This window comes from Wolbachia endosymbiont (group B) of Ischnura elegans (assembly GCF_947251585.1).
Lineage (GTDB): Bacteria > Pseudomonadota > Alphaproteobacteria > Rickettsiales > Anaplasmataceae > Wolbachia.
In genome coordinates this window covers 286,941-402,283 of sequence record NZ_OX366371.1, presented here as the reverse complement: position 1 = coordinate 402,283, position 115,343 = coordinate 286,941, and the positions used below count along the sequence as shown (strand labels likewise).

Genomic DNA, 115,343 nt, shown 5'->3' with positions numbered 1-115,343 from the left:
ACACTGCTGCAAATAATCCACTTGCTGTACCTACTACAAGGGCCTTATCTCCTTGCTTCATCTTGGAGAATTCTGTATCTCCTTTTAACAGATCCATAATTCTGTCTTTTAGCTTCTTGGGATCGTGAATGATATCTGAATTTAATGAAGAATCTTGAATCATTTTAAGATCATCTTGCTTAGTTTCAACAAAATTTGAAGAGTTTTTTTCACTAGGTGACATTTTAAACCTCACTATTAATTAAACATACTAATATTGTATATATCTGATTCTTAAGTTAGGGTTAATTCATCTAACAATGTCCACTTACTCTCAAATGATTTTGCTTGATGTGTTTTTTTGAAAGCACAGAAAATTAGTGATTGTTGCGGTATGATGTTTCGTTTGGATTAGCTATAGTTGAAGTAAAAACTCATCCTTTTGAAGGAGTAGATTTTTCTGAAGCCTGAGCAGAGACTGCGCTTGGATCTGATAGTTCTGTTCTGACATATTTGCCTTCTTTATTGTATAAATCAATCACTTGCTCTTCAGTTTGAACTGCCACTGTATTAGTCTCTTTTTGACCTGTTAAAGATGATGCATTAACACCTGCATTTGTACCTTGGTCTTGTGTTTTAGGAACTGTAGTTTCGTGATTACTTGCCTGGATTCGTCTACTTTCATATTCAGCTTCAGTTGAAGTAGCTACTTTCGCATTTACTTCACTGAACTCATCCGCAAGTGATTTCCCAGATTGAAGTTGTCGAATTTTCCTCTCTAAATCTTCATTTTTTCTTTGTAGTTCATTGAATTCTTGAGACAATTGTTTCATCTTTTTAGCCAATGTATTGTTTTTCCCTTTTTCTTCCGTCAATTCTTCTACCAACTGCTTTTCGTTATTATCCTTTAAACCTTCTGCCAATGTTTTCTTGAGATCATTTTCAAAATTTGTATTCTTTTTTTCTAGTGTACTTAACTTAGCTTCACTTTGCTCTAATTTTTCCTGCTGCTCTTCATTTATTCTATTTGTTGACTGAATCTCACTTTCTTTATCTTTCAATTGATTAATTAAATCTGTTATTCTAGCATTTTTATCTTTTTGACTTTGTTCTAGTACGGTTACTTTTTGTGCTAATCGCTCTATGTCTTTATCCTTTTCAGCTAACTCTTTTTCCTTTCTTTTCAATTCATCTTTAAGTCTTGTGACTTCTTTTTCCAGATCTTGCTTTCCCTCGATTAATTGACTTGCTTCTGCTTCACCTTCTTCTGTTATCTTCGTATTACGGCTTTTTAACTCCGCGTTTTCCTTCTTGAGATATGTGTTTTCTTCCTCTAACTCATTTCCTTCTTGTTTGTTCTCTTCTTCATCACTAAACGTATCACTCTCAAATATTTCATCTTCACCATTAAATTCACTACTAATAGACAAAGAACTTCTGCGTGAAGAAGGTGTATTAAGAGAAGAATATCCACTGCTACTTGGTGTAGCTGACTGTGGTGAATCTTTTGTAAATGTTTCCTCTGCTGGTGTTTGCTGCTCGTTCACACTTTTGCCCATGTCAGTAAAAGCTTGATGCAGAGTTTTTCCGTTGATAAAAACTTCTTTATTCTGCTCAACTAATTTTAATACCTCTTCTGGGTCAATTATTTCTCCAAATTTTGGTTCATCAATCACTCTTTTTATGCCCTTAGAACTTACTTCTACAGTCATGCTACAATCTATGCTATTGCCTTTAGAATCCTTAGATTGCCAGTTAATGGTCATCTCACATGAGCTTGAATCAGTAAAATCATAGTGCCTTTCGCTGCCTTTTTTGGTTGCAGTTATTTGACTATCTTTCCCTAAAGATAGGTTATAAACCTTGCCTTCGTCACTGGCTCTTAAAAGGGTGCTAATCTCTATTGGTTTTTCTTTATTTTCAAATCTAATTTTAAATTCATTATCTTGTGTTGTATATACTAAGAAATTTTCACTTGGTAGAGATTCTGCGAATTTTTTATGTGTTGCATTTATTGATTGCTCAAACTTTTGAAACTCCTCTTTCCACTTTGAACTTACCTGTTCTTTAATGTTCTCATCTTTGTGTAAAGGACCAATAAAGTACCAGATTAAATTTTCTTCTTCTAGTTTTCTGATAAAATCCTGAAAATTTTTGCAAGATTTAATGAAACTTAAAATATCATTTTTCTTTTGCTCATCTACATCTAAACCTTGATTTTCAGCTATAAATAAGTTTTCTTTTAGCATAATTTCTATTTTTAGAGAACTATATTATAATATTAGCATATTTTCTTAAAAAATCAACTAATCTTATAGTTAAATAAACTTGAGTATTTGGCGGGAATGTTATATATTAACCACTCCAAGAAGTGCAGTATGGACAATACTATTATAAGAAAATACGATATTAGAGGTGTGGTAGGCAGAGAACTGCAGATCAGCGATGGGTATGAAATAGGCAGAAAATTTGGTCAAACTGCAGCTAACGTTTGTGTAGGCTATGACAGCAGGATAGATTCACCAAGCATAGAAAAAGAATTAATCAGAGGCTTGATTTTATCCGGTGCGAATGTTATACGCGTTGGGCTCTGTTCTTCACCTATGCTCTACGCTGCAACAATGCATGCAGATCTTGGGATTATGATCACTGCTTCTCATAATCCCAGAGAATATAACGGCTTTAAATTTTTCAGTAGTAAAAAAGTTTACTCAGATCAAGAAATGAAGGAAATTATAGGCAATACAATTAAAAACAGCACGAAAATTGGAAGCTTAATTAACACGAATATATATAGTGAGTACGTTAACATATTAAAAAATGCGCTCAAGAATAACGCTACACAAAAACTAAAAATAGCTTGGGATTTTGGCAATAGCCCAACAATTGTAAGGTATATTGAAAAGATTTTACCAGATCATATACACATCGTAACCAATAGCTTTATAGATGGAACGTTTCCACTGCATGACCCAGATCCCATAGAAGAGAAAAATCTTGCTCAGTTAATAGATATTGTCAAGAAAGATAAATGTGATCTTGGTATTGCACTTGATGGTGATGGTGATAGGGTACGCTTGATTGATAATAAAGGTAATGTTGTTTCCAATGATCACTTGTTTATGATTTTTTCACGTGAAGTATTGGCGGAACACCCAAAAAGCAAGGTTATTGCCAACGTAAAAATGAGTATGAAAGTGCATGATTTCGTTAGCAAATTAGGAGGGCAAATAATTACCTGTGCCACTGGACACTCACTAGTTAAGAAAAAGATGGTAGAAGAAGGAGCAAAGTTTGCCGGTGAACTGAGTGGACATTTTTTCTTTTCTGAGCTAGGTTTTGATGATGGACTATATTCTGCTATTAAAGCCATTGACATTTTACTTAAGAAAAACCAAAGCCTATCTGAGATGATTAAAGATTTACCAAAGTTATATATCACTCATGAAGTGAAAATTGTAGTGAAGGATGAGAAAAAATTTCAAATAATTGAATCAATAAAGGAGACACTAAAGCAGCAAAACATTGTATTTTCAGAGCTTGATGGAATTAAGGTAACTGATGATAAAGGTTGGTGGCTTCTTAGAGTATCAAATACGCAAAACTGCATAACAGCAAGATGTGAAGGAAATACCTTAGAAGATTTTGAATTCACTAAAAAAGTTTTGTTGTATTACATTGATGAACTAAAATTATACATTTAAATTTTTTTGATGATTTACTTATTCGTCAATGTTTGCAGTTTTGTTTGATTAGTAATAGGAATTGGTAACCTATAGCGAATTGCTGTGGATAATAGCTGTCTAGGATAGTTTGTAACCGTTCACGGAGATAAGGTGGTTTACAAAGTAAGTATAAAAGTGTAAAGAGATAGGAATCTAAATATGGAATGGGTAAATGACAACAGTGCTGCAAGAAAAGGTTGTAGCAGAAAACGCTAATCTCAAGGAAGAAATAAAAGCACTGATCAGAGAAAATGATAGCTTGAAAGCAAAAATAGTTGAATTAGAAGACAAATTGGGCTTAAATTCGCAAAATTCATCGCTGCCACCATCACGAGATATATATCGTAAGAAAGCAAAAAAGAAAAGTGATAAAAAACCAGGAGGTCAGCCAGGACATAAGGTGCATAAGCGTGAATTAATGGCTGCAGACGAGGTAGTGAGATGCACAATTGATACAATTTGTATGTGTGGAGGTAAGATTACTTTAGAAGATGAAATTATTCATCAGAAGGCAGAGTTGCCAGAAATTAAGCCAATTGTAACTGAGTACAGGTTGCAAAGAGGACATTGTAGAGTATGTAATAAAAGAATTACAGCAAATTTACCCGAAGGTGTTGCAAGAGATTTTCTAGGACCCAATGCTAAAACAGTTATAAGCAGCCTTAGCGGCTTTTTTATTAACTCAAAAAGAGAGGTACAGCAAATTTTGGGCAGTATTTTTAATCTAAATATAAGCCTTGGTTTAGTCTCAAATACTGAACGCAGGGTATCGAAGAAGTGTGCATCTGAATATGAGAAAATGAAGGAAGAGTTGCAAGGAAGCGAGTATTTGCATATAGACGAAACAGGGCACAGAAATCAAGGAAAGAGAGGCTGGAGTTGGGTAATAACAAACAAAGCGTTGACACTTCTGAAGGTAAGCGAGTCTCGTGGTAAGAAGGTGTTGAAGAGTTTACTGCCAGAATATGATGGTATAGTTGTGAGCGATAGATACGCTGTATACAATTACTTCAATCGTGAAAATAGACAGATATGTTGGGCACATCTGGCAAGAGATTTTGAGAGATTTGCCCATAGTAAAAATGTTGAAGTGAGCAAAATTGGCCAAGCACTAAAATCGCTCAGCAATAAGGTGTTTGTAGTAGATAAGGCAAAAAAACAAAATTTGATAGATAATTTGAGATTTTATCGACTGGTGCGAAAAATTCGGAAAAGGGTAAAACATTTTTTACGTAAAATGACGAGGGTTGCAAATAGCACTCAAGCTTCAAGAATGGCCGCTAAGATGTTACGATCTGAGGATATGATGTGGAAGTTTTTAAGAAAACCTGAAGTGATAGAAACAACTAATAACCTTGCAGAACGGCAAATTAGACGGTACGTAATTTATCGTAAAAACAGCTTTTTCACCTGGTCAGAACGTGGAGAAAGATTCGTGGAAAGAATGTTGTCGATATTTTTGTAACCGTTCACGGATTGTGAGAATGAATTAAAGAACTAAGCAGTGACAGCTACTAGATTCTGTAGCTTTTGAAAGGGTAACCGTTCACGGAATATTCCCAATTAGGCAGGAATAGCGACTAAATTCTGTAGTTTCTGGACAGGATTCTGATCATTCAAACGTGCAGTCAAAAATATCGAAAGCATTCTTTCAATGAACTTTTCTCCACGTTCTGACCAAGTGAAAAAACTATTTTTACGATAAATGACGTACCGTCTAGCCTGACGTTCTGCAAGGTTATTGGTTGTCTCGATCAGATCAGGATTGCGCACGAATCTCCACATCATATCTTCAGAACGTAGTATATTGGCAGCCATTCTCGAGGCCTGAGTTCCTTTTGCAACCCTTGTTATCTCTCGCAAAAAATGTTTCACCCTTTTTCGAATCTTCCTCATTAACCGGAAAAATCTTAAATTGTCTATCAGGTTTTGTTTACGTGCTCTATCTACCACAAATACCCTGTTGCTCAGCGATTTTAATGCTGCGCCAATTCTGCTCACTTCAACATTTTTACTGTAAAAAAACCTTTCAAAGTCCCTTGCTAAATGGGCCCAGCATATCTGTCTGTTTTCACGATTAAAGTAATTATACGCAGCATACCTATCGCTTATAACTATTCCATCATACTCTGGCAATAGCCCTTTTAATATCTTCTTTCCGCGAGATCCAACTAACTTCATAAGTGTTGCTGTTTTATTCGTTACTACCCAACTCCAACCTTTCTTTCCCTGGTTCCTATGGCTTGTTTCATCTATATGTAAATACTTGCTTTTCCGTAGCTCTTCTCTTATTTTTTCGTATTCAGATATACATTTTTCTGATACTCTACCCTCGGTCTTTGATACCAAACCTAGGCTTATATTCAGATTAAATATGCTGCTCAAAATTTGCTGTACTTCCCTTTTTGAATTGATAAAAAATCCACTAAAACTGCTAATTACTGCTTTTGCATTAGCTCCTAAAAGATCCCTTGTCACACCTTCAGGCAGACTAGCTGAGATCCTTTTCTTACACGCCTTACAGTAGCCTTTTTGTAGCCTATATTCAGTCACTATCGGTTTAATTTTTGGCAATTCAACCTTTTGATGCACAGTTTCTTCTTCTAAAATAACTTGGCTTCCACACATGCAAATTGTATCAATTGAACATTTTACCACCTCATCTGCTACCATCAATTCCCGCTTGTGCGCTTCATGTCCTGGCTGCCCGCCTGGTTTTTTATCGCTCTTCTTTTTTGTCTTTTTGCGATATACATCTTGCGATGGTGGCAGCGATGAATTTTTTGAATTTAAACCCAGCTTATCCTCTAGCTCAATTATTTTTGTCCTTAACTTATCATTCTCTGCTTTCAGAGTACCAACTTCTGACTCCAATACCACAATCTTTTCTTGTAGCACCTCTATCATCAACCCCTCATCTATCTAGTTTATTGTTTTTTATACTAATTATGCAATTTTTGTAAACTACTTTCTTATACCGTGAATGGACAAAGTTGATAAGCCTAAACGCCATCATGTCTTTAGGAGAGTCTGCTAATGAAGGCTCTTAAGTTGACGCCATTGCGTGAACGGTTACGGTCAGAACGTGGAGAAAGATTCGTGGAAAGAATGTTGTCGATATTTTTGACATCACGTCTAAATGGCCAGAACCCCTTTCAAAAGCTACAGAATCTAGTAGCTGTCACTGCTTAGTTCTTTAATTCATTCTCACAATCCGTGAACGGTTACGGATAGTTTAGCTATAGAAAATCAACACTCACTTTTCTTTATTGTTTTGAGGTTTTTCTTGATCAATCATTTCCTCACCGATCTCTTTTATTTTTAGTATCAATGACTCTGGTACATACATGTTAATTACTTCTTCTGTTGTCACAAATAAAGCCTGATAAGAGTGTGAATTTATTATCCAATTGGGCAATATGTCTTCTGCGTCTATTTTAGACTCTCCCTCTTTTTTATCATATACTGTGTGGCAATATAAGTGCACAGCAAAAAATAGTACATAAGAAAGCAATATTCCTCTGAGTGCTCCGACAAAGATTCCAGTAACTCTATCCATTAATCCCAACCTTATAGGTGATAATATGTACATTAGCCAGTTATTCATTGTCATGAATGTAAGATTAAGTATGATAAATACAGAGATTGTAGAAAGTATGTTTTGTTTAACTTTAGAGTCAAAATACTTACTATAATTTATAATAAAAAAATCATAGTAACTAGCTGTCAAAAAGACTGATAAGAGTAAGAACATTAATGCACATAGCTCTTTTATAAAACCTCTAGTTATCGATATTATTACACACAAGACAATAATAAAGATAATTAGGCTATCGAAAAACATATTTTGTATCTATATGATTTTCAAGATATAATAGTTGTAAATAACAAAGTTGTAAAATTAATTGTGTTGATATTTTATCAGCTGGTCTAAGTACCGAGCAATCATATCAACTTCTAAATTTAGGTAATTACCTATTTTATTATGCTGAAAAGTTGTGTTTTTCCATGTATAGGGAATGATATTCACAGTGAATTCTTGATCGACAACTGAATTTACTGTAAGGGAAACTCCATCTAGCGTTACAGAACCTTTTTTTGCAACAAATTTAATTAATTCTTGTGGGCATGATAGTCTGATTTCATGAGATTCTAAATTTTGATTGATTGTTAAAATTTCTGTTGTGTCATCCACATGACCCTGAACCAAGTGGCCGTCAATTCTGTCACTCAGTTTCATTGCTTGTTCTAGGTTTATTTTTTTCCCTGTTTTCCACGTATTTAAGTTAGAAACCTTCATGGTTTCTTGAGATACTTGAACTGTGAATACATTGCTCATTATGTTGACAACAGTTAAACACACTCCGGAGCAGGATATTGAATCTCCTTTGTTTATAGAGGATAAATTTTGTGTCTCAATATGGAAGATTTGATCAGAGTTAGGGTGGATAGTGATATCAGTTATAGTGCCAATATCTTTGATAATTCCTTTAAACATGCAATAAAATAAATAATTATATCACAAAAGATCTTATTTGTTAGGTGCGCAAAGGAAGATCTTTTTTACTTATCTGCTCAATAGACTCTACAGAATATTCAGAATACATAAAGTAAGCTAGGTTCAAAACACACAGTGTAATTAATATTGGTAACCCTATATTCAATGTTAGCCCAATGCTTTCCCTTTTTTCTGCTGGCACCAATTCCTTTAAAATTGATACTTTTCCCAGCGGCAAATGCAATAGGCAGAGTGCTGATATAGAAGCTGCTACTAAAAATAGACAAAAATAAGTCTCTTTTGAAGAAAATACAGTTTTTAATGGTGATTTGAGCCTAATATTAGTAGGCAATGGAGTTTTAGCTTCATTTGTTTTTGGTAAATGGTCTACAGCTTTGCTTGGCAAAATTTCATGAGAAATATTTCGAGGCTGTGGAGAAGGTTGTATAGGAATGCCCGAAACTAATTTGAGCAATTGCACTTTTTTTCTATATACTTGCTTTTGTAAGTATTCTTTACCTAGAAGTGAGTTATTAGGAGGTTGTGGCCTTTTGAGTACCTCTAGCACTTCTGATATCTCATCTGGTTCTAACACTTCATGTAATTGTTTATCTTGAAAGTAAACAATATTAAATATTGAGTTGAAAATATTGTGAAATGTCTCTGGGTCTTGATTTTTATATCCATTCATCACTTCAATAAATATTTCATCGAGTTTTTTTCTCTACGCTCAATCTGGTTATCTATTATAGCAACTCTAGTATCAATTTGAGCTTGTTTTATGATTGACTGTTTTTCCTCTTCCGATAGTTCTGTGACCTGCTTTTTTGACTTCTTTTTTCTGTTAGTTTTAAAATAATCTGTGTGCGACCTAGCTTGACCTATATCCCGCTCTGTTTCTTGACTTACTATTACCCATAAATATAGGATTCATGAGCAAGTCTCCATCCTTCTGCTAAATCAAAGAGACGTTTCCATCCCTTCCACAAAGCTATAGGACCTGGTTCTAAGTCATTTTTGCGAGCTAAAAACCCTCCCAATTGAGCTACCCACCTCACGATTTTTCTTATGGGTGGTGGGGCTTCAGGATAGTTTTTTGTTTTTAGCATTTTTGTATACAAAACCTTCCACTCCTCATCAGTCAGTATGATAGTACAAGGAAGATTGGGATTTGTTCTAGCTACTAATGTAATAAAAAATATTCTCCATGCAATTATACTCATTATTGTAAGAAAGCGGATCAATCTATCTGCTGTTTGGAGTCTACATTCTTCAACTTTAAGACCGGATTTCAAAATTTTATGAAAGACCTCTATTCTCCACCTTAAGCAATACCATTGTATTTTTTCTACTGCTTCTTCAAAATTATTAACACTTATATTTGTCAATAAGATCCAGTTCATAGGTTCTTCGCCAAATGGGGAATACTTTTCTATAACATAGACAGCATTCAAATTTAAATTAGGAAGTTTTTGAGTCTTACGTCTAGCGTTGTTTTTTGATGCATTCATCACAAAGTTACTAAACTTTACTTCTAACACTGCTGTTCTTTTAGGCCTATTATCACGGGTAGGAATACTTATTTGAATTTCTCCTTGGCAAGGCATACGATTCATCAAATCCCACAACTTTTCACCACCTTTTTCAGAATAAGTTGATCTCTTGTTTACTGTTCTGTTTTGATTTCCTCTTACTACAAAAAGAGATTGATTAGTGGAAGCAACTTCAAATAAATCATAAATATCTCCTTCTCTATCGCAAACGGTAACTACCTTAACATCCTTTAATCCAGGGTGATTAGTAGAGTCTTTTAGTGATGCTATCCACCGTATGCTTTCTTTCTCTTCTATAGGAACAGCAGTGTTATGGCTTCTCCTTTTCAACTCTCTTAGGTCTTCAGCTAAGGGAGGTCTAGTACTAATTTTTTGATCTAATAATCCTATAGGTAGTCCTTCTGTTGTAACTGCAAATGTTGTATGCATCACTAATCCATGGGTTTTAAAATTGGTTGTTTCAGATCTTAATCTTGCTGCTATAATCCCTAATCCTTTGGCCTTTTTATGATTTTTATATGAAATATAACTCGTGTCTTGGATAGCTAAAATAGTTGAATATTCTTTAGCTCTTTCAACAGTTTTAACTATATGACTGTCTAATATCTTTCTTTCAGAAATGGCATCATTTTGAAAAAATCTATAAGCTGCTTTACTTTGATACCAATCTTTACAAGCTTGATTTATTGAACATTCAGGCGATTCAGCAAAACTATTAACTACTTTTAAAAGCCTTTTACTTAATCTTATATCGCCAAAATTAACAATCCCAAATTCACTTTCTGCCCATTCACTAGTTGAGGTATTTATACTTCCTTTCATCATATATTTCATTTTTAGACCATAGGTCTATTTATAGTACTAAATTGAATTAGTAAAATAGCAGCTTTTTACCATTTATATACTTATGGGTAATAGTAAGGTTTCTTGAGGTACTAGATTTCCTATACTACCACCCTCTGTTATCCGAGTGGCTGACACTGGTTCTTTCTCTTCTTGGTCAAGCGCTGGAATGACACCAAGTGGCATATTGTTACTCTGTATAGAAAATTTAGGCAGTTGTGGAGAAAAGAATTGTGCCGTATTAAAAAAATTGAATGGCTGAAAAAGAGACCTAAGCCAGGAAATATTTTCATGCATTGCAGCAACAATTACTGGTGCGCGTGTAATTTGCTTTCTGTTACTTACTATATTGTAGCCAAACGAACCTTGCACAATTTGTTTATCTTGCTTGTTCCTTTTTTCAACCACATTTTCGTTTTTATTTTCAGTTTCTTCTGCTTGTAACGTATCTTGACTTTGCTCCTCATTTTTAGTTTTTTCCACACGTTTTAGCTTCTCATTCAAGAATATCTCGATTTGTTGCAAGCTATTGAGGTTGATGTTTTTAACGTTTGTTTGTAGCGTTATCGTTATGCCCTGCATGAGGATTTGAATTGGAGCATTATTTATGAATTCTTCTACAGTTTTATTAGCTTTATGGTAGTTATTATATAATTCTTCACTTTCTTTTGGTACTTTTATATTGGCTGTAAAATTTTTTTCTTGAAGGAGATAGATTTTGAAAAAGCCAATCAAGTATTGCATTTGAGGTAGGGTTATATTAGAGACGTCTTCATCTGCTGCTGTTAGCAATCTTAGCTTAAATGAAAACTCTTGTGTATCACTTACAACACTTCTTGAGCGAATAGTGCTGATTTCTATTACTTCATTGGAAAATACTTTGCCTATCTCTTTAGATTTATCTTTGAAAAATTTAGGTAAATCTTCTACCTCATATTTTTTCTCAGCTCCAACTTTGGTGAGATTTTTTTCTGTGTATTGAGCTTTATTTTTAAATAAATTCTTTGCTTGTTTCTGTAGTGTGGTATTAAGGTTAGTAACATCTTCCTTTATGTTTTCAGAATCTTTTTTAAAGGACTTAGAGAAATATTCTATCTCATGTGTTACCTTATTTTGAATTTCGGAAGCTGCTGTATGTATGGTTTTTTTAGACTTATCTATAAAAGACTTAAATGAATTTTTTGTTTGCTCCCACGGAGTTGTGGTATTATTACTGTGCATATTTCTAACTTTTTAATTTATTAATATAATATTAACAAAAAAACATAATTAGTCAATAAATTAATAATTATAGCACCCTTGCATAACAGCGGCGCGTTGGATTCAATAAGAGCAGAAAAAGTTACTTTACAAACCTCATCAGTCTTCTTATCATGACAATGAGAGTATTTATCCTTGTTTTTAATCTCTGCAGATTTAACAACAAAATTAGTAACCGTTCACGGAGATAAGGTGGTTTACAAAGTAAGTATAAAAGTGTAAAGAGATAGGAAGCTAAATATGGAATGGGTAAATGACAACAGTGCTGCAAGAAAAGGTTGTAGCAGAAAAGGCTAATCTCAAGGAAGAAATAAAAGCACTGATCAGAGAAAATGATAGCTTGAAAGCAAAAATAGTTGAATTAGAAGACAAATTGGGCTTAAATTCGCAAAATTCTCATCGCTGCCACCATCACGAGATATATATCGTAAGAAAGCAAAAAAGAAAAGTGATAAAAAACCAGGAGGTCAGCCAGGACATAAGGTGCATAAGCGTGAATTAATGGCTGCAGACGAGGTAGTGAGATGCACAATTGATACAATTTGTATGTGTGGAGGTAAGATTACTTTAGAAGATGAAATTATTCATCAGAAGGCAGAGTTGCCAGAAATTAAGCCAATTGTAACTGAGTACAGGTTGCAAAGAGGACATTGTAGCAGTTGTGTTAAAAGTCAATAGAAAAATTGATGGTAACCGTTCACGCAATGGCGTCAACTTAAGAGCCTTCATTAGCAGACTCTCCTAAAGACATGATGGCGTTTAGGCTTATCAACTTTGTCCATTCACGGTATAAGAAAGTAGTTTACAAAAATTGCATAATTAGTATAAAAAACAATAAACTAGATAGATGAGGGGTTGATGATAGAGGTGCTACAAGAAAAGATTGTGGTATTGGAGTCAGAAGTTGGTACTCTGAAAGCAGAGAATGATAAGTTAAGGACAAAAATAATTGAGCTAGAGGATAAGCTGGGTTTAAATTCAAAAAATTCATCGCTGCCACCATCGCAAGATGTATATCGCAAAAAGACAAAAAAGAAGAGCGATAAAAAACCAGGCGGGCAGCCAGGACATGAAGCGCACAAGCGGGAATTGATGGTAGCAGATGAGGTGGTAAAATGTTCAATTGATACAATTTGCATGTGTGGAAGCCAAGTTATTTTAGAAGAAGAAACTGTGCATCAAAAGGTTGAATTGCCAAAAATTAAACCGATAGTGACTGAATATAGGCTACAAAAAGGCTACTGTAAGGCGTGTAAGAAAAGGATCTCAGCTAGTCTGCCTGAAGGTGTGACAAGGGATCTTTTAGGAGCTAATGCAAAAGCAGTAATTAGCAGTTTTAGTGGATTTTTTATCAATTCAAAAAGGGAAGTACAGCAAATTTTGAGCAGCATATTTAATCTGAATATAAGCCTAGGTTTGGTATCAAAGACCGAGGGTAGAGTATCAGAAAAATGTATATCTGAATACGAAAAAATAAGAGAAGAGCTACGGAAAAGCAAGTATTTACATATAGATGAAACAAGCCATAGGAACCAGGGAAAGAAAGGTTGGAGTTGGGTAGTAACGAATAAAACAGCAACACTTATGAAGTTAGTTGGATCTCGCGGAAAGAAGATATTAAAAGGGCTATTGCCAGAGTATGATGGAATAGTTATAAGCGATAGGTATGCTGCGTATAATTACTTTAATCGTGAAAACAGACAGATATGCTGGGCCCATTTAGCAAGGGACTTTGAAAGGTTTTTTTACAGTAAAAATGTTGAAGTGAGCAGAATTGGCGCAGCATTAAAATCGCTGAGCAACAGGGTATTTGTGGTAGATAGAGCACGTAAACAAAACCTGATAGACAATTTAAGATTTTTCCGGTTAATGAGGAAGATTCGAAAAAGGGTGAAACATTTTTTGCGAGAGATAACAAGGGTTGCAAAAGGAACTCAGGCCTCGAGAATGGCTGCCAATATACTACGTTCTGAAGATATGATGTGGAGATTCGTGCGCAATCCTGATCTGATCGAGACAACCAATAACCTTGCAGAACGTCAGGCTAGACGGTACGTCATTTATCGTAAAAATAGTTTTTTCACTTGGTCAGAACGTGGAGAAAAGTTCATTGAAAGAATGCTTTCGATATTTTTGACTGCACGTTTGAATGATCAGAATCCTGTCCAGAAACTACAGAATTTAGTCGCTATTCCTGCCTAATTGGGAATATTCCGTGAACGGTTACAGGAGAACCTTGCTGCAAAACGGTCCTTATGACCAAGAGTATGTACGGTTCCTCCTCTCTGCGTGTCTTTATACCGCCATTTCGTGACATTTATAAAGACTTGTTTTTAACATATAAGAGTATGTAATAAAAGAATTACAGCAAATTTACCCGAAGGTGTTGCAAGAGATTTTCTAGGACCCAATGCTAAAACAGTTATAAGCAGCCTTAGCGGCTTTTTTATTAACTCAAAAAGAGAGGTACAGCAAATTTTGGGCAGTATTTTTAATCTAAATATAAGCCTTGGTTTAGTCTCAAATACTGAACGCAGGGTATCGAAGAAGTGTGCATCTGAATATGAGAAAATGAAGGAAGAGTTGCAAGGAAGCGAGTATTTGCATATAGACGAAACAGGGCACAGAAATCAAGGAAAGAGAGGCTGGAGTTGGGTAATAACAAACAAAGCGTTGACACTTCTGAAGGTAAGCGAGTCTCGTGGTAAGAAGGTGTTGAAGAGTTTACTGCCAGAATATGATGGTATAGTTGTGAGCGATAGATACGCTGTATACAATTACTTCAATCGTGAAAATAGACAGATATGTTGGGCACATCTGGCAAGAGATTTTGAGAGATTTGCCCATAGTAAAAATGTTGAAGTGAGCAAAATTGGCCAAGCACTAAAATCGCTCAGCAATAAGGTGTTTGTAGTAGATAAGGCAAAAAAACAAAATTTGATAGATAATTTGAGATTTTATCGACTGGTGCGAAAAATTCGGAAAAGGGTAAAACATTTTTTACGTAAAATGACGAGGGTTGCAAATAGCACTCAAGCTTCAAGAATGGCCGCTAAGATGTTACGATCTGAGGATATGATGTGGAAGTTTTTAAGAAAACCTGAAGTGATAGAAACAACTAATAACCTTGCAGAACGGCAAATTAGACGGTACGTAATTTATCGTAAAAACAGCTTTTTCACCTGGTCAGAACGTGGAGAAAGATTCGTGGAAAGAATGTTGTCGATATTTTTGACATCACGTCTAAATGGCCAGAACCCCTTTCAAAAGCTACAGAATCTAGTAGCTGTCACTGCTTAGTTCTTTAATTCATTCTCACAATCCGTGAACGGTTACAAAGCAAGGAGTGTACTGAGATGCCTACGATTTCTATCAATCAATCCAATTGACAGTATCACTCCTTGCTCATTATAGCCTTGCGGCTTTGATTTAATATACAATCCAGTTAAATTTGCTAGTATAAAAGTAATCAACGTTTCTTATGATGGAAAAATGGATTCCAGTGTCAAGCACTGGAATAACACCAAAGGGGCTACTAGGATGACATCGTCTGCTACATACTTAGATCACAAGAGAAGAATTCTGAAGCGAAAAGCTTCAAGGAAATCTTATGCAAAATCTAGTATTTACGGAATTTATATTATTTTCATGCACTCTATGGTTTTTATAATTAACGGAGAGTTATATAGTGGCTAATTTAAGTTTTAAAAAAGTAGATAGACAAACTGATGCAACAGATTTAGCTGGTGTTAAAACTATAATTTATGAAGATAATACAGGTAATAAGTATACCTTTGGTGTAGATAATACTAGTGTTTTCAACACTTTTAGGTATGAACCTAATGGTGCTGCTGAAATAGATTACAGTGCTACAGCAACAAACTTCATTACTGGAGGTGCAATTGCTACATTATTAGGTATTGGAACTAACGTAGGTGCAATAAAAACTAAGACTGATTCTATTCCAGCTGACTTAAGCGCTGACTTAGTTACCATAAAAACTCAAGTCGGAACAGATCTGATATCAGGAATAAAGGCTAAGACTGATAAGATTACAGATACCTTAGGAGCTGATGTCATTGCTATAAAGGCTAAAACTGATACTATTCCAGCTGACTTAACAGCTAAAGTAACTGCTATAGAAACTGCTACAAATGCTGCTAATTTAGGAGACAAGGTTACTGCAATACAAACTAAGACTGATAAGATGACTGCTGACTTAAACGCTGAGTTAATTAAGTTAACTACAATAGGAAATGCTATAAATAGTAATGGTCACGTCACTGAAGCTGCTAAAGCTGTACTAGAGAGCAGTTTCAAGCAAGCTATCACGAATGCTGGGCAAGAAGGTAGTGAATGGCTTAGAAATGAGATAAAAGAGATAGTGTCACAGCCATCCTTCGAGATTCCAACAGATTCAAGTTCACCTCTTTCTTGGGATTGGTAATGTAAGTGCTAGTGAATGACATCGCAAGATGTCATTCACTGTTGTCATTCCAGTATCACATACTGGAATGACATCCTTGTTTTATTGCAACTAATTTGCAGTGATTTTTGTTTTAATGTAGATGGAATATAGTCCTATTGCTGCTGCGTTTGAAACATTTAGACTGTTAATTACGTTTGACATTGGGATTTTTAAAAGATAATCACAATTTTCTTTAACTAGTCTCCGCATTCCTTTCTCTTCAGAACCAAAAACAATTACTCTTTTTTGCCCAAAATTCTTTATTTCATCTATATTTTCCTTTGCATTGCAATCAAACCCATAACACCAGTAGCCTATCTTTTTTAAAGACTCCATCGTCTTTACTATGTTTGTAACGTATATTAGAGGAACAATGTCTAATGCGCCACTTGCTGTTTTTGCGATAGATGCATTTTCGCTTGGTGAATGGTGATACGGTAAAACCAATGCATCAATGTTGAAACAAGCTGAGGTTCTTAAAATCGACCCTATATTGTGTGTATCAGTAATTTGATCTAAAATGACTATAGTAGAGTTTTCACCTGATCTTTCAGCTATTTCTTCAATATTTAAGCTGTGAAAAATAGGAGTAACTTTTAAAGCAATTCCTTGGTGATTTACACCTTTGGGTAAAACATCATTGAACATTTTGTTCTCTACCAGTCGAGCTTTAATGCCCTTACTATCTGCACATTGTTTAATTTCTTTCTCAAATTCTCTGTAGAAATTTTCTGTTACTAACAGTTCTATACACCGCCTATTTTTGTTTCTTAATGCTGAGATACAAGTGTGCTTTCCGTATAGCCAACAGTTTTCATTAGCTTTTGATGATTTCATTGTATTATTGAAAGCCTGGTTCTTATAGAATAAGCAATATTTTACTGTGTTTATATATTGTTGTAAAATTATGCAGTTCAATTAATGAATTTATGTCAGACGATGAGTTAGATTGGCAAAAAAATGTTAAGCCAATAGAATGTGGAAAAGTTACTTTGAAAGTTGATCACAAAGTAAATATAAAATCTATGATTGATAAAGGTATCTCTGGCTTACAAGAAAATTTTCTTAATACTGATAATGGTGATTCATCATTTTGTCTTGACTACAATACAAAATTAAAGATCGATAGGGGCAAATATTTTATAAGCGATAAACTCGATTTGCATGGCTATAGTATAGATGATGCTTATTCTAAATTGATAGATTTTATTATCAAAAATTATCAAGCAAGGAATAGGTGCTTATTGGTAATTACGGGGCATGGTAATAGTACAGATAAAATAGACACTATAAAGAATAGCTTAAATAAGTGGTTGAATGACACAAAAGTTCGAAATATGATCTTATACTATCAGCAAGCCATAAAAAAACATGGTGGCAAAGGAGCTTTTTATGTCTTATTAAGAAGAAATAAAGGTTAATTTTAGAGTACCTATTTAGGAGTACCTTTCTTAGAATTCACGTGTTGAAGAATGATTTCTGCTAAACCTTTACTAATTCCAGGTACGTTTTGAATTTCAGCTAGAGAAGCTTTGCTTATGTTTTCTACCGAACCAAAATGAGACATGAGTGCCTTCTTTCTTTTACTGCCAACACCAGATATTTTGCTTAATTGTGAAGCAAAAAACTGTTTATCGCGTTTTTTTCTGTGCGAAGTTATTGCAAAACGGTGAGCTTCATTACGCAGCAATTGTAAATAAAGCATGACCTTGCTGTCACTTGCTAGAGTAAATTCTTCTCTGCTCGGCACATAAAATCTTTCATTTCCTGCGTTACGATCATGACCTTTTGCCATACAAGCAAAAGGAACGTTTATATTCAATATCTCCAACACATTCTGCACTATGGAAACATGTCCTGGCCCACCATCTATCAGTAAAAAATCAGGAATGATGTCTTTTATATTGCCAGAGAAACGTCTAGTCAGCACTTCTCTCATCATTTTATAGTCATCACCTGAAATTTCTTCTTTTATAGTAAATTTTTTGTATTCACTTTTTAAAAAACCTTCCTGCCCTGCAACAACCATCACACCAATCTGTTGATTTCCAGATATATGGCTATTGTCATAAACTTCGATACGCTTTGGAATATTTGGTAACAAAAAGATTTTGCTAAGCTCTTCGAGCTTTTCTAGGTTATTTCTATAATCAGTAAGCTTCTGCTCTAGGCTATGCTTAGAATTATTGTAAATAAAATTCAACAAATCACGCTCTTTACTATTTTTCGCATACAAAACTTTTATTGATTTTTGAGTAAGAGCATAAAGTGCTTGTTCTATAATTTCCTTATCCTTAATAAAATCGGGAACGTAAATTTGCGCTGGTGGTGTATTAACTGGATTATACAAATTGACCAAAAAGGTGGATAAAATTTCATCATTTGGATGATCACTACAATTCTCAATGAAGTAAGGAATGCTTCCATAGTTACCTTTATCTCTGAAAGATAGTACACCAATGCATGCTAAGTCTGCCTCACGTACAATGCTGAAGAAATCTGCATCTTCTTCAAAAGAAAAATCCATTGGCTGCATTTGAATTTGCTGAAGAAATTTCAATCGATCTCTATAGACAGCAGCAAGCTCGTAGCTCATTTCCCTACTGCACTTTTCCATTGTAGAAAATAGCTGTCTTTGCACTTCTTTATTCCTTCCTAGCAGAGTATCTTGTGCTTGTTTTACTGATTTGCAGTAATCATCTTTTGTAATTTTATCTACGCATGGTGCTGAACAGCGCTTAACTTGATACTCAAGACATGGTCTTTTTGTTGAAGAGAAATATTGATCTGAACATACTCTTAAGAGAAAAGCTTTTTGCAATGATAATATAGTGTTCTTAACAGCAGCAGCAGATGGAAAAGGGCCGTAGTAATGAAACTCATTCTTCTTAAACTTACCTCTATATTTCGCTATTCTTGGATAATCATGCTTAGAAATTGTTATATAAGGATAAGATTTTCCATCCCTAAGCAAAATATTATAAGATGGTTTTAACGATTTTATTAACTGTGCTTCAAGAAGCAATGCTTCGATTTCATTCTCAGTGATGAATATTTCAACCTTAATAACCTGTGAGATCATTACTCTGATTCGTTCAGAAAGGTTTTCGAATTGAAGGTAGTCGGATAATCTCGACTTCAAGTTTTTTGCTTTACCAATGTATAAAACCTTACTCTTATCTCCAATCATCTTATAAACGCCACAGGATTGTGGAGATGATTTGATTTGTTCCTTATATTGCCTGAGCATTTATCAATTGTTTAACCTGTATAAGGTTAAACTCTGCTACTAAATGAAAGGTAGAAACAACATTTGCAAGCAAAGATAACCTGTTTATTCTAAGCTCATTAGAATCACAGTTAATCTTTACACTGTCCATAAATTGATTGATAAACGGAGCAAAACGAGCAAGTTCATCAAGCGCTGTATTAAAGTCGTTATTTTCTATCGCTTGTTTGATGTTTTTACAAGCAGCTATAGCACAATTTGATAGCGCAATCTCCTCATCTTCAATCAAAAACTTCTTACTGTAAGATGCATTATAAGTAGTGCCATCACTTTTTCTCACTTTGCTCATCATGTTACTGGCTCTTTTATAAGTGCTTAGAACCTGTTCACCTTCTTTTGTACTAAGATAACGATCCAATATCACAGTTTGCTTTTCCGCTTTCAGCAGATCATTAATATCGACTTTATATAGTATTGAATCTACAACATCTTGCCTTATATTTCTATTTTTTAAAATAATCTTGAACCTTTCTAAGCAGAATTTAAATACTAGTTCTAAAATTTGTTTTTCACTTGGCTTATCAACTGGAGTTATATTTTTATTCAATAGAAGCCTTGAACATAAAGATACTGACTTATCTATCAGCAATCTAATTGGAATATGCAAATTATTTTCAAGTATTGTTCTAATTATACCAATTGTCATTCTCCGCAAACCAAACTGATCATACGAACCAGAGATTTTCTCACCTGCTGCAATTAAGCCAACCAAACTATCCATTTTGTCTGCAATAGCTACAGCAATCGCAGTAGGAGATTTAGGGCATTCTTGGTCCGATCCAATTGGCTTATAGTGCTCAGTTATAGCTTCCACTACTTCTTTATCCTCTTGAAAATAAGAAGCGTAGTATCCACTCATTACTCCTTGCAATCCCGGAAATTCTTTCACTATCAACGTTGCAAGATCTGCCTTTGCTAAATATGCAGCACGTTCAACTTTAATTAATGAAGCATGTGGAATAAATATCGCTATATACTTTGAAAGAGCGATAATACGCTTCACTTTTTCTTCTACGCTACCGAGCGAAGCATGAAATGAAATAGAGCTCAATTTTTTGACATAGTAATCTAGGTTTTCCTTCTTGTCTTGAGATATCAAAAACTGGGCATCAGCAAGACGTGCTTCTAATATTCTTTCATGGCCTTTGACAACTTCATTGTTGTTAACATTTACAACAGTAACAAAATGTGATATTTTCTGTCCATCACTTAAAGCAAGATACTTTTGCTGCGTATTAATTATACTAAGTATTACTTTCTTCGGTAATTCTGATGATTTTACTTTACCAAATAATACTATTGGCCACTCTATAAGCCCTGCCAATTCATTAAGTAAATAATCATTTTTTTCAAGTTGTAAGTTCTCCTCTTTTGTAAACTTATTAATCTGATCTAGTATAAATTGCTTTCTTTTGTCCAACTGGAGAATGACATTATTTTTTTCTAACAATTCAAAATAGTCTTTGGGTGTTTTAACAGTAAGTACTGCATCACCTGAAAGAAACCTATGACCATACGTCACGTTGCATGCTGTAACCCCTGCAAAAGATATAGGTATTATTTCGTCATTTAAAATACATAGAATATTTTTAATTGGCCTAACCCATCTCTCTTTTCTTTCACTCCATCTCATACTCTTTGGCCAAGAAAAGTTTTTTAGCATTTCCTCCAGTTGATTTTTGAGAAACCCGTTGATGTTAAATAAGCAGCTTTCTCTCTTAATGAAGTAAAAATCTTCATCGTTTACTTTGCGAATGAGTAAATCTTCTTCACCTTTCCGATTTTTTCTCAAAAAACCTTCGATAGCACTTTTCGGTGCATTAACTCTTGGTCCTTTAATCTCATTGTTAGAATCTTTTAGCTCCAAAGCACTTATGCCATCAATAAAAAGAGCAATGCGACGTGCAGTCACATAAACTTCTATAGATGCAAATTTCACATTATTTTTACTAAAAGCATTAGTGATATAGCTCTTAACCTGAGCTGCAGATGAATTCTGCATTCTTGATGGAATTTCTTCTGAAAGACATTCAAACAATAATTGTGACAACATATTCTACTTTGCTCTATATAATTCACAGCATTTTTTTGTTAACTCTCTCACTCTACCAATATAGGCTGTACGTTCATTCACACCAAGCACACCTCTTGCATCAAGTAGATTAAGTAGATGGCTCGTTTTAATACATTGGTCATAAGCTGCTATCGGCAATTCTTTTTCAACAAGGAATTTACACAGTTTTTCTGTATCCTCAAACTGCTGTTGTACTACTTTAGTATCATAATAATCAAGTGCCAGGTAAGAAAACTCTCGCTCTCTTTGTTTAAAAATATCTCCATAAGTTGCACCGCTACCGTTCCACATTATGTCGTAAACATTATCTACACCCTGTATGCACATTGCTAAACGCTCTAACCCATATGCTACTTCACCAGGAATTATTCTGCAGTCAATACCTCCCACTTGCTGTATATAAGTAAGTTGTGTTACTTCCATTCCGTTGCATGTAACCTCCCAACCAAGACCGGATGCACCAACACTTGGGTTTTCCCAATCATCTTCAATAAACTTAATATCATATTCTTTTGTCGATACACCAAGAGCTTTTAAGCTATTTAAGTAAATATCTTGCAAATTGCTGCCAGATGGTTTTATTATAACTTGGTATTGATGATGCTGATATAAACGATTAGGGTTGTCGCCATAGCGTCCGTCTGCAGGTCTGATTACTGGTTGTAGATACGCAATTTTTGTTGATTTTTCGTCAATCGCTGACATGATTGTTGCGGGATGTAGTGTTCCAGCTCCAACTTCAGACGTATATGGATGAAGTATAGTACACCCTTCATCTGCCCAAAAATCTTGTAATCCCTTTATTATATCCTGTAGATTCACGCAAACTGTATATCTTTTAAACTGAATACATAAGCAAATAAGTACTATTCTATACTTATTTTTTTAATAGTGCCATGAAAATAGTCACTCAAGGCTATTGAACTTTCTTTTACATACTCAAATATGCTTTTGTTTAAAACAATCGCATCATGCATAGTCAGATCGCAGAATATAAATGCAGTCAAGTACAATAAAATCACTGCATAAAACACATGAAAAATCCCTTCAAATGTGATTGATATCGCATTGTTATAACTAAGCTGTATCGTACTTATCGGCCATGGTTTTATTACTTCTACAATATTAAAAAATAAATAAGGTATTATAAAGAAAAAGAACAAATGCATAAGATCATTAAACCAAAATGGACATTGAAGTATTGCCTTGCATATACTTAAATAGAATTTACTTACAATATAATAAATTGACATTATTGCCGGCATCGAAAACGCAACAGTCATCACCTGTCCTGATGCTATTTGTATTACTATATTCTCATCACTGCTGGCTGAAGGATCTTGAGTATGAAAAATAGATATGCCAACTAATTGCAGCACTAACATAACTATTGCTAGCTTGGTAAAAATAGCAGCTACAACTATGCCTGAATTCGGCATTTTATATAGTATAAAATCACCTCCGTATGTAAGCATTAATATAATGTCGGTAATAAATAATATTAGAAAAGAAGACCAATAATGCTGCCAACCCGGTAAATATCCTACTCCTAAAAAAGAGCTTACTATTTTGGCAGGAAAAACCTTGCCTAGCACCTTACCCAAAAATTGAAAAAAAATCCCCATGTCCTAACTAACACTTGACTTATATTTTTCACAATACTGAATTGTAATGGACTTATCAATACACTTCTTGCATAGAAAAAAGGCAAATAGTTAAAAACGATCTAAATTTACCAATAACCGTTATCCCTTCTTTCTTCATATTAGTGCCTCTATCCCAGTGCTCCTTTTCCTGTCATTCAAGTAGCCCCTTTGCGTCATTAGATCTCTTGCATAACTGGAATTCAAAAGTTGATGTCATTCCAGCTCATGACGCTGGAATCTAGTCTTTATTATGATTCAATTTGCGGTTAGTTTTTCTGGATCACAGTGTCACGCACTGTGATATGATGTCAGTATGTATAGCTAATTCAAAATATTAAAAAATTTACCAGGCGAAAAAAAAGGCAAAAGAATCCCCCAGTAGTGAGTTTTATAATTTAAATTGATAATGTGCTAACAAGCGCGATTTGGCTGAACGTAGAAAAAATAAAAAAGACATGCAGCCGCTATAATTTTATGTAATTTGCCAATAAATACCTGAGTTTTTTACTGAATTTTTGTTGTTAAATCTGCAGAGATTAAAAACAAGGATAAATACTTTTATTGATATGATAAGGAAAGTGGGAAGGTTTGTCAAGTCACTTCGGCCAGCTACCTACTTAGATGTTCCACACTGCTAAGTAGATACCAAATTTTTTGCAACATCAAGTGCAGCATAGGTAAATATTGCACTTGCACCTGCACGTTTAAAACCAATTAAGGACTCATAAATCACTCTGTTATAATCCAACCAGCCATTCTTTGCTGCAGCTTTTATCATTGCGTATTCACCGCTTACTTGGTAAGCAAAAATCGGAAAATTAAACTTTTCACTTGCTGTTTTTATTACATCTAAGTATGGCATACCCGGCTTTATCATAATAAAATCTGCACCTTCATCTATATCCATTTCGATTTCGCAGATTGCTTCACGTGCATTTCTATAATCCATTTGATAACCACTTTTGTCGATGAAATTTGATGATGCGCACGAACCGACAACTTGCCTGAACGGCGCATAGAAGCTAGAACAGTACTTTACTGCATAGGACAATATTGACACATTCTGAAAGTTATTATCATCCAATGTTTTTCTTATTTTTCCTATCCTGCCATCCATCATATCAGAAGGAGCAACTATATCGCATCCTGCTTTTGCTAAAACAAGTGCTTGCTTACATAATGCTGACACAGTCTCGTCACTTTCTACATCTATCCTACTGCTTTTTAAAATGCCATCATGACCGTGAGTAGTGTATGGGTCTAGTGCAATGTCTGCAATAATGCCAATATCCGGTACATTTGATTTTACAGCACAAATTGCTTTACAGATTAAATTGTCAGGATTGTACGCTTCCTCGGCGTTTTCAGATTTTAGTTTACTATCAACTACAGGAAAAATTGCAACAGCATTAATCCCCGAGTCCTTAGCTTTCTGAATTATAGAAATTAATCCATCTATTGAATAACATTTGATATCAGGTAAGCCAGAAATTGGCTCAATTGTTTCTTCTCCGTCATGAACAAATAAGGGAAAAATCAAATCATTTACTGATAAAGTGCTTTCACTTGTTAAATTGCGAATCCACTTGCCTGAGCGCCTACGCCTTAACCTTGTATTTGGGAAATTAAACATTGGATCCAGGCAAATTCCCAGTAAAAAGCAACACTCCTGAAATGAGTATTACCCAAAGTACCGATATTGGCAAAAATACTTTCCAACCAAGACGCATTAATTGATCATAACGATAACGAGGTATTGTAGCTCTAATCCAAACAAATATAAACAAAAGTACAACTATCTTCAAAACAAACCAGATTAAACTAGGAATTTTATACAGCAAACTAAGCTCTAATGGAGGATACCACCCTCCTAGAAAGAATATTGTCATCATAGCGCTTGCTAAAATCATATTTGCATATTCTCCCAAGAAAAAGAGAGCAAAAGGCATTGATGAATACTCGACGTTATACCCAGAGACGAGCTCTGCTTCAGCTTCTGGTAAGTCAAATGGGTGACGATTAGTTTCGGCAAGCAAAGAAATAAAAAATATTATTCCTATAGGCATTAGTAATAAATCAATCCAAAATGGCATATTATGTTTCGCTACCACCATCTCTCCAAGATTTAATGTGCCAGTTGTAATAACAACTGTAGCAACTATTAGACCTATTGAAACTTCATATGAAATCATTTGAGCAGCTGACCTTATAGCGCCAAGAAATGCATAATTAGAATTACTAGACCAGCCTGCAATAATAATGCCATATATTCCCAAAGAGGATATAGCTAGCACATAAAGCACTCCAACATTAATATTTGATATTACCTTAGGGATTATTACCTGCTGTCCATTTTCTGTAATTATTTCAGCTCCAAATGGTATAACTGCCCAGGAAATTAATGCTAAAATAAAGGTGAGCATTGGAGCCATAATAAACAGTATGGTGTTTGCTCTAAATGGTATTATCGGCTCTTTAATTATCAATTTGATAGCATCTGCAAATGGCTGTAGTAGCCCAAATGGCCCTACTACACTTGGACCATGCCTTAGTTGAATTGCACCAATAACTTTACGCTCAAAGTACACTAAATATGCTACTGAAAGCAAAAGTGGAATAAGAAGAAAAAGAATATCAAATATCAAGTACATGCAACCCTAAATCAAAAAAATAGTTCATAATTGTGGCAATAAAAAATACAGCAAATGCTCTAGACACAAAAGACAATGTCCCTATTGAAATCAATAGGACAACACTTTTCTGTACAGCATTTAGCTTAATAGAATAGTAAAATGATATGCATATGAATGACACTAGTGACATCATAATTAAGATCATTGTGAGAGGCAAATAATTCCCTCTTCCCTCGGTAACTATAATAAATGTTATTGCCATCCATACATATCCTTCCGTAAATAGTGCAATAATATCATTGATAAAATCAACTAGCTTATAAACGAACTGTTTTTCTAATGTATTTTGTTCTTTACACAAAAATATAGAGTTTAATTTTCGTTGAAAATATACCAGAGTTATTAGTAATAATGGTGTTAGAATAAATAAAATATTAAGTAGAGTGTTCATAAAAATCCTTAGTACAATCTGCCATTATTTTTGAAGCACGACCTATTGAGTCTGTCATATAAAAATTACACTCCTTTAAAGTAAAAGGCGTATTACTTAAATTTATTTTACCATTGCTGATTGGTACCCATGTATTTTTTACCACTTGATCAACACTTCTAAACTGTGGACCGATAGTATCTAATTTTTTTCTCACATCAAATAAACTATCATATAACAAGGAAAGGCTCAAATATTGGGATAAATTTTTAATAATCAACCAATCTTCCTTTGCTTCACCAGGAGGAAAAACAGCTAAATTTGTTCTCTGTACTCGCCCTTCAGTATTTACATAAGTTGCATATTTTTCTGTGTATGCAGCTCCAGGTAGAATGACATCTGCTATATGCGCTCCCCTATCACCATGGTGGCCTTGATAAATTACAAATGTATTTTCTAATTTTGATGTATCAATTTCATCTGCACCAAGAAGATAAACAACTTCCACCTCGCCACTTTCTGCCTGTTTTAGCATCTGATTAATGTCTTTTCCACCTTTGCTAGGAACAAATCCAATATCGAGTCCACCAACCCTTGCTGCAGCCTTATGCAGTACGTTAAAGCCATTCCAGTCATCTCTGATCATGTTAAATTTTTCTGCAATTTTGCCAGCTAGAGCTAAAACTGATTCAGAATCATCTCTTATTAATGCATCTTGACCGATAATTAGCATAGGGTTCTGAGCCGCACTCAGTAACTCGCAGAATTTGTGATTTCCCTCTTCTATTTCTTTTAGAACGTTTGGACCATCACCTAATCTTTCAACATTATATAGATATTCAAGATTAGGACCAATATTTGCAATAGTGAAATTACCTTGTAAATATCTCTTTCTCAATCTTGCGTTAATTATTGGTGCTTCTATCCTTGGATTCGTATTGATTAGCAAGCATAAATCTGCACTTTCTATACCCTGAATAGTGGTATTGAACACATAAGATCCACGATTACTTGATATAAGATTTGCACCATCTTGCCTGCAGTCTATATTCCCCGAACCAAGCTTCTGCATCACTTCTTTGAGTAGAAGCATAGACTCACAATCTGCTAAATCACCTGCAATTGCAGCTATTTTGTTTGATTTCGTACTCTTTAGTTTCTTTGCAGCAAAAGCCAATGCTTCATTCCAATCAACTGGAATTAATTTGCCCTCTTTTTTTATATAAGGTCGATCGAGGCGTTGTACTTTGAGTCCATCGTAAGCAAAACGAGTTTTGTCTGATATCCATTCTTCGTTCACTTCTTCATTGAGTCTTGGCAATATTCGCATAACTTCAGGACCACGACAATCAACTCTAATATTACTTCCCACAGCATCTAGCACATCTATAGTTTCACAATGTGATAGCTCCCATGGACGTGCTGTAAAAGAATAGGGCTTTGAAGTTAAAGCTCCCACCGGGCAAAGATCTATAATATTCCCAGATAATTCAGAGCTAATATGCCTTTTTATGTAAGTACTAATCTCTATATTTTCTCCCCTTCCAATTCCTCCAAGTTCATTTGTACCTGCAACATCAGACAAAAATCTAACACACCGAGTGCAATGAATACACCTGTTCATTGCAGTTTCAATCAGCGGACCAAAATGTTTTTTTGGCACAGCCCTCTTATATTCATCAAGTCTGCTGATTCCTTTACCATAAGCCATCGTGATATCTTGCAAATCGCATTCACCACCTTGATCACAAATTGGGCAATCAAGTGGGTGGTTTATTAGCAAAAACTCAAGCACACCTTCACGCGCCTTTTTTACCTTGGGAGTATCCGTGTGAATAACCATACCCTCTGCAACTGGCATTGCACAAGAAGCTACTGGTTTTGGAGGGCCACCCTCAACTTCAACCAAACACATTCTGCAGTTACCAGCAATTGCTAAACGCTCATGATAACAAAACCGCGGAACTTCAACGCCCACAACTTCACAAGCTTGAATTATAGTGAGCCCATGCTCTACTTCACATTCCTTAGAATTAATAGTAACTTTAACCACAACTACTATACAGCTTCCCACTTTATAGGATTGCCGCTTACCTCATCTTCAACTAGATTGCCGTTATCGTATTGAGCAGACATATAGTTCATACGTGAATCACGGTCTATATATCTAACCGGCTTTACCGGTTTATCCTTATACATTTTTTGTTCTGCTTTCTTACGCTGAGTAGGGTTATTTTTACTAGCTGTTTTCGCTTTTCCGCCTGCTGCCATATAAACTCCTAAAAACTTCCTATTTTATTCTAACACTTAAGTATATACCGTCAATACCAAATAGCTTTAAAGTTTTAATAGTCCATCATTACAATCATCATTTGAACAAAATACTTTCTCTTGATGCTGCTCAAGTACGTAACTTTAGAACCTCCAAAAAAGAAAATGTAAGTTACTTTGATGATATCATTTTCTACGTCTTATAAATAGACATTCATGTAGCCGTAAATTAAGCTATAAACTCAATACAAAGATCCTTAATTATTAATCTCATAGTATTTCTCAACCAACTTATTTAGCAACCTTACACCGAAACCTACTGCCCCTCTTGGAGAAATATCAGTGCCTTTTTCGTGCCAAGCAGTGCCTGCAATGTCTAAATGTGCCCAACAAGTGTCGTTTACAAAACGCTGTAGAAACTGTGCAGCCATTATACTATCTCCACCAGAACCTGCAGGAGCTATATTTTGCACATCAGCAATCGGCGAATCAATAATTTTGTTATAAGTTTCATTCATAGGAAAGCGCCATAATTTCTCATTTACTTCATTTCCTGCATCAATCAGATGATTCGCTAATTCATCGTTATTTGAAAAAAGACCAGCATATTCATTATTTCCCAGTGCAACCACTATAGCACCAGTTAAAGTTGCAAGGTCGATCATAAATTTCGGTGCAAATCTATCTTGTGTATACCATAAAGCATCCGCAAGTATTAGTCTTCCCTCTGCATCGGTATTTAATATTTCTATTGTTTGTCCAGACATTGAAGTGACTACATCGCTCGGTCTTTGAGCATTACCATCCACTGCATTTTCTGCAAGTGCAACCACACCAATTGCATTTACTTTTGCTTTTCGCCCAGCTAGAGTACGCATCACTCCAACTACAGTAGCAGAACCTGCCATGTCATATTTCATTGACTCCATACCGCGTGAGGGTTTAAGTGACACTCCACCAGTGTCAAACGTTATACCCTTGCCTATAAAAGCTATTGGTTTTTGTTCTTGAGAAGCCCCATTCCATTTTATCACCACTAACTTTGGCTCTTTACTACTTCCTTGTGCTACTCCAAGCAGGGCTCCCATTTTTTTCTCTTCCATTTGCTTTTTATCAAGCACTTCAACCTCAAGACCAAGTTTAGTAAGTTCAGCTTTTATACGATTAGCGTAAGACTCTGGATATAAAATATTAGGTGGCTCAGTAGTAAAAGCACGTGCAAGAAAGATACCTTCACCTTCGTGTTTTAAACGCTCAAATGATTTTTCAATGCTACTTAACTGTTCATCTTTTACTAATAATGTAATTTCCTCTACTTCTGTAATTTTTTCATCCTTTTTAGTTTTATACTTATTAAACTTGAAACTGCGCAGAAATGCTCCATATGCAACATTTGCTGTACTGCCCTCGATTGAAATAGCTGCTCGCTTGATTCTTAATCTGCTTAGCTCACAATATATTTTACCACCAATATTTAATCCTTTGCTTTCATCCCATTCATCTCTCATTCCAAGACCAGCAACTATAATATTTTTTCCCTCTGATGAAGTAACGGAGAAAAATTCACCAAAACCTCCATTAAAACCACTAAATTTCTTGATGTTATCTATAGCTTGCTTATCTTGTAGAACATTAGTTATGAGCTTATCACCCTCAAACAAACCTACCACTAGCGTCTCAAAATCGGGTAAAGCTTTAGAAATTGTTATCTTCATCGTTGACATCTCCGTTGCAAATAATTGTAAGCTGCACATAAAACATAGTAAAAACATTAGTAAGATATTTTTCATATACATTTTAAGTACAATAGCGCTTAAGACTACTATGAACTCCCCTGATATGCAAGGGCTTTATCTTTTATCAGAAAATTTGTTATGCCCACCTAGGGTTATATTAAATGTGTAGGTCTTCATGGCCTGATTGTTATAAGTAAATGGTGCTATCAGAAGGCTTGCAAGTCCACTCTCAATAAGATTACCAAGAAGAAGATCATCACAGTTATCGCAATTATGATCAGCAAAAAACATTTGTGTTGTGAATTCTGGAAAATCTGGATGTTGGACCAAAAAGTTGATGTGTGGAGCCCTATCACCAATTTTACCTGGTACTATTGTAATAAAATTATAATAGCCAAGGTTATTTACTACAAATCTTCCTGATCCAGCAAAATTTGGATCAAGCTCCACATTTTCATCATAATAGCTCATGCCAAGTGAGTCTGCGTGCCATATAGAAACCACAGCATTTTGTATCGGTAAGCAATTTACATCAGTAACTCTACCCACTACATTTATTAATTCTCCTGCTGCATTATTTGGAGAGCCAGGTTTTCTTCTTAAATTATTTGAAGAGTTAAAGCTTTTTGGCCTTGTTTCAAGATCATAAATCCCTGGAGTTTCAATACAATTAAGCAAAATAGGATCAGCCGCAAATAATGACAAATCGAATATAAATTGTACTAAAAACGCTAATAAGATATTTTTTACATTCATTTTGTTTATAGTGCTTTTATCAGAATTATAGCAACCTTTTTCTTTTATTAAAGACAAGACTTTCTTTGAAGCTTCCTTAGAATCACAACTATCCTTTCAGTGTATGAGTTTTAGGTTTTAGTACTGCATACACAACTGCACGGACTTCCAATTTAGAAATTGCAAATCAATCCAAACACGCAAGTGTAATGTTACCGCCACATGCTGTAGTGTTGACACTTACAACCTTTTCTATAGAAAAACGTTGCAGATAATTAGGACCACCAGCTTTTGGTCCGGTACCTGACAGTCCTCTACCGCCAAATGGTTGCATTCCAACTGCTGCACCTATTTGATTGCGATTGATGTATACATTTCCAACTGATATTTTCTTGCTTATTAAATCGATCTTACTTTGTACACGGCTTTGCAAAGAAAACGTAAGTCCATATCCTGTATTGTTTATATCACTTATAACTTCATTTAACTGCGACTTATTAAAACGTATGATATGTAAAATAGGCCCAAACACTTCTTGCTTTAATTGCGAAATTTTTTGTATCTCATAAATGTACGGAGGAAAGAAATAACCATTATAAGAATTTGTATCCATGGGTACCTTGGACAAAAGGTTTGAATCTTCATCCCTTGATATTTTTTCCGTATGTTTAGTGAGCATATCAATAGATGCTTTGTCAATTATTGGACCAATATCTGTGCTCAGTTGTATTGGGTCACCTATCTTTAGTTCTTGAGCTGCATTGCATATCATTTTTATCTGTTTTTCTGCTATATCTTCTTGAATAAATAGCACTCTGAGAGCAGAACAACGTTGACCGCCACTGCGAAATGCAGAAATTAAAACATCCTTAGTTACCTGCTCTAAAAGAGCAGAACTATCAACAATCATAGCATTTAATCCACCAGTTTCAGCGATAAGTGGCACAATAGGACCATCTCTGCTGGCAAGCATTCTATTAATTATTTGAGCGGTCTGTGTTGAGCCGGTAAAAGCTACACCGGAAATTCTATTATCTGGCACTAATATTTTACCTAAATATCGACCATCTCCTGGAACAAGATGTAATACATTTTTTGGTATTCCAGCTTCGTGTAGTATCTTAACGGCTTCATAGGCAATAATCGGCGTTTGCTCTGCCGGTTTTGCCAGCACTGCATTACCTGCTACAAGTGCAGCTGAAACCTGCCCAATGAAGATAGCAAGTGGAAAATTCCACGGTGATATGCATAAGAAAACTCCTCTGCCCTCAAAAAAGATGAAGTTATCTTCACCTGTTGGACCTGGCAATTTTTTCCAGTCATTCAGTTCGTTTTTTGCTATCATTGCATAATAGCGCAAAAAGTCGATTGCCTCTCTTACTTCTGCTATTGCATCGGATAAAATTTTTCCTGCTTCCAAGATCAGAATGTAAACCAACTCTTTCATCCTTTCCTCAAGCAAATCTGCAGCTTTTTCAAGGCATTTAGCGCGCTCTTCTGCTGAAATATTCTGCCACTTAGTAAAAGCACTATGTGCTATTTCAAGAGCATTTAAAGCCTGAGCGCTTGTTGTACTTGACACTTCTCCAATTACATTTTCCAAATGTGCAGGATTCACTACTTCGATAAATTCAGCACTATCAAGTAGTGCCTTTCCATCAATTATTGGCCCAACTTGCCATTTCTTTTCACTAAATTTTTTTATATCATTTGCAAATTGCGAAACTGTAATTGAATCACTAATATCCATCCCCAAGGAGTTTTTTCTTTCCTCTCCAAAAATATCTTGTGGCAATGGAATGTTTTGATGAGGTTCATATTCTAAACTTTTAGCTTTTTCTAATGGATCCGAGACTAATTCTTCAATTTTAACGTTAGGATCATTTATTTTATTGACGAACGAACTATTAGCTCCATTTTCAAGAAGACGCTTAACAAGATATGGTAATAAATCACTACGTTTACCAACTGGTGCATATATACGACAGCTGATGCTTGTTGCAAGTTCTGACATTGCATAATCATATAAATCCTCACCCATTCCGTGTAAACGCTGAAACTCAAATCCAGGATGATCTTTGTCAGCAAGGTCTATTATAGTAGCAAAAGTATAGGCATTATGAGTTCCAAAGCATGGGTAAAAGTGATTTACTTTGCTTAAAAGCTTCTGTGCACACGCAAGGTAGCATACATCAGTATAGCTTTTTCTTGTAAATATTGAATAACCACTTAACCCTAGCTCTTGTGCACACTTGATTTCTGAGTCCCAATATGCACCTTTCACAAGCCTTACCATAATTTTATGCTTTGATCGGATAGCAACATCCTCAACAAAATCAAGCACAGATAAAGCACGTTTTTGATATGCTTGTACAGCCAAGCCAAGCCCTCCCCACTGAGAAAGTGACTCATCAAGACGCAGTTGCTCGAATAAAACTAATGACATCTCAAGTCTTTCTGATTCTTCTGCATCTATGCATAGTGAAATGTTGTATTTTTTTGCTTCACGACAGAGCTCTAAAACCCTAGTAAATATCTCACCAGCAATTCGGTCAAATTGACCAAATTCATAACGTGGGTGCAAAGCAGAAAGTTTTATTGAAATTCCATGGGATTTAAAACAATCATTCACTTCAGTAGTTGCACCTATAGCTTTTATTGAGTGCATGTATGAATCAAAACACTCTTCTGCATCTTCAGCTGTGTGAGCAGCTTCGCCAAGCATATCAAAAGAGTATAAAAACTTACTATTGTCATCTAGTTTTGCATATCTTAAAGCTTCTTCTATGGTTTCTCCAACAACAAAATGATTACCAAGCATAGACATTGCTTGTTTTACTGCTTTGCGAATGATCGGTTCTCCTAAATTCTTAAGTAACTTAGAAATTGCGTAATAGAACTTCGAATCGCCTTCATTATCTCTCAATATACTGCTACCTATCATCAAGCTCCATGTGGAAGCATTAACAAACAATGAAGAGGAACGCCCCAAGTGTTTATTCCATTCTTGGTTGGTAATTTTATCTTTGATCAATTCGTCTATTGTGTAATCATCTGGTATTCTAAGTAGCGATTCAGCAAGGCACATCAATGCTATTCCTTCATCATTGGAAAGCGAATATTGCTGCATAAAGGAATCTACAATACTTAATTTATTGTGTTTGATTTTTTCAATAACTTGTTTTGCAATATTGTAAATTCTGTTTTTCGAATCAACCGAAAGTTTTACTTTTTCTACAAGATAACGTACACAGGTTTTTTCATCAGTACGATAAAATCCTTGTAAACGTTTTCTGAGTTCATTAGGTTCTTGTATAGAGCTAATCATAACACCTTTACTATATGTAAGGTAAAATTATATCATAACTTCGCATAGAACAAATCATTATTTAAAAGGACCAGGGCTGGAGCTAAAAGAAGTCTAGTACTTACTTTTACTAAGTCGAAAGAAGTATGTAGCTTAACACTCCACCACTCATTAAGTATTTAATCTCAGTTGCGGTTTGTACACAGCATTTGAGTTGTATTGATTGCTTTGAATTATCATGTCTTTTAATGATACATTCTAGATTTCCATTTGATACTATTTCACCTTTTATGCTTATTATCTCACTACCATCAAATATCTTTCTGGTTATTCCATTTTGGAATATAAGTGGAAGAACACCCATGCCGACCAAGTTGGACCTATGTATGCGTTCAAAACTTTCTGCAATCACAGCTTTAATTCCCAGTAATGCAGTACCCTTTGCTGCCCAATCCCTACTTGAACCTGTACCATATTCTTTTCCTGCAATGACAACTAATGGAACAGCTTCTCTTTTATATTGCATTGCTGCATCAAAAATTGACATAGTTTCTTGAGAAGGAATATGTTTTGTATAGCCACCCTCAGCGCTCACCATTTTATTTCTTATTCTGATATTAGCAAAGGTTCCACGCATCATTACGTTGTGGTTACCGCGGCGAGATCCATATGAATTGAAATCTTGCGGTTCAACTCCAAGACCTTTTAAATATATGCCTGCAGGACTATTTGAGGCAATATTTCCAGCAGGGGAAATGTGGTCGGTAGTGACGCTATCGCCAAACATCGCTAGTATTTGCGCATTCTTTATATCAACTATGTTGCTTCCATTGTTCTTAGTCGATAAATTATCAAAATAGGGAGGGTTTTGTATATAAGTGCTTTTCGCGTCCCAATCATAGATTTCACCTTTCTCACACTTTATCTTTTGCCAATGCTCATCACCAGAAAAAACATCCTTATACTTTTGTATGAACATTTCACGCGTCACAACACTTTTAACACAGCTCTCAACTTCATTATTTGTTGGCCATATATCTTTGAGATAGACATCATCTCCATTCTTATCTTTGCATATTGAATCTTTTGTCAAATCAATTTGCACAGTGCCTGCAAGTGCATATGCAACAATAAGTGGCGGAGATGCCAAGTAATTAGCTTTGACTAACGGATGAATTCTTCCTTCAAAGTTACGATTGCCAGACAAAACTGCAGCAACAGTTAAGTTTTTGTTTTTTATATCATCCTCTATATCCTTATTAAGTGGACCAGAATTTCCAATGCAAGTTGTGCAGCCATATCCAACTAGATTAAAACCCAAAGCATTTAGATCTACCTGCAATCCAGACTTTTCTAAATATTCTGTCACAACTTGTGACCCTGGAGCAAGAGAAGTTTTAACCCAAGGCTTTGATTTTAATCCAAGTTTAATTGCATTACGAGCTACAAGACCTGCAGCAATCATCACACTTGGATTTGAGGTGTTAGTGCAGCTTGTTATTGCTGCAATCACTACGCTGCCACTCTGGAGCTGATCGCCATAGATAGGTTCCAACGGAGGTCTGTTTGTCTCATTAATAGGAAAAGATGTAGAAAAAGATTCCGCTACTTCTGAAAGGAAAATCTTATCCTGTGGTCTTTTAGGACCAGCCATCACTGGCTTTACGCTTGATAAATCAAGCTCTAGTGTGTCAAAAAATGCTAACTCATTACTGCTACGCCACAATCCCTGCTCTTTTGAATAGACTTCAACTAATTTGATCAGGTCTTCTGGTCGCCCTGTTAAATGTAAATAATCGAGTGTTTTCTGATCAATTGGAAAAAACCCACAAGTTGCACCATACTCTGGGGCCATGTTAGCTATAGTGGCCCTGTCTGCTAGAGATAAATAATCTAAACCATCACCATAAAATTCTACAAATTTACCAACAACACCTTTTGTTCTTAGGATACTGGTAACCGTCAGCACTAAATCAGTCGCAGTTACTCCTTCCGGTAGTCTGCCAATTAATTTAAATCCAACTACTTCTGGAATCACCATACTAATTGGTTGACCAAGCATCACAGACTCAGCTTCTATGCCTCCAACACCCCAACCAAGGACTGATAACCCGTTAATCATTGTAGTGTGACTGTCAGTACCAACTAAAGTGTCAGGATATATGACCCCATCATTATTACACACAACTTGCGCTAAATACTCAAGGTTTACTTGATGGCAAATTCCAGTACCTGGTGGTACTACTCTAAAATTTGTGAAGGACGACTCTCCCCACTTTAAAAATTGATATCTCTCCAAATTTCTTTTTACTTCTAGCTCAACATTTTTACTGAATGCGGAAGTGCTTCCATAACTATCTACTTGAACAGAGTGATCGATCACAAGATCAACAGTTACAGATGGATTTATTTTGCTTGGGTTACCTCCGTTTTTCTTCACATAATTACGCATTGAAGCTAAGTCAACGACAGCAGGAACTCCTGTGAAATCCTGCATCAAAACCCTTGCTGGCTTGTAGCTAATTTCGTGATTAATGTGTTTCTTGACGCAATTTGCTAATATCTTTATGTCATCTAATTTAACGCTTACTCCATCTTCGTTGCGCAATAAATTTTCAAGCAATACCTTGAGTGAACAAGGCAATTTGGTTAAATTTACTCCTAAGAATTTACCAGCGTTACTTAGGTTAAAGTAGTTATATAACCTTCCATCAATATTTAAAGTCGTCTTTGCATTTAAAGAATTGTTCATCCTGTATTAGTTAAAATTGGAATTACTAGCGCTACTTTTTTGTTGTTGACTTTGCTGCTGATACATAGTTTCAAAATCTATAGGATCTAGCATAAGTGGAGGAAACCCACCACTACTTGTAGTTCTTGCAATTACTTCTCTTGCAAAAGGAAAAAGAAAAGTAGGCCCGCCAATAAACAAAGCTTGTCTTACTTCCTCTTCACTCAACTCTTTCAAATTTTCTATTGAAAAAATACCACAATACTTTATCTCACAAATGAAAGCTATACCATTTTTTATATCTTCATCTTTTACCGTCGCTTTGACTTCTATATGCAAAGTAATTTCATGAAAAGGTTTTTCTTCATTTATTCCTTCTTTGCTTTCCGTTCCTTCTAATTTTGCTGAATTAATATTAACCGTTACATTAATATCGGGAGCTTTACTAGAAGGAAGGAATGGCGAATTTGGATTCTCAAACGAAAGATCTTTGACATACTGACCATGAATTTTCATTTTGTGTTGTAACATTTCTTACTTCTCCTTTAATTAAGTTGAGATATTTAATACTTTCTTATATAATATATTCATTTATAAACGAATAGCAAACCTAACTATAGGCTAATATGCAAAACATATTTTTATCAATAATTAATAATATTTAGATACTTTATATACCAAGGGGTTAAGTTACCATGATAGAGCTTGTAATATATGCTTTACTAGCGGCGTTTATTTTTTCACGCTTATACAATTCTTTAGGAAGATCAGCCAGTCTCAACCTAAAAAAGCTAACAGTTGTATTGGATGCAAGTCAAAGTAAAGAGGATGTGGTAGAAAATATCGAAGATTATATTTATAGCAACGACAAAAGTTCAATAGAAGCTACTTATAAACAAATATTACAAAAAAACAGAGAGTTCTCTATTTCCAATTTTATAGAAGGTTCAAGCATAGCTTTTGAATTAATAATTAAATATTTTAACCAAGGGAATTTACCTCAATTAAAATCCCTTCTGGACAAAGATTTGTATAACAGCTTTGTGGATAAGATTAAGCATCGTAAAGAGATACACGAGTCTATAATTGTTTCTATCGTTTCACAAAAGATCTTAGAAATAAAGCTAGTAAAAAACGTAATATTTATTGCAGTATATTTCCTTTCAGAGCAAATTAACTTCGTTAAGAATAATGAAGGAGATATCATATCAGGTAGTATGTCTACTATTAACAAAGTTGAGGATGTATGGCAATTCAAAAAAAATATTAATTCATCAGATCCAACCTGGTTGCTTGTTTCCATTAACTACAAGAAGGCAAGTACCGATAAAAATTTAACAGCAAATGACAAGTAAGATTAGTTACACCGATGGAAAGTAGGCTACGAGAAATAGTACTTGATACTGAAACTACAGGTCTTGACACTGAGTCTGGCCATCGAATTATTGAGATAGGATGTGTAGAACTAATTAACCGTATTCCAACAGGTAAAACATTTCATCGATATCTTAATCCAGAGAGAGATATACCTTACCACTCATTTAAGATTCATGGTATTAGTGAGGAGTTTTTGGAAGATAAGCCACTATTTTCAGATGTTGCACTTGAATTTCTTGACTTCATATCTAATGACATCTTGGTAATTCATAATGCTGAGTTTGATATTAAGTTCCTTAATATGGAGTTAAACAAGTTGAATGCCGGGTTAATTTCCTCAGATAGAGTGCTAGATACATTACCACTTGCAAGAAAAAAGTTTGTAGGATCACCTGCTTCTTTAAATGCATTATGCAAGCGTTTTGATATATCGCTAGAAGGTAGAGAGTTACACGGAGCATTAGTTGATGCTCAATTGCTTGCAAAGGTCTATGTTGAGCTTACAGGAGGATTGCAAACCTTTTTATTTAATAATGAATGTGCTCAGGACAATAACTCTACGTTTATTCAGCATAAAGTGCGTAATTTAGCTCGCAGAGAACATTCACCAAGTATTAAAGAAATTGATGAGCATAAGAAATTGTTAGATAAAATTAACAACCCACTTTGGAAGGAATATATTGAATCAATCAACTAATCAATATATGATTTAACTTTATTGGAAACGCTTTAATGATAAAGTTTATAAGGTTATTGTCTAGTTTGCTAATAACAGTAGCAGCTATCTTCTTAGGTTATTGTTATTTTACCAAGCAAGGCATATTTGTTTCACAAAATACAGAAATTAAGGTAGGTGGAGATTTTTCTTTGATCAATCAAGACGGACAAACAGTACGCAGTAGTGATTTTAAAAATAAGTATATGATGATTTTTTTCGGATTTTCCTCATGCAAAAGAATTTGCCCTATGAATCTCGGCATAATTTCAGAAACACTTGCAAAGTTAGATAAGAAAACTGACAATAAGCTACAAACATTTTTTATCACAGTTGATCCTGAGCGCGATAACACAGAAAGGCTTAAAGAATTTCAGCAGCAATTTGACCATAGAATACAAATGCTAACTGGTGAAAGACAAAAAATAGATGAAGTAGTTGCAAAGTATAAAGTATATGCAAGTAAAGTAGATGGAGAAGAGGAAATTAACCATTCTTCAATGATATACCTTATTAGCCCTGAAGGAAAATATGTCACACACTTTGTAGCTGATTTAAATTCAGATGAAAGTCAATCTGATAAGATTCTGGCTGAGATAAAAAAATATGTAAGCTGAACTAAAGAGCTTAGCTTACTTTAAATTTATGCTAACAGCTATTTTGATTAAACTAAGTCGTTTTTTTAATTTTTTCTAGGATCAACTCAGCAGCTTTTTGTTCAGCAATTTTCTTACTAGAAGCGCATGCAGAAACTTTGCCATAATTCTCTATGAAAATTGATATAGTAAACTCAGGATTGTGTGCTGGTCCAGTTTGTTTTACAAGTTCATACTCTGGTAAAGGTAATTTGTTTTTCTGAGTCCACTCTTGCAGTGAAGTTTTAGGATCTTGAGGAGGATCGAGGATGTCTTTAGCTAGCTTTTCCCAATGTCGGATAATAAATTTTTCAACACTCTCAAGTCCACCGTCAATATAAATTGCACCTATTAGTGCCTCAAGCGAATTTTCTAAATTTTTTAAGTTACATTTCCCTCCGTTGCAACGTTCACTATTATTCATGATGATAAAGTTACCTAACTCTATTTCTTTAGCAACATTAGCAATGGTACTGCCACAAACTAGATCCGTTTTTCTTTTTGCCAATGCTCCTTCTTTTTCTTCAGGAAACATTTTAAACAGCATAGCAGATACAACCATGTTCAAAATACTATCGCCCAAAAACTCTAGCCTTTCGTAGCTTACGATCTGGTCTTCGCTATTCCTTTTATTTACGCTTGGATGGGTTAATGCCTCTTCTAATATTGCATGATCTGTAAATTTATAATTAATAACTTTAGATATTATATCGTTCAAAACTTTCATGTTCATCATTCAAAAGAAAAGCACTCCCTATCATACCTTTACACTAAAAAGTTAGCTCTACTTTACTAAAACAATATCAATAACTTCCAAAATTAATGTATACAACCCACTGCTTCAGTAATGTTACTAAATCCATCTCTTTTTACCAATTCTGCAAGCTCCAGATTGATTTTGTTCACAACTTGATGCCCCTGATATACGAGAGCAGTGTACAGTTGTACTAAAGAGGCTCCTGCCTTTATTTTTTCATATGCGTCAATACCACTTGAAACTCCCCCACATCCTATCAATAGAATCCTGCTCTTAGTAAGCTTGTACATATCACTCAATAACTCGGTTGAAAGTTGAAACAATGGTCTGCCGCTCAACCCACCACTCTCATTATAGTAAGAATCTCGACTTATCGTAGTGTTGCTTACTATTAAGCCGTCAATTTTATATTCTAGTGTAAGCTCAGCGATATTTTCTTTTGTTTGCTGATCTATATCTGGAGAAATTTTTAATATTATCGGTATGGATTCAGAGCTATCAATTGATTTCCGGGTTAGAGTGATAGATTTCAACAATTTGGATAATTCTTGTTTATTGTGCAAATCGCGCAAGTTAGGTGTGTTTGGGGATGAGATGTTCAGTACTATATAATTGCTCTTTCCATATACTATCTTTATTAAGTCAACATAATCGCTGATTTGGTCCTTTGATGTACTGTTTCTTCCTATATTTATACCAAAAATACAATCACCAAGTTTAGTTTCACTTATCTGTTTAAGAAAATAGTCTACTCCTTTATTATTAAATCCCAATCTATTAATTATTCCTTCATCTTTAATTAATCGAAAAATTCTCGGTTTTTTGTTTCCATATTGGGGATGTTTAGTTACAGTACCAGCCTCAATAAATCCAAAACCAAATGAGAGCATCGGCTTTACAACTTCCGCATTTTTATCAAAACCTGCAGCAAGACCTACAGGACTCCTAATTTTATTACCAAAAAAGTTTACATTTAAAGACTTAGGTAGTTCTATAGGTTTCCTATAGGGCATCTTTTTTAACGCCGTTATTACCAAGGAGTGAGCAATTTCAGGCGGCAGTAAAAACAATAAATTACGTAATATCATTTTGTAAAACACTTTGCTTATTTTTAGTTTATTTTTTACCATGCAACAAGAATAACTTAGAAAGCTTGAGGTTTATCAAAATAGTAAGTATATAGTTTCTATGAGTAGTAAAAACTAATTTTTCTGAAGGGAAACCAGAACTTGATCAGTATTTTTATCTACTAATTCGAGGTAGCCAAATTTGTTAATTTGAGATTTTATTAGTATAGGAATCTTATTTCGATTTAAATAAAATCCCTGTTTTGATTGTTTATTAATCCGCAACCTTACATCCCCATTTTTCCAAGCAAGCATCTTATTTATTCCAGATTTTTCTTTACAATTATCTTCATTTACAAATCCTAAGTATTCATCTTCTGAAGAAGATATTGCAATCTTGCATATTCTATACCCTACCCAATTCCCTAGATATGGATCAGTATCGTCTTTTTCGTGAAGCTTGAACTCTCCTTTGACATATTCCCATGGAGCTTTTGCATCACCTACCTTTTTTAGAAAGAGTACGTCCTGATCAAAGTTTATAATGGTCCTTGTATGAAATGTTGTTAAGCTTGTGTCCCATAATAGTTTTTCTGTGATGCTAAAATGCTCTTTATCCTTTTGCATATTTTGAAATGATACGATTATCACATCTGCTCCAACTTCTCTTCCATAGTTAACATATTGACTAGCACGCCCATGTTTGGCTGTGAATGATGACTTACCTATTAACAGAAAGTCATTAAATAACGCATTATATATAGTCTGTGCACTGTAAGCTTTACCGACGTAAACCGGCTGTTTGTTGGATGAAGGGTACTTTTCTGGTGCAAGATGAGTATACGAGCTCTTTAATAAATAGTGAAAAGTGCAACTGGTAAGCAAGAAGGGCAAACCAATCAATAATAAAACTTCTGTTAATCTCTTTGGCATTTTACTGCTTATATTTTGAATATAGTATCTTATTTTTTTAAATATTTCATTAAAAGCCACACTTCTTGTTAAAATTTCAGAAGAAAAAACGATCTAATTGGAGTAAGAGGCCGGGACCGGAATTGAACCGGTATAAAAGGATTTGCAGTCCTCCGCATAAGCCATTCTGCCACCCAGCCGTTTTTTATGCATAGATATCCATTATATCTTTTAGCATAGATAAAGCATCCTCTCTTTTTCTTTGAAAAGTGTTACGCCCGATAATTGAACCATTACCACCGCCTTGCTTAATTTCTTTCGCTTCATTGCATATGTCATTCACTGATTTTGACTCGCCACCAGAAAAAACTACTATTCTTTTCCCTGCAAAACAAGATCTTTTAACATATTCAATTCTTTTAGATAATGACTCAATATTTTCTGTTTCTATTTTCTCCCTTTCCAAATAGTTAATTGGAAGTTTTACTTTGATTATATTAGCGCCAAGTAAAGCTGCTATGTGCGCAGCATAGGCAATAACATCAACTGCTGTTTCGCCTTCTTTGGAAATTCCTTCACCGCGTGGATAAGACCATAGCACTACGGCAAGGCCGCAAGACTTAGCCTCAGCTATAATTTCGCGAGCTTCTTCCATCATATCGAAGCACTTAGCAGAACCAGGATATATAGTAAACCCAACAGCTACGCAACCCAAACGCAGCGCATCTTTTACAGAAGCAGTTATTGCTTGATCAGAAGTTAAGTTTTTCGAGTGCAAGGAGTTAGCACTATTAAGCTTCAAAATAAGTGGTAGCATTCCAGCATAAGTTGAAGCACCAGCTTCGATCATACCAAGCGGAGCAGCATATGCGCTTACTCCCGAATCAACTGCAAGCTGAAAATGATAATGCGGATCGTAAGCATCAGGATTAATTTCAAAACTTTTTATTGGCCCATGCTCAAATCCTTGATCTACAGGAAGAATTACTAACTTGCCAATTCCACTAAGTTTTCCATGCATAAGAATACGAGCAAGATTTGCTTTTACTCCAGGATTTTCACTTTCGTAATAACTTAGGATTTGTTTTACTTCTTCACTCATTAATATCTTCAAATTTACTTAAAGTGTAGCAAAAACTATAGTTGAAGCAAAGACCTTTTTATACTCTTGCTCCTACACCTATATTTAAAGGTGTAACTTTAGGATCGGTGGTGTGCTGTTGTGGTTTTTCTTGAATTAAATCTTCAAAATACATTTTAACAATAGGAAGAATGAGCGACATAAGCACTAATTTATAGTCATACCATGCAAACTTTTCCTTGTAGCTAAATTTCCGCGTCTTCTTCATATAAACGCTGAATGCAGTGTTCACTATATAATTCAGAAGCTTTCGTAAAAGTTCTAAGTAAAGCAATAAGTAATAAATCCAATGCCAAATTAACCATCAGCATTGTTCCATATTGAACAGGCCAGCCATTTTATGCAATTTCCGATGCTAAACTGCACACAGCAAACGCTCCTGCAATACATATCACATAATTATCAACAGCAATAAGTAGATTAAACCTTCGATTGAACCTATCCATATTTCCTTCTTGTGAATCACTTTGTTTACTTGCTGCATAAATAATGCCAAAGGATATCATGAACAACAATGGCCAAATCCCTATGCTGAATGCATAAAATTGAGAAGCGATGTTTTGCACTTTGCCACTGTTAGCAAGTTGCGATAAGCAATATTTTACTTTAGGCGACGGACCAAGTATCACATTTGCTAATATAAAAAATAAAAATGCTCTATTTATAGCTTTACTTCTACGTGATAAAATCTCATAGGTTTTTCTTTGCTCTTCTTGCTGTAATGGTATAGATATGCCAGCTGCTTTTAAGTCGTTAAGATATTTCTCTAGCTTATCTTTATCTGCACTAAGTTTTTTAAACTTTTCTTCAGCTATTTTTTTCTCTTTCTCTCCTACTACTTTATCAGGGTGACATTTTAATGAAGCTCTTCTAAAGTGCCGCTCAACTAACTTAAGTACATCATCAAACTCCTGGCTTATTACTTCTTCCGCTTTCATTCCCAGTCTTGAAAATAAATTCCGTAAATCTTGATTACTGTAATATTGATTTCTGGTTAAACTTGCCACTATAGCCTCGTTAAAAAATGCAAGTATACTGTAAATTTAATGTTAAAACAAGAATTTTAAGTTATATCAAAAGCAATTTTATTTTCCTGTTTATTCATATAGATCATCAATTTCTTTCTTTTAATGAGTCGACGATTTAGTATCTCCTCAGCCAAATGACTTTTTATCTCTTTTTCAATCAGCCTCTCTATCGGACGTGCTCCCATTTCTTTGCTATAACCTGTTTGTGCAAGATAAAACTTTACTTCCTCTTCCACTGAGCAGCTTATGCCCTTTTGCACAAGTTGTTTTTTCAATTCCTGAATAAATTTATCCACAATGTGCAAAATGACATCCGTATCCAAATCAGAAAAGGAAATGACTGCATCAAGACGATTACGAAATTCAGGGCTAAAAACCCGTTCCATTGCTTTTTCGCTGTCACTAATGTTAAAGTTTTTATACCCAAAGCCAATAGAACTTTTGTTACGTTCAAATGCCCCTGCATTGGTTGTCATAATTAAAATCGTATTGGAAAAATTAACCTTACGTCCGTAAGTGTCTGTAACACATCCATAATCCATGATTTGTAGTAATATATTATAAATATCACTATGAGCTTTCTCAATTTCATCAAGAAGTACTACGCTATATTGATTATTAGATACAGATTCTGTAAGCAATCCACCTTGGTCGTAACCCACATATCCAGGGGGGGAACCAATCATTCTAGATATTGTGTGAGGTTCCATATACTCAGACATATCAAACCGAATAAGGTTCATACCCATATTTTGTGCTAGTTGCTTCGCAAGCTCAGTCTTACCTACACCAGTTGGCCCTGCAAAAAGATACTTTGCCAAGGGTTTATTGTAACTTCTCAGACCAGATTTAGCAATTTTAATAGAATTAACGAGAAACTCTATCGCTTGCTCTTGACCAAAAATGGCCCTATTGAGATTTTCTTTCAAAGATTTTACTCTTTGCATATCATCAAACCCGCAAGGTACGTTTGTAATCCTAGCGATAGTACTCTTAATGTCTCTACTGTTTATAATTTTTCGCCTGCTTTTTTGTAACTTACAATATGCCCCTGCTTCATCTATAACATCAACTGCTTTATCAGGTAATATTCGCCCAGTAATATACTTGTGTGAAAGTTCAGCTGCAGATTTAATGGCATGTTTCGTGTAATATACTCCATGATACCTTTCATAGTAATGCTTTATACCATCTAGTATCTTTACTGTATCATTAATAGAAGACTCTTTTACATTAATTTTTTGAAACCTCCTTGCTAATGCTTTATCCTTTTCAAAGCTATTGCTATATTCTCTATATGTAGTTGCACCTATACAACGCAACGCACCTCTTGCAAGTGCAGGTTTGAGCAGATTGCCAGCATCAAGAAAGCTGCCACTTGTTGAACCCGCTCCAATAATAGTGTGTATTTCATCAATGAAAAGAATAGCGCCAGGTTTTGCCTCAATTACTTTTATTATAGATTTTATTCTCTCTTCGAAGTCACCTCTATAGCGTGTTCCTGCAAGAAGTGATCCTAAATCCAAAGCATAAATTATGCTGGATCTCAGTGCACTCGGAACACTACCTTCAATAATTTTCAATACCAAGCCTTCAACTATTGTTGTTTTACCAACACCTGGTTCTCCGACATATAAAGGGTTATTTTTTCTGCGTCTTAGTAAGATTTCTATAGTGCGATTTAATTCATAATCACGACCAATGACATAATCTATTTTTTTGCTTCTTGCATAATCATTTAAATTTCTACAATAATTTTGTAGAACTTCTTCATCTTTTAATAATTCACCTTTATTTGCTACAGTAGAGATATCGTTATTCTTATCAAGTTTTATCTTGCGATTAGTTACATATTCTTCTATATCACCTGAATATTTTATATTGGATATGTTATAAATCAAATTAGAATCCTTTGCATTCTGTTTGCGTAATAGCTCTTCAATGTATAAATCTTGCTCAGACAGAATCTCTAATAGAATACTTGCTCCATTTATTTCTTTTCTTCCCAGACGATGAGCTCGTATCATAGCTTTATGTATTATGCGTTGAAATAGCACATCAGGCTCAACTTTATTGACAGTTAATTCGGAGTTGTCTTGTAAAAAACCTTTTGTATTATTACCACGATCATTCCTTAATATAATATTATCTATATTTATGATTTCACCAGCTCTGATGTTACATCTTGATAAAACATAATTTACATCCACATCTTTGGTTAATGCTAGCAACAAATGTTCCACTTTTGCATATTTAAGCTTACAATCAGAAGCAATCTGTAACGCTCTATTTAAACTTGCCTCTAAATTTTTAGAAATCATCTATTCTCTTTAAAAGTGTAAATTTATATATAATTAGTAGCACACAATTATTAAAAAAACTGAAATCTAGCAGCTCGTTGTAGCCAAATTGAATTAAGCTACAGATTATAGTCCACACAGCCTAACATTATACCGTTGTGATAATCTCAAAACGTTATAAGCAGCAGAATTAAGATTATCAAATTGTAGGTAAATCTAATTTGGGCTAGCTATATATTCTTTCTACCATCCTCCAATCACTTCACTTTGCAGCAAGTTTACTGGAGCTTTTAAAGAATAGAAGAATAGTTAAGTACATTAATACGCTTTTTCTAGTACTCTGCTTTTCTTCTTAAATACATTGATCTTTTTTCTACCGTATTTAGCCTTTAACGTACTTGGCCTTTTAAAGATCTTTTTGCTGTTACGTTTTTGAGATTGCATACTACAATCAAAATTTGGCTCTCCTTCTTTATCTGCTAGTGCAGGCAGTCTTCTCTTATCTTGAGGTGTAACAAAAGATAATGCAAATCCTTCAGCTCCCGCACGTGCAGTTCTACCTATACGATGAACATAATCAGCTTGCGATTGTGGTACATCATAATTGATAACATGTTGAATGTGCGGAATATCAAGGCCGCGAGAAGCAACATCTGTTGCAACCATGATTTGATTGCGGCCACGACGAAAAGAATTAATGACTCTTTCACGCTTGTGCTGCCTTAAATCACCATGAATTGCCAAAGCGCTATAGTCATCTTTGTGCAATTTGTCAGCTAGCTGATCCGCTCCTCGCTTTGTTTTGACAAAAATAATGATCGATCCTTTGCGCTGACATAATTGTGTAACAAGCTTGCCATATTTTTCTGATTCTGATGCATAAACAACTTCTTGTTTAATTTTTACAGAAGTTGTAGCCTGGCAATCAACAGAAACACGCTCTGGTTGATTAAGATATTTTTCAGTAAGTTTTACTATTTCTCCAGGAAGAGTTGCAGAAAACATAAGAGTTTGCATTATTTTAGGCAAATGCTTCATAATTTCTTCAATCTGAATTCCAAAGCCCATATCAAACATACGATCCGTCTCATCAAGCACAAGAATACCAACATTCCGAGTAACTAAAGTTTTACGCTCAATATGATCTATAATACGACCAGGAGTACCTATTATAATTTGTGGTTTTTTCTGAAGCTGATTTAGCTGCCTAAAAATAGGCTCGCCTCCGATCAACAAAGCAACTCTTAGTAAAGAACTTTGAGATAAGAGTTTTCTTATCTCACTTGTTACCTGATGAGCAAGCTCTCTGGTTGGCACGATGACTAAAGCTGAACCAATGCTTGGCTCATTCATCAATTTAGCAACCAGTGGAATAGCAAACGCTAAGGTTTTTCCAGTTCCCGTTTGAGCAGACCCAAGAATATCTTTGCCCTGAAGAGCTAGAGGAATCGCTTGCACCTGAATCGGGGTTGGAACACAAAGATTATTTTTACTTAGAGCTTGCATAAGCAAAGTTGGAAGCCCCATTTCATGAAAATTACTCACAATACATTACCCTATTAAAAAGCTTCACGATAGACTAATCTTCCAATCTTAAATTTATTGCAGACTTTTTATTTTCTCCGTTCCTACCACGCTCTTCTTTAAGCTCATAACTTACTCTTTCCCCTTTCATTCCTCCCTTTTTATCCTCTCCTCGAAGTGCATCAGGTCTTATTCCTGAACGTTCTAATGTACTAACATGTAAAAAAACGTCCTCACCTTTACCTTCTGGCTTGATGAAACCATAGCCTTTTTCAACATTAAACCATTTTATATTACCAAATTCCATATGGATAACTCCTAAACTACTAACTAATATTATTAATGTGATGAAAAACTTTGAAATTACGATTTAGAATGCTTTAAGCTTAGTTACTGCAACTAAACTTCTATACTCCATAGTCTATTCTTAACATTACATAGTAATAGTACACAATTATTGTACTTAATGCAACTAAAATTTTTAATCACTAAGTGAACCTGCTACTGTCATTTCGCTAACTTTAATCGTTGGTGAATTAAACTGCCCACAGAAAGTTAGGTCATTTGCAACAACTAAATTGCTAAACATATTTTTCAAATTGTCGGCAACAGTAATCTCGTGTATTGGATACGTTATTTTACCATTTTCTATAAAAAATCCGCATGCACCTTGACTATAATCGCCATTGATTAAATTAACACCAAAACCAAATAAATCAGTTACATATATTCCTTCTTTTACTTCCTCAATTAATTCCTTAAACGATCTATTACCATTTTTGAAATAGAAATTACTAGCTGAAGGAATAATTGCAGCATTACTTGCACGAGTTGCATTTGCGGTCGTTTCCAAGTTTAATTTCCTAGCCGAATATAGATCTAAAATCCAGTTTTGCAGTACTCCATTTTTTACAAATTCATTTCTTCTGCTCATTATTCCTTCCCCGTCAAACGGTCTTGATGTTATACCCCTTGGTAACAATGGGTCATCAATAATGCTAATCTCAGTATTAAAAATTTGATTATTTAAACTATTTCTCAAAAAAGAGCTATTATTTACAATATTGCTACCATTTATGGCAGAAGCAAAGCTCTTTACTAGCTCTTTTGCTGCTCTTTTTTCAAAAACAACCGGAAATTTGCCTGTCCTGATTGTACATGAACCCAATTGATCTATTGCTCTTTTTGCTGCTTCTTTCCCTATTGACTCCGGTGTTTTTAAATCACTGAAGTTGCATGCTACATCGTAATCGTAGCCTATTTTCATTTCACTCTTTTCTCCAGCAACAACAGAAACCTGATTAACAAAAGTTGACTTACTAAATGAACCAACAAAACCAGAAACGGTTGATAATACTGTATTTACTGAAGTATGTGAAGATGAAGCTCCTTCGGAATTAATAATATTTTTATGTGCAAGAGCTGAATTTTCTGTAGCTTCAGTAATTTCTTTTAATTTATCAATTGTTACAACATTATTATCTGAGATATTTAAATCTGCAGAAGAGATATAATTACTGCCATCTACAGCAAAACTAATATAAGGATCTTCCTGGGCATTCTTTGCCATTTCCACCACTTGGCTCACTGCACTACTAAGATTATTCAAATCGTTTGTGGAAATATACGCAGCTTTGTTCTTACCTGCTATAGCTCTAATTCCGACAGTACAGTTTCTAGATTGTGATATTTGTTCAATTTTTGATAGACGCTGAGAAACCGAGGTCTTATTAGTTTCATATATTGTAACTTCTGCGTCTTGATTCTGCTTTTTTATTAGTTTAGTGATATCTGCTGCAATATTTAATATATTCATTTTTCATTCCTTGAGTTTCTACAAAGATTCTGCACCACCTATAACTTCAATCAAATCAGTTGTAATTGCTGCTTGACGAGAACGATTATAAAGTAATGCTAGTTTATTTAGCATTTCTTTTGTATTTCTGTTTGCTGATTCCATAGCAACCATCCTAGCACTATTTTCACTTGCTGCACTTTCAAGTAAAGCAGAATAAAGAGCAGCTGTAACATAATCTTGAGTCAAAGATTTTAAAATAAACTCAATATTTTGTGGTTCATACTCATAGCTGTAATCTGTTAGAGGACTAACTACAGAATTATCAATTAATAATGAGTCTTTACTCCATGGTTTTATTGTTTCTAATATTGGCTTTTGCATGAAGGTATTATAGAATTTACTGTAAAAAACCTTAACTTTATTGTATTTGCTTAGATCTATATCACTAACCAAGGCTTCCACACGCTTTAGTGTGATTCCCTTACTATTTTCAACCTTCAAGATATTTTTAGAATTAAATCTATTTTTGCCTGTCTCAAAAGCTTTCTTACCAAAAAAAACAATGTCTACTTTCTTATCATTTGCAATTAATTTGTTTATATGCTCCTGACTGAATTTAACAACAGAGGAGTTAAAGCTGCCACATAAACCACGATCAGATACAATAATAAATACTAGGAAAGAATCTTCATTATTGATATTTAGAATTCTTGCTAGTAACTCTTGATCCGCTGATAGCGCTAGTGAAGAAATAATGCTATGCAGCTTAGATATATGCAATTTTGAATTTGATAATTTCTTTTGGCTTTGTAATAATTTTGCTGCAGAAACCATTTGCATTATTTTCGTGGTTTTCTGCACAGACTTAATATTTTTAATTCTTAAGGATAATTCCTTTAAGCTCTTCATTTTGTATATAATTCTAATTTATTAAAATATATAACTGGTAATGTCTAAAAACAAGTTTTTTTGACATTGGAGTCAAACCTAACTAAGAAACTCACAGATTTACTGTTTTGAGATAAAGATTATATTAAAGCAATCTCGATGTAAAAGTATCACACCTTATGGAGTCTTATAATATAAGGTAAATACAATTAAGACTATTGCAACTTGAGCACTTATAATCCCATTGCTTTAGCTCTTTATTACAATCAGCACATTTCCAACCTGGATCAGGCACAGCTTCTGAGTCCATCCTGTTTAACCAATAAATTGCTTGATCATACTCTTGCAACATAATCTTGAGCTGTACCATAACAAGGTAGATTGATATGTAATTAGCTTTTTTCATAGCAATATCTAAATGCTGACTTGCAAGATCATATTTCCCTAAGCTAATTGAAGACAAAGCAAGCAAGCAATAACTAAAATAATAATCAGGGCGTAAGTTATATAGTCTTTCAGCGCCTTTATTATTTAACTTGATATACATTCTAGCTGATTGAGGAGTAGGATTTACTCTATACTCTTCCTCTAATACTGTGGAAGCTTTTCTGATTTTTTCAAGCTTGATATATAATTCTGCCTTTAAATAATTGATGGGCTGAAAAGTTGCATAATAACTTTGTGCTTTAGCTAAATAATCTATAGCTTTGTAAAAACTTCCTTTACTTTCGTATTGCTTTGCTAAAGCGCAATAAAAAACCGCTAACATCTTTTTACGATCAAAGGGAAGAAAAATATTGAATTTGATAGCTTCCTTTAACTTTGAAATTGCATTTATCCAATCTTCTTGCAATATACAATGCTCTATTTGAAAGGGAATAGACAAAATTTTATCATTAATTGAACTAGAGCAATATTCTATAAATTTTTGAAAGACTAACCTTTCTTGCTTTAGGTGAATAATCAGTTTATTGATCAGAAGTAGAGCTAAGTTGCGATTTTTACTTGCAATACTCGTTAAATTATGGCTGAAAAAGCTGTAATTTCCCGTTTTACCTGAATTAAAGAGCTTTACTAAAGATAATTTATCACTTTCTTCATTTAGATTTTTAATTAGCTTATTGGTGTTCTCTATATTACCTAAGTCTAAGCTAAAGAAAGCTTCAAAGAGAAGCAATTCTTCCCTACTTCTTCTTCTATTTTTTATGTTAGCAAATGTTGATGAAATAGAAGAACAAAAACGTGCAACTGCAATCAATAAAAATAATAAGACTACGCAAGCAAGAATAACGAAATATAGATCAATACTTATAGTGTAATTGCCTAATTCCAATTTTATTACTTCACCACTTACCTTGATCCATATGCCAAATAAAAACGAAAAAGCAAAAATTATAAAATAAATCATGAGATGTATTGTAATAAGTGACGATATATTATTGAAGTATTCTTGAAAGCTACAATAAAATCATTCAATTTATTAAGCCATGGTTTGAATTCTGGGTATGTTAAGTCACTTATTGCGGTGGCTATGCTCTGCCAATCATTATCGCTTATTAATTCTTCAATTTCCGCAAGCTTTAACCTGAGTGGATCACTACGATCATCTATCTTTATCCAATTTGAAATGATTTTTTTAAACAAGTTACTTTTATTGTAGTTAATAACAGTCATGTTCTTCTCAAAAGACAATTTCAACCCGCGTAAAGTATCTACCTCTTTCAAATTTTCCAATTCATTTACTGCATTTTCTATCTCTGGATCGTCAAGCTCTGATATCAAAGGCTTTATTGAATTTATATGATTATCAAACTTGGCTTCTCGCAATAACGAATTCTTCATCTTAATCACAAGTAGCAGCAACTTTGCGAGGTTCTTATGCCTTAAACTACCATCACCTTGCTCACATTGAGTGTGCAGATTTCTCTTTAAGTCAAATATCCTTTTCTCTACCCTAGATTGATTCACTTCAAGCAATACTCTAAGTTCATCCATCTTTTCCGTTAAACCATTTATACTATTTTCACTTTCTTGCTGATTTATTTTGAAAAATATTATGTTATTTATTGCAATATGGCTAACAAATAACAATATAATTAAGAACCAACCTATGCATTTTTTTCGAGTATCATTCATAACGTAATATCTCCGCTGGGTCTTGTGCAGCTGCCTGCAATGCAGGAGGAATTGTTGCTAAAAATGACAAGAACAATGCAAGTGCAGAAATGTTCACTACATCTTGAGAAACTAATATCACTGGCAAACTTGAAAAAAAGTATATCATAGGATCAAATAGCTTGATGTTGGTAATGTTTTCTAAAAACACTCTAATATTTTCAATGTTGAGAGAAAAAATAACTCCTATAACAGAGCCAAGACAAGTTCCTGTAAAACCAATTAACAGCCCACAAGCACAAAATATGCGCATAATGCTTCCACTTGTTGCACCAAACGTACGCATAATTGCAATTGCGGATTTCTTTTCTTGCACTATCATCATCAAACTTGAAACAATATTGAATGCTGCCACAACTATAATCAAAGTAAGAATTAAAAACATCACATTTCTTTCAGTTTTTAAAGCATTAACATAATGGCTTTGCTGAGATTGCCAACTTTCAGCTTTCATTCCTGTTTCTTCTACTATAGCATTTGCTAGCTTATTAGCCGCAGCAATATCGTCTATGAACACTTCTATATTTCTCACACTATCTTTATAATTAAAAAAAGCCTGAGCTGATTTCATGGGCATATACATCAAGGTATTGTCGTACTCAAACATACCCATATCAAATATTGCTACAACTTTATATTCTTTCATTTTTGGTATTTCACCAGACAGTGCGTCAAATCCTTCAGGTGATATAAGCATAATGTTATCACCATAATCAATATTCAAAGCTTCTGCTAATCTTGCCCCTATTATGATACCTTCATCGAATTTTTCCACGTTACCCATAATTACATTATTCTTAACAGTAGTATTATTAAGTAAGTCTTTAGTTGACACACCACGGACTACGCTACCCACAATTCCACCATTTGATGCAACGATCACTTGATCATTGGTCATAGAAGTAGCTTTTAATACACCTGGGATTTTCTCAATAGATTTTAACACTGCGTGGTAATCTGAATTTATGCTTCTATCAAAGTAAACATTAATATGGCCATTAATGCCAAGTACAGAGTCGAGCAGCTTTGCTCTGAACCCATTCATTACAGACATTACTACTATTAGCGTTGCAACTCCAAGAGCAATACCAATAATAGAAAACAAGGCCATTATAGAGCAAAATCTAGAATTCTTTGCTCGCAAATAGCGAATAGCCATAGTAAATTCAAAGGCAATAGACATTATACTAAGATTTAAATATCATACTTTTTATGCTTCATATAACTGTAATTTTTCCTTTACCTCAAATTAGGTTGTCTAAATTTAGCAAGCTTATAGAATATATTCAATATTCTATATTAAGACCTTCCATATATATCGTCCGATCTTACTATATCATTATCAGATAAAAACTTTCCTACCTGAAACTCAACTATCTCAAGAGGAAATCTTGTACTTTTATTCTCAATTTTATGAAACACCTTCCTTGGAATCTCTACTACATGATTTTTTGTTATAGCATATGTTTTGTCATCTAAACTCACACATCCAACCCCTGATAGTATTATATGGTACTCATCTCTATAGTGGTGAAATTGCTTAGAAGTGCAGCTCAGTGGATTTATAAAAAGGTATTTTATAAGAAAATCCTTACCCATTAAAATCACACTATAAAATCCCCATGGCTTAATCTCTTTCCTTGTTGGCTTTGCTTCTTTAACTTTATTAATGAACAACATTAGGCTCTTATCTTGCCGTTTATAAACTCTACCTAATAAAATCTTTTCATCATTTTCTGTCATCAAAACTGGCTCTCTTCCTTTTGTTACATGCTGAAATGAAACTAAATTCTCACTAAATCTCTTACTCAGTTCTAAAACTGAACTCCAAGTACCAATATCCATCCAATCAAAATTAGCTTCTACCATTGCAATATTTTCTGCTTTTTCTATCACTAGGTGATCAATAGATGTATCACCCATTCCTGCACAATTTTGCTGTTCTAAATACAGAAATCTCTCTCGTGGTACAAAATGCTTCATACTTTCACAACATAAATTATAGAGAGTCGGAGCAATTTTTTTTATCTCATCTATATAGCGTTTTGCTCTAAACACAAATATTCCAGAGTTCCAATAATGATCGTTACTTACCTTACGCTCGGGTTTTTCTGTAAAATCTTTTACTATATGACATTTTTCTTTCTGACCATATACTGCATTTATATAGCCGTATTCCGAATGGCTTTGTTGCATAGCTAGTGTTGGTTGAGGTTATTGTAAGGAGAAAAGCTTATGGTTACTAACGCATTTTGTTGTAAAATAGGCATTTTTCAAACAAGTATAACTTATGCCACAAAAAATGAGAGTAAGTAACCAAAGAGAATATAATGAGTTTCTAAAAAAAAGAGGAAATGTTTTTCATTTTGTTAATCAAGCCATAGAAAATTGGTATGAAAATAGTCCAAAAGTTGCAGGTGGCAATAACACTTATAGTGATAAAGTTGTAATTTTAATACACATAATAGTTCATCTTTTTAGAATTGGCTTGAGACAAGCTGTAGGTTTTGTAAAAGGTTATATGGTACAAATAGGCAAAAAACTTAAGATTATCAGCTATACACAAGCTTCCAGAAGATTTAAAAAGCTTAATTTGAAGATTGATGACCATAGAAGCAATAAAGATGATCTGGAAAATGTTGAAATTGCCGTAGATAGCACTAGAGTTAGTATCTACAATAATAACGGTGGGCATAGTAAGCTTAATATTCGAAAAAGAAAATACAGTGGTTATGGTCAAGTAAGAAAATTACATGTTATTTTAAACATAAATGATAAGAAAGCAATAAGCATGAACTACACTAGTGGTGTTGCTGTAGACTATTTGCCGGTCTGCGATATGTTAGAAGAAGTCAGTGATAAATATAACATTTGTTCTATTCGAGCAGATGCGGCTTATGATATAAAAAGTGTGTATAAAGAATGCAGAAAATACAATATTGTGCCTATTATTCGCCCTAGGAAGGATACTAAAATTTGTTTAGCTGACTACTTATCAGAAAGAAACAAGTATATTAGTAGAATTAGGTCATATGAGAATTATGAAGATGGTATTAATGAATGGAAGAAAAAAGTTAAGTATGGAGCACGGTCTTATATTGAAGTCTTTTTCTATAGGTTGAAGCAAATATTTGGGTTTGGCTTGAAAAATAAATCAGAGGTAAATCGTGAAAAAGAGCTGTTAATTAAGTGCTACTTACTGAACAAATTTACTGATATTGGTATGGCTAAATTTAAATTAGCTGCGTAAGTTCATTGTGATTTACATGCCTATCAGTGCTATGCAACAAAGCCATTCCGAATTGAATTCATGAGGCTTTATCCCAAAAGTGACTATAGAGTCAGTTTCAGAGGCTAGCTTAGACGCTTTCTCAATAGAAACATAAAAACTATTCAAATCACCTATAAAATGGTCTGAAGGCAGAACTAAGATTGTCTCGTTCCTATCGCAGAGAAGCACAGCAATTAGTATTGCTGCCGCTGTCCCAATTTTAACTGGTTCAAAAACTACTTTACATTCCTGTAATGCATGTAATTCCTGCATCAATAATGACTCATATTGTATATTTGTGGTAATGATGGGTGGCATATAATCGCCTTTTAGCCTCAACAAAGTGTTGTGAAACATAGTATTCTGACTAAATATTTTCTGAAATTGCTTTGGCTTAGATAGAGGCCAAAGTCTGCTGCCACTACCACCACACAGTATTACAGGGCGCATTTAATTAAGATATTAATTATTTGATTAATATCTTATACTAACGGCAAAATGCATGCAAGTTTTTATTGTGAGATGATTAAAGTAAAAAGTAATTTAAAGTGATGGTTGACTACGAGCGTGATGGAGTCCCTACATTTCGTGATGAGTCTTGTCTTCTTTCTATCTCTCTATCAATATGAGGAGTGTTGCTTTTTTGATTAACGGCTGCAGCTACTTTTTCATCAGTTTTGTTTTGCAACTTTTCCTTTAAGCTTTCTCCAACACCTAGCTCTCTAGATTTATCTATACTTTCACTATTTTTGCTCAACCCCTTCTCTAAGTTTTTTTCAATATCTGATTTTCTAGCGTTAAGCTCTTTCCATGTACCCGCTATGCTAAGTGGCTTATGATCCTTCTGCTTCGGCTTTGGCCTTTCCCCATTTGTAACAACATTAAAGTCGCTTTTTACTTCTTTCCAACATTCTTTCAATTGGTGTTTCCACATAGTAAGATAAGCATCACCATACTTTTTCTCATTTGCTACAAACAATAAAATTGGAGCCTTAAGTATGGTAGCTCCCATATTCACTAAATTTTTTACTGCCATTGCAGGGGTGAACAAAAGATAGCCAAAAGACTTTGCAATTGGGTTTTGTTCGCTTATTAAATACTCCCCTAACTTTATAGGAAGAGAGGTCAACAATTTAGTACAAACTTTAGCCAAGCTTGTAGCAAAAACGATAGAAACAGATATAAGACTTTTATCTAGCTCTAGATTACCATCCTGATCTCTAATTTCTGAAAAATGGGTGCTTAGCTTCTTGTAATCACTAGCGTATAGTAATTTTCCATTTCTTCCTTTTTCATCTCTATCTTTCTCATCAACTTCTCCCGTGTCATCATTGATGAAGCAACCTTTTTTAGCAAGAAAAGAAGAATTAGTTAATCTAAGTAACTTAGTATCAACCTCAAAGACCGGCAAGTGTTTTTCAAGATCTATTTTTGAAAACTTAAATGGCTTATAAAATTTACTATAATCATTAACCTCACGCCTACCTTTACTAACTAAAAAGTCAATAGTAAAGTAAGATTTTTTATCAATTTCCTTAACCAAGGCTAGATCAAATTTGTATTCATTATATATAAGCTGGTACTCTGGATTTCCGTCTTTATCTTTTACAAGCTTGTCATTTTTTTTTACAACTCTCCCAGAATCTACAATCTGATCATAATTTTTTGGATATTGACACTTTCGTCCATCCTCATATATCATTACCTTTCTAAGGTCTTTGACATAAACTTGAGACTCAGATGAACTAAATAGATCCTTCACCTTTAGCGTAAGGTCTATTCCCCACTTTTTCAATGTCTCTAACATATTGCTAAACCAAAATCGCTATAGTTCAATAATAAAACTAGTACACTAATAATATATTAACATAGAACTGGCAACTTTACAAGAAAATATGCCTATAAAAGAAAAAAGTCGTAAAAGCAAGGACTATATAAGTAATGCTTGATAAGTATTTCATGCATGTAATTGTAAAAATCCTTAGAGGTACGCTGTCTATATAATCTTCACACACTAACTGCATTCCAAGAACTGCATGCCAAAAAATGCAAAACACCAGTATAACAAAAAACAAAAGCTCTAGTGGATGATTAATAGCCTGAAATAATTTTTCATTAAAAGATAAAGGGCTATCAACATAAAATGTGCAAGAAAATGAGTAAATAAACCAAGGAAATAAAAATAACAAAATCACCGCAGAAACACGCTGGATCCACCAATGATGTACTGAATTTACAGATTGACTCATATAAATATAAATAAAAAAGCCATAGTAGAAAGAAATAGCATTATTGTTAGTAATATAGCACTTTTTAAAACACTAGCAATTTCTAAATTAAGCCCAGCATCCCACAATAAATGACGAATACCATTAAGAAAATGATACATAAAGCTTACAAAGCATAAGATATAAGCTAATTTAGCAACAGGAGTGAACAATAATGCATTTAAGCACCTTACTATAATTAACTTAGGGGAGTAAACATATAATATAAAATACCAAGAAAGTATGATTAATAAAAGAAATAGCAAGATACCAGTCAATCTATGCATAATAGAAAAAAAACTAGTAACTTGTACTTTATATATTTGTAAATGTGGGGAAAGAGGCCTGTTACTCATAAAATTTCGTTATCGAGAAATTAAAAAATAAAGTAGAAGTAAAGACAGCAGTATAGTACATAATGACACTATTATTTGAAATGGTGAATTACGTACAAAGCCTAAGGAGGTAATCCAGCTGCAGATTCCCCTACTGCTACCTTGTTACGACTTCACCCCAGTCACTGATCCCACTTTAAATAACTCCTTCCTTGCGGTTAGGCCATTAGCTTCGAGTGAAACCAATTCCCATGGCGTGACGGGCAGTGTGTACAAGACCCGAGAACGTATTCACCGTGGCATGCTGATCCACGATTACTAGCGATTCCAACTTCATGTACTCGAGTTGCAGAGTACAATCCGAACTGAGATGTCTTTTAGGGATTAGCTTAGGCTTGCGCACCTTGCAGCCCATTGTAGACACCATTGTAGCACGTGTGTAGCCCACTCCATAAAGGCCATGATGACTTGACATCATCCCCACCTTCCTCCAGCTTATCACTGGCAGTTTCCTTAAAGTACTCAGCATTACCTGATAGCAACTAAGGATGAGGGTTGCGCTCGTTGCGGGACTTAACCCAACATCTCACGACACGAGCTGACGACAGCCATGCAACACTTGTGTAAAATCCGGCCGAACCGACCCTATCCCTTCGAATAGGTATGATTTCCATGTCAAGAAGTGGTAAGGTTTTTCGCGTTGCATCGAATTAAACCACATGCTCCACCGCTTGTGCGGGTCCCCGTCAATTCCTTTGAGTTTTAATCTTGCGACCGTAGTCCCCAGGCGGAATGTTTAACGCGTTAGCTGTAATACAGAAAGTAAACTTCCCATATTTAACATTCATCGTTTACAGCGTGGACTACCAGGGTATCTAATCCTGTTTGCTCCCCACGCCTTCGCACTTCAGCGTCAGATTTGAACCAGATAGACGCCTTCGCCACTGGTGTTCCTCCTAATATTTACGAATTTTACCTCTACATCAGGAATTCCTCTATCCTCTTTCAATCTCTAGATTAATAGTTTTAAAAGCAATTCCAAGGTTAAGCCTCGGGATTTCACTTTTAACTTATTAACCAGCCTACGCGCCCTTTACGCCCAATAATTCCGAATAACGCTAGCCCTCTCCGTATTACCGCGGCTGCTGGCACGGAGTTAGCCAGGACTTCTTCTGTGAGTACCGTCATTATCTTCCTCACTAAAAGAGCTTTACAACCCAAAGGCCTTCTTCACTCATGCGGCATGGCTGGATCAGGCTTTCGCCCATTGTCCAATATTCCCCACTGCTGCCTCCCGTAGGAGTCTGGACCGTATCTCAGTTCCAGTGTGGCTGATCATCCTCTCAGATCAGCTATAGATCATTGCCTTGGTAGGCTATTACTCCACCAACTAGCTAATCTAATATAGGCTCATCTAATAGCAATAAATTTTCCCCCGTAGGGCGTATACGGTATTAGTTGCCGTTTCCAACAATTATTCCGTACTACTAGGTAGATTCCTATACATTACTCACCCGTCTGCCACTAAGTTATACCATAGCAAGCTACAATATAACTCCGTTCGACTTGCATGTGTTAGGCCTGCCGCCAGCGTTCATTCTGAGCCAGGATCAAACTCTCAAATTTAGACTTCAACCTATAAAAGGTTGAGGGTACATCGGATAAATCCGACAAAAAATAATTTAGCTTAATACTGCTGTCTTTATTTCTACTTTAGAAATATTTTAATCTCTAACTATTCAAACAACTCTAAGAATATTATTATGTGATATAATCACTATGTCAATATGTTTTTGCAAATCAAAAGCATTAATGTATAAATATATAACTATTTGGAATATTACCATGAAAAAATACATCTTTCTGCTTGCACTCGCGCCAATGTTAGTTGGCATCACATTATACTTACTGCGCAACATTGATAACACAAAACAATCTATAACTGCAGGTGACAAGTTTTACGAAGTATTATTCTTAAAAAAAGATAATAAGTCGCTGCTAGAAGAAATAGATTCAAATTGGGAGTATTTAGCAAATTTTGAACGCGCATTCAATCATATCTCAGATTCAATGCCAACAGACACAGCATCTATTATTTATAATGATTTGGCAAACGATAAAGATGCTCCTGATGTTTTGCGTGAGTTAGCACAATACTTAGAAGTAATGAGCTTACTTCACTCCAGCGGTGAAAAAACAAATAAAGATAAAATTAGTAATTTAGAATCAAATGCAGTGTACCCTTATTCAAGCCAAGAAGCTATCGCTATAGTAAAGATACACAGTAACGACATTAAAGGTGCAATTGAAATATTGCATTCATTATTAAATGATAGAGAATGTCCGACTCTAATCAAGGCCAATGCACAAGAATTACTTCGGATATACGAAAACTAAAAAACTTGCTTGCATAACAATTTGGCAGCGCATCTGATGAAATAAAGAACTTTACTTGACAAACCTCCCTATTTTATTATGGCACTAAAAGTATTTATGACTCAAAATTTGTTTTTGACTGTAGGATCAATCACAAAATCCAGTAAAAACTTAGGTGTTTATTGGTAGATTACGTAAAATTATAGCGGTTTTTTAAATTTTTTCTATACTCAGCCAAGTCGCGCTTGTTAGAACATTATTACAGCACCACTTACAGTAATATAGAGTCAAAATTTCACTACTCAGAGGTTCCTTTTACCTTTTTATTTAGTAAGACTTCTCTATATTTATAGTTAATATATCAAAGAATAAACTTCACTCGCAGAATGTCATTCTAGCACTAAAATGACAAAAAGAGGATAAAATCGCAATAGCTATGTATCAAGCACCGTTGTATTTTCTCTATATTTTAGATTACTTTGTTTACCCCCCTCCCTTTACCATTCAGCTACGCAGATAGTTATAGCTCTTTTCATAATGGTCCAAACGGGTTAAAATAAGAGTTTATAGTAGTGAAGGTAAGTATGCCAGCAGCATATAGTTATGATTTAAGAAAAAAAGCAATGGAAGTGCTAGACGAAGGGGAAAGCAGAGAAACGGTAGCAGCAAGATTTAAAATTGGAAGAACTACATTATGGGAGTGGCAGCAAAGAAAAAAAGAAACAGGAGATTTTCAGTCGAAAAAACTTGGAAATGGAGGTTATAATCACAAAATTACCGACTGGAATAAATTTACTGAATTTGCCAAAAAACACGGTGGAAAAACTCTATCGGAAATGGCTAAGCTTTGGAGTAATGTTAGTATCCCAACGATTCATCGAGCTCTTAAAAAAATTGGACTCACACGAAAAAAAAGACATATGGATACAAAGAAAGGAATGAAGAAAAACGTGCTGAATTTTTGAAAATTATAGCAACAAAAGAACCTCAAAACTTAGTATATATAGATGAATCTGGTATTGATAATACCGAAGACTATCCCTATGGATATTCTCAGAAAGGACAGCGGTTTTATGCCCTAAAATCTGGAAAGAAAACTCAACGAATTAGCATGATTGCAGCTCTAAATGGTAGAAAAATAGTTGTTCCGTTAACATTTGAGGGCCATTGTAATATGGATATCTTTAATAAATGGTTTGAGCAGTTTTTGACACCGATTTTGGAACCTGGACAAACTGTTATCCTTGATAATGCTACTTTTCATAAGTCTAATAAGATTTGCTAAAGGAGTTGGTGCTGAAATTTTGTATCTTCCTACGTATTCCCCAGATTTCAATAAAATTGAGCATCATTGGTTTGCTATAAAAAATAGAGCTAGGAAAAACATCCCTCTATTCACATCTTTTCGTCATGCTGTTGATTCTGCTTTTCTATGAACTTTCCGGATTATTATGAAAAGAGCTATACTACAAACCGTAAAGATGTTTAAAAGAAATCTAATTTTTTATCAACTCATACATTTCATTACCAACTTCACAATAAGGTTCTGCAGTTGGATAAAAATAATCAAAAAAGAAATAATCCTTTAGTATTTCTGTGCTGCATCCAGAATTATAGTAAGTATCAAGCCTTCCTTTAAATATCAACAAGAGTATCTTTATACTTTTTCCAAATCACCCTCCCCCAAACTGGTCTACGATGTTTGATAGGTATGCATCTCGATCATTTAACCCTTTGCTCTTATATTTACCAAGCATACTTTTCATTTTAGAATTAAGATCGAATGCTTTTATTTCAAGATCTGCACCTTTCTTCATATAATCTAAATCATTAGCTAATCTTGTATTGAAACTCTGTGTAAGCTTTGCAGCCAGCTCTCTTGCTTTTCGTCTTTATTAAAGCTAGTATCAAACCAACCTCAGTCACATTTGCAACAATCACATGCTTTACACCATATTCATTTAGAACCAAATGCATTACATATTTCACTAACCGCTTTATTTCAATACTTTTTCTGCTTTAACATTGTTATAAGCAGTGGCACCCATAATATTATTTCCTCGATTATAATGAAAAATAAAATCTCCTTTACCTACGTCTGGATGATGTTTAATTACTGCGTTTAGCTGATTAACTAAACGAAATTTATTGAGGAAATAAGAAAAAATAGGGTTAAGAATTTCAGATGCTGTTGCATATAAAATCGCATAGTTATGACCTTACTGTTCATAGTATCGATCAAAAAATGAGCATCTCCATGATGACTTAAATTCTTCTAAACCTAAATACCTTGCTACATATTCAACAACAGTAAGGCCATTGCTAAAAATCCTCCTTAATAAAAAGGGGCATTAAGTTTCACGTTTCTTACAAAGGATAAGTTATTAAAATTTCAATAATTACACCATTATCAGATAAACTATCACCCAGAACACAAAAATTTTTACACTTTGAATTAGAGTTATTCTTTTCATTTGCCATAACATTCAATATCTAATCATACTGCTCTATGAAGCCCATAAAAAAAGAAAAATAGGGTAAAATTATAGAACTTTGGCTGAATTTTACCTATTTTTCGAGCAGCCCTTCTGCCTTAAAAGAAACCTCTAAGTTTTTTAGCACGGCTTGGATGTTTCAACTTACGTAGTGCTTTTGCCTCTATTTGCCTAATTCTTTCACGTGTAACATTAAAAATTTTTCCTACTTCTTCTAAGGTATGCTCCTTTCCATCTTTACCAAGGCCAAAGCGCATCCTTAGAATTCTTTCTTCTTTTGGTGTTAAAGTTGCAAGAACATTGGTCGTAATACCGCGCAAGTCGGCAAGTATTGCAGCATCCTCTGGTTTAGAAACTCGCTTATCTTCTATACAATCACCGAAGGTACTACTATCATCCTTTCCTGTTGGAGCTTCAAGACTTACTGGATCTCTTGCTATTTTCATAACTTTACGTATTCTTTCTATCGGCATTGCCAATTCTATACTTAATTCCTCTAATGTTGGCTCTCTACCCATTCCATGAGTCATCTTTCTTAATGCTTTATTGATTTTACTGATAATTTCCACCATATGAACTGGTATTCTAACTACTTTAGACTGTTCAGGTATTGCCCTAGTTATTGATTGTTTTACCCACCAAGTACCATAAGTCGAAAATTTATATCCACGTTTGTAATCAAACTTATCTACAGCCTTCATAAGACCAATATTGCCTTCTTGTATCAAGTCAAGTAGATCAAGTCCTCTTTTTGAATACTTTTTAGCAATTGAAACCACTAGCCTTAAATTAGCCTTTATCATCTCTTGCTTTGCTTCAGAGACTTCTCGTTCGTGTTTTTGTATTCTCTTGATTAGCTCCTTAAACTCTTGTACTTTATCTCCTTGTAGATAACTCTTAATATTTCTTAAGGCACTAGCTATATATTCATAGTTATCGTTTATAAACCTTAAGAATTTATTTTTTAATTCACCTGTAAAAAGGGACTGATTTTCATTCTTCTTTAAAAGACTGATTTCGCTCAATTCGTGCTCTAAAAGCACAGCACAATAAATATTATAGAAACTTTCTCTATCAATATCGTACTTTCTAGCCTCAGTAATAAGATTAGCTTCTTCAAACGTGATTAGTCTATTTATTTCGTAAAGTTTTTGTGTAATTCTGGCAATAGCAGCATCACTAAACTGAATTTGTAATGCTACAGACCATATTTGATTATATAAATTTTCTAGCTCATTAGAGAAATCTTTAGAATTTTTTTTCAATACCAATGCTTCATTTGTTAAAGTAATGATCTCATCCAATGCTGTAATAACCTTTGGCAATAAATCACTTTCCATTTCAAGAACAGAAATGTTTAAATTCGCTGAACTTATATCTTCACTCTCATTTCCCTTTTCATCGTTGCCTTTTTCCTCATCATCAACATAATCTTTAACATCTTCAGCTTCACTTTCTTCTTTGGCTACCATATTGAAATCAGAGTTATAAATTGCATCTAGATTTATCATTTCTCTCAGCAAAAAAGTTCCCCCACTTAAATCATCACGCCATGTTTTGATCATGTTGAATGCCACTGATGTTTCAATTATTGCACGTAACATGTTATGCTTTTCAGATTCAATTTTTTTTGCTATCTTAATTTCATCTGCTCGTGACAAAAGCTTTACAGAGCTCATATCTTGTAAATAAATCCTTACTGGATCATCATTTTGCACTAAAGTTGTAGTAGTATTCAACGATGTCTCATCATCATCAAGCTTATTACCATCATCATTAGAAGGAGCTTCTTCCTCATCTTCACTACTTTCGAGTATGTTAATTCCAGAGTCTTGCAATAAAGCTATAGTATCATCTATAAAATCAGGTGGAAAACTTTCATCTGACAACTTATCATTTATATCATCAAAAGTGATAAAACCGCCCTTTCTTATACTTTTGGTTACAAGATCTTTGATGATCTTTTTCCTATCTTCCGTACCATTAATAGTTGACATCATTACCTTTACAGTTTATAATTTTTTTCTTATTTATCAAATAAACTTACAATTAGCAAGCTTATAGTTTTATTCTTAATTTATAGTTACTTGCTACTTCATATAGTTTAAGATACTGTCAATTTATTCACACTCTTCTTAATCAACTAATCTCTCCATTCTTACTACTATGGACAATCCAACTGAAAATGTTGCAATTCCAACCACTATAGCAGTAAGCATTAAGACGTGAGGTATAGGATTGGTATATAAGTGAAAATTTGAAGTCAATATAGGAGGTAAAGAACTTTTTACATACCCTAAAGATATGTAAAACAACAAAACAGATGCTTGTAAGACACTTAATCCCATCATTTTTTTGATTAAGTTTTTATCATTTACAATGATATAGAAACCTAGCACCATTAATATAGTAATGCCTACATAATTATATAGAGTCATTGTTTTTTCTTGCGAGCAAAATTTATATATATGATTAACATGGAAGAAGAGACGGTAAGCAATACACCCAGCTCCACTAAGAAAATACCCAATTTTTGACCTGTTCTACTATCAGCTGACAATATACTATAGGATAAAAAATTTTGGCCAAACAAAACTGTTATAATACCAGCTCCTCCATAGGTTAAAATACCTAGTACGTTAGTAAATTTGATAATAGAGTAAGGTATTGCTTTTAAAGTTGTAGGTATATCAAATAACATAGAATATAATATTATCCCAGAAGCAATAATTATTCCCGCCTGAAAACCTCCACCTGGAGTATAGTCACCATGAAACTGTATGTATAAACCAAACAAAATGATAAAAGGTATCATCAAAAATGTTACTGCACTTAATACCGGATCTTTAATCACTTTCTTTCTCTTCTAATATTAACATTATACAAAGTGCAGCAGTAAAAACTACTATAGTTTCTCCAAATGTGTCATAGCCACGAAAGCTTGCTAAAACAGCTGTCACTATATTAGGAATACCAATAGCTTTTTCAGTATTTTCTACATAATAAGGAGCAACGTGCAAGTGAACTGGAGCATTATGACTGCCAAAATCTGGTAATTGAATCATAAAGTATGATAAACATGCAGTCAAAAATAACATAAAAAAAAGTGTTGTGGGGCTATGAGATAAATTTGCTTTGTAATTCTTTACCAAAGAGAGTGCTGCAAACGTAAAGACTGTGCTCAATCCTGCACCAACAGAAGCTTCAGTAATTGCAACATCTGGCGCATTCATAATCAAGTACATAAGTGCAATAAGTGAACTAAATACACACATTAGAACAGCACTTACAACCAAATGTTTCGAAAGAACTATAAAAACTGTAACCGTGAGTAACAGCAAAAGTAATATTAGATTCAGTATTTCTAGCATCTTAACCTTCTTTAATAGTCTTTACTTTTATAATAAGTACGCGCTAAAATATAACTGTTAGTTGAATTGGCTATCCATATTATAAAAATCAATAATATAACTTTAATAGTATTGATTGAAAATTCATTTTGCCAAGCAAAACCAATCAACAACAACATTGCACCACTAGAATCTGCAATACCTGCAGCATGTAGTCTAGTATAGAAATCAGGAAATACTACTACTCCTACGCTTGAAATGACTATTAAACAAACACCTAAAAATATGAGAATGGATGCTACCATAAATTATCAAAACAACATTAATCTCATTAGCGCTATAGTTGATATAAAGCTGATGCTAGCATATAGTAATGCTATATCAATTAAAAAAAAATCATTCAGAGTAATCGATATTGCTGTTATGAGTAAAACTACTTGTGTTGATAAACTATTGAATGCTAAAATCTTATTGTACACATCACTTGACCTAAATACTATACAACATAACATTACACTCATACAGAACAAAAGCGCATAGATAGCAATACTAATCATTTATAAGCTATTATAACCTCTGCAGATTTCTAAATCGGTACTTCTTCACCACTATCTTGATCATCTATTTCATCATCGTGGCTTTCTTGACTTACATCCAGACTTGTGTTAAGTTGATGATCAGAAAAATTTAACAAATTTGCTAGCTTACTTGGACTATTAATATAAGTATTATCTGTGTTTCCTTTCATGTGCTCCTTGCACCTTTTCACCAAAAGGTTAAACAACTCATGAGTATTCACCTTCTTTTCTGCTATTTCATATAAAGAAACTATCGTATCCTTATGATCTTTAAACTTAACCATTTCAACGGGATCGCTTGCCCCTGTACTCAAATCATGCGTTCTTTGACTTGCTAGCAGAACCAATTTAAAACGGTTGTGTACCTGTTCTACACACTTTTCTACAATAGACTCAATCATAAAATACTACCTTGATAAACTTTATACTATATCACAAAAAATAAGATGTCAACTTCGGATCTATTGAGATCCAATTCTACATTCTACTTTTTCTTCTTTAGCTTTTACTGATTGATTTTCTGTTATTGTAATTGTTATTTCATGATCAAGCTTTTTCAAAAAACCTAACAGTCTCTCTAAAGAAAAACCACTTGTCTTACCACTTTTAATTTGTGACACCTTTGGTTGATCAATACCAAGTTTCTCAGCCGCACAAGCTTGAGTCCAAGTATTTTTTCCTATAATTTTACTTATTATGCTCAGCAATTTTTTTTTTATTGCTTCACTATCCAGATTGTTTAATGATATTGTTTCCATAATTTTTACTCTCACATACCAACTAGCTTTATTAAATATTATATCATAATATTTAATATACCAATATATTAATATTATATAATTTGTCAATAACTATAATGATATAATGATACTCAAAATTTTAAATTGACTATAATTTTTATCAAAATACTAGTAATTTCAAACTATTATTTTGTAAAAAACTTACTATTAAAGAGAATAAGTTGAAATTGCAAAGTTTAAAATACAGAAATAATCATTTTACAAACTCGTTTTAGAGACTGTACATGATCTCAAGAAAGGAATAAAGCAGGAGATAGAGTATGTAAATTATGAAAACAGAGCAAGATGAGTAGGAGAAAAACTGAGTAGAGTTCTGTAGAAAGAAACAAAATCAAGAAGATTTAGGATATATTTTACATAGTGTTACAGGTCCTAAAAAGTTGTAAGTTAAAAATGTGATATAAAAGAGATAAGAGGGAAAGATAACCCTACTCACTATAGGAATAGGGCTATCACGGGCGTGTGCGACCGAATGAAAGTTGGTATTACAACCGTAGCCATCAAGGTAAACTAGCCCCATCCCTCGATACGTTTGAATAGTTGCATGGGACATATGTATGCACCCGTTTACAATCTTAAATTAATTAAACTATCGAGGTTATTTATTATGATTACATCTTATCAAAATTTCATTGGCATTGATATCGGAAAATTTAAAAATGTTGCTGCAGCTTATAACCAAAGGAGCGCTATCAAGTTTGACAATGATGCTACTGGTTGGCAACAGTTGTTTCAAAAATTTTCAGATATCCTACCTAATTCTCTAGTAACTTTAGAAAACACTGGAAAATATGAGCTTGGCTTAGCACATTTTCTTGTTGATAAGAATGTTGCTGTACATCGAGCTAATACTCGTAAAGTAAAAAGTTTTATCATATCACATGGAACTTTAGCAAAGACAGATCAATCAGATGCAAGAGCCCTTGCTCAATATGGTTTTGAACGCTATAGTGCTCTATCTCTATTTGTGCCTATGTCAAAAGAACAAACCGCCTTAGTTGCACTCTGTCAACGTCGTGATGACATTACACAAATGAGAACTCAAGAGAAATGTAGGCTTGCAGCACCTGAAAACGACTATATAAAGGAAAGTTGCCAAAAAACAATAGACTTTTTTACCAGTCAGATAAATGAGTTCAACGATGCCATACAAAGAATTATTGATAAAAATCCAGAGTTACAAAAGCGTCAAAAGATCTTGAGAACAGTGCCAGGAATAGGTCTCAAGTTATCACAAGTTTTTGTGTGTCTAATGCCAGAACTTGGCCACCTAAACAAAAAAGAAGTTGCAAGTCTTGCTGGAGTTGCTCCACATCCAAAAGAAAGCGGTAAAACTATTGGTTACCGAAGGATAACAGGTGGTAGGAGCAATGTTCGTGCAAAGCTTTTCACAGCTGCTATGGCTGCTGCAAGATCTAAATCTGCACTTGGTGCTTTTTATTCTGATCTTATTGGTAGAGGTAAAAAGAAGATGGTAGCTATAACAGCTCTAATGCGAAAAATCATAGTAATTGCCAATGCAAGACTTAAAGAAGCAATTAATATGAAATAAAAAATCTGTATAGAAAATAGGTTAACGAATATGTGCGTCTACACACATTTAAAGCACATATTCGTTAACCATAAAATCTAAGCAGTGCTTGCTGTTTGATATAAATTTCTTTCTGTATAAACTAGGGTTTTTGTTGCCAAAATACATTTTTCAATTGAATAAAAATACAAAATTATCAACAAATGAGACTAAATTCAAAAAATTTTAAAAAACATAGTTGATGGCTTCAGTGAATCAACAATGTTTTCAAAATGGCAAGATTATTTTAACAAATGAAGTAAAAAACATAGCGGAAGTAAAGAAAGTGTTTTGAAACATATATAAAAAAGTAATTGCAAAGAAACAAATAAAAGGATGTAACTGTAGAAATCTTTGCCGTATTGTCAAAAGGTAAGTCTCTAATACTCTTATAGAAAAGTGTAGACAATTGTGATAAGCAAAATTCAATACTAGCTTACAAATCGTCTTTTTGCTTCCACCGCTTTGCTTCTAAAAAGATTATGAATAGACCCTTATATCCGAAATTTATACCCCTATATTTTAATATAGGGATTCATTTCAATTTTTAAAGTTTCTATTTAATAAGAATGCTATATCATATTCGTAATTTAATTTAAATATCTGTTGCTTCTGAAATACTATTTGGTTAGTAAATAAAATCATGTCTAATACAGAAAAAATGAAAAAGGATGTTGCTGTAATTATGGGAAGCGAGTCGGATTATGGCACTATGGTGCATGCTATTAACCTATTAAAAGAATTGGAAATTTCACATGATGTATTTATAATATCCGCACACAGAACACCAGAGAGACTCTTTAATTTTACTAAGTCTGCTCAAGAAAAAGGCTTTAAGGTTATTATAGCTGGTGCAGGAGGAGCGGCTCATTTACCTGGTATGACTGCATCGCTTACTTATTTACCTGTTATCGGTATTCCTGTGCATAGCAAGCAATTAAATGGGCTAGATAGTCTATTATCTATAGTGCAGATGCCAAAAGGTGTTCCAGTTGCAACAATGTCTATAGGAGAGAGTGGAGCATGCAATGCCGCTATTACTGCTGCATCTATATTGTCGATTTCTAATAGTGAAATTGCAGATAGATTAAAAAAATGGAGAGAGGGGCAAACTAAAGCAGTAAAAGAAAAACCAACATTATAATGGCAATAGTTCTTTTAGATACAAAAACCATAAATCGTATAGCAGCAGGAGAGGTAATAGAAAGGCCTGCAAGTGTGGTAAAGGAATTAGTGGAAAATGCAATAGATGCCAGAAGCTCAGAGATAGAAATTAAGATAGAAAGTGGTGGGCGTAACCTCATTACTGTAATCGATGATGGTAGCGGAGTAAAAAAGGATGATTTAGAACTTGCGTTTATGCGCCATGCTACTTCAAAATTGAGTGACAGTGAATTGATAGAGATCAAGCATCTTGGCTTTAGAGGAGAAGCTTTGCCTTCAATTGCAGCAGTAAGCAGAATAAAATTATCATCTAAGGCAAGCAAAGCAGATCAAGCATGGTCTATAAGGTATGAGGGGGGAGAAAAAATAGGAGAGCTTGTTCCTTATCCTTTATCGATAGGAACATATATTGAAGTACGAGATTTATTTTTTGCCACACCAAATAGACTAAAATTTCTCAAAACCGAAAGGGCAGAAACACAAAGCATTGTTGATATTGTAAACAACTTAGCAATGATCAATTATGGAATTGAGTTTACTCTTATCTCCGATAATAAGAAGCTTCTTAAGTATGCTAAGCAGAACTCATTATTTAGCAGGCTATGCGAAGTAGAAGAAGAATTTCATGAAAACTCTTTGCAAATTAGTGAAGAAGAAGATGGCATTAGACTTACAGGATACATCTGTAAACCTACTGTCAATCGTAGCAATTCAACTCAGATCTATACATTTGTTAATGGTAGACCAATTAAAGATAATCTACTTATTGGTGCAATTCGTTATGCGTATCACGACCTTATTCCAAGCAATAGATATCCTTTTGCAGCGCTGCACTTAGAGATACCGTATGATCAAGTTGATGTAAATGTGCATCCAAATAAATCAGAGGTAAGGTTTCAGAACAAGAGGCTAATATATGAAATAGTGAGAAGAGGGCTAATAAAAGCTATTAAAGAGAATAGATCTTGCAGAAACTGTATGGCTTTGTTGCATAGCACTGATAGGCATGTAAATCACAATGAACTTACGCAGCTAATTTAAATTTAGCCATACCAATATCAGTAAATTTGTTCAGTAAGTAGCACTTAATTAACAGCTCTTTTTCACGATTTACCTCTGATTTATTTTTCAAGCCAAACCCAAATATTTGCTTCAACCTATAGAAAAAGACTTCAATATAAGACCGTGCTCCATACTTAACTTTTTTCTTCCATTCATTAATACCATCTTCATAATTCTCATATGACCTAATTCTACTAATATACTTGTTTCTTTCTGATAAGTAGTCAGCTAAACAAATTTTAGTATCCTTCCTAGGGCGAATAATAGGCACAATATTGTATTTTCTGCATTCTTTATACACACTTTTTATATCATAAGCCGCATCTGCTCGAATAGAACAAATGTTATATTTATCACTGACTTCTTCTAACATATCGCAGACCGGCAAATAGTCTACAGCAACACCACTAGTGTAGTTCATGCTTATTGCTTTCTTATCATTTATGTTTAAAATAACATGTAATTTTCTTACTTGACCATAACCACTGTATTTTCTTTTTCGAATATTAAGCTTACTATGCCCACCGTTATTATTGTAGATACTAACTCTAGTGCTATCTACGGCAATTTCAACATTTTCCAGATCATCTTTATTGCTTCTATGGTCATCAATCTTCAAATTAAGCTTTTTAAATCTTCTGGAAGCTTGTGTATAGCTGATAATCTTAAGTTTTTTGCCTATTTGTACCATATAACCTTTTACAAAACCTACAGCTTGTCTCAAGCCAATTCTAAAAAGATGAACTATTATGTGTATTAAAATTACAACTTTATCACTATAAGTGTTATTGCCACCTGCAACTTTTGGACTATTTTCATACCAATTTTCTATGGCTTGATTAACAAAATGAAAAACATTTCCTCTTTTTTTTAGAAACTCATTATATTCTCTTTGGTTACTTACTCTCATTTTTTGTGGCATAAGTTATACTTGTTTGAAAAATGCCTATTTTACAACAAAATGCGTTAGTAACCATAAGCTTTTCTCCTTACAATAACCTCAACCAACACTAGCTATGCAACAAAGCCAAACTGTATTGGCCCAGAATGGAACAACAACGAATCATCTATCATCAGATCCTTTTAGTAGGTCTAGTCTTAAAAATGAATTTTATGGAAGAAGGTCGGATCCTTTTGAAAACCAGTTAATGAAAGATACTTATCAAAAACGACAATAAAGAATTCAAAAAAAGCCAGAAATTCTGTAGAATTGACCATATCATATAGAGAAAAAGGAAGTGTATGATCACATCCTTCACTCCGATCATTAATCTGCAAACAAAATAGTTTTGCATTTTTTGATAAGATTAAGTAACATCAGCGTATTAGTTATACAATTAATAATTTTTATGGATGAGCGTAATCCTTGGAATCTTGGAAAGAAACCGTCAGGTTCAAGTAATGAAGATATTTTAAGTAAAGCTGTGTCTGATATAAGATGCTTTTTTAATGGCTTAACCAGAAATAGAGGGAAAAAACCTTATTTCATCATTTTTATTGTTTTGTTGTTTTATCTTTGTACTGGTTTCTATATTGTCCATCCGAGTGAGGAAGGTATAGAACTTACTTTTGGCAAATATTCCAATACAGAAACATCTGGTTTGCGTTATCACTTTCCCTACCCTATTGGTAAGGTTTTTAAAGTAAATGTTAAAGAAGTAAATCGTGAAGAAATTGGGATAAGCAGCTCTTATGGGCGAGATACAGATCGTGGTGAAGGAGTGATGCTTACCGGAGATGAGAACATAGTCAACGTTAACTTTGAGGTCCAATGGAGAGTCAGGGATGCTAAAGATTATTTATTCAAAGTGCGGGATTATAAACCTGGTTTTAGCGTTAAAAATGCTGCTGAAAGTGCTATGAGAGAAATAATAGGTAAGAATACGATCTCTTTTGCACTCGAAGGTCAAGGCAGGGCTGAAATTTCCAGAGATACTATAATTTTATTGCAACAGATTCTTGATGGATATCAAATGGGTATAGAGATTTTATCCGTTCAAATGAAAAAAATTGATCCACCAGAAAAGGTGATTAGCTCATTTAGGGATGTACAAAGTGCTCGCGCAGATAAGGAGCGTACCATAAACGAAGCATACGCTTACAGTAATGATATTATACCTCGTGCAAAAGGTGAAGCAATAAAGATAAAATTAGATGCAGAAGCATACGAGAATGAAATAATAAATGAAGCAAAAGGTAATGCAAATCGCTTTTTATCTCTTTACGAAGAATATAGACAAAATCCTTCTCTTGTTAAGAATCGTATTTATCTTGAAACTATGGAAAATATTTTCAGCAAGGTAGATAAGTTTGTTATAACAGACGATCTGAAAGGTATGTTCTCTTATTTACCTCTTACAAATTTAGGAAAATAGCCATGAGTAGTAATATAAAAATTGTTTTTGCTTTTATATTTATTGTATTATTGATTGCCTTATCTAATTCAATCTTCGTTGTTCAAGAAACAAAACAAGCAATAGTTATACAACTCGGTAAAGTCGTAAAAGATGTTAGGGACAGTGGTTTATATTTTAAATTGCCATTTATAAATAACGTAGAATTTCTTGATAAGAGAATTTTAGATTTAAGTCCTGATAAAACTCCAAGGGAAGTGATAACTGCAGATCAAAAGCGTATTATAGTAGATGCTTATGCAAAATATAAAATAATAGATCCTATTACTTTTTATCAAACTGTGAAAAATGAATCAGGGCTAGTTAGAAGATTATATCCTGTCATAGAAGCTCACATAAGGGAGAATATAGGAAGATTTTCATTAATTAGTTTGTTGAATGAAAAGAGATCAGAAGTTATGCAATTAATTCAACGTGGAGTTTATTCTGAAGCTGGAAAATTTGGCATAGAGATAATAGATGTAAGAATTAAGAGAGCAGATCTACCAGAAGAAAATAGTTCTGCAATATTCCGCCGCATGCAAACTGAAAGAGAAAAGGAAGCAAAAGAAATTAGAGCAGAAGGAGAACAAGCTGGACAAGAAATTAGATCAAAAGCTGATAAATTAAAAAGGGGAATTGTCTCTAGTGCAGTAAAAGAATCACATGAAATAAGAGGCCGTGGTTATGCTGAAGCAACTAGAATCTATAATGAGGCATTCAAGGTTGATGAAGAGTTTTTTAACTTTTATCGCTCCATGAAAGCTTACAGTAAATCATTTGCTGAGGGTAATACTAAATTTGTGCTTTCACCAAATAATAATTTCTTAGATATTTTGAACAAGGGATGGAAATAGTTTATGAAAAGTAAAGCATTTATTTTATCTATATTTGCATATTTTTTAATTTCATTTTCTTCATATGCTAATCTGTTTGCAAAAACAGTTGCAGATCCTGTATGTAGTTGTAATAAAGGGCTTGCTGATATGGTGGAAGAACTTATTCCCGCAGTTGTAAATATTTCAAGTGAGCAAATAGTTAAGCAAGAAAATAACAGTAGAACTAAAATTCCCTTTACGCCAAGAAATAATTTCTTTGATGACTTTAGAGAATTTTTCGAGCATTTTGATCAATTTTTCGATAGAGCTCCTAGCATTAATAGAGAAGTGACGTTACTTGGGTCTGGATTTATTATAGATAAAAGTGGAACCATAGTAACCAACTATCACGTTATTAAAAATGCCCAAGATATTACAGTTACTATGAACGATAATACTTATTTCAAAGCAGAAGTTTTAGGCTATGATGCAAAAACTGATCTTGCTGTGCTTAAGATTAATTCTGATAAAGATCTTCCTTTTGTTGAATTTGGTAATTCTGATAAAGCAAGAGTTGGTGATACAGTTATTGCAATAGGCAACCCTTTTGGTTTGGGTGGCTCTGTAAGTACAGGAATTGTGTCTGCAAGATCTAGAGACATTAGTATTGGTACTATGAATGAATTTATTCAAACTGATGCTGCAATTAATAGAGGTAACTCAGGGGGACCACTATTTCATCTAAATGGAAAAGTTATAGGTATTAATACTGCTATTTATTCCCCATCTGAGTCTGGCGGTAACGTGGGTATAGGCTTTGCTATACCATCTAATCTAGCTATTTCAATTATTGATACATTAAAAAGTGGTAAAAAAATAAAACATGGTTGGCTTGGCGTGCAAGTTCAGCCTATAACAAAAGAATTTGCTGAATCCTTGAGTTTAAAAGATATCAAAGGTGCATTAGTTGCAAGCGTAGTAAAGGGCAGTCCTGCAGAGAAAGGAGGAATCAAAGTAGGTGATATACTATTAGAGTTTGACGGCAAAAAAATTGATAGAATGACGCAATTACCTCATATGGTTTCACGAACTGAGCCCGGAAAGAAAGTACAGGTTAAGTTACTTAGAAAAGGTAAAGAAGTCAATATCAAGGTTGCAATCGAGGAATCTACAAATGATGATTCAGGTAATAATCAAGAAGAAAATAAATCAACATCTAGTTATATAAGTGGTTTAACCGTTTCAAATTTGCCAAAAGAACTAAAAAAAAATGCACCCACAAAGGGTGTAGTAGTTACTAGTGTAGATAGTAGTAGTAATTCTACACTACGTGTTATTAAGAAAGGTGATATAATTATCCAACTAGATGGAATCGATATTAAAAATACTAATGATTTTCAAAAACAAATTGATTCAGCAGTCAAAAAAGACGGCAAAGATTCAGTAATGCTGCTTATTTACCGCAACGGCAATCAATTTTTCACCTCAATCAAATTGAAGAAGTAGCTATTTATCTAGCTGGTCATGAAAAAACTGCTTGACAATTTCCTCTATATCTTTTATCCTAAAGGTGAGAGTATTTTTATAGATTAATAGAATTCATTCCTATATTGAAAACCCTTGCAACGGGATTGCAGTGTCAGGCACTGGAATGACATCATATATCAGTGACAGAGCTGTAGTGGTAAGAAACTGGATGATATAAAGCCTTTTTATAATCAGTTTAAAAAGGATAACTTTCTTTCACAAATTAATTTATAACTAAATTAGTATAAAGCATAATCATATTTACTTATCATCATTATTAATCAATAATTAATACCCATAAATTAATTATATCTAATCGCAAAGGGAGGTGGAGATGCGTTTTAAACTAGAAAAAGAAGATATTCCACAAAACGATTGTAATAATAGAACTGGTCGTAGGATACCTGCACAAATAAGATTAAATAACAAAACAACATTTAGCCTGCCTAGTGTATCTTACATTATTCAGGATGGCTTTGTTGCATAGCTAGTGTTGGTTGAGGTTATTGTAAGGAGAAAAGCTTATGGTTACTAACGCATTTTGTTGTAAAATAGGCATTTTTCAAACAAGTATAACTTATGCCACAAAAAATGAGAGTAAGTAACCAAAGAGAATATAATGAGTTTCTAAAAAAAAGAGGAAATGTTTTTCATTTTGTTAATCAAGCCATAGAAAATTGGTATGAAAATAGTCCAAAAGTTGCAGGTGGCAATAACACTTATAGTGATAAAGTTGTAATTTTAATACACATAATAGTTCATCTTTTTAGAATTGGCTTGAGACAAGCTGTAGGTTTTGTAAAAGGTTATATGGTACAAATAGGCAAAAAACTTAAGATTATCAGCTATACACAAGCTTCCAGAAGATTTAAAAAGCTTAATTTGAAGATTGATGACCATAGAAGCAATAAAGATGATCTGGAAAATGTTGAAATTGCCGTAGATAGCACTAGAGTTAGTATCTACAATAATAACGGTGGGCATAGTAAGCTTAATATTCGAAAAAGAAAATACAGTGGTTATGGTCAAGTAAGAAAATTACATGTTATTTTAAACATAAATGATAAGAAAGCAATAAGCATGAACTACACTAGTGGTGTTGCTGTAGACTATTTGCCGGTCTGCGATATGTTAGAAGAAGTCAGTGATAAATATAACATTTGTTCTATTCGAGCAGATGCGGCTTATGATATAAAAAGTGTGTATAAAGAATGCAGAAAATACAATATTGTGCCTATTATTCGCCCTAGGAAGGATACTAAAATTTGTTTAGCTGACTACTTATCAGAAAGAAACAAGTATATTAGTAGAATTAGGTCATATGAGAATTATGAAGATGGTATTAATGAATGGAAGAAAAAAGTTAAGTATGGAGCACGGTCTTATATTGAAGTCTTTTTCTATAGGTTGAAGCAAATATTTGGGTTTGGCTTGAAAAATAAATCAGAGGTAAATCGTGAAAAAGAGCTGTTAATTAAGTGCTACTTACTGAACAAATTTACTGATATTGGTATGGCTAAATTTAAATTAGCTGCGTAAGTTCATTGTGATTTACATGCCTATCAGTGCTATGCAACAAAGCCATTCAGGATGACGCTACTGGTCAGCGTTTTGAAATTTTGGATTTGAAGCATGACGGTATACTAAACGACTTATCTCAAGAGCTACAACTAAAGCTAGAAAGCGTAAGAAATGATTACAAATTCGCTTTAGTTACTACCCCTGATCAACCTTATTATTATTACTATGATGGCAAAGATACTATGATAGATACTATTGATCGTATACCTCATGGTTACACAGATGGTTTCTATGTTAACGCATATAATCGTGAAAGCTGTAGTATTTATTATGAACTGCTAGAAAACAGGAAGGTTTTAATAGATCCAAAAGACATAATTAGTAGCGAAAATGTCAGTCTTATTTTGGAAGATCTTAAAAGTTCACCTGATAAAAGACTCAAAATAAAAATAGGAGACTATTTGTTTAAAGAATCAAGAAATATGTACAAAGGATATAGGAGCGCTCAGGTATATAATTTAACTGGTGGAAAAGTTGGCATATTGAATAATATCCTTTCAGTATTTACTCGTATAAGCAATACATTCCAGTTATTCCCTTTTCATGAAATGGAGAGCTTGAAAGCACAAGATACCTATTTCGCAGTAAAAAAGTTAGGCAATAGTTATGTTGGTTGCATATCGTATGAAAATAGCACATGCAAAAATTTTTATAATTTTAACCCTAATTCTTTTGGGTATGAGCACGACAATAGACCAGGTCCATATCCTTATTATTATAACTTAGAAAATTTTGATAACTTTTTGGAGGTTGATGTGAATATTCAAGAACATATAAATTTAGAAACAGAAATTGAACTTTTAAAACGCAAAATTGAAAGATTAGAACGTACTGGTGTACAAGGTCCTAAAGGTGAGCCAGGTGTAAGGGGACAAAAAGGTGATAGAGGCTTCGATGGAGCGCCTGGTCCTCAAGGTCCTCCAGGACAAAAGGGCGAACTAGGTTATACCGGTGCACCCGGTGAACCGGGGTTCACCGGCAACCAAGGTTCCAAAGGTGATCGAGGTTTTCCTGGTCCACGAGGTATACAAGGTCCTAAAGGAGAAAAAGGGAATCAAGGCACTAATGGAATAACTCCAAGTATTAGTCAAGTTGTTAGCGAATTTTCTTCTAACAGAGCCCATCTATATCCTTTAGCAGCAGCTATAATGGAAGAAGATCAGCGTAATTCCATGGGATTTTCAGAAAGAATAGCACATTTTTTTTGGTGAGCGTGTAAAGCGAGAAGATTCTTTAAAAGCTTTAGTTAAGGGCATACAAGGTCCTCCAGGCCAAAAGGGCGAACCAGGTCGTAACGGTGAACGGGGGTTAAAGGGCGAACAAGGTCCCAAAGGTAATAAGGGTGACCGAGGTTTTCCTGGTCCAGAAGGTTCTAAAGGAAATACTGGCTCAAAAGGTGAGAAGGGAGATGCCTCAAGTGCTATAGAAATTGCAACTGAATTAGTTACCAGTAAAAAAGCTGAGCTAGGAGAAGCAGTTCTTAACGCAAATGGTATCAAAGGTGAAAATCTTGCAACTCAGATTGCCGGTAAAATTAATCTTAATTCGCAGGAACTTGTGAATAAAATTGATGTAGCAAAACTTACTGAAGGAGTAGTAAGTAAACTTTCTTTAGAGGAAGCAAAAAACATTATAAAAGATACTGTGAGTAAGATAACAAGCGATGCCACAAAGAAAAATAATCCCGATCCTATAGCCTTCCAAAAATATGAAAAATTTGCAGAAAAGCTTGCTAAACTACTTGTTGATAGAAGCAGTATGAGCGAGATAGAAGCTCACAATCTTATAAAAGGTAAGGTGAGCGATTGGGCACTTGCTAAGTATCTTCTGCTTCATAGTGATTTAAATAAGCAGCCAAAGGCTCTAGAAATCGTGAAGCAAGAAATAGACAAGGAAAAATTAGTTGAGTATTTGCTTGAGTATGCCAAATTAAAAGGCGATGTGAATGCAGCAAAAACAATAGTTGAAAATATTGTTCATCAGTTCTTTGACACTCAAAAAGTAGGTGAATTAGGAAGAGCAGTACTAGAAGCAAAAGATGATCAAGTAAAAAAGTGCTGGTAAATGATCCAGTCTTACGTGAAGGAATAGCAGAAGAGTTGAGACAAAATCCAGGAAAGATAAAAGGTCCCAAAGGAGATACTGGTTCTAAAGGTGATAAAGGAGATACTGGAACAGATGGATTGCCAGGTGCACAAGGTCCTAAGGGAGAGCCAGGCATAAAAGGTGAGCCAGGTATAAATGGAACAAAGGGAGATATTGGTCCTAAAGGATTAGACGGAGCCATGGGAATAAAAGGTGATATGGGTGAGAAAGGAGAGATCGGAGCTCCAGGTGCGAATGGGTTGCAAGGTCCAGAAGGTCCTAAAGGATCAGATGGGTTGCCAGGTTCAAAAGGAGAGCCAGGTCTGAGGGGCTTCAATGGTACACAAGGTCTTACAGGTAATAAGGGTGAGCCCGGTATAGACGGATTAAAAGGAGATATTGGTCCTAAAGGATTAGACGGAGCCATGGGAATAAAAGGTGATATGGGTGAGAAAGGAGAGATTGGAGCTCCAGGTGCAAATGGATTGCAAGGTCCAGAAGGTCCTAAGGGAGAGCCAGGTCTGAGGGGCTTCAATGGTACACAAGGTCTTACAGGCAACAAGGGTGAGCCCGGTATAGACGGATTAAAAGGAGATATTGGTCCTAAAGGCATAAAAGGTGAGCCAGGTATAGATGGAATAGGTGCTACATTAGCTGATCAGTTTTTACGTGAGATAAGAAAAGCAAAAAATGAAACTCTGGATGCTAAAAAAGCAGCAGAGGCAGCTAAAAATGCTTCAGAAGGTTTTGCCAAACAAGCTAAAGATACGGAAGATAAGGTTAAAATACTACACAATCAAACAGTGAATCTTACAGGAGAAGCTGAAGATTCTGCTGATCAAGCACTTCAATCCGCAGAAAATGCGGAAGCATTGCATAGTAGCGTAAGAGATATGTTTTGTACAACAAATCCTGCAGATCAAGTTTGTAGTGCACGCAGAAGAAGGAGGGAAACTAAAAAATCATCAGTGACAAGCGGAGCAAGCAGACCAACTTCATTTATATCTCAAGTAATAAATTTCTTTTACCCTGCGGTAGGACAGGACGAATATAAAGTAGTGCGGCCCGAAGGTCATAAATGTCGTGATGGTTAAATTCCATCTCCCATAGCATCTGGGTAAAATCATGATCCACACCTTAAGAAAGTGGCAAATTCTCATGGTGTAAGCATGGATCAAAAGGGAGTAATATCAAACCTTATGATAAATCCTCTCGAGAAGAGTTAGATATGGCTACGAAAAGAAACTTATGTTTGAACTGTCGTTAATTCGAATATGCGAAATAAGGTTGAATACGCATATACCAAAAGGTATGAAGAAACGGGTAATTAGGATCGGCTTTTCCTGATTAAGATGCTTCCAATCTTCCGGCAGATAGTAAGAGCCTAAGTTTAACGAGAAACGATTTTATGGAACGGAGTAACTACATAGAAGCTCTTATTATTCTTTATTTTCAAAAGGATAACTAAGAAGGTAGCCAGCCGAATGCTCCTATGTAGAGGGATTGTCTAAGAAGCTAATGCCTAAGGTAATGTTTAGGATATGCAAACATAGACACTGTAGTTTGGAAGGTAAAGTTGTGAATAGTAGTGAATATGTTATGAGCCAACAAAATGTTAGGTATGAATGGAATGAAATTCCTTGGCGCAAGCTGGAGAAATCTTCATTTAAGCTACAAAAACGAATTTACCGAGCTTCACAATGTAATGATATCAAAAAGATGCATAATCTTCAGAGATTGTTACTCAGATCAACAAGTGCAAGAACGCTCGCTGTTAGAAAGGTAACTCAGGATAACAGAGGAAAAAAGACTGCAGGTATAGATGGAAAAGCGAATCTTAATCAAAAAGAAAGGTTACAATTAGTATATTCTTTGGATATAAGAGAAAAAGCAAAACCATCGAGACGAGTTTGGATTCCAAAACCTGGTAAGCCATCGGAGTATCGCCCGCTTGGTATTCCTACAATATCAGATCGAGCAAAACAAACACTTGTAAAAATGGTGATAGAACCGGAGTGGGAAGCAAAATTTGAGCCAAACACATATGGTTTTAGGTCTGGTAGGTCGTGTCATGATGCCATTGAAGCTATATTCATAGCACTAAAACAGAAAACAGCATTTTTACTGGATGCAGATATTTCAGGGTGCTTTGATTATGCATATTGATACTCCTATAAAAAATTTGGATTGTTGAGTTTACCATGTTTAAAATCCATAAGGATTCTAACAGTCTCTGGCGTATTCTCAAATAAATATTTTCCTCTGGTTTTACTGTCATCTTTTCGTACTTTGATTTGACCATTATTAATTCTATCATAAATCCAATGTGTAGTAACATTGAGGATTTTTGCAATTTGTGGAACGGTAAGATATCCAGATACTTTAAGCGGATGTGACTGATTCCTTGCTCGCATAATGTTATTTTTTAACCGAATAGTTTTTACTGTATTTTCTAAAACGATGTTTTTTGTGGGGGAGCGATGTCCCTGTTTTTCTAAGTACTTAGCAATTTCTGCATCTGTTTTACCTTCTTTACTTAACTTTATTATAGACTGTTCCATTTCTTTTGCTTTAGTCAACTCGCGAAAAGAGTTTACTGGAATGGGAACATGAGAAGTAGTAGTTTCGCCACCATGCCATATAATGCGTACCTGAAGACAATCGCGTCTGATTCTGTGTGCTACCACTTTATCAATGAGACAACGAAGAAAGGACTTTTGTTGTTGACGTGATAGAATTGATTCATACCAAATTTCAGGTAATCTTTTGCCTACATCTAAAAATACTGTTTTCAGTTCTTCAGGTAATTGAGGTGTTGGATCACTTGGACGCTGACGTTCGAACATAATTTCTGCTTGTTGGAGTTCTTTCAATGCTTTCTCCCAGCGTCTTTCAAGTTCTGCAGCTACAAGACGATTGTCAGGGTCTACTTGATTAAATTGTCTTTCTGCCAATCTAACTTGGTACTTTAGGCGCTCTAATTGTTGTAAATGTGCTTTATTAATTGCTTGCTCAGATTGCAATTGTGAGTTAATCGCCTGAGTATAAGCATCAAGCTCAATTTGACCAAGTGCAGCAAAAAATTTGGGAACTACTTCATTATCAATAATATCAGCTGGTAAAAGCTGACATACAGGTACACGATACTGCTGACGTAGATAGTTGCATAAATAACGATTTCCTCCTTTATACTGTACCAACATTTTATGTCCACATTCTCCACAATAAATTATTCCATGTAATAATGCTGCACCTGGTCTTGCTATACCACGTGTTTTATTGCGATCGTATTCTGCATAATTATCTTTTAGCATCATCTCAATCTTTGTAAAAGTTTCCCAATCTATGTAAGCTGAGTATTTACCTTTGATCAGAACTTTCCATTCCTCCATTGGTAATTTTTTTGTTGTTTTGTCAGCAGAAGATGGCTTATGGTATGTAGTACGGGAAGGCTTTGTTGCATAGCTAGTGTTGGTTGAGGTTATTGTAAGGAGAAAAGCTTATGGTTACTAACGCATTTTGTTGTAAAATAGGCATTTTTCAAACAAGTATAACTTATGCCACAAAAAATGAGAGTAAGTAACCAAAGAGAATATAATGAGTTTCTAAAAAAAAGAGGAAATGTTTTTCATTTTGTTAATCAAGCCATAGAAAATTGGTATGAAAATAGTCCAAAAGTTGCAGGTGGCAATAACACTTATAGTGATAAAGTTGTAATTTTAATACACATAATAGTTCATCTTTTTAGAATTGGCTTGAGACAAGCTGTAGGTTTTGTAAAAGGTTATATGGTACAAATAGGCAAAAAACTTAAGATTATCAGCTATACACAAGCTTCCAGAAGATTTAAAAAGCTTAATTTGAAGATTGATGACCATAGAAGCAATAAAGATGATCTGGAAAATGTTGAAATTGCCGTAGATAGCACTAGAGTTAGTATCTACAATAATAACGGTGGGCATAGTAAGCTTAATATTCGAAAAAGAAAATACAGTGGTTATGGTCAAGTAAGAAAATTACATGTTATTTTAAACATAAATGATAAGAAAGCAATAAGCATGAACTACACTAGTGGTGTTGCTGTAGACTATTTGCCGGTCTGCGATATGTTAGAAGAAGTCAGTGATAAATATAACATTTGTTCTATTCGAGCAGATGCGGCTTATGATATAAAAAGTGTGTATAAAGAATGCAGAAAATACAATATTGTGCCTATTATTCGCCCTAGGAAGGATACTAAAATTTGTTTAGCTGACTACTTATCAGAAAGAAACAAGTATATTAGTAGAATTAGGTCATATGAGAATTATGAAGATGGTATTAATGAATGGAAGAAAAAAGTTAAGTATGGAGCACGGTCTTATATTGAAGTCTTTTTCTATAGGTTGAAGCAAATATTTGGGTTTGGCTTGAAAAATAAATCAGAGGTAAATCGTGAAAAAGAGCTGTTAATTAAGTGCTACTTACTGAACAAATTTACTGATATTGGTATGGCTAAATTTAAATTAGCTGCGTAAGTTCATTGTGATTTACATGCCTATCAGTGCTATGCAACAAAGCCGTACGGGAACGCCCATAAACAAATGCTCCAGCATAGGCTGGGTTTTTAGTATTGAGGTAATTGCTGCAACAGTTGGCTTTTTCCACTGTAGTTCTTTGAAATTATTATATCTAGGAAGAGTTAGTTGATGATCATTAAAATGTCTTAAAACCTTTGATGCTGTTCGTTTTTCTAGAAAAGTTTCAAAAATAAGATTGATACGAGACTGAACTTCAAGGTTAGGATCCTTGCTCGCAGAACCATCAATGTTACGAACAAGACCAACTGGGAGAGATAAGGCTAAATCACCTCTGGTTGCTTTATTTAATAGTCCAGCATTTAGTCTAGCTCTTATAGTAGATAACTCCATTTCAGCAAGTTGCCCTTTCAGACCAAGTAACAGCCGACCATTAATAGTACCAGGACCATAAACACCATCCCGGTCAGCTATTAAACACTGTTTATAGCCACATATATCCAGTAAAGGATACCAGTCAGAACAATTACGTGATAAGCGAGTCACATCGTAGGAGAGAATAATTCCTACCTTTGATAAAGTGACTTTAGTGACAATCTCTTTAAACCCTTCACGCTTTTCAGCACTAGCACCAGTTAAACCAAGATCACTATCGATGATTACAACGTTATCAGCTTTCCATCCAAGGTCAATTGCTCTTTGTTTTAGTGCATACTGTAACTCCAAACTTTCTTGGTTGCTCAATGCTTGATGAGGTGTTGATTGTCTGATATAAATTATTGCTTCGCGTGCTAAATGTTGTGCTGTAATTAGCTCTGATGTACTCATAGATAACCTCTTTGGACACTAATAATATATTTTCTAAAACTTCTGACTTGAAACGTTGCGACATTTTCTGCCACACTTGACATGGTTTACATGGCATAATTTATACTCCTTTGCTAGAGAAACAAATTCGTATAATGAAGACCACGTTAACTTGCTGGTGAGAAAGTTTTGCTTACTAGCTAAGTTGGTAGCAGAAAACGGAATACGTAGAATGATGTAATTGCGATAAGTAACAAATACATTGTGGACTTTTGAGCTGACAGAAGATATTGGAAATGTTCTGCCAAATAGTGGATGTGTTGAATCTGTAACTGTAATTTCCTTAGTTACTTGATTATTGAAGAGGGTATTAAGGTGATTGATCGTTTGATAACATTAACCATAATGCATTACAAAAAAAGCTTAACACCACACCAACATTAACTAAAGTTATAAAAAGGTGGCTAAAAGCAGGAGTTATGGAAGGTAAAGCGTTTAGACCCACAAAGAGTGGTACAGTACAAGGCGGAACTATTTCACCTTTGTTAGCAAGTATAGCTCTACATGGGTTAGAATATTACCTAAAAATGGCATTGAGAAAGGAACTATTTGATTATCAAAAGAAAAAATATGGTAAAGCTTCACATAAACATGCTGGTCAATCACTAAGTGTGATTACTTATGCAGATGATTGTGTGATTCTCCATGAAAATGAGGAAATTGTTTTTAAGGCAAAAAATCTAACGGAAAGATGGTTAAATACCATTGGATTAGAGTTAAAGCCATCAAAGACAAAAATATCTCATACGTTAAAAACTTATGGAGGACAAATACCAGGTTTTGATTTTCTTGGGTTCACAATACGACAATACTTAACAAAACAAAGTAAGAAAGGTTATAAATTATTAATTAAACCAAGTCGCCTCTCTATAAAACAACATGCTAAAATCATTAAGCAAAAACTTAAAGAAATGCGTGCAGCACCTCAAGAAGCAGTAATTAAAAACCTTAATCCAGTTATTAGAGGATGGAGTCAGTATTACTCTTCGGTAGTGTCACATAAAGTATTTAGTTCTTTAGATCATGATATGCATGGAAAGCTTTGGAAATGGGCAGTCTTTAGACACTGTAACAAAGGGAAGCATTGGATTAAGAGAAAATACTTTCGAAAGAAAGATAACGATAATTGGAGATTTATGACGAATAACAATTTACTGCTTGTTAGGCACGTAGATCATGCCATAAGAAGGCATATCAAAGTGAAAGGATCTAGATCTTTATATGACGGAGATTGGTTATATTGGGCAAATCGCTTAAGTAAAGTTCCAGGAAAATCACCACGAGTAATAAAATTAATGAAGTTGCAACAAGGTAAATGTGATCAATGTCAACTTTGGTTCAAAAATGATGATATCCTAGAGATACACCATAAAGACCGGAATAGACGTAATAATATGAGCAAAAATTTATCCTTGTTGCATGGGCATTGTCACGACGAATTACATGGGAGTATGCATGAAAAGCGCCAAATTAGAGAGAAGCCGGATGATGGGAAACTGTGCGCCGTGGTACGCATTAAGAAATACTTAGCAGAGCTAAGCGGGGTTCAGAATAAATGGCCTCGAGGTGAACAACTAACTTTAACCCGAAAGGGAAGGAGGACAAGAGCATGTATGTAAAGCGAGAGTTATCTGAAGATGTGTAAGATAACGGCTTGCAACACCTGATCAATATGGTTAAAGCTAAACTGCTTGAATTCTAATCTTCAGGGGTGGGACTTCACATCCATGGGTATCGCATTTAAAACCCCATGTCTACGGTAAGCACAGATTAAACTTTCGTTTGTGTGACATTCTGGCTGTAGAACGATAAGTAGTGAACTTATTTAAGAGGATGAATGGAAAACCTAAGTTGATCTAGAACAGTTCTTAGTGACGGAACATGGGATGACCTAAGGAACGCGAGTTCTATGGTTACGGAGTCATCGTAGTAGTCGTGAAAGTAACGAATCACCGGGGAGCGTGGGAAAGCCACATACAGGGCAAAGGGTGACAGATAATTGAATGTTGAAATTGGGAGGTACGCAAGATGCGGAAAGCTGAAACAATACTTAACATTATACGTGAACGTGGACAAAGAAATTTGCCGGTTAAAAACGTATATCGCCTACTTTATCAGCGTGATCTTTACCTTCGAGCGTATGGCAAACTTTGTCGTAATAAAGGTGCTATGACAGAAGGTGTGACAACTGAAACAGTTGATGGTATGTCTTTGGAGAAAATCGATAAAATCATAGAGGATTTACGCTATGAGCGATATCGGTGGACACCAGTAAAACGTATCTATATTTTAAAGAAGAGTGGTAAACGCAGGCCGTTAGGATTGCCAACATGGTCAAATAAGTTACTTCAAGAAGTAATCCGATTAATATTGGAAGCCTACTATGAGCCTAAATTTAGTGAATGTTCACATGGATTTCGACCAAAGCGTGGATGCCACACTGCATTAAGAGCAGTAATGCAAAAAGGCAGAGGTACAAAATGGTTTATAGAGGGAGATCTCAGTGCATGTTATGACTCAATTGATCATACTATGTTGTTGAAAATACTGAGTGAAAGCTTCCAAGATAACCGTTTTATTCAGCTAATCAATCGACTGCTAAAAGCAGGATATATGGAAAATTGGAAGTACAATAAGAGTCATAGAGGGGTACCACAAGGTTCTATTATTGGTCCAATTTTGAGTAACATATTACTCGATCGGTTAGATAAACATGTGGAACATATACTAATACCAGCAAATAACCGAGGTAAGCGAAGAAAGACAAATCCAAAATATTTAAGGTTAACCATGCAAGTATCGATGATGAGAAAACAAGGGAACTGGGATCAAGCAAAACAACTGCGTCAATTAGTGCAGGGTATGCCATCTAAGGATTCTTGTGATCTAAATTATCGACGTCTTTGGTATGTTAGGTATGCTGATGATATTCTGGTAGGGTTTGCAGGACCAAAAAATGAAGCTGAACAAATTAAAAATGAGATTGCTAAATTCCTCAATGAGGAGCTCAAACTTATGCTTAATGAAGATAAAACGCTTATTACACACGCGTGTGATAGCAAAGCCAATTTTTTAGGTTATAAAATACACGTCTTGCATGCAGATGATAAACATGATCATCGGACACAACGATGTATTAACGGTAGTATTGGGTTACGTGTACCACATCATATAAAGCAGAAAAAGTGTTCTGAATATATGCGTTGTGGAAAGCCTATACATTTACCTCAACGTACACTTGATACAGCTTACAGTATTGTTGCTCAGTATCAAACTGAATATCGAGGAATTGTACAATATTACAAAATGGCCTACAACCTTCACACACTAAGTTATTTGAAGTATGTGATGGAAGTATCATTAGTAAAGACTTTAGCATCTAAATACAAAACAACTTGCAGGAAAATTTATAGAAAATTTGGTGCAATGATTGAAAACGACGAAGGTGAAAAACGAAAAGTCATCCAAGTCAGAGTAGATCGTTTATCATCAAAGATACCATTAATTACACACTTTGGTGCTGTGTCACTAAAATGGAATAAATGGGTAAGTATAAGTGATAACCTTATACCAATATGGAATAAGCGTAGTGAAATAGAGCAAAGACTATTGGCACAAACTTGTGAATTATGTAAATCACAAGAGCAGATTGAAGTACATCACGTACGTAAACTTGCTGATTTGCTAGGTAAACGTAATACTGAGCTACCGAAATGGAAAAAGAGAATGATTGAACGACAGAGGAAGACTCTTGTTGTTTGTCATGAATGCCATAAGAAAATCCAATATGGAAAATATGATGGTGACTCCTTAAAACGTTAGATTATTGGAGAGCCACGTGATACGGAAACGATCATGCGTGGTTCGGAGACTTACTATTACCCATAAATATAGGATTCATGAGCAAGTCTCCATCCTTCTGCTAAATCAAAGAGACGTTTCCATCCCTTCCACAAAGCTATAGGACCTGGTTCTAAGTCATTTTTGCGAGCTAAAAACCCTCCCAATTGAGCTACCCACCTCACGATTTTTCTTATGGGTGGTGGGGCTTCAGGATAGTTTTTTGTTTTTAGCATTTTTGTATACAAAACCTTCCACTCCTCATCAGTCAGTATGATAGTACAAGGAAGATTGGGATTTGTTCTAGCTACTAATGTAATAAAAAATATTCTCCATGCAATTATACTCATTATTGTAAGAAAGCGGATCAATCTATCTGCTGTTTGGAGTCTACATTCTTCAACTTTAAGACCGGATTTCAAAATTTTATGAAAGACCTCTATTCTCCACCTTAAGCAATACCATTGTATTTTTTCTACTGCTTCTTCAAAATTATTAACACTTATATTTGTCAATAAGATCCAGTTCATAGGTTCTTCGCCAAATGGGGAATACTTTTCTATAACATAGACAGCATTCAAATTTAAATTAGGAAGTTTTTGAGTCTTACGTCTAGCGTTGTTTTTTGATGCATTCATCACAAAGTTACTAAACTTTACTTCTAACACTGCTGTTCTTTTAGGCCTATTATCACGGGTAGGAATACTTATTTGAATTTCTCCTTGGCAAGGCATACGATTCATCAAATCCCACAACTTTTCACCACCTTTTTCAGAATAAGTTGATCTCTTGTTTACTGTTCTGTTTTGATTTCCTCTTACTACAAAAAGAGATTGATTAGTGGAAGCAACTTCAAATAAATCATAAATATCTCCTTCTCTATCGCAAACGGTAACTACCTTAACATCCTTTAATCCAGGGTGATTAGTAGAGTCTTTTAGTGATGCTATCCACCGTATGCTTTCTTTCTCTTCTATAGGAACAGCAGTGTTATGGCTTCTCCTTTTCAACTCTCTTAGGTCTTCAGCTAAGGGAGGTCTAGTACTAATTTTTTGATCTAATAATCCTATAGGTAGTCCTTCTGTTGTAACTGCAAATGTTGTATGCATCACTAATCCATGGGTTTTAAAATTGGTTGTTTCAGATCTTAATCTTGCTGCTATAATCCCTAATCCTTTGGCCTTTTTATGATTTTTATATGAAATATAACTCGTGTCTTGGATAGCTAAAATAGTTGAATATTCTTTAGCTCTTTCAACAGTTTTAACTATATGACTGTCTAATATCTTTCTTTCAGAAATGGCATCATTTTGAAAAAATCTATAAGCTGCTTTACTTTGATACCAATCTTTACAAGCTTGATTTATTGAACATTCAGGCGATTCAGCAAAACTATTAACTACTTTTAAAAGCCTTTTACTTAATCTTATATCGCCAAAATTAACAATCCCAAATTCACTTTCTGCCCATTCACTAGTTGAGGTATTTATACTTCCTTTCATCATATATTTCATTTTTAGACCATAGGTCTATTTATAGTACTAAATTGAATTAGTAAAATAGCAGCTTTTTACCATTTATATACTTATGGGTAATAGTAAGGTTTTGAAGTCGAGTGGGGAGAGGTGACTTTCCTCACTTAGATAACAAAAATGAAATACAGGAAGTGGCAAAAATAATAGATGCAGCAGATGTTATAACAAAATTTGAAGAAGTATTGGGAGCAACAGCTGTGAAATGTGGCATTTCAAAGAAAAGTCTAAATTTTGATCCAGTGGAACTGCAGTCAACCATTATCAATAAGTCATTACTTAATGATGAAAATCATAATGAGTTGTTGAAGTTCTTGTGTGTAACTGCAAAAAAATCACTCCCTAATTACAAACAAACTAGTAAATGTTTGTTTACTTTTAAAGATCATATGGAAAAAAGATTAAAAGACAATGAGCAGCAAAGAGCTTTCGTTAATACTGAAAAAATAGTGGCAAATAATGAGCAGCCAAGGAGTTTTATGAGTTATGTCTCTCCTCCTAGTAGCCTCAGTGCTATTAATCAGCAAGTTGTCGGTTATTTAAGGTAATATCATGGAAAAACATATATTTAAAATAGAGGATAAAAACCCGCTCTATAAAAAATTGATTAAACTTCCTGCTGAATATTATATATTAAACAAAAATAGTAAGGTTATCCATTCACATATTGGTACAATTAAAGTAGAGAATATTAATGGTTTAAAGTTAAAGAAGCAGGGAGATAAAATATCTTTATATGAAGGAAACTTACCCCTGCAGGCAGAAAGATCTGATGAAAGTGGAAACTCTATTAAAGAAGATCTTATTGTAGAACAAGAAGCTATAATAAGTACAAATAGAAACAATATTATAGAAAAGCTTGAATCAAAACCTATCTTGATTTCGCTTTACAACATAAAAGATAGGTAACCGTTCACGGAATATTCCCAATTAGGCAGGAATAGCGACTAAATTCTGTAGTTTCTGGACAGGATTCTGATCATTCAAACGTGCAGTCAAAAATATCGAAAGCATTCTTTCAATGAACTTTTCTCCACGTTCTGACCAAGTGAAAAAACTATTTTTACGATAAATGACGTACCGTCTAGCCTGACGTTCTGCAAGGTTATTGGTTGTCTCGATCAGATCAGGATTGCGCACGAATCTCCACATCATATCTTCAGAACGTAGTATATTGGCAGCCATTCTCGAGGCCTGAGTTCCTTTTGCAACCCTTGTTATCTCTCGCAAAAAATGTTTCACCCTTTTTCGAATCTTCCTCATTAACCGGAAAAATCTTAAATTGTCTATCAGGTTTTGTTTACGTGCTCTATCTACCACAAATACCCTGTTGCTCAGCGATTTTAATGCTGCGCCAATTCTGCTCACTTCAACATTTTTACTGTAAAAAAACCTTTCAAAGTCCCTTGCTAAATGGGCCCAGCATATCTGTCTGTTTTCACGATTAAAGTAATTATACGCAGCATACCTATCGCTTATAACTATTCCATCATACTCTGGCAATAGCCCTTTTAATATCTTCTTTCCGCGAGATCCAACTAACTTCATAAGTGTTGCTGTTTTATTCGTTACTACCCAACTCCAACCTTTCTTTCCCTGGTTCCTATGGCTTGTTTCATCTATATGTAAATACTTGCTTTTCCGTAGCTCTTCTCTTATTTTTTCGTATTCAGATATACATTTTTCTGATACTCTACCCTCGGTCTTTGATACCAAACCTAGGCTTATATTCAGATTAAATATGCTGCTCAAAATTTGCTGTACTTCCCTTTTTGAATTGATAAAAAATCCACTAAAACTGCTAATTACTGCTTTTGCATTAGCTCCTAAAAGATCCCTTGTCACACCTTCAGGCAGACTAGCTGAGATCCTTTTCTTACACGCCTTACAGTAGCCTTTTTGTAGCCTATATTCAGTCACTATCGGTTTAATTTTTGGCAATTCAACCTTTTGATGCACAGTTTCTTCTTCTAAAATAACTTGGCTTCCACACATGCAAATTGTATCAATTGAACATTTTACCACCTCATCTGCTACCATCAATTCCCGCTTGTGCGCTTCATGTCCTGGCTGCCCGCCTGGTTTTTTATCGCTCTTCTTTTTTGTCTTTTTGCGATATACATCTTGCGATGGTGGCAGCGATGAATTTTTTGAATTTAAACCCAGCTTATCCTCTAGCTCAATTATTTTTGTCCTTAACTTATCATTCTCTGCTTTCAGAGTACCAACTTCTGACTCCAATACCACAATCTTTTCTTGTAGCACCTCTATCATCAACCCCTCATCTATCTAGTTTATTGTTTTTTATACTAATTATGCAATTTTTGTAAACTACTTTCTTATACCGTGAATGGACAAAGTTGATAAGCCTAAACGCCATCATGTCTTTAGGAGAGTCTGCTAATGAAGGCTCTTAAGTTGACGCCATTGCGTGAACGGTTACAAAGATAGTCCTAACTTTGGCCTCAAATTGTCTGGTAGAGATATAACTGGAGTACTCAATTTTATCAATTTTAACGATGAAAATGACCCAGTACTACAAAAAATTCAAGAAGAAAAAGGTGGACTTTATTTTACAATAGAAGGTGATTATATCTATATATCAGATGAAGAAGGAAAATGTCTTCCAGTATGTGAAGATGGTAGTTGCTATAAGTATCAATACACAAAAAATGAACATGATATATTAGAAATTAGTGAGATATCAACAATAATAAAAAACTTAACTAAAACTGAGCAATGCAGTGCACCAGCTAAGGCAGGGCAGAATTTTACTTTGCAAAAGGGAAAAGAATTATCGGATAATATCTATCAAGCAGATATCATGTTAAACGGTAAGCTTGTAGCTACTTTACCAAAAATAGGTTACTGCATGCTTGATGACCAATTGGTCATACATAATCACGTTACAGAAGAAGAGATAAAAATTCCTAGAGACTTTCATTATCTTAAAGTAGTCAAGTCCAGTAGTAATGATGATTATCAATTAACGTTTTGTAATTTCTTAGGTAATGAGTTTTTTGAACATAAAAAATACGATTCTCAATACTCAAATATTCCAGATAAATATCAATATATAAGTTTAAACTGTATGAAAAAGGAATATAAGCCAAATTTCTGCAAGTTACTTAACGATAAACCATCTTTTTTTATTGCAAAAGGAACTACTAATCAAGATTCTTCAGGCCACTGCCCAGCTGATGTATTTGAATTAACAAAAAGTGGAAAAGGTAAGAAAATGGCTACATTAATTGATCAATTTGGCGTTTTTAATAAAGAGGGTAAGTTTCAATATTGTGATTACCATACAAAAGCAGATTACGATGTTTATGATTCTTATAAAATTAATAAAGAGTACAAAACAACAGATGAATTTCTCTTCAATGATGACATAGTTCTTTATACTATTCCAGAGCTATCTTAACCACGCACAAAGTATATTATAATTGCTTTTTAAAAGTGAATTTAGTAGAATTCAAAGAAGTGTAAGGGTATATTTTTTTAGTATTTAATCTAAATAAAATTGTTCTCAGTTTAAAATCGATATAAGACAGTAAGATGAAAAAAATTGAAATCTCAGAATTACTCAAAAGAATTGCTATCTGTTTACTATGCATAGCAATTATGGTCTCTATTGCTCTTTTGTTTGCCTATATGCATACAATGTTTCTCAGTAAAGGATATGAGCTGGCTGCACATTATATTAGCGAAGCTATGCCTTTTGTGTTAGTCACTGTTTTCTTTTTTATCGCTTGGTTTATATATGATCAAATAGTTAGTAAAATGAAGGAAGTAAAGCTGCCTATAGAAATAGAATTAGCTAATTCAGATAATAAAACAACATTTGCTAATGTTATAATTGACGATTCCTTAAAACAACGATTGCAGATTATTTGCTGTAACCAAATGACAGAAGAAATGCGTGAGATGTTTGGAAGTGAAAGTATTAACTCACTAAAAGGTTATATACTGCACGGCCCTCCTGGAAATGGTAAAACACTTATCGCCCGCGCAATTGCAGGTGAATCAAATATGAATTTTATAAGTATCTCAGGTCCAGAACTTATTGGAGTATATATTGGTCATGATGCACATGCTGTACGCGAGCTTTTTAAAGTAGCGAGAAAATATTCTCCTTGTATAGTATTCATAGATGAAATAGATGCAGTTGCCCAAAAAAGAAGTACCGCTAATAACTCAGCTTACCACTGTCGAGAGAGCTTAACACAGTTACTAACTGAAATAGATGGATTTAAGAGCAGAAAAGATATAATAGTAATTGGTGCAACTAACCTGGTCAATGAGATAGATCCAGCACTTATTAGGCCTGGACGCTTAGGTCAAAGGGTTCATATACCTAATCCAAATGTGGAAACGAGACAAAAGATATTGGAGCTTTATACCAAAAATACAAAAACTGATGGAAGGCTAAATATTCAAGATATTGCAGAAAAAACAGAAGGCTATTCTGGAGCTGAGTTAGAACAATTAGTTAATGAAGCAAAAATATACGCTGCTCTTGAAAGAAAGTCCAAGGTAGTTAGTAAGGAAGATTTCAACCACGCGTTTCACAAGCTAAATCCAGTACAAGGAAGAGGGAGAATAACATTAGCTTCATGTCAGACACAGACGACAGAAGCCCCTTTTGTACAATAAAAACTGGAAGTGTAGCAAGATGTGCCAAATTTCGTTATTGAAAATAAAATTTAAAACTTGCTATCATTTTGCCACTCGTTAGTACCACAGTGGTTTTGTAATAGAACGCAAGCTGCAAAAACTTAAGGAAAAAATGGTCAGTTCTTGACACTGGCATCTAGTTCTTTCTATCAAAAATGCTGTAAAGTGTTTACCAATTTAGTTGGATCCCAGTACTGGGATGATATTATGAAGACCTAGCAGTTTATGACGGTGTCATTCCAGCGCGTGGCGCTGGAATCTAGTTCTTATTACCTGAGTCTTCTGGGTCCCAGTACTCGGATGACAAGAAAAGGGAGTATTGGTTTCAGCATTAGCCGTGCATCTGGATCCCAGTATCAAGTACTGGGATGACAAGAGAAAGAGGACACTGGGATGAAATTATGAAGGCCGGGATAAACACTATGAGGACTGGAATGACATTATGAAGACCTCTAGCAGTTTATGACGGTGTCATTCCAGTGTGGAATCCAGCTTTTTTGTAACTTCATTGAAAATATCGTATAGCTATTTGTTCACAATTAATTCTTCTGGATCCCAGTACTCGGATGATAAGAAAAGAAACACTGGTTTCAATATTTGCATGCATCTGAACAGATACAGATGGCTAAAATATTGAAGAAAGCATACGCGTCAAGTTAAGAGCAACTACCTTCTTTGACTTGTCAAGAAAGGTCTTTTTTCCCCAGATTCTATTATCACATGCTGAAATGACATCTCTTGCTTCTTCATGTGATTATGCAAAAAGCCCTTTGAATTTTTGCAGCTTGAAAAATCTTTATAAAATTTACTTTCTTTAAATGCTTTAATCTTCTCTTCATTATTTAATGAGCCATATTTAGAAAAATATTCATCTGTAATGTGAATATATAAACTAATCAACTCAGGAAAAGTGTAATCAGTTTTGTTGGAAGACTTTAAACACGTAATTGGCAATTTATGTATATCTTTATCAGCTTTTTTAGAATCAATACATTTATCATTCTTTCTTAATGTTGTATGCTGCTTGAAAAATTCTTCATATTCCTCAAATCCTTCAAATACTTCTTTTTTTTGGTAATCTTTTCTTCTACCGCTTTGATCTATTTTTTCTATTTCTGTTGCAAGTTGCGCTGGCTGTTTTATCGTTTTATCTCCCTCTCGATTAAAGTACATTGTATAAGGAGTAATTGAATTTACGATTTTATATGTCTTCCAGTGGCAGCCAAAAATCTTCAGTACCAATCTGATTATCGGAGCAAGAAAAATTTTTAACTTTGCCATAAAACCAAAGTAATAAAGAGACGCTTGTTTAAGTGAACTAGCGGCATTGCTAACGATACATCTTAAATGTATATCCTTACCCTTAAAATTTTTATGAACCTCTGCAGCCACATGTCCACCTAGGCAGTCTCCAAACAATATGATATCATCTGGCTTTATACCTTTTTCCAATAAGTTAGTTACAACTGCTACACCAGATTTAACTCTATTGCTACGTATCAATGAGTTATTTTTACTTAAACCAAGTCCAGGATAATTAAAAAGATGTACAATTATCCCTTGCTCTGTGGCCCAATTCCAATTTTGGGAATAATCTTTACCAGGGCTTAACGCTCTATTTCCACCAATAAAGTATATCAGATGTTTTTCACCTTGATTATTGTTTTGATTTTTACCAAGAAGCGTAATTGTCTCTATTTTCATCCCGTTTTGAGTTTTTATAAATTCTCTCTCAGTTTGCTCTCTTATTTCTTTCATATTTTAACCCTCACTATGCTGATTTAATTATACAACAAAATCTTAAAAAAATCAACAAACCTTAATTTTATGAACAATATAAACCTTCTCAAATTCATTGAATTATGCTTTCAAACGGTAGTGCCGGGGTGTGAGTATAATGATTATCAATATATAAAAGTCATAGCAGACAGGCTTGAAGCAGCAAGCGCTGGTGAAGCAAGAAGAATAATATTCAATATGCCGCCGCGTTCAATGAAGTCCATTTGTGTAAGTGTTGCATGGCCCGCATGGATACTTGGAAATCAGCCAACTGCAAGAATAATAGTTGCAAGTTATTCTCGGTTGCTTAGCGAAAAGCACTCACTCGATACAAGGTGCATAATGCAATCTGATTGGTATAGAGAGCTATTTCCGAAAGTAGAATTATGCAAAGATCAAAACACTAAATATAAATTTCAAACAGTGCAGAGAGGATGTCGAATTGCAACATCAGTTGGAGGAACATTAACCGGTGAAGGTGGAGATTTCATTATCGTGGATGATCGTGTGTCCAGAGAAGGCAAGTATGTTCAGTGGGAGGTAGACCCACCAGGATAAAAGTCGAAGTCCTGTAGCTAGGGTAGCAATGTGGAGGGAAAGCAAAATGTTGAAGCCTACCGACAACGTTATCATAGGATAATGGCGAATTACTAGGCCGTAGCGAAAGCAAACATATAGGTGGCCTCGAAAACGATAAGAACTGAAGGCTGAGCCAGCGGTCAATGGGCGAAAGCAGAATAGGCAGTTGAAAAACGACTGATACAATTGTTCTACTTCAGCGGGGTGGTAGTGATAGCATGGTAATGAGGACATACAAAGCAACTGGAGAAGCCCTCCTCATCCCAAGGAGAAATACCTTGGAGTGGTAGGTTCTATAACTGGAAAACAGGAAAAGAACCGAAGATGAAAGGGTGGCGGATGGGTGTGTAGTAGCGAAGAAGTGGGGTAACGCCCATGGAGCAAAGGCACCCTACTAGTAGAGATCTTTTAACAAAAGGAAGGTAAAGGTAAAAATGACAAAAATGCCAATAAAATTACAAGACCTGAGAAGAAAGATATATATCAAAGCGAAAGCAGAACCGGAATGGCGATTCTGGGGAATCTATGTACACGTCTGCAAGATGGAGACACTAGAAGAAGCATATAAGCTAACAAAGAAAAGCAATGGGGCACCAGGAATTGATGGGGTAACATTCAAATCGATAGAGGCAGAAGGCTTAGAAAAGTATCTTCAGCAAATAAGACATGAACTAATAACCAAAACCTATAGCCCAAATAGGAACCGGAGAAAGGAAATACCAAAAGTTGGGGGAAAACTCAGAACGTTGAACATACCCTGCATCCGGGATAGAATAGTGCAAAGTGCACTAAAGCTAATAATTGAACCGATATATGAATCTGACTTTCAGGACGGATCATATGGATATAGACCCAAGAGAAAAGCGCATGAAGCAGTAAGCAGAGTAGCGAAAGCAGCAATCAAAGGCAATACAAAATGTATTGATGTAGACCTGAAATCCTATTTTGATAACGTACGACATCATATTCTCATGGAGAAAATTGCCAAGAGAATAAATGATAAAGAAATCATGCACTTGATTAAGCTAATCCTTAAGGTAGGAGGAAAACGAGAATAGCGCAAGGGTCGCCTATCTCACCGTTGTTGAGCAATATATACCTCAATGAGGTAGACAAAATGCTAGAGAGAGCAAAAGAGGTGACCAGGGAAGAAAAATATCAACGTATAGAATACGCCAGATGGGCAGACGATTTAGTGATACTGATAGATGGGCACCAGAGATGGGAATGGCTCGAGAAATTAGTGTACAAAAGGTTACAAGAAGAATTAGCAAAACTAGAAGTAAGTGTAAATGAAGAAAAGACAAAAATTGCCAATCTAAAGAGAGGAGAAACATTCGGCTTTCTAGGATTTGACTTTCGAAAGAAAATTACAAAACAAGGAAAGTGGAGAGTACAGATAACACCACAGATGAAAACACGAACAAGCCTACTTCAAAAGTTGAAGAAGGTATTCAGTAACTATAAATCGCAACCAATACGGAGAGTGATTCAGATCATCAATCCGATATTGAGAGGGTGGGTAAACTACTTTAGAATAGGAAACTCAAGTCGAAGCTTCAGCTACGTTAAACAGTGGGTAGAGAAGAAAACAAGACGCAATATGATGCAAGCCAGAAAAGCAAAAGGATTTGGTTGGAAAAGGTGGAGTAGCGAATGTATATATGAGACCCTTGGTCTATATTCGGACTATAGAATAAGATATTACGTTCCGAAAGCCTTACCAGCACAATATGTTATAAACTTTGGTAAGAATCTACTAGGAAAGCGTAGTGCGGGAAATCCGCATGCTGCGTTTGATGAGGCGGGAATTGGAAACGTAAACATGGGAATTTTGGATTGAGGACCAACATGAAAATAATGGATCAGCCACCAAACCCTAAAGAGGCGCGCCAGTTCTCGACCCTACCACTAAGTCCCGCACAAGCTTTGAGCGAAACATTTAGAAAGCGTGCTGCAAACTGGTTTGATCAGGCTTTAGTAACCAGGCTCAACGACAGAAAAAAAGGAGTTATCGTTCTTGTGATGCACAGACTCCATTTAGAAGATTTAACTGGTCACCTCCTCTGTAAACCAAGAAACATATGGCACCATGTCTGTTTACCAATAATAGCTGAAGATAAGGAGATTATTTATTCAGTTAATAATCATATTCCAGAGCATGAACAGGAAATATACTCAAGAAAAGAAGGTCAATTGTTGTATTCCCTAACTGAAGGAAAAGAAGAAATTGAGATGATAAAAGCTGAACTTGGGAGTTATGGTTTTGCTGCTCAATACCAACAAAACCCTCTACCACTTTCAAGTGCTATAATTAAACGAGAGTGGTTGAAGCGCTATAAAAATTTTCCTGATAGCCTCTTGCATGTAACACAGAGTTGGGATACTGCAATTTCAACAAACAATACAAGTGACTTTAGTGTCTGCACTACCTGGACAAAAGTAGATAATACATTCTATTTACTCGATGTATATCGCGCAAAACTTGAATATCCAAAACTTAAAGAGAAAGTTCTGTCGCTGGCTGCAAGGTGGAAGCCACACGCAATTTTAATCGAAGCAAAAGCAAGCGGTCAGCAATTGGTTCAGGAGCTCAGGAAAAACAGTGATTTACCTATTATTCAAATAGTACCACATGATGACAAATTAACTCGATTTCACCGAATTGTCCCAATTATAGAATCTGAGCGGGTTTTTCTCCCTAACCAAGCAGTATGGCTTAGCGACTTTGAGTATGAGATTTTAATGTTTCCAGAAATCCGTCACGACGATCAAGTAGACAGTACCGTGCAATATCTTCAGTGGGTGAGAAATAATATTGCTAGAGTGGTAGCTATACGTTCATTGTAGCTTGAAAAGGTTCCTCGGAATTGTGTATAATTTTTTTAACTGAGCTTATTTAACTTATCCATTTTCTGAATGATATTTTAGGGTTTATTGAAATAAATACTACGCAAAAATTCTATCTCTGGGTGCTTAGATGAATATCTTTATATTAGACGAAAATCCTGTAACTGCAGCACAAATGTTATGCGATAAGCACATAGTAAAAATGCCGCTAGAAACTGCTCAATTGCTTAGCAGTGTTTTTTCAATAGCATTAAAAGAGCCAAATCCTTTAGTCAGCATTACAAACCAGAATATAGAAGTTCCATATAAACTTACTCACAAAAACCATCCTTGTTCTTTATGGGCTAGACAATCAAAAGGAAACTTTGATTGGTTAATAAAACATGGAAAAGAATTGTGTATAGAATATAGCTTGCGATACAAAAGAACGCATAAATCCGAAGAAGTTATAGATTGGTGCGATAATAACAAGGATTTGCTAATATTTCGATCAGCTGATATACAAGCTTTTACACAAGCGTTACCTGATCGATATAAATGTAGTAACCCAATAGAAGCATATAGAGAATATTACCTAAAAGAAAAGATGAGATTTGCTAAGTGGGAAAAAGGTAGAGAAGCACCAGATTGGTTGCTAGACAAAATGCTATAGGTTATAAAATTATCCAAACCGATCATAAAAAAGGTAGAATTGAAGTTGCAAAAGCAATGCTGGCTGATAATGTTGATGTTTATCAAGTTTATTGATCTTTCTATTTGTGAGATTAAAGAATTCAGTAAACTGTTATTCCCAGTATATGGTAGGCTACTTGCACTATAGAGTGTCATGTACACATCTGTACTAACAAGCAGAGGTAAATCTAAGTCAGTTTAGATATAACATTTACTTTAAAAACTTTATTTTACGCTGATATTCTAGCGCTTTTCTGTGGTATTTTGTTGGGGTATAATTTGCAAAACTATCTTCCTTATAGGTTAAAAAATTACACTGCTTTATATGTATAGCTCTTTTCATAATAATCCGGAAAGTTCATAGAAAAGCAGAATCAACAGCATGACGAAAAGATGTGAATAGAGGGATGTTTTTCCTAGCTCTATTTTTTATAGCAAACCAATGATGCTCAATTTTATTGAAATCTGGGGAATACGTAGGAAGATACAAAATTTCAGCACCAACTCCTTTAGCAAATCTTATTAGACTTATGAAAAGTAGCATTATCAAGGATAACAGTTTGTCCAGGTTCCAAAATCGGTGTCAAAAACTGCTCAAACCATTTATTAAAGATATCCATATTACAATGGCCCTCAAATGTTAACGGAACAACTATTTTTCTACCATTTAGAGCTGCAATCATGCTAATTCGTTGAGTTTTCTTTCCAGATTTTAGGGCATAAAACCGCTGTCCTTTCTGAGAATATCCATAGGGATAGTCTTCGGTATTATCAATACCAGATTCATCTATATATACTAAGTTTTGAGGTTCTTTTGTTGCTATAATTTTCAAAAATTCAGCACGTTTTTCTTCATTCCTTTCTTTGTATCCATATGTCTTTTTTTTCGTGTGAGTCCAATTTTTTTAAGAGCTCGATGAATCGTTGGGATACTAACATTACTCCAAAGCTTAGCCATTTCCGATAGAGTTTTTCCACCGTGTTTTTTGGCAAATTCAGTAAATTTATTCCAGTCGGTAATTTTGTGATTATAACCTCCATTTCCAAGTTTTTTCGACTGAAAATCTCCTGTTTCTTTTTTTCTTTGCTGCCACTCCCATAATGTAGTTCTTCCAATTTTAAATCTTGCTGCTACCGTTTCTCTGCTTTCCCCTTCGTCTAGCACTTCCATTGCTTTTTTTCTTAAATCATAACTATATGCTGCTGGCATACTTACCTTCACTACTATAAACTCTTATTTTAACCCGTTTGGACCATTATGAAAAGAGCTATAACTCTATCCACTCTGCATAATCCTGATGATCAGTTGCAATAAATATTTCACCTGTGACAAGTATTTTTTTTGCTAATAAATTTAAAAATTCCGTATTAATTAACCGTCTTTTGTTGTGACTTCTTTTTGGCCATGGATCTGGAAAGAGAATAAAGAATTTTTCAACACTGTGGTCAGGAAAATTGACAATTAATTCTCTTGCATCTTCTGTCCATATTAAAATATTTTTTATGCTGTGTGCTTCTATGCTTTTTAGCAAGGAAGAGACCCCCTTTAAATAAGGCTCACATCCTATAAATAATAGATCAGATTCATTGAATGCCTGATAGAGCATATTTTCACCATTACCGAAACCTATTTCTACTCGTATTCTTTTTTGTAAGTCTACGATCTTTTTTATAGATTCCTTGCTGTTTTTAATAGAATACTTCTCCAAAACATTCAACTTCAACCTAGATCTTCTGGAAAATGACCTAATCCAATTATTATTCCTAGATAACATATCTTACATAACTTAATCTTTTATAGCTTAAACAATTCTCGAAATGAATTAATGAGAATTTACTTGTCACTAATTATTAATATTATATAATATATGAGTTCTAATGAAGTTAAAATTAAAAGGTATGGAAAGTACAGTTGCTATCAAGAGGCTATCATCAAATAGGTTCATAGAAGAGATATTTCAAGATCAATTTGATAATCAAGACAATGACTTTTGTGAAGATTCTTTTGCTAACAAAATCAAAGAAGGAGATGTGGTAGAAGGTATAATCACAAGAAGAAATTCTAATGATATTGTGGTTGATGTTGGTTTAAAGTCAGACGGAAGAATTCTGATTAAGGAGCTCAGTTGTAATGATGATATCACTGTTGGCTCGAAAATTAGAGTTTATGTTGAAAGAATTGAAGATTACCATGGTAATGTTGTTCTTAGTCGTGAGAAAGCAATCAGAGACGAAAAATGGAATAAATTGGAAGAAAGCGCAGTTACAAAAGATGAAGTAACAGGAATCATTAAACGCTCAATTAAATGCGGTTTTATTGTTGATCTTGGTGATGGAATAAGTGCGTTTTTACCGCTGAGTCATGTGGATTTGAAGCAAATAAAAGATGCTAATCACCTTATTGAAACTGAACAAAAATTCATCGTGCTTAAAATGGATAAGAAGCAGGGGAATATTGTAGTATCAAGAAAGCTGGTATTAGAGAAATTGCATGCTGGTGAAAAAATTAAGTTTTTAGAATCTTTAAATGAAGGTGATGTAGTAGAAGGCAAAATAAAAAGCATCACTCACTACGGTGCATTTGTTGGCATTCATGAATCAGATACAGTGGGAGTTATAGATGGGCTGCTACATATTACAGATATCTCTTGGAGTAATGTAAGTCATCCATCTGCAATTTTTTCTTATGGTCAGCATATAAAAACTAAAATTATAAAAATAGATAGAGAAAATGGAAAAATCTCCCTGGGTGTAAAACAATTAGGAGACAATCCTTGGCAAGATCTAGAGTCAAAATGTCCAATTAACAGCGTACACAAAGGATGTGTAACGGGTATAAAAGATTGTGGATTCATTGTTGAGATTAAACCTGGGATTGCGGGTTTGGTACACTCATCAGAAATAACTTGGAGCAAGAGTAATTTACCAATCAGTAGTTTTGTAACAATAGGACAAGAAGTGGATGTAAAAATTCTCGGTATTGACATTATTAAAAATAAGATGAGTTTAAGCACAAAAAGGTGCGTAGAGAATCCTTGGCAAGTATTTATTGATAAATATCCTCTTGGTTCTATTGTTTCTGGTAAAGTTAAAAGCAACAATGGTTCACAAATATCTGTGACTTTTGATAATTCTGAGATATCTGAGGACGTAGAAGGAACAATTTATATGCAAAATCTAAGTTGGTCGAAAAACAATTCAGATGAGATAAAAAAGTATAATGTAGGTGATGAAATAGAAGCAAAAGTGATAAGGGCTAACGTAGATCGGACAAGAATTTATCTTGGAGTAAAGCAAATAGAGTATGATCCTCTTGAAGAACTGATAGAGAAAGTTAAAGTAGGGGATAAAATTCAGGTTACTGTAAGTAAGAGAGAGGAAAATGGTCTAATCGTTGAGGTTGAGAACAATGTAACCCTTTTAGTAGATCAAGAGCATTTACCAGAAAATAAAAAGTTTTCTATATCAGAAAAAATACAAGTTGAAGTAGTAGGTGTTGAAAAATATAATATAATATTATCTGCCAAATAACTTCTTGTGCTTCATATAAATGGCAACGAAATCTGATATAATAGCAAAAGTGGCAAAAAAACACCTTTTGTTAGATAAGGTCATTATAGCAGACATAGTTGATAGTTTCTTTCGAGTGTTTTCAAACACGTTGAAATATCATAATAGAGTTGAAATCAGGGGGTTTGGTTCTTTTTCAATTAGAAGCTATAACTTGAAAGAAGCAAGTAATTTGACGTCACAGAAGGTTGCAAAACATCAATACTTTAAAACTTATTTTCGTAGCAGTAAAAAGTTATCCCTCTTGATAAATGAATAAAAATCTATATTGTAAATTTGAAAGTTGTACAATATAGCATCATATGCAAGTAGTAGAAATAGTTATACATAATAACACATATAAAATATCTTGCGAAAGTAAAAAGAAGGACCATTTATTACAACTTGCTAATAGCTTCAACAAGCTAGTTAGCTCCATATCTCAAAGAACTGGAGGTAAGGGCTCAGATGCATTAAATTTCTTACTTGCAGCATTGACTCTCGAAGACAAAATTTTAGAATTAACAAAGCGATTAGACGAAATAAATCAAGAATGCAAAAAGTATAGGGAGGAAAAAAGAGTAGAATATGCTGAAGTATTAGATAGGGTAAACAAGATTATTGGGTGCATAAGTGATTAAAGCAAGCAATCAAATCGACTACCTCACTACTCAAATCAGGGGGGAGAAGTTTCTTACGAGTGATGTAACAATATAATTCGCAATCATCAAGATCAACTATTTTTTCGTATTCAATTAGTTCACTTAAGGAAAATTTATCAAGATATTTCAATGCAAAATGCCCTAAAAGTATATCAGTTTCTTTACAACCCCTATGCCAACTCCTATACATCAGTTTTCTTCTTAATAAGGAGATATCTATCATTGTCATTAAACTTTTTTTTAATTTAAAGACTAAACTAAATACTTGTCAAGCAAGGCGCATTTTAATATACTCAACGTTTGATTAAGATTTAAAACATAGGTGGAATTAATTTCTCATCAACTTAGCGCTGGAATATATTATTTTTTATCGTTTTCTTTAATAATTTCTATCATAGTATTCGTGCATGAATGTGGGCATTATATTGTCGCTAAAGCATGCAAGGTTAAAGTTGAATCTTTTTCTATAGGCTTTGGTCCTGAAATTTTTGGTTTTAACGACAAGTCTGGAACTAGATGGAAATTAAGTGCCTTTCCATTGGGTGGCTACGTTAAAATGTTAGGGGATACTAATGCAGCAAGCGTTCCTGTTGATCAACAAAAATTAACTGAAGAAGAAAAATTATACTCATTCCATACAAAACCTCGATATCAAAAAGCAGCAATAGTTTTTGCAGGGCCTTTTGCAAACATGATATTTACCGTTATAGCTTTCACAATATTTTTCAGCGTGGCAGGTTATTATCGTACTCCACCAGTAATTGGTAATGTAATTGAAGAAAGTGCAGCAAAGCAAGCTGGCCTATTACCAGGTGACACTATTACACAGATCAATGAGTACAAAATAAAATACTTTGAAGATATTTCACGCGTGATAATGTCCAACCCTGAAACAAGAATAGAAATTAAGTATAGCAGAAATAACGAAGAGTACAGAACTATTCTAACTCCGTTTACAGTTGAGGATAGAGATGTCTTTGGTAACATAATAGAAAGAAAAACTATAGGAATTACCTCAATTAATATGATAGGGTTAAAACAGTCATCTTTTCTTGGAGCTGCTAGCCTATCAGTGAATGAAACCTACCACACTATGTGTTTAACAATCAAAGCACTCTTTCAAATTGTTGTTGGTAAAAGGAGTATAAATGAAATAGGTGGGCCAATAAAAATTGCAAAATATTCAGGGCAATCAGCTAAAAAGGGACTTATGATGGCTCTATATTTTATGGCAATTATTTCAGCTAATTTAGCTGCAATTAACTTGCTGCCAATACCACTACTAGATGGTGGGCATTTATTTCATTATATTATAGAAGCAGTTATACGTAGAGATTTGAGTTTGAAATATCAAAAATATGCAGTCACTTTTGGTGCTACCATACTGTTTTTGTTGATGGCAGTTGCAATCACAAATGATATTAGGCATCTTTTTTAAGATACATATGAAAAAGTTATTTCACATACTAATAATAATACTTATTTCTTTTCCCACTCTACTTGTTGCTCTAGAAAATAAAGAAAAAGTACAGATAAAAAATATTAAGTATATTGGCAATGAGCGAGTAAGTGATCAAACAATAAGGTTTTATACAAAATTAGAACCAGGTAGTCATATAAATGATGATGATGTAGATTCAGTTATAAAAGATTTATACAAAACAAAGTTATTTGCTAGTATTAACGCCTATATCGATGATGAAAAAAACTTAGTAGTAAAAATTCATGAGAATCCATTGATTAACAAAGTAATATTGAAAGGCAATAAGTTATTTAACAGTAAAGAGTTGCTAAATAACGTTATCCAGTCAAAATCACTAACTATTTTCACTGAAACAAAATTACAAAACGATTTAATAAATCTAGCTACTCTTTATAGGAACAGTGGTAAAATTGGTGTTAAAATTGCATATGAGCTAGATAAGCTTGGTAGCAATAGGATAAACCTAATTTTTAAGATAAAAGAAGGAAGAACGTCTAAAATTAAGGGTTTACGATTCATAGGTAATAAAAACTTTTCAGCAAATGAGCTAGAGCAAGTTATCAAAAGGCATAGCAATGATATATTTAGTAAGTTATTTAGAGCCATTTTTAAAAGCGGAACTCATTATTCACCTCAATATCTACTGATTAACACAGAACTGCTTGATCGCTTCTATTCATCTAAGGGATATATTCAAAATAATATCCAACCAATTGTTGAGGTTGATAATAACAACCAAATAGAGTTAACTTTTTTGATTGATGAAAAGCAGCAATACTTATTTGGAAATAATGAAGTTGATATTGAAACTGAGATTAAGGATTTAAGTTTAAGGGAAGAAATATTAGAATTTATCAAAGAGGAAAATAATCAAATATTTAATAGAGTTAAAATTAACAATACAGCAGAAAAAATAAGTAAACATTTAAACGAAAAAGGATATATATTTGCAAAAGTTAATCCAGAATATACACAACATAACAATATTGTGGATGTAACTTACAAAGTGCTACCAGGTAAAAAGATTTATATAAACCAAATTACTATTGATGGCAATGACCGCACTTTAGATAAAGTAATTAGAAGAAAACTTAGCATGGCAGAAGGCGACGCATATAACACATCTGAGATTCAAAAATCACGTAGAAAACTTATATATAGCGATTTTTTTGAAACAGTAAAAATAAATAGTTATATAGTGGATGAAAATGCAGTAAATCTTGATTTAAATGTCAAAGAAAAAAGAACTGCCTCGTTATCTTTAACAGGTGGCATGTCTCTTCCTGGTGGAGTATTTGTTAAAACCGATTTCACAGATCGTAATTTATTTGGTAGTGGTAAAGAGGTATCTTTTGCTCTTGAAAAAAGTCAATATGTTCTTTCTACTAGTATAGACGCTGTTGAAAATAATTTTAACGATTCTGATACGTCATTAGGCGTAGGTATATTTTATGAAAAACAAGATAAGCCAAACACCACTTTTGATACTTGTGACTGGGGAGGAACAGTAAAATTATCTTATAAAATTTTAGAAAATCTAACCAACTCTATTCGCTATTCTTATAAATATAACCATATACATATGGACAATAAGAGTGGAAAAGATGAGGATATCTCTGAGATAATAAGAGATCAAGAAGGTGAGTATCAGGTTTCATCAGTGGGATATACGTTATCATACAATAAACTGGATAACCTCTATACTCCTAAAGAGGGATATTTATTGCGCTTAAATCAGGATATTTCAGGATTGGGAGGAAATGTAAATTTCCTAAAATCTGAGTTTTTGTCTTTTTATACACGCCCTATACTAAGCAAAATTGATGATGATATAACATTGCGCTTTAAAATAGCAGCAGGTCATATTTTCTCTTATACCGATAAAGAGCTAAATATTGGCCAGCACTTTTTTAAAGGTGGTAATGAAATTAGAGGATTTGACCTTTCCGGCATTGGACCAAGAGCAGAAGACAAAAATAAAAGCTCATTGGGAGGCAAAACTTATTTTAATTTAACACAGCAAGTAGATTTTCCACTATCTAAATTATACGACTATGCTGGTATCAAAGGCTCACTATTTGTTGACTACTCAACACTTTTTGGTTTAGATGAAAAGGAGATATATAGTGGAAAATATTACGATAGTAAGCTTATAAGAGTATCACCAGGTTTTGGCTTTTCAATGCCCTCTCCTTTTGGTAGACTTAGATTAGATTTTGGGTTTCCTTTAGTAAAGGAAACTTATGATATAATACCATCACCAAACGTTAAAATTTCTATTGAAGCGGGGATTTGAATGAAATATATACAGTTATTTACATCAGTCATTGCCTTAATTGTTTCCTTATTTGTAGGGTATAAGTTTGTAGGGTATCAACCTCAGAGCGCGATTAATACAAAGGCTGCCATTATTGATAGTGACAAAGTTATCAACGAATCTCTGGCTCTGCAAAATATACAACAACAAATAAAGGAGCAGAATTCTAGATTACAGCAAGAATTTGAAAATGAGTTAGAAAAATTTAAGCCATCGAAAGAAGAATTTGACCTTTTGTCAGAAGAAGCAAAAAAAGAAAAGACGGAACAATTTAGTAAGTACACTGTAAGCGTTAGGGATAATTACGCTAAGAAAATGTCAAATTTAGAAGAAAACTATAGAGAAGCAGTAGAAAGTGTCTTTAACAAAATAAAAGAAGTGGCTAAAAGAACGGCAGAAAAAAACAATGTAGATTTAGTACTATTTATTTCAAAAAAGAACCAAGTTCTATACTCTATGGATGAGGTTGATTTATCAGATGTGGTATTAAAAAATGTAAATAAGGAAATACCTGAATTTGCTTTGCAAAGCATTGAGTAGGCTTATGCAATTTAATATCAGTGATATTATAAAAATACTACCACATTCTTATCCGTTTCTCTTAGTAGATAGAGTAATAGAATGTGACCATGGTAAAAGCATAAAAGCAATCAAAAATGTGACTTTCAATGAGCCATTTTTTATTGGCCATTTTCCTGGCCATCCGATAATGCCAGGAGTTTTGATAGTTGAGTCTTTAGCTCAGGCATCTGCTATATGTGTCCTCGGTAAAGAAACAATAGAAAATAAAGTTGTTTACTTTATGTCTATTGAAAACGCAAAATTCAGAAGACCAGTTATTCCAGGGGACACGTTGGTTCTTCAATCCAATATAAAAAATGCGCGTTTGGGTGCATGCAAATTTGAGTGTGTTGCATATGTTGGGGAAGAAAAAGCTGCAGAAGCAACAATCTTAGCAAGACTGCAAGACAAATAAAATCTTCATCTGCAAGAAACAGTATGTACACTGTATAGTATAACAATGCAACTGAATTTCAAAATCTCATTTTCAAACTTATACACTTGTAGTGGATTAATAAAATTAGATGAGACGTTTTTAGATTATATAAAATCGTGCGATGAAAGCTTGTTTTGTTCATTAATTGAAGCAAGAGAAAAAGCAGCTTCTTCTTTGATGTCATCCCAGTGCTTGACACTGGGATCCATAAAACAACCAATGTTGGCCACTCAAATGACAGATAGTCAGTTAATAATAGACCTCTCATATTTACTTGATGAATTTATTGCAAAACTTTTTAATATTGGAAAAGAAGCAGAGGAGCTAAAGAAAAAGCACAACGACTTTGCTGCAATATATAAGTGTAAAAGGTTATTTGTTCAACGCTATGCATTAAAGAAGTACACTGATATAGCAGATATAGATATAGATATTGATTATGTTACCAGCAAATTAAATCGCTTTCTTGCCCTACCAACAACAGAAAAAAATTTTGCTGAGCAGGTGATGCGTTGGTTGGAAAATAAAGAGGATCACAAAGAAGAAATAGAACTTGCAGCGCAATATGCAGCGTGGAGAGTAAAAAATAAACAGAGTATACTTTTTAGTATTCACAGAAAAATTGATCACGAAAATCTCGTATCGTTCTTCAAAAAAGAAGTAGACGAAGTTGAGGTATTGTATTCAAGCAAAACAAAAAGACGACATGGTTTTGATCTGACAAGTGAAAAGGTGAGTTTGAATAAAGCATTGGATAATGCTCATTACTGCATATTTTGTCATAAGCAAAATAAGGACAGTTGTTCAAAGGGGCTAAGTAATAACGACAATAACTTTAAACAGTCCCCACTCAAAGTTGAATTGCACGGCTGTCCACTAGAACAGAAAATATCAGAAATGAATCTGGTGAAAAGCGAAGGGTACAGCATAGCAAGCCTTGCAATTGTGGTAATAGATAACCCATTATGTGCAGCTACTGGGAAAAGAATATGCAATGATTGCATGAACTCATGCATATATCAGAAACAAGAGCCTGTAAATGTGCCAATGATTGAAACAAGGATTCTAGATGATGTGCTTAGTTTACCGTATGGATTTGAAATATATTCTCTGCTTAGCCGTTGGAATCCTTTAAATTTTCAGCGTCCATTGCCAAAAGGAAACACAGGAAAAAACGTCCTAGTTGTAGGGCTTGGTCCTGCGTGTTTTAATTTAGCTCATCATTTATTAAACGATGGGCATAACGTTATCGCCATTGATGGACTAAAGATTGAACCTTTGATCGATAATTTTCAGCTAATTAAAGATTTCGAGCATGAAAAACTAAGTGAACGCACAGCTGGTGGATTTGGTGGAGTAGCAGAGTATGGCATAACCTCTAGATGGAACAAAAACTATCTAAAAATCATTAGACTTTTGCTGGAAAGACGTGAGAATTTCGCACTTTATGGAGGTATTCGTTTTGGTGGCACGATTAATGTTGATGACGCGTTCAACTCGGGTTTTGATCACATCGCCCTAGCACTTGGCTCTGGCAAGCCACGAATGATCAAAATAAAGAATATACTAGCTCGTGGAGTGCGTATGGCATCTGACTTTCTTATGTCGTTACAACTGACTGGCGCTCTTAAATTTGATTCTATAGCAAGTCTGCAAGTTCGTATGCCGATAGTTGTAATAGGGGCTGGGCTTACTGCGATTGACACTGCCACTGAAGCTTTAGCGTATTATCCAATTCAAGTAGAAAAATTTCTTCTTCGTTATGAAATATTGGTTGATAAGTACGGAAAAGACTGTGTTGAAAAAGATTGGACAGAAGAAGAGCACGAAATTGCGAATGAGCTCATATCGCACGCAAAGTTGATCCAAGCAGAGCAAGAATTAGCAAAAAAAGAAAGTAGAGAAATAAAAATATTAGAGTTAATGCAGAGTCTTGGGGGAGTGAAAGTTGTATATAGAAAAGAGCTGAAAGACTCGCCAAGTTATCGATTAAATAGCGAAGAGGTGCAAAACGCATTATCAGAAGGGATTTACTTTATTGAAAACTTAGAGCCAGTTGAAGTTGTGACAGATAAATATAACCATGCTGAGTCAATAAAACTGATAGACACAAAATCCGGCGAAATCAAACGTATAAAAGCACGTTCTATTTTTATAGCAGCAGGTACTGAGCCAAATACAGTTATTGCAACAGAAGATAAAAAGCATTTTAAATTAAGTAATGGGTATTTTACTCATTTGAATTCATCAGGAAAAGAAATAGACCCAATATTTTCTCCTAAAATGCAAAATAAAGATAGAATATTAGTGTATAAGCAAGGCAATAAAACAATCAGCTTTTTTGGTGATCTTCACCCTTCGTATAGCGGCAGCGTCGTGAAAGCTATGGCAAGTGCTAAGAACGGCTACCCTATTATTTCTCAGCTTTTGAGTGGAGTGATCCAAACAGCTAATCAGCCAGCGTCACGCGCTGGAGTGACGCTGTTCCGTCAAGCTAACAAAGAATTCTTTAATAGAATCAAAGAGCAATTCACTGCAAAGGTTATAAAAGTTCAATATTTAACAGACAAAGTTGTGGAAATAGTGATCAAAGCACCACTTGCGGCAAAAAATTTTAAACCCGGACAATTCTTTAGGTTGCAAAATTTTGCAACCAATAGCAGAAAAGCCAATAATACAAACCTTGCTATGGAAGGTATAGCCGTAACCGGCACTGAAGTAGACAAAAAAAAAGGATTTATTTCCACTATTGTGCTTGAAACTGGCGGTTCCACTAATTTATGTAAATGTTTTAAAGAAGGTGAACAAGTAATTCTTATGGGTCCAACTGGCAGCCCTACTGAGATTGGTTAAACCTATTTTGTACTAATTATACCATAATGTATATTATTTATTAATAAATCTATACTATAATAATGATTTTTATTAAGGTAGTATTATGACACATAAGTTAAGATTCACACTTCCAAAAGAAAGCTACTCTATAGATACAGGACCATGTTCTGCAAAAAGTAGAAAGTGTAAGGAGTTTATAGCAAAAAACGAAGACGTGGGTATGAAATTTCTTATTTCTACTAAAGATGATACTGGCAAAACAGGAAAATGTCCCTTTGTAAAGATAATAACGGTCAAGATGAGTGTACAAAATCCTACACAGTTCAATTTCCAGTAATTTATAATGATCTTTTTAATGATAGCTTTAAATACGTAAGTGTTCTTTTGGATCATGATAAAGGACATTTCACTAGGATGCGCAATGAATTCGATAAATATGATATTGATTACACAGTTATGGATGACGGTAAAACACAGAATGTGCTGTCAGAGGATTTTATGATCTAATTTTCATTATACAGCTACTAAAGAGCTTTCTTGATTCCAGTGTCCGCTACTCGAATGCCGTCATTACAGTACTTGATACAGGGATCTATAGCTAAAACAATTTAAGATTCCGCTACGTGTTAGAGGAATCTATGCTGAGACACCGCGGCGGTATCTAAAAAAAGCGTTAAAGACTAGATTAGCAAAGAATTCTTTAATAGAATCAAATATTGCGAAGAGCATAAAAGTCGAATGAGTGCATTGAAAACTGGCAGCTCCATTAGATTTATGCAGATACTTAAAACAAAGAAAGTAAATCACTCTCAACTAGCAGACTTACTGAAGTTCTGGATATTGAATTGATGCCAAATTTTATTTCAAAAAGTAAATAATTTACTAACGCTCGTGCACAAATTAAAAATAAATTATGCACGAGTGTAGCACTGTGAATTAGGAGTGCTATATTAAAGCTTACCTCACTATTAAAGCTATCGGTCAGATTAGATTAAAAACCTAATCTGACCGGTTTCTCTA

Annotated in this window: 98 protein-coding genes, 1 tRNA gene, 1 rRNA gene and 11 pseudogenes (1 of these 111 only partly in view); 49 read left to right on the top strand and 62 right to left on the bottom strand. The window is 34.4% G+C overall.

What is annotated here, in order from left to right; genetic code table 11:
• On the bottom strand, positions 1–223 hold the 5' end (the start) of the coding sequence (locus OPR58_RS02015) for an actin-bundling T4SS effector WalE1 family protein (protein ID WP_265022886.1). 1,307 nt of this gene lie to the left of the window's left edge; the window shows 223 of its 1,530 coding nt (coding positions 1–223); the start codon lies at positions 221–223; the stop codon falls past the left edge of the window.
• A 190-nt stretch (positions 224–413) separates the two neighbouring features.
• On the bottom strand, positions 414–2,228 hold the full coding sequence (locus tag OPR58_RS02010; protein ID WP_265022885.1) for a coiled-coil domain-containing protein: 1,815 nt from the start codon (positions 2,226–2,228) through the stop codon (positions 414–416).
• A gap of 129 nt (positions 2,229–2,357) precedes the next feature.
• Between OPR58_RS02010 and OPR58_RS02005 the strand changes: the two genes are divergently transcribed.
• Both OPR58_RS02005 and tnpC (OPR58_RS02000) read left to right on the top strand, forming a co-directional pair.
• The gene (locus tag OPR58_RS02005) at positions 2,358–3,683 is read left to right on the top strand and encodes a phosphomannomutase/phosphoglucomutase (protein ID WP_265022884.1); all 1,326 of its coding nucleotides are present in this window, start codon (positions 2,358–2,360) and stop codon (positions 3,681–3,683) included.
• Positions 3,684–3,876: 193 nt separating this feature from the next.
• Positions 3,877–5,169 carry an IS66 family transposase gene (gene tnpC, locus OPR58_RS02000; protein ID WP_265022883.1) on the top strand — a complete coding sequence of 431 codons (1,293 nt, stop codon included), beginning with the start codon at positions 3,877–3,879 and terminating at the stop codon, positions 5,167–5,169.
• Between the two features lie 98 nt (positions 5,170–5,267).
• On the opposite strand, the gene tnpC (OPR58_RS01995) is transcribed toward tnpC (OPR58_RS02000), so the two are convergent.
• Positions 5,268–6,611 (bottom strand): IS66 family transposase, encoded by a 1,344-nt coding sequence (gene tnpC / locus OPR58_RS01995; protein WP_265022247.1) that lies wholly within the window; start codon positions 6,609–6,611, stop codon positions 5,268–5,270.
• Positions 6,612–6,740: 129 nt separating this feature from the next.
• Here tnpC (OPR58_RS01995) and OPR58_RS01990 point away from each other — a divergent pair, with 129 nt between their 5' ends.
• Positions 6,741–6,896 carry a hypothetical protein gene (locus OPR58_RS01990; protein ID WP_265022882.1) on the top strand — a complete coding sequence of 52 codons (156 nt, stop codon included), beginning with the start codon at positions 6,741–6,743 and terminating at the stop codon, positions 6,894–6,896.
• Between the two features lie 64 nt (positions 6,897–6,960).
• Here the strand turns inward: OPR58_RS01990 and OPR58_RS01985 are convergent, their stop codons facing one another.
• The 5 genes and pseudogenes from OPR58_RS01985 to OPR58_RS01965 all read right to left on the bottom strand — a co-directional run.
• A complete protein-coding gene (locus OPR58_RS01985; RefSeq protein ID WP_265022881.1) occupies positions 6,961–7,548 on the bottom strand; it encodes a CvpA family protein in 588 nt (195 codons plus the stop codon).
• A 57-nt stretch (positions 7,549–7,605) separates the two neighbouring features.
• On the bottom strand, positions 7,606–8,202 hold the full coding sequence (locus OPR58_RS01980; protein ID WP_139686594.1) for a riboflavin synthase: 597 nt from the start codon (positions 8,200–8,202) through the stop codon (positions 7,606–7,608).
• Positions 8,203–8,242: 40 nt separating this feature from the next.
• A pseudogene (locus tag OPR58_RS01975) lies at positions 8,243–9,114 on the bottom strand (hypothetical protein); the annotation flags it as partial.
• Complete coding sequence (locus OPR58_RS01970) at positions 9,114–10,580, bottom strand: IS4 family transposase (protein ID WP_265023151.1); 1,467 nt, start codon at positions 10,578–10,580, stop codon at positions 9,114–9,116. The gene OPR58_RS01970 and the pseudogene OPR58_RS01975, both read right to left, overlap by 1 nt.
• Before the next feature lie 96 nt (positions 10,581–10,676).
• A pseudogene (locus OPR58_RS01965) lies at positions 10,677–11,651 on the bottom strand (hypothetical protein); the annotation flags it as partial.
• Between the two features lie 460 nt (positions 11,652–12,111).
• Between OPR58_RS01965 and OPR58_RS01960 the strand changes: the two are divergent.
• From OPR58_RS01960 to OPR58_RS01940, 5 genes are all read left to right on the top strand, one after another.
• Positions 12,112–12,360 carry a DUF6444 domain-containing protein gene (locus tag OPR58_RS01960; RefSeq protein ID WP_265022250.1) on the top strand — a complete coding sequence of 83 codons (249 nt, stop codon included), beginning with the start codon at positions 12,112–12,114 and terminating at the stop codon, positions 12,358–12,360.
• Positions 12,360–12,536, top strand: a complete 177-nt coding sequence (locus tag OPR58_RS11245; protein ID WP_406846499.1) for an IS66 family transposase zinc-finger binding domain-containing protein — start codon at positions 12,360–12,362, stop codon at positions 12,534–12,536. Before OPR58_RS01960 ends, OPR58_RS11245 begins: the two co-directional genes overlap by 1 nt.
• A 180-nt stretch (positions 12,537–12,716) precedes the next feature.
• Positions 12,717–14,060: an IS66 family transposase gene (gene tnpC, locus OPR58_RS01950; RefSeq protein WP_265022247.1), complete on the top strand. Its 1,344-nt coding sequence runs from the start codon at positions 12,717–12,719 to the stop codon at positions 14,058–14,060.
• 138 nt (positions 14,061–14,198) lie between these two features.
• Complete coding sequence (gene tnpC / locus OPR58_RS01945) at positions 14,199–15,158, top strand: IS66 family transposase (RefSeq protein WP_320109902.1); 960 nt, start codon at positions 14,199–14,201, stop codon at positions 15,156–15,158.
• A 388-nt stretch (positions 15,159–15,546) separates the two neighbouring features.
• Positions 15,547–16,305 (top strand): hypothetical protein, encoded by a 759-nt coding sequence (locus OPR58_RS01940; protein WP_265022880.1) that lies wholly within the window; start codon positions 15,547–15,549, stop codon positions 16,303–16,305.
• A 90-nt stretch (positions 16,306–16,395) separates the two neighbouring features.
• Here the strand turns inward: OPR58_RS01940 and rlmB are convergent, their stop codons facing one another.
• The gene (rlmB, locus tag OPR58_RS01935) at positions 16,396–17,163 is read right to left on the bottom strand and encodes a 23S rRNA (guanosine(2251)-2'-O)-methyltransferase RlmB (protein ID WP_265022879.1); all 768 of its coding nucleotides are present in this window, start codon (positions 17,161–17,163) and stop codon (positions 16,396–16,398) included.
• Between the two features lie 92 nt (positions 17,164–17,255).
• On the opposite strand from rlmB, the gene OPR58_RS01930 reads away from it, so the two are divergent.
• Entirely contained in the window at positions 17,256–17,747 is a 492-nt protein-coding gene (locus OPR58_RS01930; protein WP_265022878.1) for a Smr/MutS family protein, read from the top strand.
• An 11-nt stretch (positions 17,748–17,758) separates the two neighbouring features.
• Here OPR58_RS01930 and uvrC read toward each other — a convergent pair whose 3' ends face one another.
• The 13 genes from uvrC to secB all read right to left on the bottom strand — a co-directional run bounded on the left by uvrC (position 17,759) and on the right by secB (position 37,709).
• A complete protein-coding gene (gene uvrC, locus OPR58_RS01925) occupies positions 17,759–19,576 on the bottom strand; it encodes an excinuclease ABC subunit UvrC (protein WP_265022877.1) in 1,818 nt (605 codons plus the stop codon).
• A complete protein-coding gene (gene glyS / locus OPR58_RS01920; protein ID WP_265022876.1) occupies positions 19,560–21,668 on the bottom strand; it encodes a glycine--tRNA ligase subunit beta in 2,109 nt (702 codons plus the stop codon). The genes uvrC and glyS overlap by 17 nt, the downstream gene beginning before the upstream one ends.
• Before the next feature lie 3 nt (positions 21,669–21,671).
• Positions 21,672–22,511 carry a glycine--tRNA ligase subunit alpha gene (locus OPR58_RS01915; protein WP_264374578.1) on the bottom strand — a complete coding sequence of 280 codons (840 nt, stop codon included), beginning with the start codon at positions 22,509–22,511 and terminating at the stop codon, positions 21,672–21,674.
• Positions 22,512–22,555: 44 nt separating this feature from the next.
• Complete coding sequence (locus OPR58_RS01910) at positions 22,556–23,314, bottom strand: hypothetical protein (protein WP_010404500.1); 759 nt, start codon at positions 23,312–23,314, stop codon at positions 22,556–22,558.
• Between the two features lie 655 nt (positions 23,315–23,969).
• Positions 23,970–24,968: a porphobilinogen synthase gene (hemB, locus tag OPR58_RS01905; protein WP_265022875.1), complete on the bottom strand. Its 999-nt coding sequence runs from the start codon at positions 24,966–24,968 to the stop codon at positions 23,970–23,972.
• The gene (gene nuoH, locus OPR58_RS01900; RefSeq protein WP_010404403.1) at positions 24,961–25,986 is read right to left on the bottom strand and encodes an NADH-quinone oxidoreductase subunit NuoH; all 1,026 of its coding nucleotides are present in this window, start codon (positions 25,984–25,986) and stop codon (positions 24,961–24,963) included. The genes hemB and nuoH overlap by 8 nt, the downstream gene beginning before the upstream one ends.
• A 416-nt stretch (positions 25,987–26,402) precedes the next feature.
• Positions 26,403–28,451 (bottom strand): NADH-quinone oxidoreductase subunit NuoG, encoded by a 2,049-nt coding sequence (nuoG, locus tag OPR58_RS01895; protein WP_264730011.1) that lies wholly within the window; start codon positions 28,449–28,451, stop codon positions 26,403–26,405.
• Positions 28,452–28,456: 5 nt separating this feature from the next.
• The gene (locus OPR58_RS01890; RefSeq protein ID WP_006279675.1) at positions 28,457–28,669 is read right to left on the bottom strand and encodes a hypothetical protein; all 213 of its coding nucleotides are present in this window, start codon (positions 28,667–28,669) and stop codon (positions 28,457–28,459) included.
• Positions 28,670–28,926: 257 nt separating this feature from the next.
• The gene (locus OPR58_RS01885) at positions 28,927–30,384 is read right to left on the bottom strand and encodes a leucyl aminopeptidase (RefSeq protein ID WP_010404380.1); all 1,458 of its coding nucleotides are present in this window, start codon (positions 30,382–30,384) and stop codon (positions 28,927–28,929) included.
• 135 nt (positions 30,385–30,519) lie between these two features.
• Complete coding sequence (locus OPR58_RS01880) at positions 30,520–31,161, bottom strand: protocatechuate 3,4-dioxygenase (protein WP_064085711.1); 642 nt, start codon at positions 31,159–31,161, stop codon at positions 30,520–30,522.
• A gap of 166 nt (positions 31,162–31,327) precedes the next feature.
• Positions 31,328–34,468: a bifunctional proline dehydrogenase/L-glutamate gamma-semialdehyde dehydrogenase PutA gene (putA, locus tag OPR58_RS01875; RefSeq protein ID WP_265022874.1), complete on the bottom strand. Its 3,141-nt coding sequence runs from the start codon at positions 34,466–34,468 to the stop codon at positions 31,328–31,330.
• 109 nt (positions 34,469–34,577) lie between these two features.
• Positions 34,578–37,199 carry an aconitate hydratase AcnA gene (gene acnA / locus OPR58_RS01870; protein WP_265022873.1) on the bottom strand — a complete coding sequence of 874 codons (2,622 nt, stop codon included), beginning with the start codon at positions 37,197–37,199 and terminating at the stop codon, positions 34,578–34,580.
• A 6-nt stretch (positions 37,200–37,205) separates the two neighbouring features.
• On the bottom strand, positions 37,206–37,709 hold the full coding sequence (gene secB / locus OPR58_RS01865; RefSeq protein WP_064085710.1) for a protein-export chaperone SecB: 504 nt from the start codon (positions 37,707–37,709) through the stop codon (positions 37,206–37,208).
• A gap of 164 nt (positions 37,710–37,873) precedes the next feature.
• Here secB and OPR58_RS01860 point away from each other — a divergent pair, with 164 nt between their 5' ends.
• The 3 genes from OPR58_RS01860 to OPR58_RS01850 are packed head-to-tail and all read left to right on the top strand — an operon-like array spanning position 37,874 to position 39,887.
• A complete protein-coding gene (locus OPR58_RS01860) occupies positions 37,874–38,533 on the top strand; it encodes a Tim44/TimA family putative adaptor protein (RefSeq protein WP_010404363.1) in 660 nt (219 codons plus the stop codon).
• A 14-nt stretch (positions 38,534–38,547) separates the two neighbouring features.
• Positions 38,548–39,252, top strand: coding sequence for a DNA polymerase III subunit epsilon (gene dnaQ / locus OPR58_RS01855; protein ID WP_010404360.1), 705 nt, complete (start codon positions 38,548–38,550; stop codon positions 39,250–39,252).
• A 35-nt stretch (positions 39,253–39,287) separates the two neighbouring features.
• Complete coding sequence (locus OPR58_RS01850) at positions 39,288–39,887, top strand: SCO family protein (RefSeq protein WP_010404358.1); 600 nt, start codon at positions 39,288–39,290, stop codon at positions 39,885–39,887.
• 52 nt (positions 39,888–39,939) lie between these two features.
• On the opposite strand, the gene rnc is transcribed toward OPR58_RS01850, so the two are convergent.
• The 16 genes and pseudogenes from rnc to OPR58_RS01770 form a co-directional block, all read right to left on the bottom strand.
• On the bottom strand, positions 39,940–40,632 hold the full coding sequence (gene rnc, locus OPR58_RS01845) for a ribonuclease III (RefSeq protein ID WP_029237654.1): 693 nt from the start codon (positions 40,630–40,632) through the stop codon (positions 39,940–39,942).
• A 92-nt stretch (positions 40,633–40,724) separates the two neighbouring features.
• On the bottom strand, positions 40,725–41,792 hold the full coding sequence (locus tag OPR58_RS01840) for a quinone-dependent dihydroorotate dehydrogenase (protein WP_265022872.1): 1,068 nt from the start codon (positions 41,790–41,792) through the stop codon (positions 40,725–40,727).
• A gap of 72 nt (positions 41,793–41,864) precedes the next feature.
• Positions 41,865–42,722, bottom strand: coding sequence for a hypothetical protein (locus OPR58_RS01835; RefSeq protein ID WP_265022871.1), 858 nt, complete (start codon positions 42,720–42,722; stop codon positions 41,865–41,867).
• A 47-nt stretch (positions 42,723–42,769) separates the two neighbouring features.
• Positions 42,770–42,841 (bottom strand) — tRNA-Cys (locus OPR58_RS01830).
• 5 nt (positions 42,842–42,846) lie between these two features.
• Positions 42,847–43,743 (bottom strand): class I fructose-bisphosphate aldolase, encoded by an 897-nt coding sequence (locus tag OPR58_RS01825; RefSeq protein ID WP_265023153.1) that lies wholly within the window; start codon positions 43,741–43,743, stop codon positions 42,847–42,849.
• Positions 43,744–43,801: 58 nt separating this feature from the next.
• Complete coding sequence (locus OPR58_RS01820) at positions 43,802–43,924, bottom strand: hypothetical protein (protein WP_265022870.1); 123 nt, start codon at positions 43,922–43,924, stop codon at positions 43,802–43,804.
• A gap of 196 nt (positions 43,925–44,120) precedes the next feature.
• Positions 44,121–44,789 carry a hypothetical protein gene (locus tag OPR58_RS01815; protein ID WP_265022869.1) on the bottom strand — a complete coding sequence of 223 codons (669 nt, stop codon included), beginning with the start codon at positions 44,787–44,789 and terminating at the stop codon, positions 44,121–44,123.
• Positions 44,790–44,845: 56 nt separating this feature from the next.
• The gene (locus OPR58_RS01810) at positions 44,846–47,131 is read right to left on the bottom strand and encodes an AAA family ATPase (RefSeq protein ID WP_265022868.1); all 2,286 of its coding nucleotides are present in this window, start codon (positions 47,129–47,131) and stop codon (positions 44,846–44,848) included.
• Positions 47,132–47,428: 297 nt separating this feature from the next.
• A complete protein-coding gene (locus OPR58_RS01805; RefSeq protein WP_265022867.1) occupies positions 47,429–48,655 on the bottom strand; it encodes a DEAD/DEAH box helicase in 1,227 nt (408 codons plus the stop codon).
• A gap of 34 nt (positions 48,656–48,689) precedes the next feature.
• Positions 48,690–48,941 carry a cold-shock protein gene (locus OPR58_RS01800; protein WP_064085705.1) on the bottom strand — a complete coding sequence of 84 codons (252 nt, stop codon included), beginning with the start codon at positions 48,939–48,941 and terminating at the stop codon, positions 48,690–48,692.
• 174 nt (positions 48,942–49,115) lie between these two features.
• Positions 49,116–50,450: a TldD/PmbA family protein gene (locus OPR58_RS01795; protein ID WP_264682603.1), complete on the bottom strand. Its 1,335-nt coding sequence runs from the start codon at positions 50,448–50,450 to the stop codon at positions 49,116–49,118.
• A gap of 18 nt (positions 50,451–50,468) precedes the next feature.
• Complete coding sequence (gene atpG / locus OPR58_RS01790; RefSeq protein WP_010404313.1) at positions 50,469–51,341, bottom strand: ATP synthase F1 subunit gamma; 873 nt, start codon at positions 51,339–51,341, stop codon at positions 50,469–50,471.
• 166 nt (positions 51,342–51,507) lie between these two features.
• A complete protein-coding gene (locus tag OPR58_RS01785; protein WP_010404310.1) occupies positions 51,508–52,728 on the bottom strand; it encodes a tetratricopeptide repeat protein in 1,221 nt (406 codons plus the stop codon).
• Positions 52,725–53,456, bottom strand: coding sequence for a hypothetical protein (locus OPR58_RS01780; RefSeq protein ID WP_226079284.1), 732 nt, complete (start codon positions 53,454–53,456; stop codon positions 52,725–52,727). Before OPR58_RS01780 ends, OPR58_RS01785 begins: the two co-directional genes overlap by 4 nt.
• Entirely contained in the window at positions 53,449–54,678 is a 1,230-nt protein-coding gene (locus tag OPR58_RS01775) for a lipoprotein-releasing ABC transporter permease subunit (RefSeq protein ID WP_265022866.1), read from the bottom strand. The genes OPR58_RS01780 and OPR58_RS01775 overlap by 8 nt, the downstream gene beginning before the upstream one ends.
• 116 nt (positions 54,679–54,794) lie before the next feature.
• Positions 54,795–55,679 (bottom strand): annotated as a pseudogene (locus tag OPR58_RS01770) (sugar phosphate nucleotidyltransferase); the annotation flags it as partial.
• 106 nt (positions 55,680–55,785) lie between these two features.
• Here OPR58_RS01770 and OPR58_RS01765 point away from each other — a divergent pair.
• A complete protein-coding gene (locus OPR58_RS01765) occupies positions 55,786–56,745 on the top strand; it encodes an IS5 family transposase (protein WP_265022212.1) in 960 nt (319 codons plus the stop codon).
• 42 nt (positions 56,746–56,787) lie between these two features.
• Here OPR58_RS01765 and OPR58_RS01760 read toward each other — a convergent pair.
• The 5 genes and pseudogenes from OPR58_RS01760 to OPR58_RS01740 all read right to left on the bottom strand — a co-directional run.
• Positions 56,788–57,216: pseudogene (locus OPR58_RS01760) on the bottom strand (sugar phosphate nucleotidyltransferase); the annotation flags it as partial.
• Positions 57,217–57,325: 109 nt separating this feature from the next.
• The gene (locus OPR58_RS01755; protein ID WP_139686622.1) at positions 57,326–58,573 is read right to left on the bottom strand and encodes a hypothetical protein; all 1,248 of its coding nucleotides are present in this window, start codon (positions 58,571–58,573) and stop codon (positions 57,326–57,328) included.
• Positions 58,574–58,649: 76 nt separating this feature from the next.
• Positions 58,650–59,015, bottom strand: coding sequence for a succinate dehydrogenase, hydrophobic membrane anchor protein (gene sdhD, locus OPR58_RS01750; RefSeq protein WP_265022863.1), 366 nt, complete (start codon positions 59,013–59,015; stop codon positions 58,650–58,652).
• On the bottom strand, positions 59,012–59,389 hold the full coding sequence (gene sdhC / locus OPR58_RS01745; RefSeq protein ID WP_010407125.1) for a succinate dehydrogenase, cytochrome b556 subunit: 378 nt from the start codon (positions 59,387–59,389) through the stop codon (positions 59,012–59,014). Before sdhC ends, sdhD begins: the two co-directional genes overlap by 4 nt.
• 102 nt (positions 59,390–59,491) lie before the next feature.
• A 16S ribosomal RNA gene (locus OPR58_RS01740) occupies positions 59,492–60,994 on the bottom strand.
• A 153-nt stretch (positions 60,995–61,147) separates the two neighbouring features.
• On the opposite strand from OPR58_RS01740, the gene OPR58_RS01735 reads away from it, so the two are divergent.
• Positions 61,148–61,765 carry a hypothetical protein gene (locus OPR58_RS01735; RefSeq protein ID WP_265022862.1) on the top strand — a complete coding sequence of 206 codons (618 nt, stop codon included), beginning with the start codon at positions 61,148–61,150 and terminating at the stop codon, positions 61,763–61,765.
• A gap of 563 nt (positions 61,766–62,328) precedes the next feature.
• Positions 62,329–63,180 (top strand): annotated as a pseudogene (locus OPR58_RS01730) (IS630 family transposase).
• A gap of 237 nt (positions 63,181–63,417) precedes the next feature.
• Here the strand turns inward: OPR58_RS01730 and OPR58_RS01725 are convergent.
• The 9 genes from OPR58_RS01725 to OPR58_RS01685 form a co-directional block, all read right to left on the bottom strand.
• Positions 63,418–63,561 (bottom strand): hypothetical protein, encoded by a 144-nt coding sequence (locus OPR58_RS01725; protein WP_029237693.1) that lies wholly within the window; start codon positions 63,559–63,561, stop codon positions 63,418–63,420.
• Positions 63,562–64,337: 776 nt separating this feature from the next.
• Positions 64,338–66,236: an RNA polymerase sigma factor RpoD gene (rpoD, locus tag OPR58_RS01720; RefSeq protein ID WP_265022861.1), complete on the bottom strand. Its 1,899-nt coding sequence runs from the start codon at positions 66,234–66,236 to the stop codon at positions 64,338–64,340.
• 138 nt (positions 66,237–66,374) lie between these two features.
• Positions 66,375–66,677, bottom strand: a complete 303-nt coding sequence (locus tag OPR58_RS01715) for a cation:proton antiporter subunit C (protein WP_010404276.1) — start codon at positions 66,675–66,677, stop codon at positions 66,375–66,377.
• Positions 66,674–67,093 (bottom strand): Na(+)/H(+) antiporter subunit B, encoded by a 420-nt coding sequence (locus OPR58_RS01710; RefSeq protein WP_010404274.1) that lies wholly within the window; start codon positions 67,091–67,093, stop codon positions 66,674–66,676. The genes OPR58_RS01715 and OPR58_RS01710 overlap by 4 nt, the downstream gene beginning before the upstream one ends.
• Entirely contained in the window at positions 67,086–67,610 is a 525-nt protein-coding gene (locus tag OPR58_RS01705) for a DUF4040 domain-containing protein (protein ID WP_010404272.1), read from the bottom strand. The genes OPR58_RS01710 and OPR58_RS01705 overlap by 8 nt, the downstream gene beginning before the upstream one ends.
• 11 nt (positions 67,611–67,621) lie before the next feature.
• The gene (gene mnhG, locus OPR58_RS01700; protein ID WP_012481981.1) at positions 67,622–67,894 is read right to left on the bottom strand and encodes a monovalent cation/H(+) antiporter subunit G; all 273 of its coding nucleotides are present in this window, start codon (positions 67,892–67,894) and stop codon (positions 67,622–67,624) included.
• Between the two features lie 6 nt (positions 67,895–67,900).
• Positions 67,901–68,146, bottom strand: a complete 246-nt coding sequence (locus OPR58_RS01695; protein ID WP_010404268.1) for a monovalent cation/H+ antiporter complex subunit F — start codon at positions 68,144–68,146, stop codon at positions 67,901–67,903.
• A gap of 29 nt (positions 68,147–68,175) precedes the next feature.
• A complete protein-coding gene (gene rpoZ, locus OPR58_RS01690; RefSeq protein ID WP_264682592.1) occupies positions 68,176–68,568 on the bottom strand; it encodes a DNA-directed RNA polymerase subunit omega in 393 nt (130 codons plus the stop codon).
• A 60-nt stretch (positions 68,569–68,628) separates the two neighbouring features.
• Positions 68,629–68,925 (bottom strand): helix-turn-helix domain-containing protein, encoded by a 297-nt coding sequence (locus OPR58_RS01685; protein WP_064085421.1) that lies wholly within the window; start codon positions 68,923–68,925, stop codon positions 68,629–68,631.
• Positions 68,926–69,574: 649 nt separating this feature from the next.
• On the opposite strand from OPR58_RS01685, the gene OPR58_RS01680 reads away from it, so the two are divergent.
• The 3 genes and pseudogenes from OPR58_RS01680 to mutL all read left to right on the top strand — a co-directional run.
• The gene (locus tag OPR58_RS01680) at positions 69,575–70,519 is read left to right on the top strand and encodes an IS110 family RNA-guided transposase (RefSeq protein WP_265022222.1); all 945 of its coding nucleotides are present in this window, start codon (positions 69,575–69,577) and stop codon (positions 70,517–70,519) included.
• Positions 70,520–71,180: 661 nt separating this feature from the next.
• A complete protein-coding gene (purE, locus tag OPR58_RS01675; RefSeq protein ID WP_007302433.1) occupies positions 71,181–71,681 on the top strand; it encodes a 5-(carboxyamino)imidazole ribonucleotide mutase in 501 nt (166 codons plus the stop codon).
• Positions 71,681–72,652, top strand: a pseudogene (gene mutL, locus OPR58_RS01670) (DNA mismatch repair endonuclease MutL); the annotation flags it as partial. The gene purE and the pseudogene mutL, both read left to right, overlap by 1 nt.
• Before the next feature lie 73 nt (positions 72,653–72,725).
• On the opposite strand, the gene OPR58_RS01665 reads toward mutL, so the two are convergent.
• Positions 72,726–73,685, bottom strand: coding sequence for an IS5 family transposase (locus OPR58_RS01665; RefSeq protein ID WP_265022212.1), 960 nt, complete (start codon positions 73,683–73,685; stop codon positions 72,726–72,728).
• Between the two features lie 94 nt (positions 73,686–73,779).
• On the opposite strand from OPR58_RS01665, the gene OPR58_RS01660 reads away from it, so the two are divergent.
• From OPR58_RS01660 to OPR58_RS01615, 10 genes are all read left to right on the top strand, one after another.
• Complete coding sequence (locus tag OPR58_RS01660; protein WP_265022860.1) at positions 73,780–73,941, top strand: hypothetical protein; 162 nt, start codon at positions 73,780–73,782, stop codon at positions 73,939–73,941.
• Between the two features lie 171 nt (positions 73,942–74,112).
• Positions 74,113–75,138 (top strand): FtsH protease activity modulator HflK, encoded by a 1,026-nt coding sequence (gene hflK, locus OPR58_RS01655; RefSeq protein ID WP_264375971.1) that lies wholly within the window; start codon positions 74,113–74,115, stop codon positions 75,136–75,138.
• Positions 75,139–75,140: 2 nt separating this feature from the next.
• The gene (gene hflC, locus OPR58_RS01650; protein WP_265022859.1) at positions 75,141–76,013 is read left to right on the top strand and encodes a protease modulator HflC; all 873 of its coding nucleotides are present in this window, start codon (positions 75,141–75,143) and stop codon (positions 76,011–76,013) included.
• A gap of 3 nt (positions 76,014–76,016) precedes the next feature.
• Positions 76,017–77,480, top strand: a complete 1,464-nt coding sequence (locus OPR58_RS01645) for a DegQ family serine endoprotease (RefSeq protein WP_265022858.1) — start codon at positions 76,017–76,019, stop codon at positions 77,478–77,480.
• Between the two features lie 355 nt (positions 77,481–77,835).
• The gene (locus OPR58_RS01640) at positions 77,836–77,988 is read left to right on the top strand and encodes a hypothetical protein (protein WP_265022857.1); all 153 of its coding nucleotides are present in this window, start codon (positions 77,836–77,838) and stop codon (positions 77,986–77,988) included.
• Between the two features lie 92 nt (positions 77,989–78,080).
• The gene (locus OPR58_RS01635; protein WP_265022212.1) at positions 78,081–79,040 is read left to right on the top strand and encodes an IS5 family transposase; all 960 of its coding nucleotides are present in this window, start codon (positions 78,081–78,083) and stop codon (positions 79,038–79,040) included.
• A 26-nt stretch (positions 79,041–79,066) separates the two neighbouring features.
• Positions 79,067–80,293 (top strand): collagen-like triple helix repeat-containing protein, encoded by a 1,227-nt coding sequence (locus tag OPR58_RS01630; protein WP_265022856.1) that lies wholly within the window; start codon positions 79,067–79,069, stop codon positions 80,291–80,293.
• A 346-nt stretch (positions 80,294–80,639) separates the two neighbouring features.
• Entirely contained in the window at positions 80,640–81,146 is a 507-nt protein-coding gene (locus OPR58_RS01625; RefSeq protein ID WP_265022855.1) for a hypothetical protein, read from the top strand.
• A complete protein-coding gene (locus tag OPR58_RS01620; protein ID WP_265022854.1) occupies positions 81,137–82,261 on the top strand; it encodes a collagen-like protein in 1,125 nt (374 codons plus the stop codon). The genes OPR58_RS01625 and OPR58_RS01620 overlap by 10 nt, the downstream gene beginning before the upstream one ends.
• Positions 82,262–82,730: 469 nt before the next feature.
• A complete protein-coding gene (locus OPR58_RS01615; protein WP_265022360.1) occupies positions 82,731–83,333 on the top strand; it encodes a reverse transcriptase N-terminal domain-containing protein in 603 nt (200 codons plus the stop codon).
• Positions 83,334–83,338: 5 nt separating this feature from the next.
• On the opposite strand, the gene OPR58_RS01610 is transcribed toward OPR58_RS01615, so the two are convergent.
• The gene (locus tag OPR58_RS01610; protein WP_265022853.1) at positions 83,339–84,559 is read right to left on the bottom strand and encodes a recombinase zinc beta ribbon domain-containing protein; all 1,221 of its coding nucleotides are present in this window, start codon (positions 84,557–84,559) and stop codon (positions 83,339–83,341) included.
• A 165-nt stretch (positions 84,560–84,724) separates the two neighbouring features.
• On the opposite strand from OPR58_RS01610, the gene OPR58_RS01605 reads away from it, so the two are divergent.
• The gene (locus OPR58_RS01605; protein ID WP_265022212.1) at positions 84,725–85,684 is read left to right on the top strand and encodes an IS5 family transposase; all 960 of its coding nucleotides are present in this window, start codon (positions 84,725–84,727) and stop codon (positions 85,682–85,684) included.
• Between the two features lie 12 nt (positions 85,685–85,696).
• On the opposite strand, the gene OPR58_RS01600 is transcribed toward OPR58_RS01605, so the two are convergent.
• Positions 85,697–86,512 carry a recombinase family protein gene (locus tag OPR58_RS01600; protein WP_265022852.1) on the bottom strand — a complete coding sequence of 272 codons (816 nt, stop codon included), beginning with the start codon at positions 86,510–86,512 and terminating at the stop codon, positions 85,697–85,699.
• 374 nt (positions 86,513–86,886) lie between these two features.
• Between OPR58_RS01600 and OPR58_RS01595 the strand changes: the two genes are divergently transcribed.
• Complete coding sequence (locus OPR58_RS01595; RefSeq protein ID WP_265023152.1) at positions 86,887–88,170, top strand: group II intron maturase-specific domain-containing protein; 1,284 nt, start codon at positions 86,887–86,889, stop codon at positions 88,168–88,170.
• Positions 88,171–88,579: 409 nt separating this feature from the next.
• Positions 88,580–90,373, top strand: a complete 1,794-nt coding sequence (locus OPR58_RS01590; protein WP_265022851.1) for a reverse transcriptase/maturase family protein — start codon at positions 88,580–88,582, stop codon at positions 90,371–90,373.
• A gap of 56 nt (positions 90,374–90,429) precedes the next feature.
• Here the strand turns inward: OPR58_RS01590 and OPR58_RS01585 are convergent, their stop codons facing one another.
• Entirely contained in the window at positions 90,430–91,896 is a 1,467-nt protein-coding gene (locus OPR58_RS01585) for an IS4 family transposase (protein ID WP_265023151.1), read from the bottom strand.
• A gap of 161 nt (positions 91,897–92,057) precedes the next feature.
• Here OPR58_RS01585 and OPR58_RS01580 point away from each other — a divergent pair, with 161 nt between their 5' ends.
• Together OPR58_RS01580 and OPR58_RS01575 are read left to right on the top strand one after the other, a co-directional pair.
• Positions 92,058–92,471, top strand: a complete 414-nt coding sequence (locus OPR58_RS01580; RefSeq protein ID WP_265022850.1) for a hypothetical protein — start codon at positions 92,058–92,060, stop codon at positions 92,469–92,471.
• Between the two features lie 4 nt (positions 92,472–92,475).
• Complete coding sequence (locus OPR58_RS01575) at positions 92,476–92,832, top strand: hypothetical protein (RefSeq protein ID WP_265022849.1); 357 nt, start codon at positions 92,476–92,478, stop codon at positions 92,830–92,832.
• Positions 92,833–92,853: 21 nt separating this feature from the next.
• Here OPR58_RS01575 and tnpC (OPR58_RS01570) read toward each other — a convergent pair whose 3' ends face one another.
• Positions 92,854–94,197, bottom strand: a complete 1,344-nt coding sequence (gene tnpC, locus OPR58_RS01570) for an IS66 family transposase (RefSeq protein WP_265022247.1) — start codon at positions 94,195–94,197, stop codon at positions 92,854–92,856.
• 157 nt (positions 94,198–94,354) lie between these two features.
• Between tnpC (OPR58_RS01570) and OPR58_RS01565 the strand changes: the two genes are divergently transcribed.
• Both OPR58_RS01565 and OPR58_RS01560 read left to right on the top strand, forming a co-directional pair.
• Positions 94,355–95,347, top strand: coding sequence for a hypothetical protein (locus OPR58_RS01565; protein WP_265022848.1), 993 nt, complete (start codon positions 94,355–94,357; stop codon positions 95,345–95,347).
• 134 nt (positions 95,348–95,481) lie between these two features.
• Complete coding sequence (locus tag OPR58_RS01560) at positions 95,482–96,579, top strand: AAA family ATPase (RefSeq protein WP_265022847.1); 1,098 nt, start codon at positions 95,482–95,484, stop codon at positions 96,577–96,579.
• Positions 96,580–97,266: 687 nt separating this feature from the next.
• Here the strand turns inward: OPR58_RS01560 and OPR58_RS01555 are convergent.
• The gene (locus tag OPR58_RS01555) at positions 97,267–98,358 is read right to left on the bottom strand and encodes an alpha/beta hydrolase family protein (RefSeq protein ID WP_265022846.1); all 1,092 of its coding nucleotides are present in this window, start codon (positions 98,356–98,358) and stop codon (positions 97,267–97,269) included.
• Between the two features lie 69 nt (positions 98,359–98,427).
• Here OPR58_RS01555 and OPR58_RS01550 point away from each other — a divergent pair.
• The 5 genes and pseudogenes from OPR58_RS01550 to OPR58_RS01530 all read left to right on the top strand — a co-directional run.
• Positions 98,428–98,892 (top strand): annotated as a pseudogene (locus tag OPR58_RS01550) (phage terminase large subunit); the annotation flags it as partial.
• Positions 98,893–99,392: 500 nt separating this feature from the next.
• Positions 99,393–100,016: a reverse transcriptase domain-containing protein gene (locus tag OPR58_RS01545; protein WP_265022252.1), complete on the top strand. Its 624-nt coding sequence runs from the start codon at positions 99,393–99,395 to the stop codon at positions 100,014–100,016.
• A 23-nt stretch (positions 100,017–100,039) separates the two neighbouring features.
• On the top strand, positions 100,040–100,801 hold the full coding sequence (locus tag OPR58_RS01540) for a group II intron maturase-specific domain-containing protein (RefSeq protein WP_320109896.1): 762 nt from the start codon (positions 100,040–100,042) through the stop codon (positions 100,799–100,801).
• A gap of 65 nt (positions 100,802–100,866) precedes the next feature.
• A pseudogene (gene terL / locus OPR58_RS01535) lies at positions 100,867–101,808 on the top strand (phage terminase large subunit); the annotation flags it as partial.
• A gap of 130 nt (positions 101,809–101,938) precedes the next feature.
• Positions 101,939–102,460 (top strand): pyrimidine dimer DNA glycosylase/endonuclease V, encoded by a 522-nt coding sequence (locus OPR58_RS01530; protein WP_006013204.1) that lies wholly within the window; start codon positions 101,939–101,941, stop codon positions 102,458–102,460.
• A 231-nt stretch (positions 102,461–102,691) separates the two neighbouring features.
• Here the strand turns inward: OPR58_RS01530 and OPR58_RS11240 are convergent.
• The 3 pseudogenes from OPR58_RS11240 to trmB all read right to left on the bottom strand — a co-directional run.
• Positions 102,692–102,814, bottom strand: a pseudogene (locus OPR58_RS11240) (tRNA (guanosine(46)-N7)-methyltransferase TrmB); the annotation flags it as partial.
• A gap of 24 nt (positions 102,815–102,838) precedes the next feature.
• Positions 102,839–103,690 (bottom strand): annotated as a pseudogene (locus tag OPR58_RS01525) (IS630 family transposase).
• A 67-nt stretch (positions 103,691–103,757) separates the two neighbouring features.
• Positions 103,758–104,255: pseudogene (gene trmB / locus OPR58_RS01520) on the bottom strand (tRNA (guanosine(46)-N7)-methyltransferase TrmB); the annotation flags it as partial.
• A 103-nt stretch (positions 104,256–104,358) separates the two neighbouring features.
• Between trmB and OPR58_RS01515 the strand changes: the two are divergent.
• Genes OPR58_RS01515 through OPR58_RS01505 form a run of 3 tightly spaced genes read left to right on the top strand, consistent with a single transcriptional unit; the run spans position 104,359 to position 106,670 of the window.
• The gene (locus OPR58_RS01515) at positions 104,359–106,011 is read left to right on the top strand and encodes a 30S ribosomal protein S1 (protein WP_264375979.1); all 1,653 of its coding nucleotides are present in this window, start codon (positions 104,359–104,361) and stop codon (positions 106,009–106,011) included.
• 19 nt (positions 106,012–106,030) lie between these two features.
• Complete coding sequence (locus OPR58_RS01510) at positions 106,031–106,309, top strand: HU family DNA-binding protein (protein WP_010404234.1); 279 nt, start codon at positions 106,031–106,033, stop codon at positions 106,307–106,309.
• Positions 106,310–106,352: 43 nt separating this feature from the next.
• A complete protein-coding gene (locus OPR58_RS01505; protein ID WP_010404232.1) occupies positions 106,353–106,670 on the top strand; it encodes a cell division protein ZapA in 318 nt (105 codons plus the stop codon).
• On the opposite strand, the gene OPR58_RS01500 is transcribed toward OPR58_RS01505, so the two are convergent.
• Entirely contained in the window at positions 106,648–106,914 is a 267-nt protein-coding gene (locus OPR58_RS01500; protein WP_010404229.1) for a succinate dehydrogenase assembly factor 2, read from the bottom strand. The genes OPR58_RS01505 and OPR58_RS01500 overlap by 23 nt on opposite strands.
• A gap of 99 nt (positions 106,915–107,013) precedes the next feature.
• On the opposite strand from OPR58_RS01500, the gene rseP reads away from it, so the two are divergent.
• The 6 genes from rseP to OPR58_RS01470 all read left to right on the top strand — a co-directional run bounded on the left by rseP (position 107,014) and on the right by OPR58_RS01470 (position 114,830).
• Positions 107,014–108,129: an RIP metalloprotease RseP gene (gene rseP / locus OPR58_RS01495; protein ID WP_265022844.1), complete on the top strand. Its 1,116-nt coding sequence runs from the start codon at positions 107,014–107,016 to the stop codon at positions 108,127–108,129.
• Between the two features lie 7 nt (positions 108,130–108,136).
• Entirely contained in the window at positions 108,137–110,470 is a 2,334-nt protein-coding gene (bamA, locus tag OPR58_RS01490) for an outer membrane protein assembly factor BamA (RefSeq protein ID WP_265022843.1), read from the top strand.
• The gene (locus tag OPR58_RS01485; protein ID WP_010404220.1) at positions 110,471–111,031 is read left to right on the top strand and encodes an OmpH family outer membrane protein; all 561 of its coding nucleotides are present in this window, start codon (positions 110,471–110,473) and stop codon (positions 111,029–111,031) included. It abuts the gene before it with no gap.
• Positions 111,032–111,035: 4 nt separating this feature from the next.
• On the top strand, positions 111,036–111,467 hold the full coding sequence (gene fabZ, locus OPR58_RS01480; RefSeq protein ID WP_265022842.1) for a 3-hydroxyacyl-ACP dehydratase FabZ: 432 nt from the start codon (positions 111,036–111,038) through the stop codon (positions 111,465–111,467).
• Between the two features lie 45 nt (positions 111,468–111,512).
• The gene (locus OPR58_RS01475; protein ID WP_265022841.1) at positions 111,513–114,341 is read left to right on the top strand and encodes an FAD-dependent oxidoreductase; all 2,829 of its coding nucleotides are present in this window, start codon (positions 111,513–111,515) and stop codon (positions 114,339–114,341) included.
• A gap of 249 nt (positions 114,342–114,590) precedes the next feature.
• Positions 114,591–114,830: a hypothetical protein gene (locus tag OPR58_RS01470; RefSeq protein ID WP_265022840.1), complete on the top strand. Its 240-nt coding sequence runs from the start codon at positions 114,591–114,593 to the stop codon at positions 114,828–114,830.
• Positions 114,831–115,343: the final 513 nt, after the last annotated feature.

What these genes read in the sequence shown, in the direction of transcription:
- OPR58_RS02010 (WP_265022885.1), bottom strand. Translation starts at nt 2,228, where the DNA reads ATGCTAAAAGAAAACTTATTTATAGCTGAAAATCAAGGTTTAGATGTA.
- OPR58_RS02005 (WP_265022884.1), top strand. Translation starts at nt 2,358, where the DNA reads ATGGACAATACTATTATAAGAAAATACGATATTAGAGGTGTGGTAGGC.
- tnpC (WP_265022883.1), top strand. Translation starts at nt 3,877, where the DNA reads ATGACAACAGTGCTGCAAGAAAAGGTTGTAGCAGAAAACGCTAATCTC.
- tnpC (WP_265022247.1), bottom strand. Translation starts at nt 6,611, where the DNA reads ATGATAGAGGTGCTACAAGAAAAGATTGTGGTATTGGAGTCAGAAGTT.
- OPR58_RS01990 (WP_265022882.1), top strand. Translation starts at nt 6,741, where the DNA reads ATGAAGGCTCTTAAGTTGACGCCATTGCGTGAACGGTTACGGTCAGAA.
- OPR58_RS01985 (WP_265022881.1), bottom strand. Translation starts at nt 7,548, where the DNA reads ATGTTTTTCGATAGCCTAATTATCTTTATTATTGTCTTGTGTGTAATA.
- OPR58_RS01980 (WP_139686594.1), bottom strand. Translation starts at nt 8,202, where the DNA reads ATGTTTAAAGGAATTATCAAAGATATTGGCACTATAACTGATATCACT.
- OPR58_RS01970 (WP_265023151.1), bottom strand. Translation starts at nt 10,580, where the DNA reads ATGATGAAAGGAAGTATAAATACCTCAACTAGTGAATGGGCAGAAAGT.
- OPR58_RS01960 (WP_265022250.1), top strand. Translation starts at nt 12,112, where the DNA reads ATGACAACAGTGCTGCAAGAAAAGGTTGTAGCAGAAAAGGCTAATCTC.
- OPR58_RS11245 (WP_406846499.1), top strand. Translation starts at nt 12,360, where the DNA reads ATGGCTGCAGACGAGGTAGTGAGATGCACAATTGATACAATTTGTATG.
- tnpC (WP_265022247.1), top strand. Translation starts at nt 12,717, where the DNA reads ATGATAGAGGTGCTACAAGAAAAGATTGTGGTATTGGAGTCAGAAGTT.
- rlmB (WP_265022879.1), bottom strand. Translation starts at nt 17,163, where the DNA reads ATGAAATCATCAAAAGCTAATGAAAACTGTTGGCTATACGGAAAGCAC.
- OPR58_RS01930 (WP_265022878.1), top strand. Translation starts at nt 17,256, where the DNA reads ATGTCAGACGATGAGTTAGATTGGCAAAAAAATGTTAAGCCAATAGAA.
- uvrC (WP_265022877.1), bottom strand. Translation starts at nt 19,576, where the DNA reads ATGCTCAGGCAATATAAGGAACAAATCAAATCATCTCCACAATCCTGT.
- glyS (WP_265022876.1), bottom strand. Translation starts at nt 21,668, where the DNA reads ATGTTGTCACAATTATTGTTTGAATGTCTTTCAGAAGAAATTCCATCA.
- OPR58_RS01910 (WP_010404500.1), bottom strand. Translation starts at nt 23,314, where the DNA reads ATGGGGATTTTTTTTCAATTTTTGGGTAAGGTGCTAGGCAAGGTTTTT.
- hemB (WP_265022875.1), bottom strand. Translation starts at nt 24,968, where the DNA reads ATGTTTAATTTCCCAAATACAAGGTTAAGGCGTAGGCGCTCAGGCAAG.
- nuoH (WP_010404403.1), bottom strand. Translation starts at nt 25,986, where the DNA reads ATGTACTTGATATTTGATATTCTTTTTCTTCTTATTCCACTTTTGCTT.
- OPR58_RS01890 (WP_006279675.1), bottom strand. Translation starts at nt 28,669, where the DNA reads ATGGCAGCAGGCGGAAAAGCGAAAACAGCTAGTAAAAATAACCCTACT.
- OPR58_RS01885 (WP_010404380.1), bottom strand. Translation starts at nt 30,384, where the DNA reads ATGAAGATAACAATTTCTAAAGCTTTACCCGATTTTGAGACGCTAGTG.
- OPR58_RS01880 (WP_064085711.1), bottom strand. Translation starts at nt 31,161, where the DNA reads ATGAATGTAAAAAATATCTTATTAGCGTTTTTAGTACAATTTATATTC.
- putA (WP_265022874.1), bottom strand. Translation starts at nt 34,468, where the DNA reads ATGATTAGCTCTATACAAGAACCTAATGAACTCAGAAAACGTTTACAA.
- acnA (WP_265022873.1), bottom strand. Translation starts at nt 37,199, where the DNA reads ATGAACAATTCTTTAAATGCAAAGACGACTTTAAATATTGATGGAAGG.
- secB (WP_064085710.1), bottom strand. Translation starts at nt 37,709, where the DNA reads ATGTTACAACACAAAATGAAAATTCATGGTCAGTATGTCAAAGATCTT.
- OPR58_RS01860 (WP_010404363.1), top strand. Translation starts at nt 37,874, where the DNA reads ATGATAGAGCTTGTAATATATGCTTTACTAGCGGCGTTTATTTTTTCA.
- dnaQ (WP_010404360.1), top strand. Translation starts at nt 38,548, where the DNA reads ATGGAAAGTAGGCTACGAGAAATAGTACTTGATACTGAAACTACAGGT.
- OPR58_RS01850 (WP_010404358.1), top strand. Translation starts at nt 39,288, where the DNA reads ATGATAAAGTTTATAAGGTTATTGTCTAGTTTGCTAATAACAGTAGCA.
- rnc (WP_029237654.1), bottom strand. Translation starts at nt 40,632, where the DNA reads ATGAAAGTTTTGAACGATATAATATCTAAAGTTATTAATTATAAATTT.
- OPR58_RS01840 (WP_265022872.1), bottom strand. Translation starts at nt 41,792, where the DNA reads ATGGTAAAAAATAAACTAAAAATAAGCAAAGTGTTTTACAAAATGATA.
- OPR58_RS01825 (WP_265023153.1), bottom strand. Translation starts at nt 43,743, where the DNA reads ATGAGTGAAGAAGTAAAACAAATCCTAAGTTATTACGAAAGTGAAAAT.
- OPR58_RS01820 (WP_265022870.1), bottom strand. Translation starts at nt 43,924, where the DNA reads ATGTCGCTCATTCTTCCTATTGTTAAAATGTATTTTGAAGATTTAATT.
- OPR58_RS01810 (WP_265022868.1), bottom strand. Translation starts at nt 47,131, where the DNA reads ATGATTTCTAAAAATTTAGAGGCAAGTTTAAATAGAGCGTTACAGATT.
- OPR58_RS01800 (WP_064085705.1), bottom strand. Translation starts at nt 48,941, where the DNA reads ATGGAATTTGGTAATATAAAATGGTTTAATGTTGAAAAAGGCTATGGT.
- OPR58_RS01795 (WP_264682603.1), bottom strand. Translation starts at nt 50,450, where the DNA reads ATGAATATATTAAATATTGCAGCAGATATCACTAAACTAATAAAAAAG.
- atpG (WP_010404313.1), bottom strand. Translation starts at nt 51,341, where the DNA reads ATGAAGAGCTTAAAGGAATTATCCTTAAGAATTAAAAATATTAAGTCT.
- OPR58_RS01785 (WP_010404310.1), bottom strand. Translation starts at nt 52,728, where the DNA reads ATGATTTATTTTATAATTTTTGCTTTTTCGTTTTTATTTGGCATATGG.
- OPR58_RS01780 (WP_226079284.1), bottom strand. Translation starts at nt 53,456, where the DNA reads ATGAATGATACTCGAAAAAAATGCATAGGTTGGTTCTTAATTATATTG.
- OPR58_RS01775 (WP_265022866.1), bottom strand. Translation starts at nt 54,678, where the DNA reads ATGTCTATTGCCTTTGAATTTACTATGGCTATTCGCTATTTGCGAGCA.
- OPR58_RS01765 (WP_265022212.1), top strand. Translation starts at nt 55,786, where the DNA reads ATGCCACAAAAAATGAGAGTAAGTAACCAAAGAGAATATAATGAGTTT.
- OPR58_RS01755 (WP_139686622.1), bottom strand. Translation starts at nt 58,573, where the DNA reads ATGTTAGAGACATTGAAAAAGTGGGGAATAGACCTTACGCTAAAGGTG.
- sdhD (WP_265022863.1), bottom strand. Translation starts at nt 59,015, where the DNA reads ATGAGTCAATCTGTAAATTCAGTACATCATTGGTGGATCCAGCGTGTT.
- sdhC (WP_010407125.1), bottom strand. Translation starts at nt 59,389, where the DNA reads ATGAGTAACAGGCCTCTTTCCCCACATTTACAAATATATAAAGTACAA.
- OPR58_RS01735 (WP_265022862.1), top strand. Translation starts at nt 61,148, where the DNA reads ATGTCAATATGTTTTTGCAAATCAAAAGCATTAATGTATAAATATATA.
- OPR58_RS01725 (WP_029237693.1), bottom strand. Translation starts at nt 63,561, where the DNA reads ATGAAGAAAGGTGCAGATCTTGAAATAAAAGCATTCGATCTTAATTCT.
- rpoD (WP_265022861.1), bottom strand. Translation starts at nt 66,236, where the DNA reads ATGTCAACTATTAATGGTACGGAAGATAGGAAAAAGATCATCAAAGAT.
- OPR58_RS01715 (WP_010404276.1), bottom strand. Translation starts at nt 66,677, where the DNA reads ATGACTCTATATAATTATGTAGGCATTACTATATTAATGGTGCTAGGT.
- OPR58_RS01705 (WP_010404272.1), bottom strand. Translation starts at nt 67,610, where the DNA reads ATGCTAGAAATACTGAATCTAATATTACTTTTGCTGTTACTCACGGTT.
- mnhG (WP_012481981.1), bottom strand. Translation starts at nt 67,894, where the DNA reads ATGGTAGCATCCATTCTCATATTTTTAGGTGTTTGTTTAATAGTCATT.
- OPR58_RS01695 (WP_010404268.1), bottom strand. Translation starts at nt 68,146, where the DNA reads ATGATTAGTATTGCTATCTATGCGCTTTTGTTCTGTATGAGTGTAATG.
- rpoZ (WP_264682592.1), bottom strand. Translation starts at nt 68,568, where the DNA reads ATGATTGAGTCTATTGTAGAAAAGTGTGTAGAACAGGTACACAACCGT.
- OPR58_RS01685 (WP_064085421.1), bottom strand. Translation starts at nt 68,925, where the DNA reads ATGGAAACAATATCATTAAACAATCTGGATAGTGAAGCAATAAAAAAA.
- OPR58_RS01680 (WP_265022222.1), top strand. Translation starts at nt 69,575, where the DNA reads ATGATTACATCTTATCAAAATTTCATTGGCATTGATATCGGAAAATTT.
- purE (WP_007302433.1), top strand. Translation starts at nt 71,181, where the DNA reads ATGTCTAATACAGAAAAAATGAAAAAGGATGTTGCTGTAATTATGGGA.
- OPR58_RS01665 (WP_265022212.1), bottom strand. Translation starts at nt 73,685, where the DNA reads ATGCCACAAAAAATGAGAGTAAGTAACCAAAGAGAATATAATGAGTTT.
- OPR58_RS01660 (WP_265022860.1), top strand. Translation starts at nt 73,780, where the DNA reads ATGCAACAAAGCCAAACTGTATTGGCCCAGAATGGAACAACAACGAAT.
- hflK (WP_264375971.1), top strand. Translation starts at nt 74,113, where the DNA reads ATGGATGAGCGTAATCCTTGGAATCTTGGAAAGAAACCGTCAGGTTCA.
- hflC (WP_265022859.1), top strand. Translation starts at nt 75,141, where the DNA reads ATGAGTAGTAATATAAAAATTGTTTTTGCTTTTATATTTATTGTATTA.
- OPR58_RS01645 (WP_265022858.1), top strand. Translation starts at nt 76,017, where the DNA reads ATGAAAAGTAAAGCATTTATTTTATCTATATTTGCATATTTTTTAATT.
- OPR58_RS01640 (WP_265022857.1), top strand. Translation starts at nt 77,836, where the DNA reads ATGCGTTTTAAACTAGAAAAAGAAGATATTCCACAAAACGATTGTAAT.
- OPR58_RS01635 (WP_265022212.1), top strand. Translation starts at nt 78,081, where the DNA reads ATGCCACAAAAAATGAGAGTAAGTAACCAAAGAGAATATAATGAGTTT.
- OPR58_RS01610 (WP_265022853.1), bottom strand. Translation starts at nt 84,559, where the DNA reads ATGGAGGAATGGAAAGTTCTGATCAAAGGTAAATACTCAGCTTACATA.
- OPR58_RS01605 (WP_265022212.1), top strand. Translation starts at nt 84,725, where the DNA reads ATGCCACAAAAAATGAGAGTAAGTAACCAAAGAGAATATAATGAGTTT.
- OPR58_RS01600 (WP_265022852.1), bottom strand. Translation starts at nt 86,512, where the DNA reads ATGAGTACATCAGAGCTAATTACAGCACAACATTTAGCACGCGAAGCA.
- OPR58_RS01590 (WP_265022851.1), top strand. Translation starts at nt 88,580, where the DNA reads ATGCGGAAAGCTGAAACAATACTTAACATTATACGTGAACGTGGACAA.
- OPR58_RS01585 (WP_265023151.1), bottom strand. Translation starts at nt 91,896, where the DNA reads ATGATGAAAGGAAGTATAAATACCTCAACTAGTGAATGGGCAGAAAGT.
- OPR58_RS01575 (WP_265022849.1), top strand. Translation starts at nt 92,476, where the DNA reads ATGGAAAAACATATATTTAAAATAGAGGATAAAAACCCGCTCTATAAA.
- tnpC (WP_265022247.1), bottom strand. Translation starts at nt 94,197, where the DNA reads ATGATAGAGGTGCTACAAGAAAAGATTGTGGTATTGGAGTCAGAAGTT.
- OPR58_RS01560 (WP_265022847.1), top strand. Translation starts at nt 95,482, where the DNA reads ATGAAAAAAATTGAAATCTCAGAATTACTCAAAAGAATTGCTATCTGT.
- OPR58_RS01555 (WP_265022846.1), bottom strand. Translation starts at nt 98,358, where the DNA reads ATGAAAGAAATAAGAGAGCAAACTGAGAGAGAATTTATAAAAACTCAA.
- OPR58_RS01545 (WP_265022252.1), top strand. Translation starts at nt 99,393, where the DNA reads ATGACAAAAATGCCAATAAAATTACAAGACCTGAGAAGAAAGATATAT.
- OPR58_RS01530 (WP_006013204.1), top strand. Translation starts at nt 101,939, where the DNA reads ATGAATATCTTTATATTAGACGAAAATCCTGTAACTGCAGCACAAATG.
- OPR58_RS01515 (WP_264375979.1), top strand. Translation starts at nt 104,359, where the DNA reads ATGAAGTTAAAATTAAAAGGTATGGAAAGTACAGTTGCTATCAAGAGG.
- OPR58_RS01510 (WP_010404234.1), top strand. Translation starts at nt 106,031, where the DNA reads ATGGCAACGAAATCTGATATAATAGCAAAAGTGGCAAAAAAACACCTT.
- OPR58_RS01505 (WP_010404232.1), top strand. Translation starts at nt 106,353, where the DNA reads ATGCAAGTAGTAGAAATAGTTATACATAATAACACATATAAAATATCT.
- OPR58_RS01500 (WP_010404229.1), bottom strand. Translation starts at nt 106,914, where the DNA reads ATGATAGATATCTCCTTATTAAGAAGAAAACTGATGTATAGGAGTTGG.
- bamA (WP_265022843.1), top strand. Translation starts at nt 108,137, where the DNA reads ATGAAAAAGTTATTTCACATACTAATAATAATACTTATTTCTTTTCCC.
- OPR58_RS01485 (WP_010404220.1), top strand. Translation starts at nt 110,471, where the DNA reads ATGAAATATATACAGTTATTTACATCAGTCATTGCCTTAATTGTTTCC.
- fabZ (WP_265022842.1), top strand. Translation starts at nt 111,036, where the DNA reads ATGCAATTTAATATCAGTGATATTATAAAAATACTACCACATTCTTAT.
- OPR58_RS01475 (WP_265022841.1), top strand. Translation starts at nt 111,513, where the DNA reads ATGCAACTGAATTTCAAAATCTCATTTTCAAACTTATACACTTGTAGT.
- OPR58_RS01470 (WP_265022840.1), top strand. Translation starts at nt 114,591, where the DNA reads ATGTCCCTTTGTAAAGATAATAACGGTCAAGATGAGTGTACAAAATCC.